General features: G+C 73.2%; 110 protein-coding genes and 3 pseudogenes (2 of these 113 only partly in view). 73 read left to right on the forward strand and 40 right to left on the reverse strand.

Annotation, left to right across the window (positions count from 1 at the left end):
* Positions 1-1087: the 5' portion of a threonine synthase gene (locus ACIP4O_RS12530; RefSeq protein WP_401574392.1), read on the reverse strand. Its footprint begins 26 nt before the window's first position; the window shows 1087 of its 1113 coding nt (coding positions 1-1087); the start codon lies at positions 1085-1087; the stop codon falls past the left edge of the window.
* A gap of 201 nt (positions 1088-1288) precedes the next feature.
* Between ACIP4O_RS12530 and ACIP4O_RS12535 the strand changes: the two genes are divergently transcribed.
* From ACIP4O_RS12535 to ACIP4O_RS12560, 6 genes are all read left to right on the forward strand, one after another.
* Complete coding sequence (locus ACIP4O_RS12535; protein ID WP_361328402.1) at positions 1289-2044, forward strand: GntR family transcriptional regulator; 756 nt, start codon at positions 1289-1291, stop codon at positions 2042-2044.
* Positions 2045-2200: 156 nt separating this feature from the next.
* On the forward strand, positions 2201-2494 hold the full coding sequence (locus ACIP4O_RS12540) for a hypothetical protein (RefSeq protein ID WP_401574394.1): 294 nt from the start codon (positions 2201-2203) through the stop codon (positions 2492-2494).
* Positions 2495-2693: 199 nt separating this feature from the next.
* Entirely contained in the window at positions 2694-3086 is a 393-nt protein-coding gene (locus ACIP4O_RS12545; RefSeq protein ID WP_401574396.1) for an NUDIX domain-containing protein, read from the forward strand.
* Between the two features lie 197 nt (positions 3087-3283).
* Positions 3284-3691 carry an ATP-binding protein gene (locus tag ACIP4O_RS12550; protein ID WP_361328411.1) on the forward strand — a complete coding sequence of 136 codons (408 nt, stop codon included), beginning with the start codon at positions 3284-3286 and terminating at the stop codon, positions 3689-3691.
* A gap of 499 nt (positions 3692-4190) precedes the next feature.
* Positions 4191-7220, forward strand: a complete 3030-nt coding sequence (locus tag ACIP4O_RS12555) for a SpoIIE family protein phosphatase (protein ID WP_401574398.1) — start codon at positions 4191-4193, stop codon at positions 7218-7220.
* 87 nt (positions 7221-7307) lie between these two features.
* Positions 7308-8417, forward strand: coding sequence for a hypothetical protein (locus ACIP4O_RS12560; protein WP_401574400.1), 1110 nt, complete (start codon positions 7308-7310; stop codon positions 8415-8417).
* A 57-nt stretch (positions 8418-8474) separates the two neighbouring features.
* Here the strand turns inward: ACIP4O_RS12560 and ACIP4O_RS12565 are convergent, their stop codons facing one another.
* The 6 genes from ACIP4O_RS12565 to ACIP4O_RS12590 are packed head-to-tail and all read right to left on the reverse strand — an operon-like array spanning position 8475 to position 14174.
* The gene (locus ACIP4O_RS12565; protein ID WP_401574402.1) at positions 8475-9731 is read right to left on the reverse strand and encodes a cytochrome P450; all 1257 of its coding nucleotides are present in this window, start codon (positions 9729-9731) and stop codon (positions 8475-8477) included.
* Positions 9728-10963, reverse strand: a complete 1236-nt coding sequence (locus ACIP4O_RS12570; RefSeq protein WP_401574404.1) for a cytochrome P450 — start codon at positions 10961-10963, stop codon at positions 9728-9730. The genes ACIP4O_RS12565 and ACIP4O_RS12570 overlap by 4 nt, the downstream gene beginning before the upstream one ends.
* Positions 10960-11610, reverse strand: a complete 651-nt coding sequence (locus ACIP4O_RS12575) for a GTP-binding protein (RefSeq protein WP_401574406.1) — start codon at positions 11608-11610, stop codon at positions 10960-10962. Before ACIP4O_RS12575 ends, ACIP4O_RS12570 begins: the two co-directional genes overlap by 4 nt.
* Positions 11591-11938: a DUF742 domain-containing protein gene (locus ACIP4O_RS12580; RefSeq protein WP_361328428.1), complete on the reverse strand. Its 348-nt coding sequence runs from the start codon at positions 11936-11938 to the stop codon at positions 11591-11593. The genes ACIP4O_RS12575 and ACIP4O_RS12580 overlap by 20 nt, the downstream gene beginning before the upstream one ends.
* A complete protein-coding gene (locus ACIP4O_RS12585) occupies positions 11935-12339 on the reverse strand; it encodes a roadblock/LC7 domain-containing protein (RefSeq protein ID WP_361328431.1) in 405 nt (134 codons plus the stop codon). The genes ACIP4O_RS12580 and ACIP4O_RS12585 overlap by 4 nt, the downstream gene beginning before the upstream one ends.
* Positions 12336-14174 carry an ATP-binding protein gene (locus ACIP4O_RS12590; protein ID WP_401574409.1) on the reverse strand — a complete coding sequence of 613 codons (1839 nt, stop codon included), beginning with the start codon at positions 14172-14174 and terminating at the stop codon, positions 12336-12338. Before ACIP4O_RS12590 ends, ACIP4O_RS12585 begins: the two co-directional genes overlap by 4 nt.
* A 478-nt stretch (positions 14175-14652) precedes the next feature.
* Here ACIP4O_RS12590 and ACIP4O_RS12595 point away from each other — a divergent pair, with 478 nt between their 5' ends.
* Positions 14653-15678, forward strand: a complete 1026-nt coding sequence (locus ACIP4O_RS12595) for an acetylxylan esterase (RefSeq protein WP_401574411.1) — start codon at positions 14653-14655, stop codon at positions 15676-15678.
* A gap of 9 nt (positions 15679-15687) precedes the next feature.
* Here ACIP4O_RS12595 and ACIP4O_RS12600 read toward each other — a convergent pair whose 3' ends face one another.
* From ACIP4O_RS12600 to ACIP4O_RS12610, 3 genes are all read right to left on the reverse strand, one after another.
* Positions 15688-16374, reverse strand: coding sequence for a maleylpyruvate isomerase family mycothiol-dependent enzyme (locus ACIP4O_RS12600; protein WP_401574413.1), 687 nt, complete (start codon positions 16372-16374; stop codon positions 15688-15690).
* An 18-nt stretch (positions 16375-16392) separates the two neighbouring features.
* Positions 16393-17220: a GNAT family N-acetyltransferase gene (locus ACIP4O_RS12605; RefSeq protein WP_401574415.1), complete on the reverse strand. Its 828-nt coding sequence runs from the start codon at positions 17218-17220 to the stop codon at positions 16393-16395.
* Positions 17221-17480: 260 nt separating this feature from the next.
* Positions 17481-17930 carry a DUF2000 family protein gene (locus ACIP4O_RS12610; RefSeq protein WP_401574418.1) on the reverse strand — a complete coding sequence of 150 codons (450 nt, stop codon included), beginning with the start codon at positions 17928-17930 and terminating at the stop codon, positions 17481-17483.
* A 62-nt stretch (positions 17931-17992) separates the two neighbouring features.
* Here ACIP4O_RS12610 and ACIP4O_RS12615 point away from each other — a divergent pair, with 62 nt between their 5' ends.
* The 4 genes from ACIP4O_RS12615 to ACIP4O_RS12630 all read left to right on the forward strand — a co-directional run bounded on the left by ACIP4O_RS12615 (position 17993) and on the right by ACIP4O_RS12630 (position 21519).
* On the forward strand, positions 17993-18796 hold the full coding sequence (locus tag ACIP4O_RS12615; protein WP_401574420.1) for an AraC family transcriptional regulator: 804 nt from the start codon (positions 17993-17995) through the stop codon (positions 18794-18796).
* Positions 18797-18885: 89 nt separating this feature from the next.
* On the forward strand, positions 18886-19368 hold the full coding sequence (locus ACIP4O_RS12620) for a MarR family winged helix-turn-helix transcriptional regulator (protein WP_401574422.1): 483 nt from the start codon (positions 18886-18888) through the stop codon (positions 19366-19368).
* Positions 19369-19511: 143 nt separating this feature from the next.
* Positions 19512-20921, forward strand: coding sequence for an MFS transporter (locus ACIP4O_RS12625; RefSeq protein ID WP_401574936.1), 1410 nt, complete (start codon positions 19512-19514; stop codon positions 20919-20921).
* Positions 20922-20964: 43 nt separating this feature from the next.
* Positions 20965-21519 (forward strand): isochorismatase family protein, encoded by a 555-nt coding sequence (locus ACIP4O_RS12630; protein WP_401574424.1) that lies wholly within the window; start codon positions 20965-20967, stop codon positions 21517-21519.
* Between the two features lie 64 nt (positions 21520-21583).
* Here ACIP4O_RS12630 and ACIP4O_RS12635 read toward each other — a convergent pair whose 3' ends face one another.
* Positions 21584-22198 carry a dihydrofolate reductase family protein gene (locus ACIP4O_RS12635; RefSeq protein WP_401574426.1) on the reverse strand — a complete coding sequence of 205 codons (615 nt, stop codon included), beginning with the start codon at positions 22196-22198 and terminating at the stop codon, positions 21584-21586.
* A 173-nt stretch (positions 22199-22371) separates the two neighbouring features.
* Here ACIP4O_RS12635 and ACIP4O_RS12640 point away from each other — a divergent pair, with 173 nt between their 5' ends.
* The 14 genes from ACIP4O_RS12640 to ACIP4O_RS12705 all read left to right on the forward strand — a co-directional run bounded on the left by ACIP4O_RS12640 (position 22372) and on the right by ACIP4O_RS12705 (position 41951).
* Complete coding sequence (locus ACIP4O_RS12640; RefSeq protein WP_401574428.1) at positions 22372-24801, forward strand: ABC transporter family substrate-binding protein; 2430 nt, start codon at positions 22372-22374, stop codon at positions 24799-24801.
* Positions 24802-24956: 155 nt separating this feature from the next.
* Positions 24957-26831, forward strand: a complete 1875-nt coding sequence (typA, locus tag ACIP4O_RS12645) for a translational GTPase TypA (protein ID WP_401574430.1) — start codon at positions 24957-24959, stop codon at positions 26829-26831.
* 704 nt (positions 26832-27535) lie between these two features.
* A complete protein-coding gene (locus tag ACIP4O_RS12650) occupies positions 27536-29176 on the forward strand; it encodes an ABC transporter substrate-binding protein (protein ID WP_401574432.1) in 1641 nt (546 codons plus the stop codon).
* Between the two features lie 146 nt (positions 29177-29322).
* The gene (locus ACIP4O_RS12655) at positions 29323-30252 is read left to right on the forward strand and encodes an ABC transporter permease (RefSeq protein ID WP_401574434.1); all 930 of its coding nucleotides are present in this window, start codon (positions 29323-29325) and stop codon (positions 30250-30252) included.
* Positions 30245-31213, forward strand: coding sequence for an ABC transporter permease (locus ACIP4O_RS12660; protein WP_401574436.1), 969 nt, complete (start codon positions 30245-30247; stop codon positions 31211-31213). The genes ACIP4O_RS12655 and ACIP4O_RS12660 overlap by 8 nt, the downstream gene beginning before the upstream one ends.
* Before the next feature lie 11 nt (positions 31214-31224).
* Positions 31225-32286 (forward strand): ABC transporter ATP-binding protein, encoded by a 1062-nt coding sequence (locus tag ACIP4O_RS12665; protein ID WP_401574438.1) that lies wholly within the window; start codon positions 31225-31227, stop codon positions 32284-32286.
* Positions 32279-33424 (forward strand): ABC transporter ATP-binding protein, encoded by a 1146-nt coding sequence (locus ACIP4O_RS12670; protein WP_401574440.1) that lies wholly within the window; start codon positions 32279-32281, stop codon positions 33422-33424. Before ACIP4O_RS12665 ends, ACIP4O_RS12670 begins: the two co-directional genes overlap by 8 nt.
* 179 nt (positions 33425-33603) lie before the next feature.
* A complete protein-coding gene (locus ACIP4O_RS12675) occupies positions 33604-35247 on the forward strand; it encodes an ABC transporter substrate-binding protein (protein ID WP_401574442.1) in 1644 nt (547 codons plus the stop codon).
* A gap of 115 nt (positions 35248-35362) precedes the next feature.
* Positions 35363-36286 (forward strand): ABC transporter permease, encoded by a 924-nt coding sequence (locus ACIP4O_RS12680; protein WP_008745801.1) that lies wholly within the window; start codon positions 35363-35365, stop codon positions 36284-36286.
* The gene (locus ACIP4O_RS12685; RefSeq protein ID WP_401574445.1) at positions 36279-37292 is read left to right on the forward strand and encodes an ABC transporter permease; all 1014 of its coding nucleotides are present in this window, start codon (positions 36279-36281) and stop codon (positions 37290-37292) included. Before ACIP4O_RS12680 ends, ACIP4O_RS12685 begins: the two co-directional genes overlap by 8 nt.
* Positions 37293-37302: 10 nt before the next feature.
* On the forward strand, positions 37303-38283 hold the full coding sequence (locus ACIP4O_RS12690; RefSeq protein WP_361328494.1) for an ABC transporter ATP-binding protein: 981 nt from the start codon (positions 37303-37305) through the stop codon (positions 38281-38283).
* Positions 38270-39397, forward strand: a complete 1128-nt coding sequence (locus tag ACIP4O_RS12695) for an ABC transporter ATP-binding protein (protein WP_401574447.1) — start codon at positions 38270-38272, stop codon at positions 39395-39397. Before ACIP4O_RS12690 ends, ACIP4O_RS12695 begins: the two co-directional genes overlap by 14 nt.
* A 203-nt stretch (positions 39398-39600) precedes the next feature.
* Positions 39601-40773: a UDP-N-acetylglucosamine--N-acetylmuramyl-(pentapeptide) pyrophosphoryl-undecaprenol N-acetylglucosamine transferase gene (locus tag ACIP4O_RS12700; protein WP_401574449.1), complete on the forward strand. Its 1173-nt coding sequence runs from the start codon at positions 39601-39603 to the stop codon at positions 40771-40773.
* A 251-nt stretch (positions 40774-41024) separates the two neighbouring features.
* Positions 41025-41951 carry a hypothetical protein gene (locus ACIP4O_RS12705; RefSeq protein ID WP_401574451.1) on the forward strand — a complete coding sequence of 309 codons (927 nt, stop codon included), beginning with the start codon at positions 41025-41027 and terminating at the stop codon, positions 41949-41951.
* Here the strand turns inward: ACIP4O_RS12705 and ACIP4O_RS12710 are convergent.
* A complete protein-coding gene (locus ACIP4O_RS12710; RefSeq protein WP_401574452.1) occupies positions 41932-44073 on the reverse strand; it encodes a prolyl oligopeptidase family serine peptidase in 2142 nt (713 codons plus the stop codon). The genes ACIP4O_RS12705 and ACIP4O_RS12710 overlap by 20 nt on opposite strands.
* A gap of 223 nt (positions 44074-44296) precedes the next feature.
* Between ACIP4O_RS12710 and ACIP4O_RS12715 the strand changes: the two genes are divergently transcribed.
* The 8 genes from ACIP4O_RS12715 to ACIP4O_RS12750 all read left to right on the forward strand — a co-directional run bounded on the left by ACIP4O_RS12715 (position 44297) and on the right by ACIP4O_RS12750 (position 52486).
* The gene (locus ACIP4O_RS12715; protein WP_007822441.1) at positions 44297-44491 is read left to right on the forward strand and encodes a DUF2304 family protein; all 195 of its coding nucleotides are present in this window, start codon (positions 44297-44299) and stop codon (positions 44489-44491) included.
* A gap of 123 nt (positions 44492-44614) precedes the next feature.
* Entirely contained in the window at positions 44615-45544 is a 930-nt protein-coding gene (gene mshB / locus ACIP4O_RS12720) for an N-acetyl-1-D-myo-inositol-2-amino-2-deoxy-alpha-D-glucopyranoside deacetylase (RefSeq protein ID WP_401574454.1), read from the forward strand.
* On the forward strand, positions 45541-45978 hold the full coding sequence (locus ACIP4O_RS12725; RefSeq protein ID WP_361328509.1) for a DUF6113 family protein: 438 nt from the start codon (positions 45541-45543) through the stop codon (positions 45976-45978). Before mshB ends, ACIP4O_RS12725 begins: the two co-directional genes overlap by 4 nt.
* A gap of 227 nt (positions 45979-46205) precedes the next feature.
* A complete protein-coding gene (locus ACIP4O_RS12730; protein WP_401574457.1) occupies positions 46206-48608 on the forward strand; it encodes a hypothetical protein in 2403 nt (800 codons plus the stop codon).
* 226 nt (positions 48609-48834) lie between these two features.
* Positions 48835-49776, forward strand: a complete 942-nt coding sequence (locus ACIP4O_RS12735; protein WP_401574459.1) for an ABC transporter ATP-binding protein — start codon at positions 48835-48837, stop codon at positions 49774-49776.
* Positions 49773-50585 carry an ABC transporter permease gene (locus ACIP4O_RS12740; protein WP_401574462.1) on the forward strand — a complete coding sequence of 271 codons (813 nt, stop codon included), beginning with the start codon at positions 49773-49775 and terminating at the stop codon, positions 50583-50585. The genes ACIP4O_RS12735 and ACIP4O_RS12740 overlap by 4 nt, the downstream gene beginning before the upstream one ends.
* An 8-nt stretch (positions 50586-50593) precedes the next feature.
* Positions 50594-51856: a sensor histidine kinase gene (locus ACIP4O_RS12745; RefSeq protein ID WP_401574464.1), complete on the forward strand. Its 1263-nt coding sequence runs from the start codon at positions 50594-50596 to the stop codon at positions 51854-51856.
* Positions 51857-51865: 9 nt separating this feature from the next.
* Complete coding sequence (locus ACIP4O_RS12750) at positions 51866-52486, forward strand: response regulator (RefSeq protein WP_401574466.1); 621 nt, start codon at positions 51866-51868, stop codon at positions 52484-52486.
* Positions 52487-52577: 91 nt separating this feature from the next.
* Here ACIP4O_RS12750 and ACIP4O_RS12755 read toward each other — a convergent pair whose 3' ends face one another.
* Both ACIP4O_RS12755 and ACIP4O_RS12760 read right to left on the reverse strand, forming a co-directional pair.
* A complete protein-coding gene (locus ACIP4O_RS12755; RefSeq protein ID WP_401574468.1) occupies positions 52578-53435 on the reverse strand; it encodes a SirB1 family protein in 858 nt (285 codons plus the stop codon).
* The gene (locus ACIP4O_RS12760; protein WP_401574938.1) at positions 53432-54613 is read right to left on the reverse strand and encodes a GNAT family N-acetyltransferase; all 1182 of its coding nucleotides are present in this window, start codon (positions 54611-54613) and stop codon (positions 53432-53434) included. The genes ACIP4O_RS12755 and ACIP4O_RS12760 overlap by 4 nt, the downstream gene beginning before the upstream one ends.
* Before the next feature lie 143 nt (positions 54614-54756).
* On the opposite strand from ACIP4O_RS12760, the gene fdxA reads away from it, so the two are divergent.
* Positions 54757-55077, forward strand: coding sequence for a ferredoxin (fdxA, locus tag ACIP4O_RS12765; protein ID WP_010267089.1), 321 nt, complete (start codon positions 54757-54759; stop codon positions 55075-55077).
* Between the two features lie 167 nt (positions 55078-55244).
* Positions 55245-56354 carry a succinyldiaminopimelate transaminase gene (gene dapC, locus ACIP4O_RS12770; RefSeq protein ID WP_401574470.1) on the forward strand — a complete coding sequence of 370 codons (1110 nt, stop codon included), beginning with the start codon at positions 55245-55247 and terminating at the stop codon, positions 56352-56354.
* Between the two features lie 103 nt (positions 56355-56457).
* Here dapC and ACIP4O_RS12775 read toward each other — a convergent pair whose 3' ends face one another.
* Positions 56458-56871 carry a hypothetical protein gene (locus ACIP4O_RS12775; RefSeq protein WP_007822412.1) on the reverse strand — a complete coding sequence of 138 codons (414 nt, stop codon included), beginning with the start codon at positions 56869-56871 and terminating at the stop codon, positions 56458-56460.
* 297 nt (positions 56872-57168) lie between these two features.
* Positions 57169-58188, reverse strand: a complete 1020-nt coding sequence (locus tag ACIP4O_RS12780) for a hypothetical protein (protein WP_401574473.1) — start codon at positions 58186-58188, stop codon at positions 57169-57171.
* A 350-nt stretch (positions 58189-58538) separates the two neighbouring features.
* Here ACIP4O_RS12780 and dapE point away from each other — a divergent pair, with 350 nt between their 5' ends.
* Positions 58539-59657, forward strand: a complete 1119-nt coding sequence (gene dapE / locus ACIP4O_RS12785) for a succinyl-diaminopimelate desuccinylase (RefSeq protein ID WP_401574476.1) — start codon at positions 58539-58541, stop codon at positions 59655-59657.
* Positions 59658-59765: 108 nt separating this feature from the next.
* Positions 59766-60515 (forward strand): TIGR00730 family Rossman fold protein, encoded by a 750-nt coding sequence (locus tag ACIP4O_RS12790; protein WP_164289154.1) that lies wholly within the window; start codon positions 59766-59768, stop codon positions 60513-60515.
* Positions 60516-60581: 66 nt separating this feature from the next.
* Here the strand turns inward: ACIP4O_RS12790 and ACIP4O_RS12795 are convergent, their stop codons facing one another.
* Genes ACIP4O_RS12795 through ACIP4O_RS12810 form a run of 4 tightly spaced genes read right to left on the reverse strand, consistent with a single transcriptional unit; the run spans position 60582 to position 61926 of the window.
* Positions 60582-60974 carry a DUF6188 family protein gene (locus tag ACIP4O_RS12795; protein WP_401574479.1) on the reverse strand — a complete coding sequence of 131 codons (393 nt, stop codon included), beginning with the start codon at positions 60972-60974 and terminating at the stop codon, positions 60582-60584.
* 41 nt (positions 60975-61015) lie between these two features.
* On the reverse strand, positions 61016-61366 hold the full coding sequence (locus ACIP4O_RS12800; protein WP_401574481.1) for a hypothetical protein: 351 nt from the start codon (positions 61364-61366) through the stop codon (positions 61016-61018).
* A 6-nt stretch (positions 61367-61372) separates the two neighbouring features.
* Positions 61373-61765: a hypothetical protein gene (locus tag ACIP4O_RS12805; RefSeq protein WP_401574483.1), complete on the reverse strand. Its 393-nt coding sequence runs from the start codon at positions 61763-61765 to the stop codon at positions 61373-61375.
* Complete coding sequence (locus ACIP4O_RS12810; protein WP_401574485.1) at positions 61762-61926, reverse strand: hypothetical protein; 165 nt, start codon at positions 61924-61926, stop codon at positions 61762-61764. The genes ACIP4O_RS12805 and ACIP4O_RS12810 overlap by 4 nt, the downstream gene beginning before the upstream one ends.
* Positions 61927-62032: 106 nt before the next feature.
* Here ACIP4O_RS12810 and ACIP4O_RS12815 point away from each other — a divergent pair, with 106 nt between their 5' ends.
* From ACIP4O_RS12815 to ACIP4O_RS12860, 10 genes and pseudogenes are all read left to right on the forward strand, one after another.
* Complete coding sequence (locus ACIP4O_RS12815; RefSeq protein ID WP_401574488.1) at positions 62033-62863, forward strand: helix-turn-helix domain-containing protein; 831 nt, start codon at positions 62033-62035, stop codon at positions 62861-62863.
* Positions 62860-63069: a DUF397 domain-containing protein gene (locus ACIP4O_RS12820; RefSeq protein WP_401574490.1), complete on the forward strand. Its 210-nt coding sequence runs from the start codon at positions 62860-62862 to the stop codon at positions 63067-63069. The genes ACIP4O_RS12815 and ACIP4O_RS12820 overlap by 4 nt, the downstream gene beginning before the upstream one ends.
* 72 nt (positions 63070-63141) lie before the next feature.
* Complete coding sequence (locus ACIP4O_RS12825; protein WP_401574492.1) at positions 63142-63405, forward strand: DUF397 domain-containing protein; 264 nt, start codon at positions 63142-63144, stop codon at positions 63403-63405.
* A gap of 339 nt (positions 63406-63744) precedes the next feature.
* Positions 63745-64248: a hypothetical protein gene (locus ACIP4O_RS12830; RefSeq protein WP_401574494.1), complete on the forward strand. Its 504-nt coding sequence runs from the start codon at positions 63745-63747 to the stop codon at positions 64246-64248.
* Positions 64249-64326: 78 nt separating this feature from the next.
* Positions 64327-64473, forward strand: a pseudogene (locus ACIP4O_RS12835) (glyoxalase); the annotation flags it as partial.
* A gap of 213 nt (positions 64474-64686) precedes the next feature.
* Entirely contained in the window at positions 64687-65100 is a 414-nt protein-coding gene (locus tag ACIP4O_RS12840) for a MerR family transcriptional regulator (RefSeq protein WP_401574496.1), read from the forward strand.
* Between the two features lie 98 nt (positions 65101-65198).
* Positions 65199-66218, forward strand: a complete 1020-nt coding sequence (locus tag ACIP4O_RS12845; protein WP_401574498.1) for a zinc-dependent alcohol dehydrogenase family protein — start codon at positions 65199-65201, stop codon at positions 66216-66218.
* A 35-nt stretch (positions 66219-66253) separates the two neighbouring features.
* On the forward strand, positions 66254-66667 hold the full coding sequence (locus ACIP4O_RS12850; RefSeq protein ID WP_401574500.1) for a cupin domain-containing protein: 414 nt from the start codon (positions 66254-66256) through the stop codon (positions 66665-66667).
* Complete coding sequence (locus ACIP4O_RS12855; RefSeq protein ID WP_401574502.1) at positions 66664-67557, forward strand: aldo/keto reductase; 894 nt, start codon at positions 66664-66666, stop codon at positions 67555-67557. The genes ACIP4O_RS12850 and ACIP4O_RS12855 overlap by 4 nt, the downstream gene beginning before the upstream one ends.
* A 170-nt stretch (positions 67558-67727) precedes the next feature.
* Positions 67728-68301 (forward strand): annotated as a pseudogene (locus tag ACIP4O_RS12860) (transposase); the annotation flags it as partial.
* A 38-nt stretch (positions 68302-68339) separates the two neighbouring features.
* Here the strand turns inward: ACIP4O_RS12860 and ACIP4O_RS12865 are convergent.
* Positions 68340-68726, reverse strand: a complete 387-nt coding sequence (locus ACIP4O_RS12865) for a winged helix-turn-helix transcriptional regulator (RefSeq protein WP_401574504.1) — start codon at positions 68724-68726, stop codon at positions 68340-68342.
* 96 nt (positions 68727-68822) lie between these two features.
* Here ACIP4O_RS12865 and ACIP4O_RS12870 point away from each other — a divergent pair, with 96 nt between their 5' ends.
* From ACIP4O_RS12870 to ACIP4O_RS12880, 3 genes and pseudogenes are all read left to right on the forward strand, one after another.
* A complete protein-coding gene (locus ACIP4O_RS12870; RefSeq protein ID WP_401574507.1) occupies positions 68823-69704 on the forward strand; it encodes an NAD(P)-dependent oxidoreductase in 882 nt (293 codons plus the stop codon).
* A gap of 174 nt (positions 69705-69878) precedes the next feature.
* Positions 69879-70466: an Imm21 family immunity protein gene (locus ACIP4O_RS12875; RefSeq protein ID WP_401574509.1), complete on the forward strand. Its 588-nt coding sequence runs from the start codon at positions 69879-69881 to the stop codon at positions 70464-70466.
* Positions 70467-70644: 178 nt separating this feature from the next.
* Positions 70645-71134: pseudogene (locus ACIP4O_RS12880) on the forward strand (SAM-dependent methyltransferase).
* Between the two features lie 7 nt (positions 71135-71141).
* Here ACIP4O_RS12880 and ACIP4O_RS12885 read toward each other — a convergent pair.
* The 3 genes from ACIP4O_RS12885 to folP all read right to left on the reverse strand — a co-directional run bounded on the left by ACIP4O_RS12885 (position 71142) and on the right by folP (position 74696).
* Positions 71142-71633 carry a hypothetical protein gene (locus ACIP4O_RS12885; RefSeq protein WP_401574511.1) on the reverse strand — a complete coding sequence of 164 codons (492 nt, stop codon included), beginning with the start codon at positions 71631-71633 and terminating at the stop codon, positions 71142-71144.
* Positions 71634-71730: 97 nt separating this feature from the next.
* Positions 71731-73650, reverse strand: a complete 1920-nt coding sequence (locus ACIP4O_RS12890) for an ATP-binding protein (protein ID WP_401574513.1) — start codon at positions 73648-73650, stop codon at positions 71731-71733.
* Between the two features lie 185 nt (positions 73651-73835).
* A complete protein-coding gene (gene folP / locus ACIP4O_RS12895) occupies positions 73836-74696 on the reverse strand; it encodes a dihydropteroate synthase (protein WP_401574516.1) in 861 nt (286 codons plus the stop codon).
* 226 nt (positions 74697-74922) lie between these two features.
* Here folP and ACIP4O_RS12900 point away from each other — a divergent pair, with 226 nt between their 5' ends.
* Both ACIP4O_RS12900 and ACIP4O_RS12905 read left to right on the forward strand, forming a co-directional pair.
* A complete protein-coding gene (locus ACIP4O_RS12900; RefSeq protein WP_361328590.1) occupies positions 74923-75264 on the forward strand; it encodes a DivIVA domain-containing protein in 342 nt (113 codons plus the stop codon).
* Complete coding sequence (locus tag ACIP4O_RS12905; protein ID WP_401574518.1) at positions 75261-75893, forward strand: DNA-3-methyladenine glycosylase I; 633 nt, start codon at positions 75261-75263, stop codon at positions 75891-75893. Before ACIP4O_RS12900 ends, ACIP4O_RS12905 begins: the two co-directional genes overlap by 4 nt.
* Before the next feature lie 15 nt (positions 75894-75908).
* Here the strand turns inward: ACIP4O_RS12905 and ACIP4O_RS12910 are convergent, their stop codons facing one another.
* Positions 75909-76709: an enoyl-CoA hydratase/isomerase family protein gene (locus tag ACIP4O_RS12910; RefSeq protein WP_401574520.1), complete on the reverse strand. Its 801-nt coding sequence runs from the start codon at positions 76707-76709 to the stop codon at positions 75909-75911.
* Positions 76710-77097: 388 nt separating this feature from the next.
* On the opposite strand from ACIP4O_RS12910, the gene ACIP4O_RS12915 reads away from it, so the two are divergent.
* Positions 77098-77265, forward strand: coding sequence for a DUF3117 domain-containing protein (locus ACIP4O_RS12915; RefSeq protein WP_003966491.1), 168 nt, complete (start codon positions 77098-77100; stop codon positions 77263-77265).
* Between the two features lie 123 nt (positions 77266-77388).
* On the opposite strand, the gene ACIP4O_RS12920 is transcribed toward ACIP4O_RS12915, so the two are convergent.
* Positions 77389-78087 carry an O-methyltransferase gene (locus ACIP4O_RS12920; protein WP_078490169.1) on the reverse strand — a complete coding sequence of 233 codons (699 nt, stop codon included), beginning with the start codon at positions 78085-78087 and terminating at the stop codon, positions 77389-77391.
* Positions 78088-78345: 258 nt separating this feature from the next.
* On the opposite strand from ACIP4O_RS12920, the gene sigE reads away from it, so the two are divergent.
* The 5 genes from sigE (at position 78346) to ACIP4O_RS12945 (ending at position 83065) form a co-directional block, all read left to right on the forward strand.
* Positions 78346-79146, forward strand: coding sequence for an RNA polymerase sigma factor SigE (sigE, locus tag ACIP4O_RS12925; protein ID WP_401574522.1), 801 nt, complete (start codon positions 78346-78348; stop codon positions 79144-79146).
* A complete protein-coding gene (locus ACIP4O_RS12930) occupies positions 79143-80039 on the forward strand; it encodes a zf-HC2 domain-containing protein (protein ID WP_401574524.1) in 897 nt (298 codons plus the stop codon). Before sigE ends, ACIP4O_RS12930 begins: the two co-directional genes overlap by 4 nt.
* Before the next feature lie 185 nt (positions 80040-80224).
* Complete coding sequence (locus tag ACIP4O_RS12935) at positions 80225-81487, forward strand: S1C family serine protease (RefSeq protein WP_401574526.1); 1263 nt, start codon at positions 80225-80227, stop codon at positions 81485-81487.
* A 209-nt stretch (positions 81488-81696) separates the two neighbouring features.
* Positions 81697-82200: a sec-independent translocase gene (locus tag ACIP4O_RS12940; RefSeq protein WP_401574528.1), complete on the forward strand. Its 504-nt coding sequence runs from the start codon at positions 81697-81699 to the stop codon at positions 82198-82200.
* 208 nt (positions 82201-82408) lie between these two features.
* The gene (locus ACIP4O_RS12945; RefSeq protein WP_401574530.1) at positions 82409-83065 is read left to right on the forward strand and encodes a hypothetical protein; all 657 of its coding nucleotides are present in this window, start codon (positions 82409-82411) and stop codon (positions 83063-83065) included.
* Between the two features lie 60 nt (positions 83066-83125).
* Here ACIP4O_RS12945 and ACIP4O_RS12950 read toward each other — a convergent pair whose 3' ends face one another.
* The 3 genes from ACIP4O_RS12950 to ACIP4O_RS12960 form a co-directional block, all read right to left on the reverse strand.
* The gene (locus tag ACIP4O_RS12950; RefSeq protein WP_009068554.1) at positions 83126-84259 is read right to left on the reverse strand and encodes an Mrp/NBP35 family ATP-binding protein; all 1134 of its coding nucleotides are present in this window, start codon (positions 84257-84259) and stop codon (positions 83126-83128) included.
* A gap of 216 nt (positions 84260-84475) precedes the next feature.
* Entirely contained in the window at positions 84476-85090 is a 615-nt protein-coding gene (locus ACIP4O_RS12955; protein ID WP_361328721.1) for a DUF1003 domain-containing protein, read from the reverse strand.
* A 61-nt stretch (positions 85091-85151) separates the two neighbouring features.
* Positions 85152-86537: a magnesium transporter MgtE N-terminal domain-containing protein gene (locus tag ACIP4O_RS12960; RefSeq protein ID WP_361328613.1), complete on the reverse strand. Its 1386-nt coding sequence runs from the start codon at positions 86535-86537 to the stop codon at positions 85152-85154.
* A 245-nt stretch (positions 86538-86782) separates the two neighbouring features.
* Here ACIP4O_RS12960 and ACIP4O_RS12965 point away from each other — a divergent pair, with 245 nt between their 5' ends.
* Positions 86783-87484 carry a hypothetical protein gene (locus tag ACIP4O_RS12965; RefSeq protein ID WP_401574940.1) on the forward strand — a complete coding sequence of 234 codons (702 nt, stop codon included), beginning with the start codon at positions 86783-86785 and terminating at the stop codon, positions 87482-87484.
* A 15-nt stretch (positions 87485-87499) separates the two neighbouring features.
* On the opposite strand, the gene ACIP4O_RS12970 is transcribed toward ACIP4O_RS12965, so the two are convergent.
* Both ACIP4O_RS12970 and ACIP4O_RS12975 read right to left on the reverse strand, forming a co-directional pair.
* Positions 87500-88030 (reverse strand): hypothetical protein, encoded by a 531-nt coding sequence (locus tag ACIP4O_RS12970; RefSeq protein WP_361328616.1) that lies wholly within the window; start codon positions 88028-88030, stop codon positions 87500-87502.
* A 52-nt stretch (positions 88031-88082) separates the two neighbouring features.
* On the reverse strand, positions 88083-89189 hold the full coding sequence (locus tag ACIP4O_RS12975; RefSeq protein WP_401574533.1) for a magnesium and cobalt transport protein CorA: 1107 nt from the start codon (positions 89187-89189) through the stop codon (positions 88083-88085).
* Between the two features lie 619 nt (positions 89190-89808).
* On the opposite strand from ACIP4O_RS12975, the gene ACIP4O_RS12980 reads away from it, so the two are divergent.
* The 4 genes from ACIP4O_RS12980 to ACIP4O_RS12995 all read left to right on the forward strand — a co-directional run bounded on the left by ACIP4O_RS12980 (position 89809) and on the right by ACIP4O_RS12995 (position 92988).
* The gene (locus ACIP4O_RS12980; protein WP_401574535.1) at positions 89809-90411 is read left to right on the forward strand and encodes a suppressor of fused domain protein; all 603 of its coding nucleotides are present in this window, start codon (positions 89809-89811) and stop codon (positions 90409-90411) included.
* Between the two features lie 101 nt (positions 90412-90512).
* A complete protein-coding gene (locus ACIP4O_RS12985; RefSeq protein WP_401574537.1) occupies positions 90513-91148 on the forward strand; it encodes a DUF6758 family protein in 636 nt (211 codons plus the stop codon).
* Positions 91149-91285: 137 nt separating this feature from the next.
* Entirely contained in the window at positions 91286-92164 is an 879-nt protein-coding gene (locus ACIP4O_RS12990; RefSeq protein WP_401574539.1) for a PHP domain-containing protein, read from the forward strand.
* Between the two features lie 218 nt (positions 92165-92382).
* A complete protein-coding gene (locus ACIP4O_RS12995; protein WP_361328631.1) occupies positions 92383-92988 on the forward strand; it encodes a MarC family protein in 606 nt (201 codons plus the stop codon).
* A 138-nt stretch (positions 92989-93126) separates the two neighbouring features.
* Here ACIP4O_RS12995 and ACIP4O_RS13000 read toward each other — a convergent pair whose 3' ends face one another.
* A complete protein-coding gene (locus ACIP4O_RS13000) occupies positions 93127-93279 on the reverse strand; it encodes a hypothetical protein (protein WP_203607069.1) in 153 nt (50 codons plus the stop codon).
* Positions 93280-93591: 312 nt separating this feature from the next.
* Between ACIP4O_RS13000 and ACIP4O_RS13005 the strand changes: the two genes are divergently transcribed.
* Positions 93592-94524, forward strand: coding sequence for an NYN domain-containing protein (locus ACIP4O_RS13005; RefSeq protein WP_401574542.1), 933 nt, complete (start codon positions 93592-93594; stop codon positions 94522-94524).
* A gap of 35 nt (positions 94525-94559) precedes the next feature.
* Here the strand turns inward: ACIP4O_RS13005 and ACIP4O_RS13010 are convergent, their stop codons facing one another.
* Positions 94560-95420 carry an alpha/beta fold hydrolase gene (locus ACIP4O_RS13010; RefSeq protein ID WP_401574544.1) on the reverse strand — a complete coding sequence of 287 codons (861 nt, stop codon included), beginning with the start codon at positions 95418-95420 and terminating at the stop codon, positions 94560-94562.
* 143 nt (positions 95421-95563) lie between these two features.
* Positions 95564-97183, reverse strand: a complete 1620-nt coding sequence (locus tag ACIP4O_RS13015) for a DEAD/DEAH box helicase (protein WP_401574546.1) — start codon at positions 97181-97183, stop codon at positions 95564-95566.
* 480 nt (positions 97184-97663) lie between these two features.
* Here ACIP4O_RS13015 and ACIP4O_RS13020 point away from each other — a divergent pair, with 480 nt between their 5' ends.
* Positions 97664-98380: a ferritin-like fold-containing protein gene (locus ACIP4O_RS13020; RefSeq protein ID WP_361328644.1), complete on the forward strand. Its 717-nt coding sequence runs from the start codon at positions 97664-97666 to the stop codon at positions 98378-98380.
* A gap of 183 nt (positions 98381-98563) precedes the next feature.
* On the opposite strand, the gene ACIP4O_RS13025 is transcribed toward ACIP4O_RS13020, so the two are convergent.
* From ACIP4O_RS13025 to ACIP4O_RS13040, 4 genes are all read right to left on the reverse strand, one after another.
* Positions 98564-98839 carry a hypothetical protein gene (locus ACIP4O_RS13025; protein ID WP_401574549.1) on the reverse strand — a complete coding sequence of 92 codons (276 nt, stop codon included), beginning with the start codon at positions 98837-98839 and terminating at the stop codon, positions 98564-98566.
* Between the two features lie 216 nt (positions 98840-99055).
* On the reverse strand, positions 99056-99283 hold the full coding sequence (locus ACIP4O_RS13030) for a DUF3107 domain-containing protein (protein ID WP_007822359.1): 228 nt from the start codon (positions 99281-99283) through the stop codon (positions 99056-99058).
* A gap of 191 nt (positions 99284-99474) precedes the next feature.
* A complete protein-coding gene (locus tag ACIP4O_RS13035; RefSeq protein WP_361328650.1) occupies positions 99475-100125 on the reverse strand; it encodes a TetR/AcrR family transcriptional regulator in 651 nt (216 codons plus the stop codon).
* A gap of 191 nt (positions 100126-100316) precedes the next feature.
* The gene (locus ACIP4O_RS13040; protein ID WP_401574551.1) at positions 100317-100502 is read right to left on the reverse strand and encodes a hypothetical protein; all 186 of its coding nucleotides are present in this window, start codon (positions 100500-100502) and stop codon (positions 100317-100319) included.
* Between the two features lie 150 nt (positions 100503-100652).
* On the opposite strand from ACIP4O_RS13040, the gene ACIP4O_RS13045 reads away from it, so the two are divergent.
* The 8 genes from ACIP4O_RS13045 (at position 100653) to moeZ (ending at position 110910) form a co-directional block, all read left to right on the forward strand.
* Positions 100653-101609 carry an alpha/beta fold hydrolase gene (locus ACIP4O_RS13045; protein WP_401574553.1) on the forward strand — a complete coding sequence of 319 codons (957 nt, stop codon included), beginning with the start codon at positions 100653-100655 and terminating at the stop codon, positions 101607-101609.
* Between the two features lie 346 nt (positions 101610-101955).
* Positions 101956-103335, forward strand: a complete 1380-nt coding sequence (locus ACIP4O_RS13050; RefSeq protein ID WP_401574555.1) for a DUF3152 domain-containing protein — start codon at positions 101956-101958, stop codon at positions 103333-103335.
* Between the two features lie 92 nt (positions 103336-103427).
* Entirely contained in the window at positions 103428-103520 is a 93-nt protein-coding gene (locus ACIP4O_RS13055) for an Ms4533A family Cys-rich leader peptide (protein ID WP_401574558.1), read from the forward strand.
* Between the two features lie 597 nt (positions 103521-104117).
* The gene (locus ACIP4O_RS13060; protein WP_401574561.1) at positions 104118-106313 is read left to right on the forward strand and encodes a DUF3492 domain-containing protein; all 2196 of its coding nucleotides are present in this window, start codon (positions 104118-104120) and stop codon (positions 106311-106313) included.
* A gap of 20 nt (positions 106314-106333) precedes the next feature.
* Complete coding sequence (locus ACIP4O_RS13065; protein WP_401574563.1) at positions 106334-107539, forward strand: hypothetical protein; 1206 nt, start codon at positions 106334-106336, stop codon at positions 107537-107539.
* 118 nt (positions 107540-107657) lie between these two features.
* On the forward strand, positions 107658-108671 hold the full coding sequence (locus ACIP4O_RS13070; RefSeq protein WP_361328683.1) for an NAD-dependent epimerase/dehydratase family protein: 1014 nt from the start codon (positions 107658-107660) through the stop codon (positions 108669-108671).
* Between the two features lie 226 nt (positions 108672-108897).
* Positions 108898-109668, forward strand: coding sequence for a spherulation-specific family 4 protein (locus ACIP4O_RS13075; RefSeq protein WP_401574565.1), 771 nt, complete (start codon positions 108898-108900; stop codon positions 109666-109668).
* A 63-nt stretch (positions 109669-109731) separates the two neighbouring features.
* Positions 109732-110910: an adenylyltransferase/sulfurtransferase MoeZ gene (moeZ, locus tag ACIP4O_RS13080; protein ID WP_008745743.1), complete on the forward strand. Its 1179-nt coding sequence runs from the start codon at positions 109732-109734 to the stop codon at positions 110908-110910.
* 153 nt (positions 110911-111063) lie between these two features.
* Here moeZ and ACIP4O_RS13085 read toward each other — a convergent pair whose 3' ends face one another.
* Positions 111064-112596, reverse strand: coding sequence for an alpha/beta hydrolase (locus ACIP4O_RS13085; protein ID WP_401574566.1), 1533 nt, complete (start codon positions 112594-112596; stop codon positions 111064-111066).
* A gap of 250 nt (positions 112597-112846) precedes the next feature.
* Positions 112847-113302: the 3' portion of an alpha/beta hydrolase gene (locus ACIP4O_RS13090; RefSeq protein ID WP_401574568.1), read on the reverse strand. Its footprint extends 1146 nt past the window's final position; the window shows 456 of its 1602 coding nt (coding positions 1147-1602); the start codon falls outside the window, past its right edge — the gene reads right to left on this strand; its stop codon occupies positions 112847-112849.

Consider the following 113302-nt stretch of genomic DNA (forward strand, 5'->3'; position numbering starts at 1 on the left):
CCCCGCACAACGGGATCACCGCCTCCCGCTCTCCCACCGCCCCCTGCCGGACCGCCGCCCAGCACGCCACTCCCGTTGCTTCCACGTACAGGCCCTGGCGGGCCAAATCCGCCTGGGCCGGGGCGATCGCGGATTCCGGGACCGTGTGGAAGGCGCCGTTCGTTGCCCGTACCGCCGCGAGGATCTGGGCAGCCCGGGGTGGGCGGGGGATCGCGATGCCCTCGGCCAGGGTGGGGGTGGCGGGGGTGTCGCCCGTGACGTCGTCCAGGCCCTCGCGCCATGCCCTCGCCAGCGGGGAGACCGCTTCGGCCTGCACGGCGTGCAGGGCCGGGCGGCGCGGGATCAGGCCCGCTCCGTGCAGCTCCTCGATCGCCAGGTGCGCGCCGAGCAGCAGGGTGCCGTTGCCGACCGGGACCACGAGGGCCTCGGGGAGCCGGCCGCCGAGTTGTTCCCACAGCTCGTGCACGTACGTCTTCGTGCCCTGCGTGAAGTACGGGTGGAAGACGTGGCTCGCGTAGAAGACGCCGGGCTCGTCAGCGGCGGTACGGGCCGCGCGCGCCGTCGCCTCGCGGTCGCCGGGGACGCGGACGACGCGGGCGCCGTGCGCGGCGATCTGCTCCGTCTTCTTCGGGGACGTCGACTCCGGCACGTACACCGTGCACCGCAGTCCGGCGCGGGCGCAGTAGGCCGCCACCGACGTACCGGCGTTGCCGCTGCTGTCCGCCAGGACCTCGCGCGCGCCCAGGAGCTGGGCCAGGCCCACGAGGAGGACCGCGCCCCGGTCCTTGAACGAGAGCGTCGGCATGAGGAAGTCCAGCTTCGCCGAGACCCGATCGGTGAGCCGCACGAGCGGGCTGCCGCCCTCCCCGAGCGAGATCCCGGGCGCCGCGGGCGGCAGGACGCCCGCGTACCGCCACAATGAAGTCGTCGGCCCGGCCGGGGACTTGGGCACGGGGTGGAAATCGAGGTCCAGGGGGCCCGCGCAGACCGGGCAGCACCAGCGCGGGTCCGCGAGCGGGACGCGGGTGCCGTCGCGGGGGCAGAGACGGTCGGGCAGGTCGGCCAGGCGTGCTGCGGCGGAGGTCATGGGAGTGAGCCTAGAAGCGGAGGGACCGCACGCTGTGTGAGGGGGAACTTCCCCGCGCGGGTTTTCCGGCGGCCTTTAGCGGACAGGAAGTCCCTGCGCAAAGCCTCTTCATCACATCGGGTGAAACTTTGGCCTCCGCTTGCGGGCGACAACTTTCGGTTGTCACGCTGTGGCCGTCTGTCAACCTGATCGGAGTGGCTTGTGACTTTCGGTGAGCAGCCGGCGTATCTGCGGGTCGCGGGGGATCTCCGGCAGAAGATCGTCGACGGTTCGCTCCCGCCGCACACCCGGCTTCCCTCGCAGGCGCGTATCCGCAAGGAGTACGGGGTCTCGGACACCGTGGCCCTGGAGGCGCGCAAGGTGCTGATGGCCGAGGGGCTCGTGGAGGGGCGATCCGGCTCGGGGACCTACGTACGCGAGCGCCTCGAACCGCGGCGGATCGCGCGCTCGGGCTTCCGCGCCCCGGCCGGGGCCTCGACCGCGTTCCGGCAGGAGCAGGCCGCGGAGGGGGCGCAGGGGTCCTGGGACGCGAGCAGCGCGCAGGAGCCCGCGCCCGAGGACATCGCGGAGCGGCTCGGGACCGAGCCGGGCGAGCGCGTCATGCGCACCCGCTACGTCTTCCGCGAGTCCGGGCGGCCGATGATGCTCTCCACCTCCTGGGAGCCGCTCTCGCTCACGGGCCGCACGCCCGTCATGCTGCCCGAGGAGGGGCCGCTCGGCGGCTGCGGCGTCGTCGAGCGCATGGCGGCGATCGAGACCGTCGTCGACAACGTGGTCGAGGAGGTCGGCGCGCGTCCCGGACTCGCCGAGGAACTGGCCCTGCTCGGCGGGGTGCCGGGACACGTCGTCATCGTCATCTCCCGTACGTACTACGCGTCCCAGCGCGCCGTGGAGACCGCCGACCTCGTCGTCCCCGCCGACCGCTACCGCCTCGCCTACCATCTGCCGGTCCGCTAGGCTCCGCCCCCGCGCCAAGTCCTGGCTTCAGGGGGCGCGTTGGGCGTGTGCGCCCCCGTGCGACCCCCGGGTTCCCCACGGGGGCCGGCCGGTTCACTTCCTCGTATCGTGCCAACTCGCATGCGGTGCGTGAAGGCGAGGGGTAGGGTCGGGCATATGCGAAACGGAGTTTCCACGGGGGGCGTCGCCAGGGTGGGACGCCAGGTCCGCAGGGCCGGCACGGCCGATCCCGTCGCCTCGTTGCCCTGGCAGTTGATACGGCGTGACGACGGCGAAGAGGACAGCTACCGCGTCGCCAGCTACGCCACCCGCGCCGAGGCCGAGCGCCGCGCCGACGGCCTCAACGCCCGCGTCCCCGCGCCCCGCGCGCTCTACGTCGTCGAGCACGCCGACGACCGGCCCCGCCCCGAAGGCGTCATCGGCGTACTGGACACGGACCCGCTCGGCTAGGACGTCGAGGACCCGCTCCGCCGGATCGCCGGAGCAGGGTCGACGACGCCCGGCGCCCGACGCCCGGCGCCCGGCGCCCGACGCCCGGCGCCCGGCGCCCCACGCCCGGCGCCGAGGCCGGAGGCCCGGAGCATCTAGAGTCGTCCGCCGGACGGACGGCGCCGACCGGGGCGCGGACCGGCGAGGGATGGTGCGAGCGGTGCTGATCGACACGGTGGCCTGGGTGCGGGTCGAGGGCGGGCGCGTGCTGTGCGCGCGGCCGCGCGGCAAGGACGTCTTCTACGTGCCGGGCGGCAAGCGCGAGCCCGGCGAGAGCGATATCGACGTCCTCCTGCGCGAGGCGGAGGAGGAGCTGACCGTACGGCTCGACGCCGCGAGCGCGCGCCACCTCGGCACGTACGAGGCCGAGGTGCCGGAGTCGCCCGGGACGTGGGTGCGGATGAGCTGCTGGACCGCCGAGCACAGCGGGGGCATCGCACCGAGCAGCGAGATCGAGGAGATCGCCTGGTTCACGCTCGCCGACCGCGCCGAGGTCCCGCCCGTCGACCGCCTCCTCTTCGACGAACTCGCCAGGCGGGGACTGCTCGACTGACGGCCACCCCCGCCGCTCCCGCGCGCCGGTCCCTCCTCCCCACCTTCCTCCCCGTCCACCGGGCGGGCTCCCCGTGCTGCGCCATTCGTGCCAACCCGCCGGGAAGTACGCGCGATTCCGTCTGAAAAGCGTGGCTTGGGGCTATTGATGGCGCAAGGGATTCTCCGCCAAGGGTCTTCTACGGTCTTTCTGGGGAAGTGATCGTCTTGATCGACACCGAGGGCGTGTGCGCCGAGTGGACCTTTCCGGCTGAGCCCGGGGTGGCGCGCAGGGCCAGGGACCTGACCCGCGAGCGCCTCACCGACTGGGGTCTCGCCGCGATGACCGACGTGACGATTCTCGTCGTCAGCGAACTCGTCACCAACTCCCTCAGATACGCCCACGGCCCCATCGGCCTGCGCCTCTCGCGCCGCAGGGACAGCCTCTTCGTCGAGGTCTCCGACCCCGTCACGCAGGGCCCCCGCGAACGCAGACCCCGCCACGACGAGGAACGCGGTCGCGGCATCCGGCTGCTCAGCAGACAGTCGCGGAACTGGGGGACGAGCGTGGACCCGGCGCGCACCGGCAAGACGGTGTGGTGCGAGCTGCCCATCCCGGTCGCCTGAACCTCCGTACGAATTCCGCACATTCGTCGCTTCCGTACGGCGCGAAATCGGCGCGGCGCAGGCTCCGCGTGCGCCCCGTGCCCCCGTACGCCTCCCCGCTTGCCGCCGCGCGCGCCTGTTCGCGCTCCTGTGCGACCCGCGCGAATCGCGCCGCCCTCGCGCCCGCCGTCGCGCCCTCCTCCGCGCGCGTCGGGACGACTGTGCGACGCGGGCGCGCAGCACGGACGCACGAGGCGGATTAGAGGAGGGGGCGGCTGGTTAGGAGAGAGGAAGTGTCGATCTCCAGGTCAGGGCCCAGGGCGGAAGCCGAGGCCGCGCGCGCGTGGGCGTGCGCGGCTGTCCTCGCGTGCGCGGGCGTGTGCGTGACGGGGGCCGGAAAGCGTCGGGATCGGCCGGTGATCGTGAAGGTCGTTGGGTGTCGCGCCGCGGTGCTGGATACTGCGGGAAGTTGCCGCCCGGAGCGCCCCCCGGTCGCGGTCGGCTGGAGGGGACGGTACGCGTGAGCGAGATACCTGCGAGGGCGGCGGGCCCCCGTCGTACCCCGGACGAGATCGTGTGGCAGAGCAACCCACCGGGCTCCATCTACGACTACATCAAGGTCGCCGCCTTCTCGATAGGGCCGGACGGCACCGTCGACCAGTGGAGCGAGCGGGCCGAACGGCTCTTCGGCATCGGCGCCGAGGACGTCGTGGGCCGCGATCCGGTGGAGGCCTTCGTGCCGCCGAGGCTGCGCGGCCAGGGGCATCGCAAGCTCGCCGAGGTCCTCGACGGCCGCGAGTGGACGGGGATCGTCCCCTTCCGCTTGCCCGCGGGACGGGCCCCGGCGGCCCGCGGAACCACGCTGGGTGAGGGGCCCGATCCCGTCGCGGCGGGCCCGGCCGCCGGCGGCGCGGGACCTGGTTCCGGCAGCCCTGATTCCGCTTCGGGACGCCTTCCCGCTCAGGAGGGCATCGCGGAGATCTACGTCATGCCCACGCGTACCGAGCACGGCGATCCGGCGGCTGTCTGCATCGCCGTGGACGTGCGCACGCTGCGCGGCATCGAGACGGACCTCGCCGCCTCGCAGGCGATTTTCGGCCAATCTCCCTTCGGTTTCGTGCTCTTCGGAACCGACTTGCGGATACGGAGGGTGAACGAGCGGTTCGCCTCCGTCTTCGGCCGCCCGGCCGCGTCGCACCAAGGGCGCGGCGCGGGGGACTACCTCGTACCGGCGGAGCGCGATCGCCTGGAGGCCGCGTTGCGGCACGTCCTGGAGAAGGGCGGGGCGCTCAACGACCTCAGCCTCACGGGCACGGCCCCCGGCGAGACCCAGCCCAGGCACTGGTCGCTCGACCTCTACCGCGTGCACAGCGGTACGGGCCGCCCGCTCGGCGTCGCCGCGCTCGCCACCGACGTGACCCGGCGCCAGGCCGCCGCGCGCGAGGCCGCGAGCGCCCGGCGCAACCTGGCTCTCCTCAACGAGGCCGGCTCGCGCATCGGCAATTCGCTCGACCTGGAGACCACCGCGCGCGAACTCCTCGACGTCGCCGTCCCCGGCTTCTGCGACCTCGCCTCGGTCGACCTCTACCAGGCACTGCTGATCGGCGACGAGCAGGCGCCCGGGATGGCGGACGGCAGCGCGGAGCTGCGCCGGGTCGCCTTCGCGAGCGCCGTCGCCGACGTGCTGCCGTTCCTGCGGCAGCGTGAAAGCGGCGGCGCGGTGCCCGGCACGGGAACGGGCGGACCGACGGCGAGTACGGGCGGACCCTCCGCGAGTACGGGCGGACCCACGGCGAGCACGGACGGTCCGGCGCGGCCCGTGCCGCCGGTGTCCACGCCGCCACCGCCCCGTACCGGCGCACCTCCCGGAGCACCCGCCGTTAACCCCGCCCCGTCCCCCGAGGCCCCCGCCGAGGCGAGCCCCGAGGACCGGATGCGCGAGTGGAGCGCCTCGCCCGCCGGGCCGTTCACGGTCGGGCGGCCCAGCGCGCCCGGCGAGGGACGGCGCGAGCGGGGCCGGCCCTGGTACGGGTACGGGCCGGGCCCCGAGGAGGCGCGGCGGCACGGGGCCGGGGCGGGCTCCGTCGACGTCGGTGCCGTGCACCGCTACCCCTCCGACTCGCCCCGTGCCCGCGTGCTGGGCACCGCGCGGCCCGAACTGCTGCCGGGCACGGACGGCGACCTCGTGCAGTCCACGCTCGCCGTGCCGATGGTCGCGCACGACAAGGTCGTCGGGCTCGCGCAGTTCGCCCGCACCAAGGGCAGCGAGCCCTTCGGCGAGCGGGACCGTGCCCTCGCCGTCGAACTCGCCAGCCGGGCCGCCGTGTTCATCGACAACGCGCGCCTGTACCGGCGCGAGCACGAACGCGCCCTGCTCCTCCAGCGCAGCCTGCTGCCGCCCGGCGAGCCGGAGGCGGCCGGGCTCGACATCGCCTGCCGCTACCTCCCGGGCAACGAGGCCACCGAGGTGGGCGGGGACTGGTTCGACGTCATCGAACTCCCCGGCCACCGCACGGCACTCGTCGTCGGGGACGTCATGGGGCGCGGGCTGCGCGCGGCGGCGGCGATGGGCGAACTGCGCACGGCCGTACGGACCCTCGCGCTGCTCGACCTCGAACCCGCCGAAGTGCTCTCGCACCTGGACGAGATCGCCCAGGGGCTCGGCTCGCCGCAGCAGACGACGCGCCCGGCCCGCCAGGATCAGGACACGGATCTCGCCGAGGTCTACCTCGCCACGTGCGTGTACGCGGTGTACGACTCCGTGACCCGCCGCTGCACCTTCGCCAACGCGGGCCACCTGCCGCCCGTCCTCCTGGAGCCGAGCGGCGCCCACCGGCCCGCGCTGCTCCTCGACGTGCCCCCGGGCATGCCGCTCGGCGTCGGCGGCGAGCCCTTCGAGGAGGTCACCGTCGAACTCCCCGAGGGCGCGCTCCTCGCGCTCTACACGGACGGGCTCGTCGAGTCCAGGCACCAGCCGCTCGACGAGGGCCTGCTCGCCTTCCGCAACGCCCTCACCGATCCCGGGCGTTCGCTGGAGGACATCTGCGACCAGGTCCTGCGGCGCCTCGACACGCACCACGGCGAGGACGACATCGCCCTCCTCATGGCGCGCGTGCAGGGCCTGCCCGCGGAGAACGTCGGCGACTGGACGCTGCCGCGCGATCCGCAATCGGTCGGCAGGGCCCGCGAGTACACGCGGGAACGGCTCGCGGGGTGGGGGCTCGAAGCCCTCGCCGACACCACGGAGCTGCTGGTCAGCGAGCTGGTGACGAACGCCCTGCGGTACGGGGACGGGGAGATCAGGCTGCGGCTGCTCCTCGACCGGACGCTCGTGTGCGAGGTGTGGGACGAGGGGCTCGTGCAGCCGAGGCGGCGACGCGCCAAGGACACGGACGAAGGAGGGCGCGGGCTCCAACTCGTCGGGCTGCTCGCCGCCTCCTGGGGCTCGCGCAGGACGCCGCACGGGAAGACGGTGTGGTTCGAGCTGGGGCTGCCGGACGGGGAGTCCGGTGGCGTGGACGCGGCGGAGGCGCTGCTGAGCCTGTTCTGACGCGGTCTCAAGACCCTCGGCGTGTCGGTTACTCTGTGCGACGCGCCGGGGGGTGGCTCCGGGCTCGGTGGGCCAGGAGGCGGGCGGATGCGGACGGAGACCGTGGAGCGGGGCGCGGACGGGGCGGAGGGGGACGCGCCGGGCATACCGCCGAAAGCCCGTGAACGCGGGCCCCGTTGGCTGCGGGTGCTGCGGTGGACAGCCCTCGGCGTGGTGCTGATCGTGCTGGTTCCGCTGCTCGCGGCGGGGACCTGGCTGCGGTTCTCGTACGCGGGGGAGCCGGGGGACGGGACGCGGACGCGCGGTCGTGACGCGCTGTGGCTCGGGCACGCGTGGGTCGACGGGCGCAAGGACGCCGGGGACCTCGACCGGCTCGTGGCACAGCTCCGGTACACCGGAATCCGCGATCTGTACGTGCACGCGGGCCCGCTGGAGCACGACGGCACGCTCCCCGAAAAGCTCTACCCGAAGGCGGCTTGGCTCGTCGGAGGACTCCACGAGCGCCTTCCCCGGCTCCGCGTGTCGGCCTGGCTCGGCGACGTGCTCGACACCGAGTCCCCCGAAGGGCTCAGCATGACGGACCCGAAGACGCGCGGCGCGATCCTCACCTCCTCGCGGCAGATACTCGACGCCGGATTCCAGGGCCTGCACTTCGACTTCGAGCCCCTCCACTCCGGCGACCGGGACTTCCTCGGCCTCCTCTCCCGCCTCCACACCCTCACGGCCGCCCGGCACGCACCGCTCTCCGTCGCCGCGCACCAGATCGACCCGCTCCCGAGCCTGCACACCGTCTTCGGCGCGGTCAGCGGGCACGAGAAGTACTGGAGCCAGTCCTACTTCGGGCAGGTCGCGCACCGCGTCGACCAGATCGCCGTCATGTCGTACGACACGGCGATGCCGCTGGAGAGCCTCTACGGGGGCTATGTGGCCCAGCAGACCGAACTCGCCCTCGAAGCCACCCCGCCCGAGACCGACTTGCTCATGGGCATGCCCTTCTACCACGAGAACAAGTTCGGCCACCGGGCCGCCGCCGAAACGGTGGCGGCCGCCGTGCGCGGCGCCCGCCTCGGCCTCGCGCGCACCGACCGCGAACGCGTCCGCTTCGGCCTCGCGCTCTACGTGGACTTCGCCGCGACGGAGGCCGACTGGAAGGCGTACCGCGACAGCTGGGGCGCGCCGGTCAACCGGCTGGGCTGAGGCGGCGAGGCCCCGGGGACGCGAGGAGGAGGTTCCTCGCGTCCCCGGGGCCGTGCCTCAGCTGTGGAGGCGGACCGGCAGCTCGTACAGGTCGTTCTGGGTGACCACCGGCTTGTTGCGCAACTCGCCCGGCGCGACCGCGAGGTCCAGGCCGGGGAAACGGGTGTACAGCGCCGGGAGGGCGACCCCCGCCTCCAGCCGGGACAGCGCCGCGCCGGGGCACACGTGCGGTCCGTGCCCGAACGAGATGTGCCGGGCCGCCGTCTCGCGGGTGAGGTCGAACTCGTTCGCCGAGGGGCCGTGGGCCTGCTCGTCGCGGCCGATCGCGGCGAACGACACGATCAGGGCGTCCCCGGCGGGCAGCACCTTGTCGCCGACGGGCACGTCCTCCGTGGCGAACCGGATCAGCACGTGCGAGGTGGGCGTCGACCAGCGCAGCGTCTCCTCGACCGCCGCCGACCAGTCGGCCTCGCCCGACAGGACCAGCTCGCGCTGCTCGGGGTGGGCGGAGAGATTGCGGACCGCGTTGACGATCAGGGAGATCGTCGTCTCGTGCCCCGCCGCCACCATCAGCTGGAGCGTGGAGACGATCTCCTGATCGGTGAGCCGGTCGCCGTCCTCGGACGCCTGGATCAGCCCCGAGGTCAGGTCGTCGCCCGGGTTCTCCCGCTTGCGGGCCACCGCGTCGGCCATGATGCCGCCCAGCTCGGTGAGGGTCGCGAGGACCTCCTCCGGCGGGGTCTGCGTGGAGAAGAACTTCTCGAACAGCACCTTCAGGCGGGGCAGGATCGCCTCGTCCAGGCCCATCAGGTCCGCGATGACGTACATCGGCAGCGGGTAGGCGAAGACCGCCTTCAGGTCGACCGTGCCGTCCTCGGCGGCCTGCTCGGCCACCCGGTCGAGGAGGCCGTCCGTCAGCTCGGCGATCCGCTCGCGCATCCGCTCCACCCGGCGCGGCGTGAGCGCCTGTGCGACCAGCCCGCGCAGCCTGCGGTGGTCGGCGCCGTCCACGGTCAGCATCGAACGCCCCGGGTTGGCCAGCCCGATCAGCGGCCAGTCGGGGGCGATCTCGCCGCGCTGCCAGGCGCCCCAGACGTTGATGTCCTTGACGATGCGCGGGTCGGTGAGCAGCTTCTTCGCCTCCGCGTGGTGCGTGACCGCCCACACCGGCACGTCGCCGGGCAGCATCACGGCGGCCAGCGGGCCCGCCGCCCGCAGGGCGGCGCTCTCCCCCTCCAGGTCGGAGACGAACGGGTCCAGGTGGATGCGGTGCCGCTCGGGTTCCGCCGAGAGCGCTTCCGTAACTGCCGTCATGTGAACGGTCCTCCAAGAGCCGGAGTGGGTGTGAAGGTGACCGGGAGCTCGGTCAGGCCGCGCAGCCACGGTGACGGGCGGCGTGCCAGGGACTCGGCCGACACCGCGAGATCGATGTCGGGCAGCCGGTCGAGGACGACCTCGATACCGGTCCGCGCGATCACCTCGGCGATCTCCTGCGCCGGGAACGGACAGCGGTGCTCACCGTGCCCGAAGGAGAAGTGGGCGCCGTTGCCGCCGGTCAGCGCCGACTGGTCGGTGCGCACCTGCGGGTCCGAGTTGGCGCCCTGGAGGCCGAGGAGCAGCATGTCTCCGGCCCGGATCGCGTGACCGCCGAGCCGGACGTCGCGGGAGGCCCAGCGGCCGGCCACGTTCTGGGTCGGCGTGTCCTCCCACAGCACCTCGTTCATCGCCTCGGCGATGCTGTTGCGCCCCCCGAACAGCGAGGCGGCGAACCGGCTGTCGGTCAGCATCAGGCGCAGCGAGTTGCCGATCCAGTCGGCGGTCGGCTGGTGCCCGGCGGCCATCATCACCATCAGGTCCTGGACGATCTCCTCGTCGCTGAACCCCGAGGTGTCGGCGAGCATCCGGGAGACGACGTCGTCCGCGGGCTCCTCGCGCCGGCTCGCCACCAGCCGTGTCATCGACGTGAACAGGTGTGCCTGGCCCGCCAGCGCGCGTTCCCGGCCGTCGATCATGTCGTTGAGGGCGGTCACCATGGCCGGTCCGTCCTCGTCGGCGACGCCGTACAGCCGGGCCAGTACGCGTACCGGCAGCAGCATCGCGAACTCGGCGATGATGTCGGCGGCGCCCTTCGCGCAGATCGCGTCGATCAGCTCGTCGGCGAACTTCTCCGCGTGTGCCCGCAGTTCGGACGGGTCGACCGCCTCAAGAGCGGCGGTCAGCATGCCCGCCCGTTCCCGGTGGCGCGCGCCGACCGTGTAGAGGATCGACGGCTGCTTGCGGCCGATCATCGGCAACAGCGGCCAGTCCTCGGGGATGTTCACCCACTGGCTCCACAGCTCGGAGTCCCGGCTGAACAGCACCGGGTCGCCGGTGATCTGGTGCAACTCGCGGTAGCCGAGCACCAGCCAGGCCGGTACGTCGCCGTCGAGCAGCACCGGTACGACCGCGCCGTGGTCGCGGCGCATCTCCCGGTACACGCGGGCCGGGTCGTCCTGGAGCAGCGGGCCGCTGAGCCGGACGGGCCGGGGGGTGGGGACGGTGCTCACACCAGCTCCTGACGGGGGGTCCGGGCCGCGCGGTCGGTGCCCGTGGGCGGCACGGGGCGGGCGCCGGCGTACACCGCCTGGACGTACTCCACCAGCGTGATCAGCACCAGCTTGCTGGACTCCCTGGAGCGGGCGTCACAGGTGACCAGCGGCACGTGCGGGTCGAGGTCGAGTGCCTCGCGGATCTGTTCCGGGGTGAAGGGGGGACCGCCGAAGTCGTTGCACGCCACGACGAACGGCGTGCCGTGCTTCTCCAGCCGGTCGATGGCGTACCAGGAGTCGTCGATACGGCGCGTGTCGACGAGGACGACCGCGCCCAGCGTGCCGGAGAACAGCCGGTCCCACAGGAACCAGAAGCGCTCCTGCCCCGGCGCCCCGAACAGGTACAGCACGTTGCGGGCGTCCAGCGTGATGCGGCCGAAGTCGAAGGCGACGGTGGTCGCCGTCTTGCCGCTCACCGCGCTGTTGTCGTCGACGGCCTCGCCGGCCTGGGTCATCGTCTCCTCGGTGTTGAGGGGACGTATCTCGCTCACCGAACGGACCATCGTCGTCTTGCCGGCGCCGAAGCCGCCCACGACCACGATCTTGAGGCCGTTGTCGGCGCTCGCGCCGAGCGGCGTGCGCGTCTCAGAGGTTGCGGAGTCCAACGAGCACCTGCTCCAGGATGTCGGGGTCGGGTACGGCGGCCGTGCGGGGATGGCGGGCGCTGACCTTGCCCGCCGCGTGGAGGTCGGCGAGCAGAATCCGGGTGACGCTCACCGGGAGCCTCAGCTCGGCCGCGATCTCCACGGCCGCCGTGGGACGTTCGGTGAGGCGCAGGATCGCCGCGTGTTCGGACTGCATGCCGGGGACCGGATCGCACTCGGCGACGACCAGGGTCACCAGGTCGAAGGGGGCGTCCGGGCCGGGCCGGCTGCGCCCCTGGGTGAGGGTGTACAGCCGGTCGGGCGCGTCGTCCCTGCCGGGCCTGCTCACGAGTTCCTGGGGAGGGCGGTGAGGTGCTCGCCGAGCTGTTCGACGAGTTCGCTCATGTTGTGCCCGACGAGACCGGCGTCGGCGTCCTCCGTGGTGACGACGGCGAGGTGGGCGCCCTCGCCGGCCTCGACGATGAACAGCACACCGCCGTAGAACTCGGCCATCGCCGAGCGGACGCCGCCGCTGCCGTCGCCGAACTCCACGGAGGCGCCGTGCGACAGGGACTGGATGCCCGCGGCGATCGCGGCGAGCTGGTCCGCCTGGTCGCCGGAGAGTTCCGGGGTACGGCACAGCTTGAGGCCGTCACGGGACAGCACGAGCGCGTGCCGTGCGCCCGGCGTGCGCTCCAGCAGGCCCTCTATCAGCCAGGTGAGCTTCTCGTCGGCGGTCGTGCCGGTCATGGTGTGGTGTCGCCTTCCGGGCTCGGGGAGGTCGGGAGTGCCGCCGCGTCGGCGGCGGGCGCCTCGGCGGGGGTTTCTGGGGCGGACCCGGGCGTGGGTCCTGGGGTGGCGGCGAGCGGGGTCGTCCCGGCTCCGCCGTCGGCCTGTCGGGGCAGGGGAGTGTTCAGCGTGGATTCGGAGGACTGGCCGTCGTTGACCGCCCGTACCGCTTGGCGGAAGGTGTGGAAGCGGGCCGTGCGGGCCCGGGTCTCGGCGGCGGTGGGGGCGGGGCGGGACGGCGTGACACCACCGGAGTGGGCGCGCTCGGCCTCGGCGAGGGTCTCCCCGCGGCGCCGGCGCGGAAGCACGAGCGGGGCCTGCGCGGAGTCCGCGTCGGGGGAGCCCGCGGAACGCGGGGAGCCCACGGAATCCGGGGTGCCTGCGGAATCCGGGGAGCCCGCGGTACGGCTCCTGGTGGCCGTGCCGGTGTCCCCGCGGCGGGGGAGGGAGGGGGCGGCGGATCGGGGGGAGGGGCCGGTGTCGGTCGCCCGGGCGGCGGGGGGTGTCGTGCTCGCGGCCGTCTCCGTACCCGTACCCGTACCCGTGTGCGGGGCCGTGAGGGCGGGGCCCCCGGGGGATACGAGGATCTCCTGCGGGACGAGCACCAGCACGCCGGTGCCGCCGCGCGCCGAGGGCCGGTAGGAGACCCGGAGGCCGTAGCGGCGGGCGAGCCTGCCGACCACGGCGAGACCGAGCCGGGTGCCGGTGAGACCGCCCAGCTCCACGGCTTCGCCCGTCACCGCCCGCTCGGCGCGGCGCAGTTGGGCCTCGCCCATGACGAGGCCGCTGTCCTCGATGGACACGATGACTCCGGCCGGGACCTCCTCGACGTAGACGTGCACCTCGGCCGTGGGCGGCGAGAAGGTGGCGGCGTTGTCGAGGAGTTCGGCGAGCGCGTGCATGACGCCCTCGGCCGCGTGCCCGGCGACGGCGGTGTCGCCCGCGGAGTGGATCCGGACGCGCCGGTAGCCGCTGATCCGGCCCATGGCGCCGCGCAGGACCGACTCCATGGTGATGGGACGGGCCCAGCGGCGGCCCGAACGGGCACCGGTGAGGACCGCCACGGAATCCGCGAGACGGCCGGCCTGCGCGGTGCGGTGGTCGAGGTGGAACAGGTCGGCGAGGACCTCCTCGTCCTGGTGCTTCTCCTCCATGGCCCGAAGGTCGGCGAGCATGCCGGTGGACAGGGCCTGCATCCGCCCGGCGGCGTTCGCCGTCGCGGACAGCGCGGCGGCGCGGGAGCTGTTCGCCTCCCGCGTCCGGGCCGTGAGCCGGGCGGTCTCCGCGATCAGCCGGTCACGCTGGGCGGCGAGCCCGTCGCGCTCCTCGGCGTGCTCGGCCGTCAACTTGTCCACGAAGGCGCTGTGTTCGTCGTCCCGTCGGCTCAGCTCGGCCGCGTGCTCGGTGGCGAGTCGCCGCACCTCGGCCGCGTGCGCGTCGGCCAGACGCTTCCGCTCGGCGCCGTGCGCGTCCACGAGACGCTTCCGCTCGACGGCGTGCGCGTCCGTGAGCCGGGCCCGCTCCTGGAGGAGCCGGCCGGCTTCCTGGGTGGCGGCTCCCAGCCGGTCCCGGGCCGTTCGCGCGGAGAGTACGGCGTAGGTGGCGACCGTCACGGCCACGCAGAGCGCCAGTGCGGCGAGCGCCCCCGCCGCGGCGAGCGCGCCGCGTGCGGACTCCGGCCCGAGGAGCGCGGCGGCGGTGACCGCGAGCGCGGCCAGCACCACCGTGCACACGGGGACGGGCAACACGCTGCGGAGGGTGGGGCGATCGCCGGGGGGCAGGGGGGAGGAGGTCATCAATCAGGTCCTCGTCGGGTCCTCGGTCAATCCTCGGGCGTGCAGACGCGCGTCTGTGCGGCCCTGAGGGCGGTCCGAGTGATCGCCGAACCTGGTCCGGGGATTGCTCACCGAACGAACGCATGCAGACATCGGTGCGCAAGTTCCGGTCACTATACGAGAGTTCCTGATCGACTGGGGGAATCCGCTTCCGTTTTCCGTAGGTGATCGGACGGGCGGGCCTCGGAGGGCCGATCAGCAGGGGAGGGTGCCTGGCGTGCGGTGGGCGAGCGCGTCGGTCGGGGCGAGCGCGTCGGTCGGGCAAGCGCGTCGGTCGGGCGAGCGCCGACTTCACGCCGCGCGGCGCGAGCGGCGCCGAGAAGGCCGAGTCGCTCACCGGTCCCGCATCGGCTGGAGGGGGCGGGAGAGGGCGGGCGCGTGACCCGTGGGGCCGCCATCGAGTCGTTGGCGCTGGTGAGACGCCGTAGGGTCGGGAATCATGGAGCACGATGACGCCACACCGTCGCAGGGACCGGGAGCGCCCTCGCGGGGCCCGGGCGAGAGCCCGTACGGCTTCGATCCCACGTACGGCTACGAGCTTCCCGCCCTGCTCGCCGTGCCCGCGCCCCCGGCCCCCGACGACTTCGGGGAGTTCTGGGGGCGGCTGCGGGGGCGGGCGCGCGCGGTCGCCACGGAGCCCGAGCTGGGCCCCGTCGAGGACGAGCGCGACGGGCTCGTGATCCGCTCCGTCACGTACACCTCGCTCGGCGGGGTCCGGCTCGGCGGCTGGGTCGCGATGCCCACCGAGGGGCCCGTACGGCACGGCTTCGTGATCGGGCACGGCTACGGCGGCCGGGACCGCCCCGGGCCGGATCTGCCGCTGCCGCTCGGGCAGTCCGCCGCGATCCTGCCCTGCGTGCGCGGGCTGCCCGCGCGCGGGCTCGTCGACGGGGTCCCCGCCGACGCGGAAGCCCACGTGCTGCACGGCATCGCGAGCCGCGAGACCTCCGTGCTCGGCGCGTGCGTCGCCGACCTGTGGTGCGCGGCGAGCGCGCTCGTCGAACTCGTGCCCGCGCTCGCCGGACCCCGCCTCGGCTACCTCGGCGAGAGCCTCGGCGGCGGCCTCGGCGCGCTCGCGCTGCCCTGGGACGAGCGCTTCGTCGCGGCGCAGCTCACCGTGCCGGCCTTCGGCAACCACCCGCTGCGGCTCACGCTGCCCAGCGTGGGCAGCGGCGAGGCGGTACGGCAGTACCACGCCGGGCACCCCGAGGTCACCGACGTCCTCACGTACTTCGACGCGGCGACGGCGGCGACGCTGATCCGTGTCCCGGTCCTCGTCGCCGCCGCGCTCCACGACCCCGCCGTACCCCCGCCCGGCCAGTTCGCCGTGCACAACGCGCTTCCGGCGGCGGGTGACCCCTTCCTGCTGCGCGCCGGACACCACCCGTACGCGGAGGAAGCGACCGACCGCACGGCGCTCGCGCAGGCCCGCACGGACTTCTTCGCCGCCCACATGCCGGGGTAGCCGCGCAGTTCAGGGGACGAGCGGCCCGCTCAGTGCCTCCGCTCCCGCCGCCCGGTCCCCGGTCCAGGTGAGCGAGGCGGCGTCGTGGGACGCGCGGCCCCACAGCATGAGCAGCAGGTCCTGCGCCGTGCCCGCGACCTCGGCGACCGGCTCGCCCGGCCCGTGCGCCCACTGCTCGCCCGTGTCGGTGGCGGTGAGCCGCACCGCCCGCGCGGGCGGGAGGGCGACGCCCCGGGAGACCATGCGGGGCGCCATCGTGCCGAAGACCTCGGCGACCCCGTCCGCGGCGAGCGCCGGGTCCATCGGGGACGTGGCGCCGCGCGCGTGCTCCGCGTCCCAGCGGTGCACCAGCGTCTCCAGGGCGCGGCGCCGCAGCCAGAACGCCACGGAGCGCGGCAGCGCGAACGTCCACGCCTCGGTCGCGGGATCGACCGAGAGGGCCGCCACGAGCTCCCGCGCCGAACGGGCGTGCCACTCCCGCAGGGCGACCCGCTCGCGCGGCGCCGCGCCCTCGTCGTAGCCGCGCCCGTGGCGCTCGCGCACGGCGGTGACGACCCACAGGTTCCCCGCCCCCATGTGGACCGCCAGGTCCGCCACGCTCCAGTCGCCGCAGTGCGCGACGGGAGCCGACAGATCGCCGTCCAACGCGGAGTCGAAGGCCTCCAGTTCGCGGCTCAGGGCTTTCAGGTAGTCCATGGGTGTCACCGTACGTTCTCAGTCCTCGCCGCCGGCCGCGCGGGCCGGTCCGTCCCCGGGGGCGAGGCGGAGGTAGAGGCGGGTGCCGAGCGGGCGGTACCCGAGCCGTTCGTAGACGCGGCGCGACGCGTCCCCGGAGAACTCCAGCCAAACGGAGGCGGCGCCGCGCGCGAACATGTCCGCCGTGAGCGCGGAGACGACGGCGGCGGCGACGCCCCGGCGGCGGTGCGCGGGCCGCGTGCCGACCCCGCTCAGCTCGGCGGTACCGAACGCGGGCGCCACGCAACTCGCCCCGCCCGCGCAACTCCCGTCGGCCGCCCGTACGTACCGGACCGCGCCCCCGGCCTCGCAGGTCCGCCGCAAGCGCGCGATCCCCTCGGGGCTCGCGACCCCCGGGCCGCCGAAGGACTCGCTCAGCGCGGCATCGAGGGCAGCGAACTCCACGTCCCCAAGCGGTACTTCGGTGCGCGGCCCGCTCTCGGTCGGTGTGTACGTGTCCGGCGCGCACACCAGGAAGTCGTGCTCGGCCTCCACGGTGAACCCGGCGGCGAGCAGCGCGGGCGCGACGGCCGGCGCGGCGGCGGGGACGAATTCGAGCCGGGGCGTCAACTCCCGCGCGCGGAAGGCTTCGACGAGCGCCGAGACATCCGCCGCCGTGGGCTCGGCGCCGGGCAGCGGGGTCGCGTAGTTGAGGTACGGGTTCGGGTCGTCGGCCTGGAGTCCGGCGACGAAGCCCCGCGTCTCCACCACCCTTGGCCTGCGCCGTAGTTGCTCGGCGGTCGCGGACTGCACGAGCAGGCCGGGGGAGGGGGCGGCGGGGGATGCGGAGGGGTCCGCGAAAGTCATCTGCGAAGTCCTTGAGGGGAGTCACACGGTCGCCCGGACACGCGGGACGCGCGTGCGGGCAGGACGGAGAACGGCCGCGAGGGGCCGTGACGTGGGACCACCGCCGGAAGGCGCGGAGCCTTCCTCAGTGCGCGCGGCGGTCGCTGACGGACGCCGTGCTCATGGACTTCATTCCCTCGGGGACGCGAACTGCGGGACAGGGGCGGCTCACTGTGGCAGGAGGCCACGTGGCGAGCAACCCCTTTTCCCCCGGGGCCCGCTCACGGGTGCATCGTCGCGCCCTTCAGCGTCTTGTCCACCGCGTTCCTCGGCCCGTAGACCGCGAGCCCCACGAGGTCGAGCGCTGCGCCGGGGACGGCGCGGACGGCGGCGCGGTTGGCCGCGTCGTGGCCCGTCGCGAAGAGGTCCGCGGTGAAGACCGCGCGGGGCAGGGCGCGTGCGAGGGCGCGGGAGTGGGCCGTCGTGAGCAGGGCGGCGGGGCCCTCGAAGACGAGGACGGGCTGGCGGAACATCGGCAGGTACGGGGTGCTGTCGGCGTCCGCGTACGGCTCGCCGATCACCTCGGGGACCTCGGTGCCGAGGCCGCTGACGAGGAAGGCGGTCACGTTGAGCCGCTGCCAGGGGGCGAGGTCGTCCCGGAGCAGCACGGCGATCTTGGTGTCGAAGCGGACGGGGGCGACGGGAGCGACGGACGTGTCGGTGCTGGTCATGGAGCCAGCCTCGCGGTGGGGGCGCGGCGCGTTCTTGTACGTTCCTGGCGTACGTTCGGGGGATGGCCACCCGGCACGAGATCTCGGCGTGGCGGCCCGCTGTCCCCGGGGTGACGGAGGTGCTGCACGCGCGCTTCACGGACCACGCGTACCCGATGCACGTGCACGAGGCGTGGACGCTGCTCATCGTGGACGACGGCGCGGTCCGCTACGACCTGGGCAGGCACCCCCACGGCACCCCGCGCGGCACGGTCTCGCTGCTGCCCCCGTACGTCCCCCACAACGGCTCCGCGGCGAGCCCCGGCGGCTTCCGCAAGCGCGTCCTGTACCTCGATCTCACCCGCCTGGGAACGGACTTGACCGGCCCCGCCGCCGACACCCCGGACCTCGCCGACCCCCTGCTCCGGGACCGCGTCGGGCGCCTGCACTCCGTACTGAGGCACCCGGGCGAGGAGTTGGAGGCGGAGAGCAGGCTCGTCCTGGTCGTGGACCGGCTGCGCCGCCACCTGCGCGCGACGGCGGAACAGCCCTTCCCCGCCGGCTCGTTGCCGCACGACCTGCGCGACCTGCTCGACGCCCGCCTCCCCGGGTCCCTGAGCCTCGCCGAGGCCGCCCGCCTCCTGCACGCGGACGAGACCCACCTCGTCCGCGCCTTCACCCGCGCCTTCGGCATCGCACCCCACCAGTACGTGACCTCCCGCCGCCTCGACCGCGCCCGCCGCCTCCTCCTCGAAGGCGTCCCCGCCGCCCGCGCCGCCGCGGAGTCCGGCTTCTACGACCAGCCCCACCTGACCCGCCACTTCCGCCGCTTCCTGGGCACGACACCGGGACGGTTCGCGCGGGGGCGTCGCGCGACGCAGGGGTGAGGAGGCGGAGCGGGGAGGCGTGCCGAAGCGTCGGCCGGGCCGTTCGGATCGACAAGTAAGTTTGCAAGTTTCCCTGTCGAACTCGTACGGTGGCCGACATGACCGAGCCCACCGCACCGCCCGCGCGGTCTGCCCCCGGCGGCCCGCACCCGGACAGCGCGCGGCTCGCCGACGAGCTGTCCTCGGTGGCCGGGCTGCTCATGCGGCGCCTGCGGACGCACTCCGCGCGCAGCCTCCTCAGCCCCACCCAGCGCTCCGCGCTCTCCCGCCTCGACCGCGAGGGCCCGATGACCACGGCGGCACTCGCCCGCGCCGAGCACGTCCGCCCCCAGTCCATGCGCGCCACGGTCGGCTACCTGCACGAACAGGGACTCGTCGCCCGCGCCCCCGACCCCGGGGACGGCCGCCAGTCCGTCGTCTCGGTCGCCGAGCGCGGCCGGACCGTCCTCGCCGAGGTCCGCGCCGCCAAACGCACCTGGCTCACCCACGCCCTCGACACCCAGCTGTCCCCCGGGGAACGCGCCCTCGTCGCCGAGGCCGTGACCCTCCTCGGCAAGGTGGTGGAAGGGTGACCGGCCCCGGCGACAGGCATACGGACACCGCCCCCGCCTCGCGTGCGGACACCGCTCCGGCCCCTCCCGCGGGCGGGGCCTCCCGCTCCCGCACCCCGGGCGCCCCCCACCCCCGTACCGCCCCGGCCGACGCGCCCGTCCCGATACCCGGCGGCCCCGACCGCCCGGAAGCCGCCCGCGCCACGCCCGGCGGCTCCGGCTTCGCCGCGCGGCTCACCGCGCCCCTGCTCCTCGGCTCGGTGCTCAACCCGCTCAACACCACGATGATCTCGACCGCCCTGGTCGCGATCGGGCACGATCTCGGCATCGGGGCCGCCGACACCGCCTGGCTCATCTCGGTGCTCTACCTCGCGAGCGCCGTCGCCCAGCCTGTGCTCGGCAAGCTCGCCGACGCGATCGGGCCGCGCCGGGTCTTCCTCGGCGGGCTGCTCGTCGTCGTGGCCTCCGGGCTCGTCGGGACCTTCGGCCCCGGCTTCGGCTGGCTCCTCCTCTCGCGGCTCCTGCTCGGCATCGGCACCTCGGCCGCGTACCCCGCCGCGATGGCCGTGCTGCGCGACGAGTCGCGCCGCGTCGGCAGGCCGACCCCGCGCCCCGTACTCGCCCGGCTCTCCTTCGCAGGGCTCGGCTCCACCGCCGTGGGGCCGACGCTCGGCGGCGTGCTCGTCGGGGCCTTCGGCTGGCGGGCGATCTTCCTCGTCAACGTGCCGATGGCGCTCGCGGCCTTCGCGCTCGCGCTCGTGTGGGTCCCGGCCGACCGGCCCCCTACGGCCCGTACCGAAGCCGGGGAGAAGCCCCGCGCGCTCGGCATCGACCCCCTCGGCATCGGCCTCTTCGCCGCCGCGCTCACCCTCCTGTGCGTCTTCCTCCTCGACCTCGCGCACCCCGACTGGTGGCTCCTCGCCCCCTTCGCGCTCTGCGCGGCGCTCCTGACACGCTGGCAACTGCGCACCCCCCGCCCCTTCCTCGACCTGCGGATGATCGCCCGCAACGGCCCCCTCGCCCGCACCTACCTGCGCCACGGGCTGAGCTACCTCCAGATCTACTGCGTCATGTACGGATTCACCCAGTGGCTGGAGGAGGCGCACGGCTACTCCTCCACGCAGAGCGGGCTCGTCATGCTGCCGATGTCCCTGTGCGCCCTCGTCTGCTCGCTCACGGCCGCCCGTACGAAGGGCATCCGCGCCCCGCTCTCCCTCGGCGCCGCCCTCCTCACGCTCGGCGCCGGGGTCCTCGCGGGCATCACCGGCCGCACACCGCTCGCCGTGCTGCTCCTCATCGCCGCCTGCTTCGGCATCCCGCAGGGCCTCCTCGGCACGAGCAACCAGGCCGCCATCCAGCAGCACGCCCCCGCCGACTCCATCGGCTCGGCGGCCGGGCTCCAGCGCACCGCGCAGTACATCGGCGCCATCACCGCTTCGAGCCTCATCGCGCTCGCCTACGGGCGGCGCGCCTCCGACAGCGGTATGCACCTCATGGCGCTCGTCTCGGCCGTGCTCGGCGCGGCCGTCCTCGTCCTCACCCTCCTGGACCGCTCCCTGCGCCCCCGCGCCTGAGCGGCCCCTCACCGGTACGACCCGTTACGAAGGAGCACCACCCATGACCGCCACGACCCTCGACCCCCGCACCGCGCTGATCGTCGTCGACCTCCAGAAGGGCATCGCCGCCATGCCGGGCGCGCCCATTCCCTCGAAGGACGTCATCGCGCGTTCCGCCGCTCTCGCCGCCGCCTTCCGCGCCAAGGGCCTGCCCGTCGTCCTCGTCAACGTGACCGGCGGCGCCCCCGGCCGCAACGAGGCCCCGCAGCGCGGCGAGCAGCCCCCGGCCGACTGGGCGGACCTCGTCGCGGACCTGGACGCGCAGGACTCCGACATCCGCGTCACGAAGCAGACGTGGGGCGCCTTCTACGGCACCGACCTCGACTCGCAGCTCCGCCGCCGGGGCGTCACCCAGGTCGTCCTGACCGGCATCGCCACGAGCATCGGCGTCGAGTCCACCGCCCGCTTCGCGCAGGAGTACGGCTACAACGTCACCGTCGTGACCGACGCCGTCACCGACATGAACGCCGACGCCCACACCAACAGCGTCGAGCGCGTCTTCCCGCGCCTCGGCGAGACCGGCACGACCGAGGAGATCACCAAGCTCCTCGGCTGAGGCCGGGCACTCGACGCGGAAGGGGCGGCCACCGGCGCGGTGGCCGCCCCTTCCGCGTACGTCCTCACACCACGTCGTACGTGAGGTGCGTCGCCGTCGAGGTCACGCGCACGTCCCGCTGCACGAGCCCGCGCGCCGTGCCACCGGTGAAGAGCGGGGTGCCCGCGCCGAGCAGCACGGGGGAGAGGTGCAGCGAGAGGACGTCGACGAGCCCCGCCGCGAAGGCCGAGCGGATCAGCGCGGCGCCGCCCATGAGGACGGCGTCGAGTTCCCGCCCCGCGGCGGCGGAGGCGGCCTCGGCGCGGGCGCGCGCGGCGGCGACGGCGTCGGGCAGGCCGCTCGTGACGAAGGTCCAGTCGAGCGCGGCGAGCCGTACCGAGCCGGGCCTCGCGCGCGTCACGACGAAGAAGGCGGGCCGGCCCACCTCCCCGGCCCCGTACCCGACCTCGTCGTCCCACCCCTCGGGCCCGTCCACGACGTCGAAGAGCCGACGCCCCAGGACGACGGCCCCGGAGCGCGCCGTCCCCTCGCCGAGCACCCGCCGGTCCTCGGGGTCGTCCGAGAAGGCCCAGGTGTGCAGCGCCTCCCCGCCGTCACCGAGCCCGTTGCGGGGCCCGGGGCGGGGGCCGGTGACGAAGCCGTCGAGGGAGGCCGAGATGTCGGCGACGATGCGGGTCATGGGGGAGAGGTACCCGTACCGCGCCCGCCACTCGCCGCGCTGCTTCCCCCGGGGGACTTCCGTGGGCCAACCGGGTGCGCTGACCGGCATATCCCGCGTGGAGGGCAATAGATGTGATCGGACCGTAAGCAGAAAGTCGGACAAAGGCGTCACGCCACGGAGGTACCAGCACGATGTCGTCGTACAGCGGCCCGAGACTGCGTTCCGCCGTGTTCCTGGTGGCAGGCGTGCTCGCCGTGCCCGCCCTCGCCTCCTGCTCCGGCGACGGCGGCGGCTCGCACGCGGGGCGCGTCGTCGCGCCCGACGTCCACCAGGCCGCACGGGACCGCGTCGCGGAGGGCGGCACCCTGCACTGGGCGGTCGACCAGCTCCCCAGCACCCTCAACACCTTCCAGGCCGACGCCGACACCACCACCGCGCGCGTCGCCTCCGCCACGCTGCCCTCGATGTTCCACCTCGACCGGCAGGGCCGCCCCGCCCGCTCCGCCGCGTACCTGCGCGACGCGAAGGTCGAGACCACCGAGCCCCGCCAGGTCGTCGTCTACCACCTCGACCCCAAGGCCGCCTGGAACAACGGCCGCGACCTCGGCGCCGAGGACTTCGCCGCCCAGTGGCAGGCGCTGCGCGGCTCCGACAGCAAGTACTGGACCGCGCGCAACGCCGGTTACGACCGCATCGCGAAGGTCGAGCGCGGCGCGAACGCGCAGGAGGTACGGGTCACCTTCGCCAAGCCCTACGCGGACTGGCGCGCCCTCTTCTCGCCGCTGTACCCCAAGGAGGTCATGGGCAGCCCCCAGACCTTCAACGACGGCGCGCGCTCCGGGCTCGCCGTGAGCGCGGGCCCCTTCCGGGTCGGCAAGGAGGACCGCGAGAGCGGCGACCTCACGCTGGAGCGCGACACCCGCTGGTGGGGCGACCGCGCCAAGCTCGACGCCCTCGTCCTGCGCGCGCTCCCCGCCGGCAAGCGGGTCAAGGCCATGCTCGACGGACGCGTCGACCTCGCCCCCGTCGAACAGGACGAGGCCGCGCGCGTCGCCCGCGCGGGCAAGGGCGACGGCGGCCCGCTCGCCCCGCAGAACGGCCCGAACGCCGCGGGCGCCGTCGCCGCCGACGTCTACTCCCGCGCCTTCGCCAAGGGCTCCCCCGAGCAGGTCAACCGCCTCGACCGGCAGAACCGCGCCGACCTCGCCGAGGCCCGCGCCGTCGAGGAGGCCCAGCAGCGCAGCCTCGGCCGCTACCGCCTGCGCAAGAGCCTCGAACCCGCCTACACGCAGCTCGCGCTCAACGGCGAGTCGGGCCCCCTCTCCGACGAGCGCGTACGCCGCGCGGTGGCCCGCGCCCTCGACCGCAAGGCCCTCGCCCAGCTCGTCCTCAAGCCCCTCGGCCTGCCCGCCGACCCGGTCGGCAGCCACCTCGCCCTCGCGGGCCAGGACGCCTACGCCGACAGCAGCGGCGCCCTCGGCAAGCAGGACGCCGTCGAGGCGCAGGCCCTCCTCTCCGACGCGGGCTACAAGCAGGCCCCCGTCTCCGGGGAGGCCGCGAAGAAGGACGAGGCCGCGCAGGGCAAGGCCGGCGCGGGCGCCGACGGCAAGGCGGGCACCGCGGCGGGTACGCAGCGCGACGCGGACGACAAGGCGCCCCGTACCGACGGCAAGGCGCCCGAGGACGAGGCCCGTGGCGAGAAGACCGGCGCCGAGGCCGGGAAGGCCCGGGCGGCCGGGAAGAAGGCCGAGGCGGAGAAGAAGGCCAAGGCCAAGGCCAAGGCCAAGGCCGAGGCCAAGGAGAAGGCCGAGAGCGCCGGGGCCCCGCTCGCCCCCGCCCCCGTACCCCCGCAGTCCGTCCTCCTCCACCAGGCGTACGCGATGGCGGCCCCGGCCGCGAAGGCCGCCGGGGCCCCCGGCGCCTATGCCCCCAAGGGGACCCCCGCGCCGCGGCAGCCGGAGGAGAAGGACGAGGCGGCGCCCAAGGCGGGCCCCGCCGGGGCCCCCGCCATGCTCGGCAAGGACGGCAAGCCCCTCACGCTCCGCTTCGTCGTCCCCTCGGGCGCCGGTTCCGCGCAGCTGCGCGAGGTCGGCGAGAAGATCGCCGGCATGGTCGAGAAGATCGGCATCCGCGCCCAGGTGCAGAAGGTGCCCGACGCCTCCTACTTCAAGGACCACATCGCGACCGGCGACTACGACATGGCGCTGTGGTCCTGGCCGGGCACCGCCTTCCCCGCCACCGACGCGCGCCCCGTCTACGGCAAGCCCGTCCCGGCGGCGGACGGCTCGCTCAACGTCGACCAGAACTACACGCGCGTCGGCACCGACCGCATCGACCAGCTCCTCGACCAGGCGGCCGGGACCCTCGACGCCAAGGAGGCCGGGCAGCTCGTGAAGAAGGCGGACGCCCGCATCTGGGCCGCCGCCGGTTCCATCCCGCTCTACCAGCGCCCCGAACTCGTCGCCGCGCGCTCCGACCTCCGCAACGCCGGGGCCTTCGGCTTCGCCACCCCGGACTGGGAGAACATCGGCTTCGCGAAGAAGGGCGACAGCGGCCCGAAGGGCACGAAGGCGCCGGCCGGCAAGCCCGTGATGAACACGAGGGCCCCCGGCGGGGAGTGACCCCCGTCTCCTCCCGAGCCCACCCGCGGGGCCCGTACCGCGCCACCCGGTACGGGCCCCGTACGATGGGGTGAGGCCGTGGCATGTTCCGCCCGGCAGGGCGCGCGTACGACACCGGACGCGCAGCCATCCACGACTCGGGAGAATCGCCGCAAGTGCCCACGCGCCATGACATCCGTAACGTCGCCATCGTCGCCCACGTCGACCACGGGAAGACGACGCTGGTCGACGCCATGCTGAAGCAGGCCGGGGCCTTCGCCGCGCACGCGGCGGAGCACCTGGACGACCGCATGATGGACTCCAACGACCTGGAACGTGAGAAGGGCATCACGATCCTGGCCAAGAACACGGCCGTGAAGTACCACCCCAAGGACGGGGGCGAGCCCATCACCATCAACATCATCGACACCCCCGGCCACGCCGACTTCGGCGGTGAGGTCGAGCGCGGCCTGTCGATGGTGGACGCGGTGGTGCTCCTGGTCGACGCCTCCGAGGGCCCCCTCCCGCAGACCCGCTTCGTGCTGCGCAAGGCACTCTCCGCGCGGCTGCCCGTCATCCTCTGCATCAACAAGACGGACCGCCCCGACTCGCGGATCTCCGAGGTCATCGACGAGACGTACGACCTCTTCCTCGACCTCGACGCGGACGAGGAGCAGATCGAGTTCCCGATCGTCTACGCCTGCGCGCGCGACGGGGTGGCCTCGCTCACCAAGCCCGAGGACGGCACCGTCCCCGCCGACTCCACCAACCTGGAGCCGTTCTTCTCGACGATCCTGGACACCGTCCCGGCCCCCGAGTACGACGAGGCCGCGCCCCTCCAGGCGCACGTCACCAACCTCGACGCCGACAACTTCCTCGGCCGCATCGCGCTGTGCCGCGTCGAGCAGGGCGAGCTGCGCAAGGGCCAGACGGTCGCGTGGATCAAGCGGGACGGCTCGATCCAGAACGTCCGCATCACCGAGCTGCTCATGACCGAGGCGCTCACCCGCAAGCCGGCCGAGAAGGCGGGCCCCGGTGACATCTGCGCGATCGCGGGCATCCCCGACATCATGATCGGTGAGACCCTCGCCGACACCGAGAACCCCGTCGCGCTGCCGCTCATCACGGTGGACGAGCCGGCGATCTCCATGACGATCGGGACCAACACCTCGCCGCTGGTCGGCAAGGGCGGCAAGGGCCACAAGGTCACCGCCCGCCAGGTCAAGGACCGCCTCGACCGCGAGCTGATCGGCAACGTCTCGCTGCGCGTGCTCGACACCGAGCGCCCCGACGCCTGGGAGGTCCAGGGCCGCGGCGAGCTCGCGCTCGCCATCCTGGTCGAGCAGATGCGCCGCGAGGGCTTCGAGCTGACCGTCGGCAAGCCCGAGGTCGTCACCAAGGAGATCAACGGCAAGGTCCACGAGCCGATCGAGCGCATGACGATCGACTCCCCCGAGGAGCACCTCGGCGCGATCACCCAGCTCATGGCGACCCGCAAGGGCCGGATGGAGACCATGACGAACCACGGCTCCGGCTGGGTGCGCATGGAGTGGATCGTGCCCTCCCGCGGCCTGATCGGCTTCCGTACCGAGTTCCTGACCCAGACCCGCGGCACCGGTATCGCGCACTCCATCTTCGAGGGCCACGAGCCCTGGTTCGGTGAGCTGCGCACCCGCCACAACGGCTCGCTGGTCGCGGACCGCGCGGGCGTCGTGACCCCCTTCGCGATGGTCAACCTCCAGGAGCGCGGCGTCATCTTCACCGAGGCCACGACGGAGGTCTACGAGGGCATGATCGTCGGCGAGAACTCGCGCGCCGACGACATGGACGTGAACATCACCAAGGAGAAGAAGCTCACCAACATGCGTGCCGCTTCCGCCGACACCACCGAGAACGTGGTGCCCGCGCGCAAGCTCTCGCTGGAGCAGTCCCTGGAGTTCTGCCGCAACGACGAGTGCGTCGAGGTGACCCCGGAGACGGTCCGTATCCGCAAGGTCGTCCTCGACGGCCGTGAGCGCGCCCGCTCGGCCTCCCGCGCCAAGCACAACTGACCCCGCGCCACACCGGGGCCCGGCACTCCCGCGGGGGGTGCCGGGCCCTCCGCGTGCCCGGACACGGCTCGCCCCGAAGGGACGGCCCGCCGCCGCGCGTCGACCCCTCGCGCGGGTCCCGTTCCCGAAAGCGCCTCGGGGGCGCCCTGTTCCCCAACTGCCCCTCGTGTGTGGTGACTTCGCGGTGGCTTGTGCGGTGCTCGGGCCCATTTTCCCGAGGTGCCCTCCCCTCCGCCGCGCCCGCGTGGCACCCTGGTGCGCGGCGGCGCTTCAACACCCCCGGGGCCGCGTCCCGTTGGCCGGAGTTGACGCGCGTCGACCACGGAGGGTCACCGCCACGCGGGGTGACCTGTAGGGCCACTCTCCGCAACCCTTTTTCTTCGCTGGGTGTCCGAATAGCGGAATGCCCTGACCGATAACTGTGTAACGAGTCCGTTTCGCACCCATCTGCTTCGCCTCTATTTGTCCGGATTTTAAGAGCCGACTGGAACAGGTGTGACCGAACCGAGACCAAAAGGGTGTGGTCAGTCGTCGTTCAAATGACGAATAGTGTTCGGCGTAGAGCTCGGGTCAATGGGTCACGCGCTGTCGCGCCGACTCACGAGCACACTGAGGCGCAGCACTCCCATGAAGGCACCGTCGTCGGCATGTGTCGTGCGCCCCTCTCTTTGCAGTGGACAAGTGGACTCATGAGGAGGAACCCCATGCGTGGTGCGACAAGCGCCAAGTGGGTTGCGGGCGCGGCGATCATCGCCCTGGCGGCTACCGCCTGTGGCAGCGACGACGGCGACAGCAACGACAACAGCAGCAAGAAGCCCGCCGCGGGCGCGGTGAACACCAAGGGGATCTTCTCCGTCGAGGTCGGCGAGCCGCAGAACCCCCTGCAGCCGGCGAACACGATGGAGTCCAACGGCAGCATCGTCGTCAAGTCGCTGTTCTCGCAGCTCGTCGACTACGACGCCAAGGGCCAGATCAAGATGGTCAACGCCCAGTCGGTGGAGACCAAGGACAGCAAGACCTACACGGTCAAGCTCAAGCCGGGCTGGAAGTTCCACGACGGCACCACCGTCACCGCCGAGTCCTACGTCAAGGCGTGGAACTGGGCCGCCCAGCCGGCGAACAAGCAGACCAACAGCGCCTGGTTCTCCGACATCAAGGGGTACGACGACGTCGCCCCGGCCAAGGGCAAGCCCAAGGCCGAGGAGATGTCCGGCCTGAAGGTCGTCGACGACAACACCTTCACGATCGAGCTGAGCAAGTCCCTGCCGTACTTCGAGTACAAGCTCGGCTACGAGGTCTTCTCCCCCCTCCCCGAGTCCTTCTACAAGGACCCGAAGGCCGCCGGTGAGAAGCCGATCGGCAACGGCCCCTACAAGTTCGCGAGCTGGGACCACAAGAAGCAGATCAAGGTCACCAAGTTCGACGGCTACCAGGGCCCGGACAAGGCGCAGAACGGCGGGGTGATCTTCAAGAACTACTCCAGCCTCGACACCGCCTACGAGGACCTCAAGTCCGGCAACGTCGACGTGCTGCGCCAGATCGGCCCGAAGGACCTCCCGGTCTACAAGACGGACCTCGGTGACCGCGCCGTGGACAAGGCCTACTCCGCGATCCAGACGATCGTCCCGGCCTTCTACGGCAAGCAGTTCAAGGACGTCGACCCCAAGGTCATCCAGGGTCTGTCCATGGCGATCGACCGCGACACGATCACCAAGACCGTGCTGCAGGGCACCCGCGAGCCCGCCACCGGCTTCGTCGCCAAGGGCGTCAACGGCTACCAGCCGAACGTCGCCGGTGACGTCACCAAGTACGACCCGGCCAAGGCGAAGAAGCTCATCAAGGACGGCGGCGGCGTCCCGGGCAACAAGATCTCGATCCAGTACAACGCCGACGGTGGCCACAAGGAGTGGGTGGAGGCCGTCTGCGGTTCCATCACCAAGGCGACCGGCATCAAGTGCGTGGGCGACTCGAAGGCCGACTTCCAGGCCGACCTGAACGCCCGTGACGCCAAGCAGGTCAAGTCCTTCTACCGCAGTGGCTGGGTGCTGGACTACCCGATGAACGCCAACTTCATCCGTGACCTCTACGGCACGAAGTCGGACGGCAACCAGAGCGGCTTCTCCAACAAGGAGGTCGACGACCTGATCGCCAAGGCCGACTCGGCCAAGACCCTTGAGGACTCCGTCAAGGAGTACCAGGAGGTCGAGAAGAAGCTCGTCGAGTTCATGCCCGGCATCCCGCTCTGGTACTACAAGGTCAACGCCGGCTACTCGCCGAAGGTCCAGAACGTGGACTACTCGCAGACCGGTGACCCGATCCTGACGCAGATCCAGGTCAAGAAGTAACAAAAGAATCCAGGCTCGTTGCGACCCGGCCGGTGTGAACACCGCCGGCCGGGCGCATAGCCGCAGCTGGGGGCCCTTCACCGACGGACGCACCGGACGTCGGGGGAGGGCCCGTTGGCTGTCAGCTGTGACTACATGGAGGCACGATGGGGCGCTACGTCATACGACGCCTGCTCCAGATGATCCCGGTGTTCATCGGGACCACTCTGCTGATCTTTCTCGCGGTTTACCTCCTACCGGGGGACCCCGTGCGAGGTCTCTTCGGCGACAAGGGGGCCTCACCGGCCCAGCTCGCCTCTCTTCGCCACGAATACGGCCTCGACCGGAACATATTCGTGCAGTACGGCAACTACATGTGGGACATGGTTGCCCACTTCGACTTCGGCACGCAGATCGCGAGCGGACGTCCGGTGACCGACATCCTCGGTGACGCCTTCCCGGTGACCATCAGGCTCGCTGTCTTCGCTCTCGTCCTGGAGATCGTCTTCGGTATCACGCTCGGCATCATCTCCGGGATGTTCGCCGGCAAGTTCCTGGACCAGGCGATCCTGATCCTGACGCTGCTCTTCATCTCCATCCCGGTGTTCGTGCTCGCGTTCCTCATCAAGGCCGCGATCCTGTTCCCCGCGAACCTGCCACCGAACGTCAACGACGACACCAACATCGGGCAGATGCTGGCACCGGCGGCGGTGCTGGCGACAGCCTCGCTGGCCTACGTCGCCCGTCTGACCCGCGGCACCCTCGTGGAGAACCGCCGCGCCGACTACATGCGCACCGCCGTCGCCAAGGGCCTGCCCCGGCGCCGCGTCATCGGTGTGCACCTCATGCGCAACTCGCTGATCCCCGTCGTCACCTTCCTCGGTACCGACCTCGGCGCCCTCATGGGCGGCGCGATCGTGACGGAGGGCGCCTTCAACATCAAGGGCGTCGGCGGGACGATCTACGAATCCATCGTGCGCCGTGAGGGCACCACGCTGGTCGGACTCGTGACGATCCTCGTCCTCGTCTACCTGCTGTGCAGCCTGCTCGTCGACCTGCTCTACGCGGTCCTGGACCCGAGGATTCGCTATGCCTGACCTCACCAAGGAAGCGGCCGACGAAGCCGCGAAGCACACGCTCGGCGAAGCGGTCCCCACGGCCGACACCGCCGTCGTGGAGAAGGCCGCCAAGGACAAGACCCGCAGCCTGTGGGGCGACGCCTGGGTGGACCTGCGCCGCCGGCCGATGTTCATCGTCTCGGCGCTGATCATCCTGCTGCTCATCGTCATGTCGGCCTGGCCCGGTCTCTTCACCGGCACCGACCCGACGGCGACGGACCTCCAGAACCACTACCTGAGCAAGCCGAAGCTCGGGCACGTCTTCCAGGCCGACTGGCTTGGTTACGACCAGCAGGGCCGCTCCGTCTACGCCCGTCTCGTCCACGGCACCCGCAACTCGGTCCTCGTGGGCTTCGGCGCGACGGTCATCGTGACGCTGCTCGGCAGCTTCGTCGGCATGATCGCCGGTTACTTCGGCGGCTGGCTCGACGCGATCCTGTCCCGGGTGACCGACATCTTCTTCGGCATCCCGTTCCTGCTCGGCGCCATGCTGGTCATGAACGCCTTCACCGACCGCAAGTGGTGGCTCGTCGCCGCCGCGCTCGGCATCCTCGGCTGGACGCAGATCACCCGCGTCATGCGCGGCTCGGTACTCACCGTCAAGCAGTCCGACTACGTCCAGGCCGCGAAGGCCCTCGGCGCGAGCACCTCGCGGATCATGCTCCGGCACATCCTGCCGAACGCCATGGCCCCGGTGATCGTCGTCGCGACCATCGCGCTCGGCACGTACATCGGCGCGGAGGCCACGCTCTCCTACCTCGGCCTCGGGCTCTCCGCCCCGGCCGTCTCCTGGGGCGCGGACATCTCCGACGGCCTCGCCCAGATCCGGGTGGCCCAGCACGTGCTGCTGTACCCCTCGATCATGCTGACGCTCACCGTTTTCGCCTTCATCATGCTCGGCGAAGCCGTCCGCAACGCCCTCGACCCGAAGCTCCGCTGAGGGAGACGCTCGTGACCATCATCGATTCCACTCCGGACACCGTTCCCTCGCCGCGCGAATCCGGCGCCGAGGACGGCCCGCTCCTGGACGTGCGCGACCTGCACGTCGAGTTCCGCACCCGCGAGGGCGTGGTCAGGGCGGTCAACGGTGTCAACTACACGGTCGCCCCGGGCGAGACCCTCGCCGTGCTCGGCGAGTCCGGCTCCGGCAAGTCCGTCACCGCCCAGGCGATCATGGGCATCCTCGACATGCCCCCCGCGAAGATCCCGCAGGGCGAGATCCTCTACCGCGGCAAGGACATGCTGAAGATGTCCCGCGAGGAGGCCCGGCAGATACGCGGCCAGAAGATCGCGATGATCTTCCAGGACGCGCTCTCCTCGCTCAACCCCGTCCTCACCGTCGGCTATCAGCTCGGTGAGATGTTCCGGGTCCACCAGGGGCTGTCCCGCAAGGACGCCAAGGCCAAGGCCATCGAGATGATGGACAAGGTCAAGATCCCGGCGGCCAAGGAGCGGGTCAACGACTACCCGCACCAGTTCTCCGGCGGTATGCGCCAGCGCATCATGATCGCGATGGCGCTGTGCCTGGAGCCCGACCTGGTCATCGCGGACGAGCCCACCACGGCGCTCGACGTGACGGTGCAGGCGCAGGTCATGGACCTGCTCGCGGAGCTCCAGCGCGAGTACCACATGGGGCTGATCCTCATCACCCACGACCTCGGCGTGGTCGCCGACGTCGCGGACAAGATCGCCGTCATGTACGCGGGCCGCATCGTCGAGACCGCCCCCGTGCACGAGATCTACAAGAACCCGGCCCACCCCTACACCAAGGGGCTGCTCCAGTCGATCCCCCGCCTGGACATGAAGGGGCAGGAGCTCTTCGCGATCAAGGGCCTGCCGCCCAACCTGCTGCACATCCCGCAGGGTTGCGCCTTCAACCCGCGCTGCACCATGGCGCAGGACATCTGCCGCACCGACCGTCCGCCGCTGGTGGACGTGCTCGGCCCCGACGGCGAACCGCTCGCGGGCCGCCGCAGCGCCTGCCACTTCTGGAAGGAGACGGTCAATGGCTGAGAAGCCGGAGCAGAAGAAGGCTGACGCCGCCCCCAACGTCTCCGCCGTGGAGACGGTGAAGGCCGCCACCGAGGACGAGGCCGTCGCGGCGATCGACGCGAGCGTCGACCGCGGGGAGCCGATCCTCCAGGTGCGGGGCCTCAAGAAGCACTTCCCGCTCACCCAGGGGATCGTCTTCAAGCGCCAGGTCGGCGCGGTCAAGGCCGTGGACGGGGTCTCCTTCGACCTCTACCAGGGCGAGACCCTCGGCATCGTGGGCGAGTCCGGCTGCGGCAAGTCCACCGTCGCGAAGCTGCTCATGACGCTGGAGACGGCGACCGCGGGCGAGGTCTTCTACAAGGGCCAGGACATCACCAAGCTGTCCGGGCGCGCACTGAAGGCCGTGCGCCGCAACATCCAGATGGTGTTCCAGGACCCGTACACCTCGCTCAACCCGCGCATGACGGTCGGCGACATCATCGGCGAGCCCTTCGACATCCACCCGGAGGTCGCGCCGAAGGGGGACCGGCGCAAGCGCGTGCAGGACCTCCTCGACGTCGTCGGGCTCAACCCGGAGTACATCAGCCGGTACCCGCACCAGTTCTCCGGCGGTCAGCGCCAGCGCATCGGCATCGCCCGCGGCCTCGCGCTCAACCCGGAGGTCATCATCTGCGACGAGCCGGTCTCCGCGCTCGACGTCTCGGTGCAGGCCCAGGTCATCAACCTGATGGAGCGGCTCCAGGACGAGTTCAACCTGTCCTACATCTTCATCGCGCACGACCTGTCGATCGTCCGCCACATCTCGGACCGGGTCGGGGTCATGTATCTCGGCAAGATGGCCGAGATCGGCACCGACGAGCAGATCTACGAGCACCCCACGCACCCGTACACGCAGGCGCTCCTCTCCGCCGTCCCGGTCCCCGACCCCGAGGCCCGTGACCACCGCGAGCGGATCATCCTGTCGGGCGACGTGCCCTCGCCGGCCAACCCGCCCTCGGGCTGCTCCTTCCGCACCCGCTGCTGGAAGGCCCAGGACAAGTGCGCGCAGGAGACCCCCCTCCTCGCGGTGCCGGAGATCTTCCGTACGAAGGACATCCCGGCCGCGCACGAATCGGCGTGCCACTTCGCCGAGGAGAAGGACATCGTGAACGCCGCCTGAGGCGTTCCGTCCGGCCCGAAGGCCCCGTCACCGCGAGGTGGCGGGGCCTTCGCCGTACCCGCACCGCCTGCCCGTGCCCTCCCCGGGTGACTCGCCCGGCTCAGCTCGCCGTGCGCGCTTGTACCTTATGCGATGGTATGAGGCACTAAGTGCGATATGACGCTCACGAGGAGGCACCGATGCGAGGAGCCACGCACGCGAAATGGGTCGCGGGGGCGGCCGTCGTCGCGCTGGCCGCGACGGGCTGCGGCGGCGGCGACGACAGCGGTGGCGGCGGTGGCGGTGGCGGCAACGGTGGCGGCGTCGTGCGCGCCTCCTGGGGCGATCCGCAGAACCCCCTGGAGCCGGCGAACACCAACGAGGTGCAGGGCGGCAAGGTCCTCGACCTGGTCTTCCGGGGTCTCAAGCGGTACAACCCGAAGACCGGCAAGGCCGAGGACATGCTGGCCGAGAAGATCGACACCAAGGATTCCCAGACCTTCGACATCACCATCAAGAGCGGCTGGAAGTTCTCGGACGGCGAGAAGGTCACCGCCAAATCCTTCGTGGACGCCTGGAACTACGGCGCGAATCTGAAGAACAACCAGAAGAACGCCTACTTCTTCGGCCAGATCGACGGCTACGACAAGGTGCACCCCTCGGAGGGGCAGGCCACCGCCCAGACGCTCTCCGGGCTCAAGGTCACCGGGGACCGCACCTTCACCGTCAAGCTCAACCAGAAGTTCTCGACCTGGCCCGAGACCCTCGGCTACGCCGCCTTCGCCCCGCTGCCCCGCTCCTTCTTCGACAATCACGCGCAGTGGCTCAAGAAGCCCATCGGCAACGGCCCCTACACCATCGATTCCTACAAGCGCGGCTCGCAGATGCAGCTGCGCAAGTGGGACGGCTACCCCGGCGACGACAAGGCGCGGAACAACGGCGTGGACCTCAAGGTCTACACCGACGTCAACACCGCTTATACCGACCTGACCGCCGGGAACCTCGACCTCGCCGACGACATCCCGGCCAACCAGCTCCGGAACGTCAAGAACGACCTCGGTGACCGGTACATCAACCAGCCGGCCGGCATCATCCAGACCCTCGCCTTCCCCTTCTACGACAAGGAGTGGAACGGTCCCAAGAGCGCGGACCTGCGCAAGGGCCTGTCGATGGCGATCAACCGCAAGCAGATCACCGAGACGATCTTCCAGAAGACCCGCACCCCCGCCACCGACTGGACCTCGCCGGTGCTCGGCGAGGACGGCGGGTACAAGCCGGGGCTGTGCGGCGAGGCGTGCGACTACAAGCCGGACGAGGCGAAGAAGCTCATCGAGGGCGCGGGCGGCATCCCGAACGGCCAGCTCAAGATCGGCTACAACGCCGACACCGGCTCCCACAAGGAGTGGGTCGACGCGATCTGCAACAACATCAACAACGCCCTGGACAACGACAAGGCGTGCGTCGGCGACCCGACCGGCACCTTCGCGGACTTCCGCAACAAGATCGGCCAGCACAAGATGCCCGGCCCCTTCCGCGCCGGCTGGCAGATGGACTACCCGCTCATCCAGAACTTCCTCCAGCCGCTGTACTACACCGACGCCTCGTCCAACGACGGCAAGTACAGCTCGAAGAAGTTCGACGGCCTCGTCGACAAGGCGAACGCCGAGACGGACACCAAGAAGGCCGTGACGACCTTCCAGGACGCCGAGAAGGTCCTGCGCGACGACATGGGCGCCATCCCGCTCTGGTACCAGAACGGCAACGCCGGCTACTCCGACCGCCTCTCGAACGTGGCCCTGAACCCCTTCAGCGTCCCGGTCTACAACGAGATCAAGGTCAGCTGACGGCGGACCGCCCCGGCCGATGGGCCCGGCGCACGCTCCGTGCGCCGGGCATCGGCGTTTCCCCGTCCCCCCGCCCCACCCGCCAGGGCCCGCGCCCCCAACCCCGGAGCTGTCCATGGGACGTTATGTGATCCGGCGTCTGCTCCAGATGATCCCCGTGTTCATCGGCGCCACGCTGCTGATCTTCCTGATGGTGAACGTGATGGGCGACCCCATCGCGGGCCTGTGCGGTGACCGCCAGTGCGACCCGGCCACCGCCAGCCAGCTCCGTCACGACCTCGGCCTCGACAAGCCCGTGTGGCAGCAATACCTCACCTACATGGGCAACCTCTTCACCGGGGACTTCGGCACCGCCTTCAACGGCGAGTCCGTCCTCGACCTGATGGGCGACGCCTTCCCGGTCACGATCCGGCTCACCATCATCGCGATCATCTTCGAGATCGTCATCGGCATCAGCCTCGGCGTCCTCACCGGACTGCGCCGCGGCAAGCCCGACGACACGGGCGTCCTCATCCTCACGCTCGTCGTGATCTCGGTGCCGACCTTCGTCACCGGCCTGCTGCTGCAACTGCTCCTCGGCGTGAAATGGGGCTGGATCAAACCGGCCGTGTCCGCCGAGGCCCCCTTCGACGAACTGATCCTGCCCGGACTCGTCCTCGCCTCGGTCTCCCTCGCCTACGTCACCCGGCTGACGCGGACCTCGATCGCCGAGAACCGCCGCGCCGACTACGTCCGCACCGCCATCGCCAAGGGGCTTCCGCGCCACCGCGTCATCGTGCGGCACCTGCTGCGCAACTCGCTCATCCCCGTCGTCACCTTCATCGGCACCGACATCGGCGCCCTCATGGGCGGCGCGATCGTCACCGAACGCATCTTCAACATCCACGGCGTCGGCTACCAGCTCTACCAGGGCATCCTGCGGCAGAACACGCAGACGGTGGTCGGCTTCGTGACCGTACTCGTCCTCGTCTTCCTGATCGCCAACCTCCTCGTCGACCTCCTCTACGCCGTTCTCGACCCGAGGATTCGCTATGCGTGAGCCCGAGCCCACTCCGGAGTCCGAGCCGGAGCCGGAGAACCACCTCCCGCCCGCCGACGAGGCGGTAGGCGCCCGCGGTCAGGGCGGCGTCGAGGCCCTCGCGACCGGCGAGGGCGGCAGCCTGGTCGGTGAGGAGCCCGAGGGCGGCGACCCGCGCGAGAAACCCCGCAGCCTGTGGTCCGACGCCTGGCGCGACCTGCGCCGCAACCCGGTCTTCATCATCTCCGCGCTGATCATCCTGTTCCTGATCGTGATCTCGATCTGGCCGTCCCTGATCGCCTCGGGCAACCCGCTCAAGTGCGACCTCTCCGACGCGCAGCGGGGCTCCCGCTCCGGGCACCCCTTCGGCTTCACCAACCAGGGCTGCGACGTCTACACACGCACCGTCTACGGCGCCCGCGCCTCGGTGACCGTCGGCGTCTGCGCGACCCTCGGCGTCGCGATCCTCGGCTCGATCCTCGGCGGGCTCGCCGGGTTCTTCGGCGGCTTCTGGGACTCGATCCTCTCCCGCCTCACCGACATCTTCTTCGCGATCCCCGTCGTCCTCGGCGGCCTCGTCCTGCTCTCCGTCGTCACCTCGAACACGGTCTGGCCCGTCGTCGGCTTCATCGTGCTCCTCGGCTGGCCGCAGATCGCCCGCATCGCCCGCGGCTCCGTCATCACGACGAAGCAGAACGACTACGTGGAGGCCGCGCGCGCCCTCGGCGCCTCGAACACCCGGATGCTGCTCCGCCACATCACGCCGAACGCCGTCGCGCCCGTCATCGTCGTCGCGACCATCGCGCTCGGCACGTACGTGGCGCTCGAAGCCACCCTCTCCTTCCTCGGCGTCGGGCTCCGGCCCCCCACCGTCTCCTGGGGCATCGACATCTCGGACGCCTCGGGGAACGTGCGCAACGCCCCGCACATGCTCCTGTGGCCCTCCGGGGCCCTGGCGATCACCGTGCTCGCCTTCATCATGCTCGGCGACGCGGTGCGCGACGCCCTCGACCCCAAGCTGCGCTGAGGAGCCCGCCATGCTGCTGGAAGTGCGAGACCTGCACGTCGAGTTCGCGACCAGGGACGGCGTCGTCAAGGCCGTCAACGGGGTCAGCTACGACGTCGACGCGGGCGAGACCCTCGCCGTGCTCGGCGAATCGGGCTCGGGGAAGTCCGTCACCGCCCAGGCGATCATGGGCATCCTCGACATGCCCCCGGGCCGCATCCCCGCCGGGGAGATCCTCTTCGAGGGCCAGGACCTGCTCAAGATGAAGGAGGACAGGCGGCGCAAGGTGCGCGGCGCGCAGATCGCGATGATCTTCCAGGACGCGCTCTCCTCGCTCAACCCCGTCCTCACCGTCGGCCAGCAACTCGGCGAGATGTTCACCGTCCACCAGGGCATGTCCCAGAAGGACGCCCGCGCCAAGGCCGTCGAGCTCATGGAGCGGGTCCGCATCCCCGCCGCCAAGGAACGCGTGCGCCAGTACCCGCACCAGTTCTCCGGCGGTATGCGCCAGCGCATCATGATCGCGATGGCGCTCGCCCTCGAACCCAAGCTGATCATCGCCGACGAGCCCACCACGGCCCTCGACGTGACGGTGCAGGCGCAGGTCATGGACCTGCTCGCGGAGCTCCAGCGCGAGTACCACATGGGCCTCATCCTCATCACCCACGACCTGGGCGTCGTCGCCGACGTCGCCGACAAGATCGCCGTCATGTACGCGGGCCGCATCGTCGAGACCGCGCCCGTGCACGAGATCTACAAGGCCCCCGCGCACCCGTACACCGAGGGTCTCCTCCAGTCGATCCCGCGCCTGGACCAGAAGGGCCGCGAGCTCTACGCGATCAGCGGCCTGCCGCCCAACCTGCTGCACATCCCGGACGGCTGCTCGTTCAACCCCCGCTGCCCGCGCGCCCGCGAGCGCTGCCTGCACGACGATCCGCCGCTCTACGAGGTCTCACCGACCAGGGCCAGCGCCTGCCACTACTGGAAGGAGACCCTCGATGCATCGCGATGAGCACGGCAGCCGCAAGGAGGCCAGGCGCGAGGGGCGCGAGGCCGAACTGCTCATGTCCAAGGCGCACCAGAAGAACGCCTACGCGGCCGGCCAGCCGATCCTCGAAGTGCGCGGCCTCGCCAAGCACTTCCCGCTCACCCAGGGCGTCGTCCTCAAGCGCCAGGTCGGCGCCGTCAAGGCCGTCGACGGCGTCGACTTCGACCTGCGCGGCGGCGAGACCCTCGGCATCGTGGGCGAGTCCGGCTGCGGCAAGTCGACCGTCGCCAAGATGCTCGTCCACCTGGAGCAGCCCACGGGCGGCACGATCCGCTACAAGGGCGAGGACATCAGCAAGCTCTCGGGCCGCGCCCTCAAAGCGGTGCGCCGCAACATCCAGATGGTCTTCCAGGACCCGTACACCTCGCTCAACCCGCGCATGACCGTCGGCGACATCATCGGGGAGCCCTACGACATCCACCCGGAGGTCGCGCCGAAGGGGGACCGGCGCAAGCGCGTGCAGGACCTCCTCGACGTCGTCGGCCTCAACCCCGAGTACATCAACCGCTATCCGCACCAGTTCTCCGGCGGCCAGCGCCAGCGCATCGGCATCGCCCGTGGCCTCGCGCTGCGCCCCGAGATCATCGTCGCCGACGAACCCGTATCGGCCCTCGACGTCTCGGTGCAGGCGCAGGTCATCAACCTCATGGAGCGGCTCCAGCAGGAGTTCGACCTCTCCTACGTCTTCATCGCGCACGACCTCTCGATCGTCCGCCACATCTCCGACCGCGTCGCCGTCATGTACCTCGGCCGCGTCGTCGAGACGGGCACGGACGAACAGATCTACGAGCACCCCACGCACCCCTACACGCAGGCGCTCCTCTCCGCAGTGCCGGTCCCCGACCCCTCCCAGCGCGAGCACCGCGAGCGGATCATCCTCACCGGGGACGTGCCCTCACCCGCCAACCCGCCGAGCGGCTGCCACTTCAGGACGCGGTGCTTCAAGGCGCAGGAGAAGTGCGCGGTGGAGGACCCGGTGCTCGCGATCCCCGAGTGGTTCAAGGGACGCGGCATCCCGGCGGAACACCCTTCGGCGTGCCACTTCGCGGAGGAGAAGCGGATCGTGCCCACCGACTGAGCGGGCTTGAAAGGGCTTAACACGGCGGCAACCCGGCGGACGCCGCTCCGATATACGGACGGGGCAGGCTCCTTCTTGTACGGCCGTGCGGGTGCCGTGAGACCGGCCGGGGCGACGAAAGCCGCCCCGGCCGGTCGTCGTTGGGGGGCGTCTCCCGGACTTAGCTCCTCAGCTTCCCCGCCCGTGGCCGTTAGAGTGCCCATGTGGATACCACCTCTCAACTCCCCGCCGCGTTCCGTCTGATCGTGACGGGTGGAGGTACCGGCGGGCACACCTATCCCGCTCTCACCGCGGTCCGTACGTTGCGGGAGCGGCTGACGGCGTGGGGGCGCTCGCTCGATGTGCTGTGGATCGGCAGCACCGACAGCCTGGAGGCGGGTGTCGCCGAAGCAGAGGGGATCGCGTTCACCGCGGTGGCCACCGGCAAGGTGCGGCGTGCGTCGAACCCGTTGAAGATGGTGTCGCCCGCGAACGTGCGGGACATGGCGCGCGTGCCCCTCGGTGTCGCTCAGGCCCGCAAGGCGGTCGCGAGCTTCCGCCCTCACGTGGTGCTCGCGACAGGCGGGTACGTAGCGGTACCGACCGGACTCGCGGCCCGCGTGTGCAAGGTCCCCCTGGTGCTGCACGAGCAGACCGTCCGGCTCGGGCTCGCCAACCGGAAGCTCGCCGGCAGCGCGTCGCGGATCGCGGTCTCTTCGGAGTCGACCTTGCCGTTCCTCGACGAGAGCGTGCGGCCCCTCGCCGTGGTCACCGGGAACCCCGTACGTCCCGAGGTCCTGACCGGGCACCCGGAGAAGGCCGTCTCCGCCCTGGGCAGCGGCTTCGATCGAGCGTTGCCCACGGTGTACGTCACCGGCGGGGCGCAGGGCTCGCAGCAGATCAACGATCTGATCGGCGGGGAACTGCTGTGGTTGCTGGAGCGCGCGAACGTGGTGCATCAGTGCGGGCCCGCCCCTTACGAGGCGCTGGCCGCGCGCGCGAGCGGGCTTCCCCCGCACGTCGCGGCCCGGTATCACCTGACCCCGTTCGTGGGCTCGGAGCTGCCCGATGTACTGGCCCTGGCCGCCTTGGTGATCTCGCGCAGTGGCGCGGGAACGCTCGCCGAGCTGACGGCGCTGGGCAAGCCGGCCGTGTTCATCCCCCTGGCGTCCTCGGCCGGGAACGAGCAGGCGCACAACGCCCGGCACCTGGAGGAGTCCGGTGCGGCCGTCGCCCTTGAGGGCGAGGTGACCGGGGAACGCCTTCGCGAGGCCGTCGGCCCCCTTCTTGACGACCCCTCGCGCAGGGAGGCCATGGCGGCGGCGGCACGGGCGCAGGGACGCCCGGACGCGGCGAACAGGCTGGTGGACGTGGTGCTGAACGCCGCGTCCGGCTGAGCGCTGGACGCCGATCCGGAGCAGGGGCTCGTCGGCGGACCGCTCCGTGCCGCTCCTGTCCCGGGTCCGTTCCGCTCGCGCTCACGGGTATGTCCGGGAGCTCACCACCCTGCTGGCTCTCCGGCAGCGGGACAAGCGTGTCGCGGCCTCCGCCGAGCGCGCCCGTCATCGCCTGCCCGCCGCGAGTTGAGCTTGGCCGCGCCGCCGGCGCCGGCCGGACGTCGTCCCTCCTGTGTGGCACCTTTGACCGCATGGGGAATGTTTCGCGTGCGAGGTGGACCGGCGCCCTCGCCTGCGCGGTGCTCGCTCTCCTCGGTCTCGTCTGGGCCGTACGGGATCTCTCCGTCGCCCACGGTCACCCCACCCGGGTCTGGTGGCTGTGGGCCGGGGCGCCGTCCGCGTGGGGCGGGACCGTGCAGGTGACCGGGCTTGCGGACGGGTTGCTCCTCGTGCTCGGGGTGTGGGGGGCCGTACGGGTGGTCAGGGCGCCCCGTGCCGCCGCTTCCGCGCTCGCCGTCGTGGGGGCGTGCGCGCTCGTCGTGCGGTTGCCGTCCGCCTGGTTGCTCGCGCAGCCGTGGACCGGGCCGTGGGCCGGGGAGGGGCTGCGGGCGCTCGCGCGGCTCACCGTCCTCGTGGGGCTGGCGCTCGGCGTGGTGCTGCTCGGCTGCGCCCTCGCCACGCGGCGTCCTCCCGCGGCGGAGGCGGCCGTGGCTCCGGCCCGTACCGCCGCCGCTGTCCTGCTCCTGTCCGCCGGGCTGCTCGCCGTCTGGGAGGCCGTGCGCGTCGGGGACTACGGGGCCGCCGCCTACCGGGGTGCCCTGCTCGGGAACCGCAGTACGACCCTCACGCTCCTCGCGACCCCGCAGCCCTGGTGGGCCGCCGCGCTCGTGCTGCTCGCCCTCGCCGCGGGCATCGCCTGCGCCGCCCGCGCGCGGGCCGGGCGCGCGCTCGGTACCGCCGCCGGGGCGATGCTGCTCGCCTGGGGACTCGTCAGGCTCTCCGTGGCCCTGCGCCAGGAGCGCTTCGACGGGGCGCTGAGCGGCACGCCGCGCCTTCAGCTCTCGCTCGCCAGCACCCTCGCGTACGTCCTCGCGGGGCTCGCCGTGCTCGCGCTGCTCCGTACCCCGGTGCGCGCGCCCGCGGCGAGCCCCGCCCCGCTCAGTCCTCGCGCGCGCTGAGCCCCAGCGAGCGGCGCAGGAAGTCGACCTGGAAGAGCAGCAGGTTCTCCGCGACCTCCTCCTGCGGCGTCATGTGTGTCACGCCGCTCAGCGGCAGGAACTCGTGCGGGCGGCCCGCGGCGAGGAGCGCCGAGGACAGGCGCAGGCCGTGCGCGACGACGACGTTGTCGTCCACGAGGCCGTGGATGAGCATCAGCGGGCGGTGCGGCTCGCGGGCCTCGGAGAGGCCCTCGTCGGTGACGAGCGAGTTGTGCGCGTACACCTCGGGCTCGGTGGCCGGGTCGCCGAGGTAGCGCTCCTGGTAGTGCGTGTCGTAGAGGCGCAGGTCCGTCACGGGGGCGCCCGAGACGGCCGCGTGGAAGACGTCGGGGCGGCGCAGGACGGCCATCGCGGCGAGGTAGCCGCCGAAGGACCAGCCGCGGATCGCGACGCGCGTCAGGTCGAGCGGGAAACGGTCCGCGAGGCCGTGGAGCGCGTCCACCTGGTCGTCCAGGCTCAGCGTCAGGCGGCGGTTGACCGCCTTCTCCCACGCGGGCGAGGGCCCCGGCGTGCCGCGCCCGTCGGCGACGACGACGGCGAAGCCCTGCTCGGCGAACCACTGCGAGGTCAGGTGCGGGTTGCGGGCGGCCACGACGCGCTGGCCGTGCGGGCCTCCGTACGGGTCCATGAGGACGGGAAGCGGACCCTCCTCCTCGCGGTACCAGGACGGCAGCAGCACCGCGCACGGAATCTCCCGTGCGCCCCCCGTCGTGAGCACCGGGCGCGGCGTGAGGGCCGGGGTCTCGGCGTACGAGGCGAGGCGGGCGATCTCCTCGCCGTCCCGCAGCACGCGGTACGTCGTCCCGTAGGCGTCCGTGGTCGCGGTCGAGAGCACCGTCAACGGGCCGCCGCGCACGGCCGAGTGGACCCCCGGACCCTCGCTGACCCGCTCGACCCCGAGCGGGCTCACGCGGTGCACGTGGATCTCGCCGATCTCGCGATCCGCCGCCTCCGCGCCCGCCGACGCCGAGATCAGCACGTCGTCGGCGCCCACGTCGAGCACCGAGCGGACCTGGAGCGTCCCCCCGGTCAGCAGCCGGTCGCCGACCGCGAGGACCCGCGCCCCGCCCTCGTCCGTGATCCGCACGAGCTTGCCGTCCGGGGTCCATGCCGGGGAACCGCCGCGCAGCTCCACCCAGTCCGGGTCCTCGTCCGCGTGCACCATCCGCGTCGCGCCGCTCTCCTCGTCCACGCCGAGGTAGAGCACCGCGCGCTGGTCCCGGGACTGCACGAGCAGCAGCGGCGCCCCGGCGGCCGTCCAGTGCACGCGCGCGAGGTAGGGGTAGCGGGCGCGGTCCCACTCGACCTCGGTGCGGCCGCCTTCGAGGTCGTACAGGAAGAGCCGCACGTCCGCGTTGGCGGTCCCGGCCCTCGGGTAGGCGACCGAGGCCGGCTCGCGGTCCGGGTGCGCGGGGTCGGCGATCCACCAGCGCCGCACGGGGGACTCGTCGACACGCGCGACGAGGAGCCGCGCGCTGTCGGGCGACCACCAGAAGCCGCGCGTCCGGTCCATCTCCTCGGCGGCGACGAACTCCGCGAGCCCGTAGGTGACCTGGGCCTCCTCGGGTGCCGCGAGCGCCCGGTCCCCGCTCCCGTCCGCGGCCACGAGCCGCAGGGCGCCCTCGGACACGTAGGCGATCCTCGTCCCGTCGGGGGAGGGGCGCGGGTCGATGACGGGGCCGGGCACGGCGAGCGCACGGCTCGCCCCGGAGCGCAGATCGGTCGTCCACAGGCGCCCCGACAGGGCGTACACCGCCGTCGTGAGGGCCGCGTCCCCCGCGTACCCGACGATGCCCGCCGCGCTCTCCCTGGCCCGCTCACGCCGGGCGCGCTCCCGCGCCGAGAGCCGCTCGCCGCCCGCGCCGAGCAGGGCGGCCGGATCGGCGAGCAGCCGCTCGGCGCTCTTGCCGTCCTCGGTCACGTCGAGAACCCAGAGCATCTGCGAGCGATCAGTCCCTGACCTGGAACGAAGGAAAACGATCCGCGAGCCGTCCGGGGCGACGGTGAGGGAGCGGGGTGCTCCGAGGGTGAAGCGCTGACTGCGCGCGTGCTGGCGGGGGAAACTCCGGGACTCCGTTGTCATGGCCCCAGCCTAGAAGCCCGGTTGGCGGACGGTGCGCCCCTCATGCTCCGGTGCGACGACTCATGCGCAGCCACTCATAGTTATGATCCGTAGCGCAAGGTGGGTGCAGGTCCGCCGTGCGAAGCGGGTGCGTGGGGACAGCGCTGTTCCCGGGCGGCCGCACTCCCGGCGCCGGTCGCCGGGGGACTTCTCCGCAGTTCGCGAGCATGGGAGGTGAGCCGCCGTGGCGCTCTCGATTTCGGCGGTGGTCCTGATGTTGATCATCGTCGTCCTGCTCGTCAGGAAGTCGGGGCTGAAAGCGGGGCACGCGGTCGTCTGCGTGCTGCTCGGCTTCTTCCTGGCCGGCTCCTCGATCGCACCGACGATCAGGGAACTGACGAACAACGTGGCGGGGATGCTGGGCGACATCAAGTTCTGAGACCCCGTCGCCGGTACGGGGGCCGGCGCGCGGGGTGCGACGGGGCGGGTACGGGTGGGTCCCGCCGCCCGCTCGCGGCGGGTGGCGCGGCGCCCGTCCGGCGGGGGCTCGTAGGCTTGGCCCATGACCGAGAACGCCCGCCCGCGACTGCTCCTCGTCCACGCGCACCCGGACGACGAGTCGATCAACAACGGTGCCACGATGGCCGCCGCTGTCGCGAGCGGCGCCGAGGTCACCCTCGTGACCTGCACCCTCGGTGAGGAGGGCGAGATCATCCCGCCCGCGCTCGCCCCCCTCGCTGCGGACCGCGCCGACCGGCTCGGCACGTACCGCGTCGGCGAACTGGCCACCGCCATGGCGGCCCTCGGCGTCCGCGACCACCGCTTCCTCGGCGGCCCGGGCCGCTACCGCGACTCCGGGATGATGGGCGCCCCCCAGAACGACCGGCCCGGCTCCTTCTGGTCCACGCCGCTCGACGAGGCGGCCGGGCACCTCGTCGCGATCATCCGCGAGGTACGGCCCGACGTCCTCGTCACGTACGACCCGGACGGGGGCTACGGCCACCCGGACCACATCCAGGCCCACCGCGTCGCGATGCGCGCCGCCGAACTCGCCGCCGAACCGGACCTGCTGCCCGCCGCCGGGCCCGCGCACACCATCGCCAAGACCTACTGGAACCGGCTCCCGCGCCCCGTCGCCGAGGCCGCCTTCGCGGAGGCCCGCCGCGCGCTGACGGACAGCCCCTTCGCCCGGCTCGCCGCCGTCGACGACGTCCCGGGAGTCGTCGAGGCCGCGCGCGTCACGACCGCCGTCGACGCCCGCGCCCACCTCCCCGCCAAGCTCGCCGCGATGCGCGCCCACGCCACGCAGATCACCGTCGCCGAGCCCCTCTTCGTCCTCTCCAACGACCTCGCCCAGCCCGTCTTCGGCATCGAGTACTACGAGTTGGTACGGGGCGAGGCGGGGCCACCGGGCGCGGACGGCCTCGAAGCGGGGCTCTTCGCCGGGCTCGTGCCGCAATCCTCCTCCGCCTCCAGGGAGCCGCAGTCGTGAGCAACAAGCCCAAGGTCCCCGCCCAGCGCACCGCTCCCGAGGGCCACTTCCTCACCACGCCGCCCAAGCCCGCGCGCGTCGCCGGGTACGTGGGCGGCGCCCTGCTCGGTCTCGTGACGGGGCTCGCCGGGGCGCTCGTCCAGGCCGCGCTGCCGCCCGGCGGCCTCGCCCTCGCGCTCGCCGCGCTCGCCGGGCTCTGCTACGGGGGCGCCCACCTCGCCCGCACCCTCGCGGGCGGCCTGATCCCGGCCGTCGGCTGGCTCGTCGCCGTCGTACTGCTCACCACGACACGCCCCGAGGGCGACTACGTCTTCGGCGCCGGGCTCGGTTCGTACGGCTTCCTGCTCGGCGGCATGGCCGTGGCTGTGATCTGTGCCACGGGCGGGCGGCCGGGCGGCTGGGCCGGACCCGGAGCGGTGCGTACGAGCGCCTGACGGGGTACCCGGGCCCGTACCGGCACCGAACCCGGCAATGTCGTGACCGCGCACGTGACCATTCACGCGAAAGCCCCGGAAGCCCCGACTTCGGCCAGCGGGCCGGACGGAGGGCGTCCGGCGGCCAGTATGGTGGTGCGCGCCGCCGAGCCACCCCCCACCTTCGGCCGGGGAGCCCCCTCGCGGGAGGTCGTGACGGGCGGTGGAGCCAAACAGGAGAGCCTGCCTTGAGTCGTGATACTGAGAGTTCGTCCTCCGGCCCCCGGGGGAACGGCGGCGGTGCCGCCTACCCCTCGGGCACGCCCCCGTACGGCACCCCGGCGCAGGGCGAGGACGGCACAGCCGCCCCCCAGGACGCCGCGGCCTCCGGCGCGGGTCGCTCCGAGGAGCGCAGGACCGAGACGACCATGACGACCCGGATCAAGATCAACATTCCCGGGTCGCGTCCCATCCCGCCCGTCGTGCTGCGCACGCCGATGAGCGAGAGGGAGAAGGAGGAGCGCGCCGCGCGGGGCGAGGAAGCGGGGGGCCCGGCGGGCGCGCCGCAGGGCCGCGAGCGCACGCGGTCCGCGCCCGTGCCCCCGGCGCCGCGCGAGCGGGACGGCGGTCAGGGGCCGCGGTCCGGCGAGCGACCGGGCCCCTCCGGGCCGTCCGCGCCCGCGACGCCGTCCGGGCAGCCCGGACAGGCCGAGCAGTCCGGGCAGACCGCGGGTGGTGCGGGGCCGCGCGAGGAGAAGCCGCCGAGCGACTGGTTCGCGCCGCGCAAGAACGGGACCCGGGGCGGCAACACGCCGAGCCCGGTGGCACCGGCGCAGGGCGGAGGGACCGAGGGCGCGGGGCTGCCGGGGGGCGGGGCCGCGGGTGCTTCCGGTGCCGCCCACGCTCCTGGTGCTGCCCACGCGCCCGGGGCTAACGGTGCTCCGGGTGCTCCGGGTGCTCCGGGTGCTTCCGGGGCTTCCGGGGCTTCCGGTGCTTCCGGTGGGGGCGCGCCCGCCGCCGGTGGGTACGGCGCGCCGACGCCCGCCGCCGGTACGCCCCTCGGCCAGAACGCCGGTGGGCAGCAGCAGCCCGCGCAGGGTGGCCGGAGCACCGGTGCCTACGACGTCACGCAGGCGTTCGCCGACGCACCGGCGCGGGAGACACCGCGCGCGGGTGGCCCGCAGGGTGGCGCTCCGCGGGCCGGTGGCCCGCAGGGCGGTCCGCGGGCCGGTGCTCCCGGTCCCGGTGGGCCCCAGGCCCATCCCGGCCCCGCCACCGGTGGCTCCGAGGCCGAGACCACCGCGCAGCACCCGGCGCCCAACGCGCCGCGCTCGCCGTGGCCCGCCGTCGACGACACCGCGATCCTCACCCCGCAGCAGCCCCGCGCCCCGCGCGGCCCCTCGGGCGGCCCCGGCAAGGGCCCCGCCAACGGGCCGGGGAACGGCCCCGGCAACGGCGGTGCTCCCCGGGGCCAGGTCTCCGGTGACACGCTCACGGGCGGCCTGCCCGTCGTCCCGCGGCCGTGGGAGAACGAGCAGGGCGCCGACCGCGTGACGATGCGCCAGGACCCGCTGGGCCCCGGCGCCGGTTCGCCGTCCTTCCCCGTGCCCGGAGCCGCCGCGCGCTTCCCCGAGCCGGTCACGCCGCCGCCCGCCGGGCCCGAGCAGCCGGCCGCGAAGGCCGCGAAGGCGGCCAAGCCGAAGAAGAAGGGCCGCAGCAAGCTCGGCCTCCTCGTCGGCGTGGTCGTCGTCATCGCCGCCGGCGGTTACGGCGCGGGCCTCCTGATGAACCGTTCCGACGTGCCCAAGGGCACCACCGTGCTCGGGGTGGACATCGGCGGCGGTACGCGCGACGAGGCCGTCAACAAGCTGGACTCGGCCCTCGCCAAGCGCTCCCTGGCCGCGGTCCCGCTCACCGTCGACGGCAAGGCGGCGAGCCTCAAGCCCGACAAGTCGGGGCTCACGCTCGACAGCCAGGCGACCGTGCGCGGCGCGGCGACGAGCGACTACAACCCGGTCTCCGTCTTCGGCTCGCTCGTCGGCAAGGAACGCGTCGTCGACCCGGTCATGCCCGTCGACAAGGAGAAGCTCGCCGATGCCCTGAGCCGCGTCGCGGGCACGTCGGGCAGCCTCCAGGAGGGCACGATCAAGTTCTCCCCGGGCAAGGCGACGGCCGTGCACGGCAAGGCGGGCCGCACGCTCGACGTGAACAAGTCGATGGACGTCGTGGCGCAGGCCTACCGCGACCAGGTCGAGGCGGGGACGACCAAGCCGGTCTCGCTGCCGCTCACCGAGCACCAGCCGGCGATCTCCGACGCGGAGGTCGACCGCATGATGAAGGACTTCGCCGAACCGGCCATGTCCGGACTCGTGACGGTCAAGGCCGGTGCCGCGTCGATCCAGTTCGGCCCGGACCGGTCGCTGCCGCAGATCCTCGGCGTGAAGGCGGTCGACGGGAAGCTCGTCGACACCTACGACCTCAAGGCCCTCGAGGGGCTGTACGGCTCGACCTTCGACGGCGTCCTCATCACCCGCGGGACGGGCGAGAAGACGGCCGTGACGCCGCAGGACGTCGTCGGGGCGCTGCGGGAGGCGCTGCGGGGGAAGACGGCGGCGGAGCGGACGGTGGAGATCAAGACGAATCCCAACTGATGCCTCGCGGGGGCGGGGGCCGGATACGGGTTCGCCCCCGTCGTGGGTTTGGCCGTCCTGCCGGGTGGGCCCCTTCGGGGGCTCCGCCCCCGCGCCCCCGCTCCTCAAACGCCGGAGGGGCTGCATGGTGGCCCCGTTGATCTGCTCGCCCCATGACATCTGTCATCCCCGACCCAGGACGCCCGGCACTGCCGTGTCCGCCCTCTCCTCCGTCATCCTCATCTCTATGACGGATACACGTGATGTGGCGGGGGAGCCTCCCGTCGTCGCCTTTGACGACGTGACGAAGAGTTATGGCGAGGTGCGGGCCGTGGGCGGGCTCTCGCTTGTGCTGCGGCCCGGCGAGACCGTCGCGTTGCTCGGGCCCAACGGGGCGGGGAAGTCGTCCACGCTCGATCTGCTGCTCGGGTTGCGCCGTCCCGACGCGGGGACCGTGCGGCTCTTCGGGGACTCTCCCGAGCGCGCGATCGCCGCCGGGCGCGTCGGGGCGATGCTCCAGAGCGGCGGGCTCATGGAGGACGTGACGGTACGGGAACTCGTCACGTTCGCGGCGCGGCTCCACCCGCGCCCGTACCCCGTGGACGACACGCTCGCCGTCGCCGGGCTCACGGGCGTCGCCGAGCAGAAGGTCAACAAGCTCTCCGGCGGGCAGGAGCAGCGCGTACGGTTCGCGCTCGCCACCATCGGGGACTGCGACCTCATCGTGCTCGACGAGCCGACCACCGGCATGGACGTCACCGCGCGCCACGCCTTCTGGGCGACCATGCGCGAACAGGCCGCCTCGGGCCGTACCGTCCTCTTCGCGACGCACTACCTGGAGGAGGCCGACGCGATCGCCGACCGCGTCCTCGTCCTCAACAAGGGCCGTCTCCTCGCCGACGGCACGGCCGCCGAGGTCAAGGCGCGCGCGGGCGTCCGCCGGATCTCCTTCGACCTCGGGCCCGACGAGGCGGCCGGGCTCGCCGAGCGTCTGCGCCCGCTCCCCGGGCTCACCGCACTCGACGTCTCGGGCCACTCCGTCCGCCTCGCCTCGCGCGACGCCGACGCGACCGTGCACGCCCTCTACGGCCTCGGCGACCTCTACCCGCGCAACCTCGAAGTCACGGGCCTCGGGCTCGAACAGGCATTCATCGCCCTCACGACGGCCGAGGAGGCCACGACCGCATGAGCAACGCATCGACGGCGGTGCCGCAGGCGCCCGCCGCCCGCCCCACCACCGTCCCCCGCTCCTCGCTCACCCGCACCCTCGCCCTCCTGCGCCTGGAGATCGCGAGGACCACGCGCAACGGGAAGTTCCTCTTCTTCTCGGTGCTCTACCCGGCCGGTCTCTTCCTCCTCATCACGGCGGGCCAGGACGGGGACTCCAAGGTCGGCGACCTGACCCTCTCCGCGTACTTCATGGTCTCGATGGCGTCCTTCGGCGCGCTCACCGCCGTGCTCGTCGGCAACAGCGAGCGCATCGCGAGGGAGCGCGAGAAGGGCTGGGTGCGGCAGTTGCGGCTCACGCCGCTGCCGGGGCACGGCTACGTCCTCAGCAAGATCGGCTCGGCGGCCGTCGTGAGCCTGCCCTCGATCGTCGTCGTCTTCGTCGTCGGCGCGACGGTCAAGGGCGTACGGCTCGACGCCTGGCAGTGGCTCGCGCTCCTCGGCCTCATCTGGGCGGGCAGCCTCGTCTTCGCCGCGCTCGGCGTGGCGCTCGGCTACCTCGCCACCGGCGACGCGGTCCGGCCGCTCACGATGCTCATCTACTTCGGCCTGTCGATGCTCGGCGGGCTGTGGCTGCCCAGTACGAACTTCCCGCACTGGCTCCAGGACATCGCCTCCTGGACCCCGACCCACGCCTACGCGGCGCTCGGCCAGGCCGTCGAGGCGGGGGGCGCGCCGCACGCGAGGGACGTGCTCGTCGTCATCGGCTACCTTCTCGTCTTCACGGCGGTCGCCGCCCGGCTGTACCGCAGGGACACTCTGAAGGCGTGACGGCACCGATGACGACCAGTTCACCCCCGGCCCGCTCCCGCCTCCTGCGCGCCCTCGCGTCTTTCGCCCGTCCCGCGTTCATCGGCCACCCGCCGGGCAACCGGCGCGAAGCGCGCGGGAAGGCGCTGTGGATCGGGGTCTGGCTCGTCTTCCTGATCGACCCGCTGGACGACCTCCTCGGCGGCGCGCACACGGCGCCCGCCCGCGCGGCGGGGTGGGCGGGGCTGCTCGTGTTCGTCGCCTGCTACCTGACGCTCGTCATGCGGGACGTCACGCGCGCGCGTGCGAGGGCCCGCTCCCTCGTCCTGCTCGGCCTCATGCTCGCCCTCGCCGTCGCGCTGCCGCTGGGGCTCGGCGACTCCTGGTACGTGCTGCTCGTCTACTTCGCGGTCTCGTGCGCGACCGCGCTGCCGCTGCCGTACGCGCGGTACGCGGTCGTCGCCTCGGCCGCGCTGCTCCTGGTCCTGCCGCCGCTGCGCGGCCACGGCCCCGAGTGGGGCACGGTGATCCCCGTCCTGCTCGGCGGTTTCGCGATGACGGGGGTACGGGAACTGGTGCGCACGACCATCGAGCTGCGCCGCGCCCGCGCGACCGTGGCGCAGCTCGCGGCGAACGAGGAGCGCCTGCGCCTCGCCCGCGACCTGCACGACCTGCTCGGCCACTCGCTCTCGCTCATCACGCTCAAGAGCGAACTCGCGGGCCGCATGCTGCCCGCGCACCCCGCCGAGGCCGCCCGTCAGGTCAGCGAGATCGAACAGGTCAGCCGCCAGGCCCTCACCGACGTCCGCGCCGCCGTCGGCGGCTACCGGCGGCCGACGCTCGACGGCGAACTCGCGGGCGCCCGCATCGCCCTCACCACGGCCGGCATCGCCGCGCACCTCCCCGAGGAGGCGCCCGCGCTGCCCCCGGAGCCCGCCGCCGCGCTCGCCTGGGTCCTGCGCGAGGCCGTCACCAACGTCGTACGCCACAGCGACGCCCGCACCTGCCGCGTGAGTCTCACGACCCGCCAGAGCCTCCAGGGCCCCTACCTGGACCTGCGCGTGGAGGACGACGGGGAGGGCGCGGCGGGCGCGCCGCCCGGCCACGGGCTGACGGGCCTGCGGGAACGCCTCGCGGACGTCGGCGGCACCTTGACGACGGGCCCGGCGCGCGCGGGCCGCCGCGGGGGGTTCGCGCTGAGCGCCCACGTACCGCTCGACGAGACGGCGCCCGGGGGTCCGGCGTCGGGCGGCTCGTCGTCCCGGGACCCGGGTGCCGGGGGACCCGCCTAAGCTGCCCGCATGACGACGCAGCGTCCCGTACGCCTCCTGCTCGCCGAGGACCAGGCGATGGTGCGCGAGGCGCTCGCCGCGCTGCTCGGCCTGGAGGGTGACATGACCGTGGTCGCGCAGGTCGCGCGCGGGGACGAGGTGCTCGCCGCCGCCCGGGCGCACGCCGTGGACGTCGCGCTGCTCGACATCGAGATGCCCGGCATGACGGGGCTCGACGCCGCCGCCGCGCTGCGCGAGGCGCTCCCCGGCGTCCGCGTCGTCATCCTCACGACCTTCGGCCGCCCCGGCTACCTGCGGCGCGCGATGGAGGCGGGCGCGAGCGCCTTCCTGGTCAAGGACGCCCCGGCCGCCGAACTCGCCGCCGCCGTACGCCAGGTGCTCGCCGGAGAACGGGTCATCGACCCCGCCCTCGCCGCCGCCGCGCTCGCCGAGGGCGCCAACCCCCTCACCCCGCGCGAGGCGGAGGTGCTGCGCGCCGCGGCCGGAGGCGGGGGCAACGCCGAACTCGCCACCGCCCTCCACCTCTCCCAGGGCACGGTCCGCAACTACCTCTCGACGGTGATCCAGAAACTCGCCGCCCGCAACCGCGCCGACGCGGTGCGCATCGCGCGGGAGAAGGGGTGGCTGTGAGGCGTGCGGGGCGGGTCGGCCGGGCTCGTCCGGCTGCCGTCACGGGGCTCGGGCTCAGCGCCGGAGGGCCTGGGGGGGGGGGTGGCCGCGCTCAGTTCAGGTGCGCTCGTGCGCTCCTCGCCTCCGTCCGGACGGAGGCGGCGAGTTCGCCCGACACCGCCTCGACGACCTCCGCGTACCGCTCGAACTCCGCGGCCGCCTCCAGGTAGTCGCCGCGGCGCACCAGGAGGCGGGCCCGGTCGCGGCGCAGTTCGGCCGGGTGGGCGGGCAGGAGCAGGCCCAGCTCGGCCGCCCACAGCGCGACGTCCGTGCGCTCGGGGCGGGACTCGGCCCACGCGGTGATGTTGCCGAGGACGCGCCGGACGATCTCCAGCGGGCCCGCGGGGGAGAGGCGGTCCGGGCTCAGCGGCCCGCCCGTCGTCCGCGCCACGAGGTCGGCCGCCTCCGTACGGTCCAGCGGCCGGCCCGCGCCGAAGGGGTCCACGAGCACCTCCCCCGGCTCGCCGAGCCCGACCACGAAGTGCCCCGGCAGCGCGACCCCGTGCACCGGCGCGCCCGCGCGCCGCGCCACCTCGATCCACACCACCGAGAGCAGGATCGGCAGCCCCCGCCTGCGCCGCAGCACCTCGTGCAGGAGCGAGGACTCCAGCCGCTCGTAGTCCCCGGGCTCCCCGTGGAAGCCCTCGCGCGCCCCCAGCACCTCGCGCAGCGCCCGCGCCCAGTCCGCCGGGCCGCCGGGGCGGAAGGGCAGCGTGCCCGCCAGCCGGTCGAGTTCGGCCTCCGCCGCGTCGATGCCCGCCGGGGTCAGCTTCTCGTCGCCCTCGGCCGCGAGCAGCAGGCACAGACGTGAGAGCGAGGGCCGCTCCTCGCGCGCCTCGGCCGCGAAGAGCGCCCTGCGCTCCGCCCTGGCACGGGCGCGGTCCGCCGCCCCGCCCTCCGTCCCGTTCACGCCGACTCCGGGGCCCGGTAGTGGTGGTAGTGGTGGTGGACGGTGAAGCCGAGCCGCGTGTACAGCGCGACCGCCGCCTCGTTGTCCCGCTCGACCTGGAGCCACGCCGCCGAGGCGCCCTCCGCGAGGGCGGTCCGCGCGAGCGCCCCCATGACCCGCCGCGCGAGCCCCGTCCGCCGCCGCTCCGGGGCCACCTCGACCGCCGAGAACCCGGCCCACCGCCCGTCCACGACGCACCGCCCGATCGCGTCCGGCACCCCGGCGGCCTGGGACACCCCCTTGCCCGTATGTACGAAATCCCTACGACCGGAGGCGGTGTCGCCGCCCCCCGCGCCCGCCGCGTCGACGCGCGCGAACCACGGTGAGGGCCCGCTCGCCAGCACGGCCAGCACCCCCGGCGGCACCCCGCCGGGCCCCGTACCCGCCGCCCGGTTGTACCGCCGCAGCCACGCCTCGTCCGGCGTCCTGCCGAGCCGCACCCCCGGATCGGCCGTCTCCGGGCCCTCGGCGATCGGGGCCACGACCGCGAGCGATCCCATGGACGCGGGCCCCAGCTCGGCGAGCGGCGCCAGCGCGCCGACCATCACAAGGGCCGACACCTCGCGCCGCCACCCGTGCTCCTCCAGCTCGGCGGCCAGCACCTCCTGCGTGTCCCCCGCACCGGTCGCGAGCTGCGCGTACGCGGGCAGCCCCCGCGCCCCGTACCACCGACGCACCTGGTCGAGCGCCTCGGGGAGCGGCATCCCCGGGTCCCCGAGCGGCAGTACGGAGTTGGCGCGCCGCGTGAATCCGGTGGACGCGCCCGCGCCGCCCACCGCCCCGTCCACCCGCGAGGCCCGCAGCAGCCAGCCGCCGAGCGCCTCCCGCTCCACGGCCTGCCAGCCACGCTCCTGAACCCCCGCCAGCTCCGCGAAGTCCGCCGCCGGACCGCGCCTGCGCGCGGGCGCCGCCGGGACGACCTTCGCCGCGACCACCGTTTCCTCCGCGAGTCGCACCCGCGTCCCGTCCCGCCGCGTCACGAGCAGCACGCCCTCGTCCCAGGATGTGAGAATGCCCACCGTGTCCGTGAAAGCGGCACCCGGCGCGGCGGCTTCGGTGAGACTCCGCACGGTGACTCGTTTGCCCACGTCAGACGCGCCGATACGGACTTCAAGGCGTGCTCCCGCCGCGAATTCCATGGTGTGGACCGCCCCTCCTGTTCGGATCATGACCCCGAGCGGAGATACTAGGTGCCGGGCATCGACGACGCCGCTCCCGCGCGCGCCAGGCGGCGGGACCCCAGGACGGGCCCGCCAGCGCCCTATCGAGGAGGAACGACAGCGTGACCTACGTCATCGCGCAGCCTTGTGTCGACGTCAAGGACAAGGCTTGCATCGAGGAGTGCCCGGTCGACTGCATCTACGAGGGGAAGCGTTCCCTCTACATCCACCCGGATGAGTGCGTCGACTGTGGGGCCTGCGAGCCGGTCTGCCCGGTCGAGGCGATCTTCTACGAGGACGACACTCCGGAGGAGTGGAAGGACTACTACAAGGCGAACGTCGAGTTCTTCGACGAGCTGGGCTCGCCCGGCGGGGCCAGCAAGCTCGGCCTGATCGAGCGCGACCACCCCTTCGTCGCCGCCCTTCCGCCGCAGAACGGGTGAGCCGCGGGCCTTGCGGCCCGCCTCCGCTTTCCCGGTGCGCCCGCGCACTTCCGGTCCCGCCCGTGCACCCGCACCGGCGGGACCTGCGCTTTTCCGGTACGGGTGACACACCGCCACCCCGCCGGGAAACGCCCCGTACCCGCCCCGCCCCCCCGAAAAGAGCCCCCGTGCCCGCCTCCCCCCGGCCACTGAACGACCTGCTCCCCGACTTCCCCTGGGACAAGCTGGAGCCGTACAAGAAGACCGCGGCCGCACACCCCGAGGGGATCGTCGACCTCTCGGTCGGCACCCCCGTCGACCCCGTGCCCGGCTTCGTCCAGGACGCCCTGAGCGCCGCCGCCGACTCGCCCGGCTACCCGACCGTGTGGGGCACGCCCGCGCTGCGCGACGCGATCGTGGAGTGGGCCGGGCGGCGCCTGGGCGCCCGCGGCCTGAGCCACCGCCACGTGCTGCCCGTCGTCGGCTCCAAGGAGTTTGTCGCCTGGGCCCCGCTCCAGCTCGGTCTCGGCCCCGGCGACCGCGTCGCCTACCCGCGCCTGGCCTACCCCACGTACGAGGTCGGCGCTCGCCTCGCCCGCGCGGAGCACGAGGCCTACGACGACCCGACGACCCTCGACCCCGAGGGCCTGCGCGTCCTGTGGCTCAACTCGCCCTCCAACCCCACCGGCCGCGTCCTCGGCAAGGACGAGCTGACCCGGATCGTCGCGTGGGCGCGCGAGCACGGTGTCCTGGTCCTGAGCGACGAGTGCTACCTCGAACTCGGCTGGGAGGCCGACCCGGTCTCGGTGCTGCACCCGGACGTGTGCGGCGGCTCGTACGAGGGCATCGTCGCCGTCCACTCGCTCTCCAAGCGCTCCAACCTCGCCGGGTACCGCGCCGCGTTCGTCGTCGGTGACCCGGACGTGCTCGGCCCGCTGCTCCAGGTCCGCAAGCACGGCGGCATGATGACGGCCGCGCCCGTCCAGGCCGCCACGGCCGCCGCCCTCGGCGACGACAAGCACGTCGAGGAGCAGCGCGAGCGCTACGCGGCCCGCCGCACCGCGCTGCGCACGGCCCTGCTGGACCACGGCTTCCGCATCGAGCACAGCGAGGCGAGCCTCTACCTGTGGGCGACGCGCGGCGAGTCCTGCTGGGACACGGTCGCGCACCTCGCCTCGCTCGGCATCCTGGTGGCACCCGGCGACTTCTACGGGGAAGCGGGCGAGCACTTCGTACGCGTCGGCCTGACGGCGAGCGACGAGCGGATCGCGTCGGCGGTGGCCCGGCTCTCCGCCTGAGGCCGCCTCAGCGCGGGCGCGGGAGGACGTACGGGTACGGAACGGGCCGGGGCCCGGGGAGTTCGCGCTCCCCGGGCCCCGGCCCTCCTGCGTCGCTTCCGGCTCAGCCGAGCGGGAGGCCCTTGGTGGGGAGGAGGCCGCCGAGGCCGCCGGTGAGGCCGCCGCCCTTGCCGGTGCCGCTGACGGTCTTGCCCGCGCCGCCGAGCAGGTCGCCGTTGCCCGCGCGCTCCGTGACGGGGGCGACGGTGTGCCCGGCGTGGCCGACGAGCTTCCCGGCCTCGGGCGCCGCCTTGCCGACCGCCTTGCCGCCGGTCTCGCCGAGCGTCTGCGCGGCGCCCTTGGCGGCACCGTCGACGGTCGAGCCCACGGCGTCGCCGTCGAGCGAGGAGACCCCGAGGCCCTGCGTCGAGGGCAGTTCGGCGGCGTTCGCGGCGCCGGCCGCGCCGATCACGGGCGCGGCACCGGCGGCGAGCAGCAGCGCGGCACCGGCGAGGCGGCGGGTGAGGGGCTTGGACATGGTGCTCCTTCGCGGGGAAACAGTGAGGGTGTACGGGACCCACCGGGGCCCCGGACGCCGTGACTACCGCGTGAGCCGGGCGAAGGTTGCGGGACGCCTGGGCAAAGAGTTCGCAATGCGTCGTATTGTCGGCCTCTCGCCGCGCCTCCGGGGCGAGGGCGCTCGCACCGCCTCCGACCTGCGGTTCTCCACTCCGGGTACCTCTTCCGAGGAGCCCTCGCCGTCCCTCGCGCGGGCGAGGTGTCGTACGGCTGAGCCCGCTGCGGCGTGCGGGGCGTGCGGGGCGTGCGGGGTCGCTCAGGGCGCGGTCACGATGCGTACGTCCGCCGGTCCGGCCGCGCCCTTCGCGCCGCCCGCCGCGCCCTCGCCCGTCGTCACCTCGCGCCACGTGTGCCCCGTGCCCGACGCGCGCCACTCGCGGCCCGCGTAGGTGACCTCGGAGAGGTGCAGCACGGAGGCATGGGCGACGGCCCACTGCGCGAGTTCCCAGCCGCGCCGCCCCGCCTCCGCCTCCTCGGCGCCACGGAGTGCGGTGACCGGTACGACGACGGTACGGGCCCGTGCGGGCGCCCCCGCGAGCGTGGCCGCCACCGGCGAGGGCGTGGTGGTGGCAGCGGCGGGCGCGGCCTTCTTCCGCGCCTCGGGGGCGCCGGGCAGCACGCCCTTCCCGAAGTCCCGGATAAGCGCGGCCCGTACCGCCGAGGGATCGCCCGCGCCGTCCGGCACGGTCGACTCGCACGTGAGCGCGGCCTTCGCCCGGCCGGTGAGCGCGGCGGCGAGGAGGCTCGCGTCCGGCTCGTGCTGTGCGTAGGCGTCGGGGAAGCCGGAGCGCTGCACCTTCTGCGCGGCGACCGTGAGCGGCAGGCTCGCGTAGCCATCGACCTTGTCGAGCCGCTGGTAGAACTTTCCCGCGCTGTAGACGGGGTCCATGATCTGCGCGACCGTGCCCCAGCCCTGCGAGGGCCGCTGCTGGAAGAGGCCCACCGAATCGCGGTCGCCGTGGTCGAGGTTGCGCAGCCCGGACTCCTGGAGCGCGGTCGCGAGGGCGATCGTCACGGCCCGTTCGGGCATGCCGCGCGAGGTACCGACGGCGGCGATCGTAGCCGCGTTCACCGCCTGCTCGGCGTCGAAGAAGTACGGGTCCCGCTCCCCGTCCGCCGAGACGACCTCGCAGCCGGTCCGCGCCTGCCGCGCGTCGGACCCGAAGCGCACCACGAGATAACCGGCGAGCGCGCACGAGACGGTCAGCGCGGCTCCGTAGCGGAGCAGCCTGCGACGGCGCAAGGGGCGGGAGGGCGAAGGCTCGGGCACGCCCATAAGGTAACGGGTTCGCGGCGCGGTACCAGCCCCCTCGCGGAAGACGGCGGGAACGCTGTGCGCGGGCTGTGGGAGCGGGCCCGCGGGGGAAGCCCTCGGGGTGCGGTCGGGGCCTGTGCGCGGCCTGTGCGCGGCCCGTACGGGCACGGGCCGCCGGGGCGCGGGGGCAAGGCGGGCGGGGAGGAGCCGCCGGGCGGGCGGCCGTACGGGTGGCGGGGTCGGCCCGGTACAGGTAGCGGGGTCGGCCGGTACCGGTGGCGGGGTCGGCCGCGTACGGGTGGCGGGGTCGGCCGCGTACGGGTGGCGGAGTCGCCCCGTATCCCCGCGCACCCCCGCGTTAGGCTCGCCGCATGCGTGACACCACCGGCCCCAGCCCCGTCGCCCCCGTGCTCGCGGCGCCCGCGCTCGATCTCGGGCTCGACGCGGGGGCCCTCACGGCCGCCCTGGTCGACGTGCCCTCCCCGAGCGGCGAGGAGGGGGCGCTCGCGGACGTGATCGAGGCGGCCCTGCGCCCGCTGCCGCACCTCACCGTCGACCGCTTCGGCAACAACATCGTGGCCCGCACGCACCTCGGCCGCCCCGAGCGCGTCGTCCTCGCGGGGCACATCGACACGGTCCCGATCGCGGACAACGTGCCCTCGCGGCTCGACGCGGACGGCCTCCTGTGGGGCTGCGGCACCAGCGACATGAAGGCGGGCGTCGCCGTACAGCTCCGCCTCGCGGCGACCGTCCCGGCCCCGAACCGGGATCTGACCTTCGTCTTCTACGACAACGAGGAGGTCGCCGCCGACCGCAACGGACTCGGCCACCTCGCGAGCGCGCACCCCGACTGGCTCGCGGGCGATTTCGCCGTCCTCCTCGAACCCTCGGACGGCGAGGTCGAGGGCGGCTGCCAGGGCACGCTGCGCGTCCACCTCCACACGCGCGGCGAACGCGCCCACTCGGCCCGCTCGTGGATGGGCGCCAACGCCATCCACGCCGCCGCGCCGATCCTGGCCCGCCTCGCCGCGTACGAGCCGCGCCGCCCGCTCGTGGACGGACTGGAGTACCGCGAGGGCCTCAACGCGGTACGGATCGAGGGCGGCGTCGCGGGGAACGTCATCCCGGACGCCTGCGTCGTCACCGTCAACTACCGCTACGCGCCCGACCTTTCGGGGGACGAGGCGCTCGCGCACGTCGAGGAGGTCTTCGCGGACTGCGGCATCACGGACTTCGTCGTGGACGACCACAGCCCCGCCGCCCGCCCGGGGCTGACCCATCCGGCGGCCGCCGCGTTCGTCGAGGCGGTGGGCGGCACGCCGCGTCCCAAGTTCGGCTGGACGGACGTGGCCCGCTTCAGCGCCCTCGGCGTCCCCGCCGTCAACTACGGCCCGGGAAACCCGCTGCTCGCCCACAAGCGCGAGGAGAACGTCGAGATCCGCCACGTCCTGGCGGCGGAGGAACGCCTGCGGAGCTGGCTGATGGCCTGAACACATCCCCCCTTCGCGCCGCCACCACCTCCCGCTCATCTCCGCTTGCGTCCCTGGCCATGCCGGAGGTCCTACGCTGTCCGGACGCACGAATGAGAGGGGAGCGCGATGGCCAGTCTCGAATCGAACGGCCCGGTGGAGGAACAGCGCCTGGGACCGGTGGTACGCAGGCGCGACCAGGTGCAGCCCGGTACGACGGACCAGCGGCTGCTCGACTCGCGCGGTGACACGGACTGGCTGCACACGGACCCCTGGCGGGTCATGCGGATGCAGTCGGAACTCGTCGACGGTTTCGGCGCGCTCGCCGAACTCCCCCCGGCCATCAGCGTCTTCGGCTCCGCCCGGACGAGCCCCGATTCACCGGAGTACGCGCTCGGGGTGCGCCTCGGCCGCGCCCTCACGGAGGCCGGCTACGCGGTGATCACCGGCGGCGGCCCCGGCGCGATGGAGGCGGCGAACCGGGGCGCGTGGGAGGCGCAGGGCACGTCGGTGGGGCTCGGTATCGAGCTTCCCTTCGAGCAGGGCCTCAACAAGTACGTCGATATCGCGGTCAACTTCCGCTACTTCTTCGTCCGGAAGATCATGTTCGTGAAGTATGCCCGGGGATTCGTCGTCCTCCCCGGCGGCTTCGGCACGCTGGACGAACTCTTCGAGGCCCTGACCCTGGTGCAGACCCAGAAGGTCACGCGCTTCCCGATTGTCCTCTTCGGCACGGCGTACTGGGGCGGTCTCGTGAACTGGCTCCGCGACACGCTGATCGCCGAGGGCAAGGCGAACCCGGACGACCTGGACCTCTTCCACCTGACGGACGACGTGGACGAGGCGGTCGCGCTGGTGACGAAGGAGGCGGGGGTCTGAGCGACCCTGCCCGGCGTACGGGGGCGGGTATGCCCCGTCCCCGTTACGGGGGGTCGAGTCCGGTGGTCAGCCGGGCAACTTCAGCCCGCCACCGGGCAGTGAGCTGATGAAGTGGCGGCCCCGCAGATGGATGAGCCAACCGGGGCCGCCGGTCGAGACCGGCACGTCCAGGCGCCATTCGTTGGCGAAGCGCACGCGCAGGCCGCCCGCGTCCCCCGCGTGGACCTCGGCGATCACCTGACCGAGCAACAGCGGCAGCCGGTCGAGGTGGGTCCGGGTGGCCGCGTGCACGGCCAAGGCCCCCTCGCTCGTCGTCAGTTCGGCCGGACAGTGCACCTCGATCCCGTCCGGCCCGGCGTGAAGCCGCAGGACGCTGCCGATGATCATCTCCGTGATGCCGCTCCCGCGCATCGAGCGGACGTCCCAGCCGCCGTCCACACGGTCGATCCCGTTGTCCATGCCGCCGAGCCTACGGACATCCGCAGCGTGTGTGCGCAGCCCTAACCGGCGTCGGCCTCGCGCGACCGGGCGGGAACGCACGGCCCCCGGTGGCCCTCGTAGAGGCCGCACGGCAGGTGCCCGGCCGGCTCGGGGCACGGCCGCGCGACCCGTACGCGCCACACGGGCACCCCGGCCCCGAAGGTGCCCCACACGTGCCCGGACGGGTCGGCCAACTCCCGGACCACGCCCTCGTGTTCGTACGTGAGGTGCGGGGCGAGCGCGCAGCGCACGGTGGTATGGGGCGGGGCGCCGGGCGAGCGGGTCACCCGGAGGGCCATCTCGGCGACGGGCGGCGTGACGTTCCCGGTGGCCTCGCAGCGGGGCGGGGTGGTGGGGGTGGAGTCGGGCATGGGGGATCACCGGCTTTCTGGCGGGGACGGGGGGAGAGGCGCGGCGGTGAGCGCGTACCAGGCGCCGCCCAGGTCGGGGAAATGGAACGAGAGCGCTCGCCCGTGCGCGAGCAAGTGCCGTACGCGCGCCTGCCGTTCACGGTCCTCCGCCCACGCGCGCAGGGCGGAGGGGGCGTCGGGCCCGGGGTCGTACGTGGGGTGAAGAGTGCCAGCCGCCGCCCAGCGGGTACGGGGCCCGGGGTCGAGCCGCACGGCGAGCCGCAGCGCTTCCGCGCGCAACCACTCCGCCGCCTCGCCCACGTCGGTGATCCGAGCCCGCGCGAGCACCCACCCACCGGACCCGTCCCCGCCGCGCGAGGCGACGAGGAGCGCGAGGCGGGCCGTGGTGGCGGAGCTCACGAGGCGTCCGCGACCGGCCTGTTGTGGGGGTGCCGGGCGCGGAGAACGCGGCAGTCGGCGGCCTTGGAGTGATCCCCCACGGCCTCGGCGGCCCGCTCGACCTCGCGGAGACGGTGGCAGACGGGGCAGTTGTCGGCGGGGGGAGGGAAGGGAACGGGCATACGGATCACTCCTCTTTGTAGCGAAGCAGCTACCGGGAGTCCTCAGGCTGAACTAGCCTGAGCGAGCTATCAAGTTTCAGCTGGGTGGCAGATAGAGGGGGGCGTCATGGTCAATCGCAGGAAGCTCAACCCGGAAGCGGGGCCGCGCGCGGCCTTCGGTGCGCGTTTGCGCATGCTGAGGGAGCAGCGGGGGTGGACGCAGCCGGAGTTGGGCGAGCGGATGGGATATGCCGCGTCGCATATTTCAGGCGTTGAAATTGGTTCGCGAAATGCAACTGCCAAGTTCACTGCACGTGCTGACAAGGTGTTCGGTACCGGAGAGGCGCTGACCCGCCAGGGGGACGCGCTCCGCAACCCGGCGATACTGGACGGCTTCGATGACTACGTGGCGTTGGAGCGACAGGCCGTCGAGATCCGGGTATTTGAGCTGGGCATCATGCCTGGACTTGTCCAAACTCTCCGCTATGCCAAAGCGATTCAGGCTGGAGCGATGGCGCGCGGTGCTGTCACTGCGCAGCAAGCGGAGGAGCGAATTGCTCGACTGCTCGCACGGCAAGGCGTCCTTGAGCGCGAGTCTCCGCCGAAGATCTTCACCGTTATTGATGAGGGTGCGCTGCGCCGTTGGGTAGGCGGCGCAGACACCATGTCCGAGCAGTATCAGCGTTTGCTCGACTTCGCAGCCCTCCCCAACGCAGTGCTGCAAGTAGCTCCGTTCTCCCTCGGGGAGTACCGGCCGTTGGGGTTCCCGGTCTACTTGTTGACTCTGCGCAACGGGCAGCACGTTGGGTATACAGAGTCTGCTCAGAGAGGGCGTCTGGAGCGTGAATCGCGCTATGTCGAGCCACTTTTCACGGACTACCATCACCTACAGGTCGAAGCGCTGCCCCAGGCAGAGTCAGCGGCCGTGATCGAACGCGTACGAAAGGGAACATCGTGACGACCCACCCCCTCCACTGGTTCAAGTCCTCCTACAGCGAGAGCAACGGTGGTGCGTGCGTGGAGGTTGCCGCCGACCTCGTCGTCTCCCACGGCGTCGTCCCCGTGCGCGACTCGAAGTGCGCAGCCGGACCGGTCCTGACGGTGGCGTCCTCGGCCTTCGCGGGCTTCGTGGCGGGCGTGAAGTCCGGCGAGCTTTCCGCCTAGTTGTCAGAAACCCCATACGAAAGCCCGCCCCGTCCCGCAAGGGGCCCGGCGGGCTTCGTCGTGTCCAGACGCGTGGCTGCGCACACCACGGACCCGCTGCATACTGAGGCCAAGTCCCCCCTGGCGAAAGGACCCACCGCCCCCGAGTGGCGCAAGTCCTCCCACAGCGAGAACGGCGGCGCCTGCGTGGAGGCCGCCACCAACCTGGCCCCGTCGACCGGCACGGTTCCCATCCGGGACAGCAAGCGCCCGGCCACCACCGCCGTCCTTACCCTGCCCGCCCCGGCGTTCGCCGCCTTCGTGGCGGCCGTGAAGGCCGGTAAATCCTTGGCCTAGTCCCCCCACCCGAACGGCGCCCGGCCGACCCCCGCATCCGGCCCCATCGAGCGTGCGCCGACACCGTCCATCGTCGGGCTGGCCGTCACGGACCAGTCATCACTGCCCTCCGTTGAGGCGGCCGCGCATGCGCCGCGCCTTCAGCCTCCAGCGCGCACGGGATGCACTCCTGCACGGCCCTGATCTGCTCGGCACGTAGCTCCTCCACCCGCGACGCGAGGCAGGCCCGCAGGGGCCGGGCCGTTCTACGAACCACTTTCGAGTGACGCCCCGGTGGCTCGTGGCGCAGCCCGGGCCTGTAGTCGGCGGTGTCAGTGCTCGCGACTACGGTGCGCGGTCATGGGACTCTCGGGATCTTTCATCGTGGCGCGCGCCGACCGGCCGCTGACGGGGCTGGGGGCGATGCGGGGCTCGGGCGGTGAGCCGCAGTGGTGGGCGCGTGATGGCGAGTGGCAGATCCTGCACGTGTGCCCGACGACTGATCCCGAGGGGACGATCGTGAGCGAGACGGGCGCTCCGGTGCTGGTCTGTCACGTGGTGGACAGCGACTTCGCGGGGGTTCAGGCGGCGAGCCCGGAGGGGGCGTCGTGGCGCTGTGCCCTGTCGCCCGGGATGGCGCGGGATTACGGCGTGCCTGAGGAGTGGATCGGTGACGCGGCCGAAGCGGGTGAGCGGGCTGTGGCGTGGGCTCGCGAGGCCGGCCTTCGGCCGGACCCGGTGGCGCTCAAGGCGGTCCTGGTGGCCGAGTGCGATCCGCTCGCGGAGGACCTGGTCTTCGCGCTCGTCCACGCCTTGGGATTCCGGTTCCGCGGCGGGGCCGAGCTGGAACCCTGGGCGGTGTGACGGAGCGTCGCCCGTCCCGCCCCGCGAGGAACCGGCGGGCCTGCCGTGCGGTACCGGCGCAAGCCCCCACCGGACCGGGTATCGGAAGTGAACGCGACGTATGCCGCCGTGCGGGCGAGCGGCGCGGAGATCGTCCATCCTTCGCGGGACGTGGAGTGGGACGTACGGCGCTTCTCCGTCCGTGACCCCAGCGGCCGCGTGGTCAACGTGCTGAGCCACCACTGAGGGGCGCGGGCGGCCACGCGGTCCGTCAGCGCGCGCGGCCACGGGGCGCCGGTCGCCCGCTCACGCGGGAACCGCGCGGGGCCGGAGGCCGAAAATGACACCTGCCTCGAAGAACGTGCAGGTCAGCATGGTCGTTGACTTCAAGTGCTCGAAGTTTCTACTGTCGATGTGGTGACAACGGAAACCGGTGAGGGCACCCATACGATCAAGGAAGTGGCAGCGCTGACCGGCCTGCCCGCCAGCACGTTGCGTTACTACGAGTCGGTCGGTGTGATCGCGCCGGTCGCCCGGGGCGAGAGCAGCAGGCACCGGGTCTACACGGACGCGGACATGAACCTGCTGATCGGGATCGCGTGCCTGGCGGCGACGGGCATGTCCGTCAACGACATGCGGAGCTACGTCGAGAACGGCCAGCGCGGCCCGGCCGCCGCGGAGCGGCAGATCGCGCTGCTCGACGAGCGCGCCGAGCGCCTGGCCGAGGAGGCCCGGCTCGTCAGGGTCCGGCGGAAGTACGTCGACCTCAAGATCGCGTACTGGCGCGCCGTGGCCGCCGGTGACGAGACAGAGGCCGAGCGGCTCGCCGAGGACGCGCGCTCGCTGGTCAAGCGGCTCAGACTGGTCAAGTAGGGCGGTCGTCCCCGGGCGGGCCTGCCTGCCCGGGCCGCACCACCGTGGTGCCGGTGGGGTCCGCGGAGTCCGGAGAAAGCGACAGGAGAGATTTTTTCATGCGCCAAGTAGTGATGACCAAGCCTGGTGAGATCGTCGTCGAGAAGCGCCCCGACCCGAAGATCGAGGAGCCGACGGACGCCGTCATCCGGCTGACCGCCACGTGCGTCTGCGGGAGCGACTTGTGGCCGTACCGCGGTGTGCGGGAGGTCCACCACCAGGTCATGGGGCACGAGTACGTCGGTGTCGTCGAGACCGTGGGACCGGAGGTCGAGACGATCAAGGCAGGTGACTTCGTCGTCGGCTCGTTCTGGGCCTCGGACAACACCTGCGAGATCTGCCGGGCGGGTTACCAGTCCCACTGCGTGCACCGCACGGTGATGGGGTCGATCGGCACCCAGTCGGAGCGGGCGCGCGTCCCGCTGGCCGACGGCACGCTGGTGGCCACGCCGGGCGTGCCCGACGCAGACCTCGTCCCCTCCCTGCTCGCCGCCTCCGACGTCCTCGGCACGGGCTGGTTCGCCGCGGACGCCGCGCAGGCCGGTCCGGGCAAGACCGTCGCCGTCGTCGGGGACGGCGCGGTCGGCCTGCTCGCCGTACTGGCGGCGAAGCACATGGGCGCGGAGCGGATCATCGCCTTCAGCCGCCACGCGGACCGGCAGCGACTGGCCCGGGAATTCGGGGCCACCGACATCGTCGAGGAGCGCGGCGACGAGGGTGCGGAGAAGATCAAGGCGATGACCGGCGGCCTCGGCGCGCACGGCGTCGTCGAGGCGGTCGGCACGCAGGAGGCCATGATGCAGGCCATCCATGCCTCGCGTCCGGGCGGCCACGTCGGCTTCGTCGGCGTCTCCCACGACGTCAGCATCCCGGGGGAGCTGCTGTTCAGCACCGGAATCCACCTCCACGGGGGTCCCGCGCCGGTCCGCCGGTACCTGCCCGAGCTGATCCGGCTCATCTGGGACCGCGAGATCGACCCCGGCCGGGTCTTCGATCTCACGCTCCCGCTGGAGCAAGCGGCCGAGGCCTACCGGGCGATGGACGAGCGCCGCGCGATCAAGGTGCTCCTGACGCCCTGACCCGGCCACGGCCACACGAACGAGGAGGGACGAGCATGAAATACACGAGAAGCGGTGCGCGGACCGCGACCGGGCCCCGGTCCAGCTTCACCGGCGAGGTCCTGATCGACGGCGTCCGCGAACCCGACGAGCAGAGCGCGGTCGGCTGCGCGCACGTCAGGTTCGCCCCAGGTGCCCGTACCGCCTGGCACCACCACCCCAAGGGCCAGACGCTGTACGTCACCGACGGCATCGGGCTCGTGGCGACGCGCGCCGGAGGGGTCCGGGAGATCCGCCCCGGCGACGTCGTCTACATCGAGCCGGGCGAGGAGCACTGGCACGGCGCCACCGCCGACCGCTTCATGGCCCACCTCGCGATGCAGGAAGCGGACGGCGACGGAGAGGTCGTCACGTGGCTCGACCACGTCAGTGACAGCGAATACGACGCGGCACAAGGAGCACGGTCATGAGCGAGATCCCCCACCTCACCCTCAACAACGGCGTCACGATGCCCCCGCTGGGCTACGGAGTGTTCCAGACACCGCCCGAAGAGACCGCGACCGCGGTCGAGACCGCTCTCAGGACCGGCTACCGGCACATCGACACCGCCGCCGCCTACAACAACGAACGCGGGGTCGGCGAAGGCGTGCGCCGCACGGGCCTGGACCGCGAGGACGTCTTCCTCGAAACCAAGGTCTGGGTCTCGGACTACGGCTACGACGAAACGCTCCACGCGTACGAGAAGAGCGCCGCCAAACTCGGCGTCGACGTGATCGACCTGCTGATCCTGCACCAGCCCATGCCGCAGCACTTCGAGCGGACGCGCGGGGCGTACCGCGCGCTGGAGCGACTGCTCGCCGACGGGCGGGTCCGGGCCATCGGCGTCAGCAACTTCATGCCGCACCACCTCGACGCCCTCATGGAGCGCGCGACGGTGCCCCCGGCGGTCAACCAGGTGGAACTCCACCCGTACTTCACCCAGCCGGCCGTCCAGTCCGCGGACGCCGCGCGGGACATCCTCACCCAGGCGTGGTCGCCGATCGGCGGCATCACCTTCTACCCGGGCTACGGCGACGATCGCGTCAGCGTCCTCGACGACAGCACCGTCCAGGGCATCGCGGCCCGGCTGGGCAAGACCGCGGCGCAGGTCATGCTGCGCTGGCACCTGCAACAAGGCCGGTCGGCCATCCCGAAGTCGACCAACCCGGGCCGCATCGCGGAGAACTTCGACATCTTCGATTTCGAGCTCGACGACGCCGACCTGGCGAGCCTCGACGCGCTCGACACCGGACACCGCGGCGGCCCTGACCCGGACGGACCGGACCCCTCGGCGCGGGACTTCGAGATCCCCGAGGCATGAGCCGGGGCGGCCCCGGAGAGCGGCCCCACACGACCCTCGCCCGGGGCCGCGGGTGGGCCCGCGGTACCCGCTGAGGGCAGTTCCCCGCCGAAGTTCACCGGCTCGACCGGCGAAGCCCCCTGCCCTCGGGCCCCCACCGCATTCGCCCGTCGGACGAGGAGCTGATACCGGAGCGCTTCGAGGCGCCGGCCGCTCTGCGCAACGCCGGCCGCCGCAGGCTGGTCGAGGTCATCCGCCCGGGGGTGCCGCGCACGGCTGAGCGGCTGGTCGACGACATCCTCACCGCGCTCGACGAGCAGACCGTCGTCGTCCCCGGCATCCTCGACGTGATCGTCCCGTCGCCGGCCAAGTCGCCGGTCGCCGTCCACGAACAACACCGGGCGCTGAAGGCCCGGATCGAGGCACTGCTGGAGGCCCTCTTTCCCTGGTCCTGACCTCGATGCCCGGCATCGGCGTCAGGACCGCCGCAGTCCTCCTGACCACCGTCGGCGACGCCAGCTCGTTCCCGAGCGCCGCCCACCTGACCTCCTACGGGGGCCTCGCCCCTGCCACGAGCAGTCCGGCACGTCGAGCCACGGCGAACACGCCCCCAGAGGCGGGAACCAACTGAAACGGGCGATGTTCCTCTCCGCGTTCGCAGCCCTGCACGATCCCGCCTCACGGACCTACTACGACCGCTGCCGAGCCCGAGGCAAAACCCACGCCCAAGCTCTCCTCCTCCTCGCCCGCCACCGCATCAGCGTTGGCCCCGTGAAAGGCAACCGTCCGGCGGCGCCGCCCGTTCAACGAGTGGTTTCCGCCCTCTCGTTCAGCGCGGGTCCTGGGTCGCTCTGGGCGGGCGGCCGCTCGCGGCCCCAGGCGGCCAGTGGCTGGAGCGCGGCGTTGAGGCGTACGCCGTGGTCGGTCAGGGAGTACTCGACGCGGGGCGGTACCTCGTCGTAGGAGACGCGGCGCACGACGCCGTCCGCCTCCAGCTCGCGCAAGTGGGAGGCGAGGACCTTCTCGGTGACGCCGGGAAGCAGGCGGCGCAGCTCGCCGAAGCGGCGGCAGGGGTGCTCGTGGAGCGCCCAGAGGATCAGTACCTTCCACTTGCCGCCGATCACCTCCATCGCGGCGTCGATCCCGCAGACGTGTCCGTCTGGCGTACCCGGGCGGTTCAGCGTCGTCATGCCGCACTCCTCTGACGTGCTCGCTCACTTCGGGGTAACCACCCACTGCCAAGTGGGTACTTGTTTACCTCCGGGCCTGTCACCAGCCTATTCCGCATGGCACAGAACACTGTGGAGAAGACGCCCGTCACGCTGCTGGGCCTGGGCGCGATGGGCACCGCCCTGGCCCGTACCTGGCTCGCCGCAGGCCACCCGCTCACGGTCTGGAACCGCACCACGGCCCGCGCCTCGGCGCTCGCCGCCGAGGGGGCAGGGGTGGCGGAGAGCGCCGCCGAGGCGGTGGCGGCCAACACACTTGTCGTCGCCTGCCTGTTGGACGACACCTCGGTCGACGAGGTGCTGGCTGGTGCCGACCTCTCCGGCAAGGACCTGGTCAACCTGACGACCAGCACCCCGGCCCAGGCCCGCGCCCGTGCCGAGTGGGCCCGCGCGCGGGGTGCCCGCTACCTGGACGGCGGGATCATGTCCGTCCCCCCGATGATCGGCGTCCCGCAGGCCGGGGCGTACGTCCTCTACAGCGGCTCGCGGGAGCTGTTCGAGCGGCGCCAGGGGGCCCTGGCCGTCCCGGCGGGCACCACTTACGTCGGCGAGGACGCGGGCTTCGCCGCGCTGTTCGACGTGGCCCTGCTCAGCGCCATGTACGGGATGCTCGCCGGAGCCGCGCACGCCTTCGCCCTGATCCGCAAGGAGGACATCGACCCCGCGACGCTCGCCCCGCTGCTCGCCGACTGGCTCGCCGCCATGGCCCCGGCCGTCCACCGGACCGCCGGCCAACTGCGCACCGGCGACTACACCAAGGGCGTCGTCTCCACCCTCGCGATGCAGGTGGCCGGCACACCGACCTTCCTGAGCACCGCCGAGCAGCAGGGCGTCAGCCCCGAACTGCTCACGCCCTACTTCGCGCTGATGCGACGCCGCCTGGCCGAGGCGAGCGGCGAGGAGGACCTGACAGGCGTGATCGACCTGCTTCTGCGCTGACCGCCCCTTTCCGGAACCGGGCCCGCTCATCGCCCGGGGGCGCCGAGATCGACGCCCGTGGAATCTCCGCCCGAAGGCTGTCCCGCATCCGCCGCTCACGACGTCGCGCTCTCCCGCGCCGGGGTTCCCACGAGCGCGGGGACGTTGTCAGCGGGTGAGGGCACACTGGCGCGCATGGTGACCCCTTCATCCGCCGCAGACGATGCCTCCGGTCCTTCCCCGGGCTGGGTCGATTCGTTGGGAGGTCCCCTGATCGTCGTCCCCGTCTCCGCCCTCGCCTCCTGGGGCGGGGGCACGGAGAGCAGTCTCCTGACGGGAGACGCCACCGCCCCGGACGACTACGACCGGGCCTGCGCGGTGGACGATGTGGCCGGTGTGATCCCTGTCGGCGCGAACGGTGCGCAAGCGCTGGTGCTGGCCGATGAGCCGGCGACCACTTGCTATCGACCCCAACACCGAGCGTTTCTGCGGTGGTTCGCTGCCGAATCCGAGGCCGGACTGACCGCCGCGGCGGACACTGCCCTCGCGGATCCGGCCACGGTGTGGGACGAGTGCGGCACCTGGGTCTCGGACGGTCCGGCGGTACTCATGGACTCCGCCTGGGCGGGATCGGAGTTGGGCATCGAGTACCCCGACGTCGGGAAGCTCACCGGGGCACCGGTCTCACTGCCCGCCGGCCGCTGGCGGGTCCGCGCCGCACAGGCGCAGGTGGACGGGGAGAACTGCGTCGGCCTGGTTCAGCTCCTGCCCGCCGACTCCTGAACGCCGGGTGAGGTCAGCGCCGGCGGTGCGGGACGACGGGTCCGCCTCGTCGCTCGTTGGCCTCCGCCGGCGATCACCGCGGTTCCCGGCAGCGGCCACCACCGCCGGCCTCCCGCGCCGCCCGTAAGGTGACTCCGACGCTGCCTCGCGCGTCGCCCCGAGGAAGGAGCCCGTATCCGTGACCACTTACGAGATCGAGTCCATCGCGACGGTCGTCGGCGGCCACACCCGCGTGCGGGACGACTACCAGGGTGAAGTCGAGTCGGTGATCCGGCTCCACGAGGGTTACCCGCTCGAAACCCTGCGCGGCATCGAGGAGTTCTCCCACCTCACGGTCACGTGGCGCTTTCACCTGGCCCAGCCCGCCGATGTCCAGCTCCACGCCCGCAGCCCCCGGGGCAACGTCCGCTGGCCCGCCACCGGTACGTTCGTCCACCGCAACCACCGCCGCCCGAACCAACTGGCTGTCAGCTACCCCGAGGTTGCTGTGCGTCGAGGGCCGTGACCTGGTCGTGACGGATCTCGACGCCGTGGACGGAACCCCGGTCATCGACCTGGCCCCGTACTTCCGCGAGATGGGACCCCGAGGCGCGACCCACCAGCCGGCCTGGCCGGGCGAAATGCTCGCGGACTACTGGCGCGACGCCGCAGACCGGCCGATGAGCTGAGGCAACGTCAGTCCTCACGGCCCTCACGCATGGCTTCGGTCAGCCCACGCAGCAGGCTTCCCGAGGGGAAGAGGGTCAACGAGCGCAGGAGCCCCGATCCCCGTTCGTAACGCAAAAGGGCGAGAGGCGAGGGAGAGCGTTTACCTCGTACCGAGACCTCGTACGTGGAGCCTTCGGGAGGGCGGGTGGTGAGTTCGTAGGAAATCGCCCCCTGCCGCTCTCTCGCCGCGACCTCCACCACGCCTCGCGAAAAGTCCCGCACTCCGGGCGGCGGCGCCACCACCCGTGAGATGAGCTGCGGGATCGCATGCCCGGCCCCCAGGACCTCCAGATGATCGAACTCTCCCTCGGGACCGAGACGCAAGACCCCCGCCGTCCCGGCCTCGTCGTCGAAGCCCACGCCGGAACCGCCCCGCGAGAAAGCCGACTCCGTGAAGGAAAGCGCCGCCGCGTCGGCCTCCGGGTCGTAGCGAACGTGGCACTTCACCCATCCCCTCACGCGACCTCCTCGTTCAGGTGCGATGTCCCATCGTGACAGGCCGTCGCAAAACCAGCCGCTCCCCAGGCTGTACGGCTCCGCGCCACGCCCCACGAGATCACCGGCGGGTCACGGTCGTACCGCTGCTCCCTCTCGGCGCCGGTACCGTGCCGTCGCTCATCAATTCCGCGACTGTTTCGACGTGTTCGCGGATCAGGTAGTCCATCGCGTGCTCGGTCGACGACTGGTATTCAAGCTGCTCGCTGTAGAAGCGAAGCCGCTCCTGGGCGTCCTCGATGATCTCGCCCCAGGTGCGCACCCAGACGCGGTAGGCCGGATGTGTGACGGCGCACCCGGGCATCCGGTCGGGCTGGTGGGCGAGTTGGCGCAGGCTGTCGTCCATGGTGTTGCCGACCAGCCAGAAGTCCCAGGTGACCTTCGGCTCCCGGAACCGGTCATCGCTCATGACGGCCTGCGCGTAACCACTGATCTGCGCGAACTCGCTCATCCCGAGCGTCACGCTCGGCCTCTTGAGCTCCACCACGAGATGGTGGCGCTCCCCTTTTCGCTGCCGGGCGGCACGGGAGAGCATCAGGTCGACGATCCCCCGGCTCCCGTCCTCTCTCAGCACGGGCCCCGGTGTCGGCACGTCCCGGTCGAGCAGACGGCAGTGCTGCCGCAGCACCTCGTTCAGGCTGCGGTCGCTGACGTGCAGCCCGTACTCCTCACCGAAGACCCAGCACTCGTTCTCCAAGATGCGGTGCAACTCGGTTCGTTCCTTGACCCGCCCCTTGGCCACGGGGTCGAAGACGAGGTGCTCCAGGGCCGACAGGAAGTCGAGCCGCCCGGTCGTCGCCGTCGACGCCTTGATGAGCGCGGAGAGGGGTGTACGGTCCAGCAGGCGGCTGAGCTCAGCCTGCTCCTGCTTGGAGAGCGCGAACAACTCCTCGGCGATTCTGAGCACTTCGCCCGGTTCATGGGTCAGGACGGACCGCAGAAGCGCGAAGGACACCTTCTGGGCCCGTTTGCTTGCCGGGAGGTGGCGGATGACGGCGGTCGCCACGGCGTCGAAGGTCTCCCGCTCCGCGCGCTCCTGGTCGTTCGCGGGCTCGCCCTCGTACGGGTAGAAGCCCTCCGCGCGCCACGAGTCGACGAGTTCGCGGCGGCGTTCGTCGGCGCGGGACTGGAAATGCGCGCGCATACGGTCCCGTGCCTCGGCCAGTACCTCGGCGGCGGGCCCGTCCGGCGTCCAGTCGGCGAAGGCGAGGTCACCGACCGCGTCGTCCTCGAACCCCGGCCAGGACAGATACGCCGTGAAGTGGAAGCCCGGCGCCTGGATCTCCGGCTTCAGCTGCGCCAGCGACATGCCCCGGCCGTCGCACAGGATCAGCGCCCGGGAGTACGGACGCGACCATTCGATGATCTTCAGCTGGGCTGCGGGGTGCGGACTCTCGGAGCCCGGCGTCACCTCGTAGGCATCGACGCGAACCTGCTCGGAGGCCGGGTCCAGCTGCCTCCCGTCGAAGACGACGCGGATGTCCGGGTACGCCTCCAGATGGAGCGCGAACGCGGCGGTGAGCGCGGTACGGGCGGCGTCCTCGGTCAGCTTCTGGAGATCGTCGCCGCCGAACGCCTCGAAGACCGTGCCCGTCGCATCCGCCGTCGGTTCGGGATCACTGACGTCGAACTCGTCCATGGAACCGCGATCCGACTCGATGACGACGCGCAGACGGCCTCCCGGAGCTTCGCTCACACTGCTCCAGCGCACCTCGCTGCCGAGCGCGAACGCCCGGACCCGACCCCGCCCGTTCTTCCCGTGCAACACACGCTTCTTGACCTCGCTGACCTGCGCGCGCTTCTTCCAGGACGTGCCGATCTGCTCGAAGTGGTCGCCGCATTCGCCCGCCGGGATACCGGTGCCGTCGTCGACCACGGCGACCCGGTCGACTCCACCGATGTCGTTGCGCTCAAGCAGCACCGTGATGTTCTCGGCATCCGCGTCGAGCGAGTTCCAGATCAACTCCTCGACAGCCCCCACGGGATGACGTAGCCGGGCAAGCTCCTCGACGTGTCCCCGCCCTACGGTCAACCGAAGCTTCGCCATGGGCCCGGCGCCCTCCTCGTCCTTGTCGACCGATGGGTTCGCGGAGGTGGCTGGACGCGTCCTCCCGTTCCTTAACGCGGAGACGCGGGAGACGTCACTCGACCCGGCCGAGGGCCCCCTCACGCCAACCCCCGCCGCGCCACCGCCGGTTCGCGCCATCCCGCGAGCGAGGCGACCATGTCCAGGACCTGCCGCGTCTCCGCGACCTCGTGGACGCGGTAGACCTGGGCGCCGAGCCAGGCCGATACCGCTGTCGTCGCGAGGGTGCCGAGGAGGCGGTCCTTGACGGGGCGGTCGAGGGTTTCGCCGACGAAGTCCTTGTTGGAGAGGGAGACCAGAACCGGCCAGCCCGTCGCCGTCATCTCGGGGAGGCGGCGGGTCGCCTCCAGGGAGTGGCGGGTGTTCTTGCCGAAGTCGTGGCCCGGGTCGATCAGGACGGACTCGCGCGGGACGCCGAGCGAGACGGCCCGCTCCGCGAGCGCGGTCGTCACGCGCAGGATGTCCGCCATGACGTCCTCGTACGCCACGCGGTGCGGCCTCGTACGGGGCCGGGCACCGCCCGCGTGCGTGCAGACGATGCCGACGCCGTACCGTCCGGCGACCTCCGCGAGCCTCGGGTCCACGCCGCCCCAGGCGTCGTTGATCAGGTCCGCGCCCGCCGCGCACACCGCCTCGCCCACCTCGTGCCGCCACGTGTCCACGCTGATCACGACCTCCGGGAAGCGCCGCCGCACCTCCGCGACGAAGCCCGCCGTGCGCCGTACCTCCTCCTCGGCGCTCACCTCCTCGCCGGGCCCCGCCTTCACCCCGCCGATGTCGATGATCGCCGCGCCCTCCGCGACCGCCCGCTCGACCCGGTCGAGCGCCGGCTCGTCGGCGAAGGTCGCCCCCTGGTCGTAGAAGGAATCCGGGGTCCGGTTCACGATCGCCATGATCACCTGCTCGTGCTCGCCGAACTCCCTGCCGCCCAGACGCAACATCCCAGCGCTTCCCTTCCGGGCCGCGAAGGCCCCACCAGTCACCCGCGCTCACGCCACCCGGGCCGCGGCCACCCGCGATCACCGCGCCCGGGCCGCCTGCGACCCTAGCCCGCGCCAGGACATGGCACGATCGTGGCCACGCGGCACCGCGCCCCCTCGGGGCGGGCGGGCCGTTCGAGGAGAGAGCACCGGGCGGGGACCGCGCCCGGGGACTTGGGGAAGACGCATGCTGATGTTCTGGTTCCTGGTCATCGCGCTGGTCGTGGTGGTCGGCGCCGTCACGCTCGCCGTGCTCGGCCACGGAGAGGGCGCCGCCCTGCCCGAGGCCCCGCCCGAGCGGCTCACCGACCCGCTCCCCGCCGACCGGCCCGTACGCCGCGCCGACATCGAGGCGCTCCGCTTCCCGCAGACCCTGCGCGGCTACCGCATGGGCGACGTCGACGAGGCCCTCGCCCGCCTCGCCGCCGAACTCGCGGAACGCGAGGCCCGCATCGCCGACCTCGAATCCGCGCTCGCGAGCCGCCCCCAGCAGATGACCGGGCTCCCCGAGGAGGGCGAGCGGCGGTGACCCCGACCGGCGCGCTCCCGGGACCCGACGGCAGACTCCGCTGCCCCTGGGGCCTGAGCGCCCCCGACTACCTCGGCTACCACGACGAGGAGTGGGGCAGGCCGGTGCTCGGCGACGACGCGCTCTTCGAGCGGCTGAGCCTCGAAGCCTTCCAGTCCGGGCTCTCCTGGCTCACGATCCTGCGCCGCAGGCCCGCCTTCCGCACCGCCTTCGACGACTTCAAGCTCACCGCCGTCGCCGCCTACGGGCCCGCCGAGCGCGCCCGCCTCCTCGCCGACGCCGGGATCATCCGCAACGCCCGCAAGATCGACGCCGTCCTCGCCAACGCGCGCCTCCTCGCCACCTGGGCGCCGGGCGAACTGACCACCTACCTCTGGTCCTTCGCCCCCGCCCCCGACCACCGCCCCGCCCCCCGCACGACCGCCGACATCCCCGCCGTCACCGAGGAGTCCACCGCGCTCGCGAAGGGCCTCAAGAAACAGGGCGTCCGCTTCGTCGGCCCCACGACGGCGTACGCGCTCATGCAGGCCTGCGGACTCGTGGACGACCACCTCGTGGCCTGCACGGCACGCGGCAAGGGCCGCGCGGACCGGCCCGCGCGGGAGCCGGGGGAGCGGGGCGAAGGCTGAGGGGGCCGCCCGGCGTCAGCGCCCCAGGTACTTCGGCTTCTCCTTCTTCAGGAACGCCTCCACCGCGATCACGTGGTCCTCGGAGGTCCCCGCGACCGTCTGGAGCTCGTCCTCCTTGTCGAGCGCCTCGTCGAGCGTGTGCGAGGCCGCGAACGCGAGCGAGCCCTTGAGCGAGGCGTACGCCACCGTCGGGCCCTCCGCGAGCTTCCGCGCGACCTCCAGCGCCGTGTCCGCCAGTTCGGCGGCCGGGACGAGACGGTTCACGAGGCCCAGCTCGTACGCCTCCCGCGCGGCGATGTTGCGCGGGAAGAGCAGCCAGTCGCTCGCCCGGCTGTGCCCCACGGCGCGCTGGAGGGTGAAGGAGAGGCCCGAGTCGGCGGTGAGCGCGACCCCGGCGAAGGACGTGTTGAACGTGGCCGTGTCCGCGACCACGCGGTAGTCCGCCGCCAGCGCGAAACCGAAACCGGCCCCCGCCGCGACCCCGTTCACGCCCGCGACGACGGGCTTCGGCATCGCCGTGATCGCCCGCACGATCGGGTTGTAGTGCTCGCGCACCGTGCTCATCGTGCCGCCGTCGCCCGACTCCTTGTCCTTGAGCAGGTTCGTCACGTGCTCCTTGAGGTCCTGCCCGACGCAGAAGGCCCGCCCCGTCGCGGTGAGCAGCACGGCCCGCACCCCGGGGTCGGCCGCCGCGTTCTGGAGGGCGTCGCGCAGCGCCTCCTTCGTCGCGGTGTCGAGGGCGTTCATGGCCTCGGGGCGGTTGAGCGTGATCGTGGCGAGCGCGTCGGTCACGTCGTACAGGACGGAGTCGGCCATGAAGGAGATCCCCTCTGATCCAGCCCTCCGCCGGCTCCGCTGCCGGGCGGACGGGCAACCGTCCCATCATCCTCGCGAGGGCCCGATACCGGCATGACCGAGATCACGACGGGCCCGACGAGGCCCGCGCATTCCTCCCGTCCCTGTGATCTGCGTCAACAAAACGGGGGTCGGGGCCTGGGGTGAAGTGGGGCAGTATTCCAGTCACATCGCCGGTATGAGTGGTTTTGAACGAGCGCGTTGCGCAGATGAGTCCGCCCGATGTTGGTCACCAAGCCCCCGCATGCGGGATAATGGACGGAGGAAGCAATGTGTTCGATGCCGGTGAGGCAGCGCCTGTGACGGGGCCGCCGGCTGCGATGAGCTGGTTTCAGGAAGGGGAACGAGCATGGCGGCCATGAAGCCGCGAACGGGCGACGGCCCGCTCGAGGTGACCAAGGAGGGGCGGGGCATCGTCATGCGCGTTCCGCTCGAAGGCGGCGGTCGACTCGTCGTCGAGCTGACCCCCGACGAGGCGGACGCCCTGGGTGACGCCCTCAAGAAGGTAGTCGGCTGACGAAATCTCCCGCACGGCCTGTCACACTCGTCCTCACGTGACCGCCGAGCACGTCACCACTTGTTGACCGTGCCCCCCAGCTCGCCCGGCGAGCTGGGGGGCACGGTCATGCGCGGGCCCCGATCACCGCGCCACCGCGCTCAGCAGCCCGTCCCCCACCGGCAGCAGCGACGGTACGAGGGTCGGGTGCTCCCGTATCGCGCGGACGAGTTCCCGCAGCCGGACCACCTCGACGGGCTGGGGCCCCGCCGCGTACGTACGGCCGTCGGCGAAGATGCCCTCGAAGCAGACCGCGCCGCCCGGGCGCAGGAGCCGCAGCGCCTCCTCCAGGCACTCCAGGCACTCCATCCGGTCGCCGTCGCAGAAGACGAGGTCGTAACCGTTGTCCGCGAGGCGGGGCAGGACGTCCAGGGCGCGGCCGGGGATGAACCTGGCCCGGTTGCCCGCGAAGCCCGCCGCGCGGAACGCCTGCCGCGCGAACTGCTGCCGCTCCGGCTCCGGGTCCACCGTCGTCAGCACCCCGTCCGGGCGCATCCCGCGCAGCAGGTACAGCCCCGAGACGCCCGTGCCCGTGCCGATCTCGGCCACCGCCTTGGCGTCCACGGAGGCGGCGAGCAGCGCGAGCGCCGCGCCGGTGGCGGGGGACACCGGACGCAGGCCCGCCTCGCGGGCCCGCTCCCGGGCCCACAGCAGCGTCTCGTCCTCGGCGACGAAGGCGTCGGCGAACGCCCAGCCCGTCTCCCGGTTGCCGGTAATGAGCCTCTCCTTGCCCCGTAGTTGCCTGGCCGTGACTGTATCCGTTGGCCAAGGGAACCCGCAGATGGGACCGGACGTTAAGAGGGTGTGCGCCGGTCGCGGGCAGTGCCCCCGCCGCCCGGCCGCACGGGAAGTCAGGCCCCGGGCAGGTACGGGAGGTGAAGGATGGCCGCGAGCGCGGTGCGTGAGAGGGCGCGCGGGCGCGGGCGTGGGCCCGGGTCGGCGTACGGGTGCGAGCCCGCGCGGACGTACGGGATGACCAGCGGCGATGCTGAGGTCAATCCCGGCAAAATCGCTTATCCGGAGCTAACGGTCCGTATGGCTATGGTGGGTGCTCCACTGGACACCACCAGAGCTGACAGGGGAGGTGCGGCTGCGGCTGGTGACCCGGCGCCACCCTGGCGTCCCGGACCGCCCGCCAAGCCGAAATCCGTGACCGACACCGCTGACCGAGCCCTTCCGCAGGCCCGCGCGGCCCGCGAGGGCGGCCCCACCGACGATTCCGTACGCACCGCGACCTTCGCCGCCGACGCGGAATCGAAGGCGTGGACGCCACCCACCTGGGAGGAGATCGTCAGCACCCACAGCGCCCGCGTCTACCGCCTCGCCTACCGCCTCACGGGCAATCAGCACGACGCCGAGGACCTCACGCAGGAGGTCTTCGTCCGCGTCTTCCGCTCGCTGTCCACGTACACCCCCGGCACCTTCGAGGGCTGGCTGCACCGCATCACGACGAACCTGTTCCTCGACATGGTCCGTCGCAAGCAGCGCATCCGCTTCGACGCCCTCGGCGACGACGCCGCCGAGCGGCTCCCGAGCCGCGAGCCCTCGCCGCAGCAGGTCCTGCACGACACCCACTTCGACGCCGACGTGCAGCAGGCGCTCGACACCCTCGCGCCCGAGTTCCGCGCCGCCGTCGTCCTGTGCGACATCGAGGGGCTCAGCTACGAGGAGATCGCCGCGACCCTCGACGTCAAGCTCGGCACCGTGCGCAGCCGTATCCACCGGGGCCGCTCCCAGCTCCGCAAGGCCCTCAAGCACCGTTCCCCCGAAGCGCGCGCCGAGCGGCGCGGGCTGCTGAGGAGCCCGGTGCCCGCGCTGGGAGGGAGGAGCGCGAGCGCGTGAGCGGATCACGTCCCCCAGCCGCCCGGCGCTGTCTCTCCGAGCAGCACCTCGGTGACCGCCTCGCCGCCTTCGTGGACGGTGAGCTGGATCACGACGCCCGTGAGCGCGTCCTCTCCCACCTCGCCACCTGCCCCCGCTGCAAGGCCGAAGCCGATGAACAGCGGCGGCTGAAGAACGCCTTCGCCCAGGCCGCGGCCCCCGCGCTGCCGCCCGCTCTTCTGGAGCGTCTTCAAGGGCTTCCCGGAGGCCCTGACCGCGGACACCCGCTCTCGCCCTTCGCGAGCGACCGGGGAACCGGCTTCGCCGTCCCCGCGGACCCCGCCGGAACCGGCGGAGCGGCCGGACGGTTCGGCGCCCCCGCCGGACGAGCCGCCGTCGCCGCCCTGACCCGGCCCGCGCTCGCCCCCGCGCTGCGCCCCCTCGCCCCCTTCCCCGTGCACTCCCCGGCGCACGTCGAGAGCACCCGTACGTCCTCACGCGGACGCCGCTTCGCCTACGCGGCGGCCGGCGCCGTCTCGCTCGCCGCGCTCGCCCTCGGCGGCGTCTCCTCCGGCGCCCCCACCGGGGACGCCCCCGAGGCCCGCGGCAGCAGTGTCACCCCGCAGCGCGCGCCGAGCGCGGCGGGCCAGCCCGCCGAGGCCACGCGCCGCCGCGCCCCCGGCCTCCTCGGCAGCCGCACGGGCGGCGGCGGTACGCGTACGGGCGCCGCCCGCCCCCTCCTCCTGTCGGCGCCCCTCTTCCCCGGCACCCCCGTACTCCCGGTCGCGGCTCCCTACTCCGCCTTCGCCCTCCCCCCGGCGGGCGCGGCGCTCCCGAGCCCCCTCCTGGCCAGGACGGCGCAGACGAACCCGACCCCCCGGCCGTCCCCGCAGCGCCCGGCAGCCGACGACTGACCGGCCCGCCCGGGGACGCGACCCCGGCTCCCGGAGGTCCGGGACCGACGGTGCCGCTACGGGGCGAAGGGCACCCGCCCGACCGGCGGCCCGCCCCTCCTTGCCGAGCCCGCCCGCTTCCCCTCCGACCTGGTTCAATTTCCCTGTGCGCCGGTCCCGGTGGAGGGGGCGGCCGGTGGGTGGAGATGCGGGAGAGCATGGATCTCGGTGAGCGTGGCCGCGCCGGTGCGGACGGCGGCCCGGTGGAGCCCTGGGCCAGGTACGACCCGTGGGGCAGCGCCCCGGCGACGCCGACCGGCGCCCCGCTCGCCGACCCCTCGCACGAGTGGGCCCCCGGACCCTCGCACGACTTCGCCGCCGAGCCCGGACCGCGGGCCCGGCGCCGTGGCGTGCTCCTCGCCGTCGTGCTCGCCGCGCTCGTCACGGGGACGCTCGGCGGCTACCTCGGGGCGCGGTACGAACGTGACGGCGGCGCCCGCACGCTGGTCCTGCCCGCCCCCGCGCCGGGGCCCGAGCGCCCCGCCGGGAGCGTCGCCGATCTCGCCGCGCGCTCGCTGCCGGGCGTCGTGACCCTGCGCGCCTCGGGCTCGGGCGAGGCCGGCACGGGGACCGGCTTCGTCCTCGACGGCAGGGGCCACATCCTCACCAACAACCACGTCGTCGCCCCGGCCGCCGGCGGCGGCGCGCTCACCGTGACCTTCTCCGGCGGCCAGACCCTCCGTGCCGAAGTCCTCGGCAGGGACGCGGGCTACGACCTCGCCGTCGTCCGCGTGCGCGGCGTGAAGAACCTCACCCCGCTCGCCCTCGGCGACTCCGACGACGTCCGGGTCGGCGACCCCGTCGTGGCCCTCGGCTCGCCCTTCGACCTGCCCAACACCGTCACCTCCGGGATCATCAGCGCCAAGGAACGCCCCGTGACCGCCGCGGGCGAGGACGAACAGGGCGACGTCTCCTACGTCGACGCGCTCCAGACCGACGCCCCGCTCAACCCCGGCAACTCCGGCGGCCCCCTCCTCGACGCCACCGGGCACGTCATCGGCGTCAACAGCGCCATAAGGTCCGCGGGCGGTACGGGCGAGGGGCAGGCCGGCAGTGTGGGGCTCGGCTTCGCGATCCCCGTCAACCAGGCCCGCTGGGTCGCCGGGGAACTCCTCGCCCACGGCCGCGTGGCCCACCCCGTCATAGGGGTCGCGCTCGAATCCCGCGAGGACGGGAACGGCGCCCTCATCGGCGACGACAAGGACGCCGTGACCCCCGGCGGCCCCGCCGACCGCGCGGGCCTCGCCCCCGGCGACCTGGTGACCGCCGCCGACGACAGGCCGGTCACGTCCACCGAGGACCTGATCGTCCGCGTCCGCGCCCACCGCCCGGGCGACCGCCTGCGCCTCACCTACGTCCGCGAGGGCAGGGAGCACCACGCCACGCTGACGCTGGCGGCGGCGGACTGAACGACCGGGCGTGAACCCTCGCGCGGGACAAGGGGGCAGGGGCAAAGACCCGGCCAAGCTTCGGCGAACCCCTGGGGCCCCTGGGGCCACGGCCGCAAACGGGACCGGCGGCACCGTACCGTCCTCGGGAGGTGCCGGGTACCGTGGAGCAGGCCCGGGGACGTGCGGCGGACGCGCCGCTCGCCGGGAACGGCGCGAGGAGTTCTCAGGTGTTCACTGACGTTGGGTTTTTCGAGGTACTGACCATTGTCGTGCTCGGCGTGATCGTCTTCGGCCCCGACAAGCTGCCGAAGATGATCCAGGACGGCATGCGTGTCCTGCGCAAGATCCGGGAGTTCACGGACAGCGCCAAGAACGACATCCGCACCGAGCTGGGCCCCGAGTTCAAGGACTTCGAGTTCGAGGACCTGCACCCGAAGAACTTCGTGCGCAAGCAGCTCGCGAAGGGCGAGGACGAGTACGGCCTCTCCGAGATCCGCTCCAGCCTCGACTTCCGCAAGGAGATGAACGAGCTGGCGGACACGGTCCACGGCAGGGACGCCGAGGACGACGAGGAGGTCGCGAAGGACGAGCGCTCCCTCACCGACCTGAGCAAGAAGGCCGAGCCCGACAACAAGACCGACCTCGGCAAGCGCCCCGCCAAGGCCGACCTCTCGAAGCGCCCCGAGCCCGCCGTGGCGACCCCGCCCCCGTACGACGTCGACGCCACCTGAGCCGTACGCCCGCCGGAGCCGTAACCGCGCCTGAGTCGTACGCCCGCCGGACGCCCGTGGACCGCCGACGCCGCGCGCCGTCGCCCCCTCCCCGCATCCGCCGCCCGCGTGGTTCCGCTCCGCCGTGTGACGTGTGCGCGGCGAGGGGTGGCTATCCTGCCGTGTCGGGGTCGTCGACCCCGGGAACAGCGAGGAGGCGGCCACGACGATGGAGACCACGAGTCAGGTGGACGGACAGCCCCAGGGCACGGAGGGCGCACGCCCGTCGCGTCCGGCATCCCGGCGTGACGACGCGCTCTACCGCAGGGCGGGCTTCCCCTGGTACGGCCTCGACGCCGCGTACACCGGGCCGCGCTGGCTGATGCAGGCGGCCGTCGCCGGGGACGGGGCCGTCGAGCACGGCTCGCTCGGGCACGGCGAGGAGCCCTCGGTGCGGACCGAGGGCGGCGCCGACAAGGAACGCTTCGCCGCGGTCGTCACCGTCGCCGCGCACGAGGGGCGGCGCACCGCCGACGGCACCGGGATGCTGGAGGCCACGACAATCTCCTCGGCCGCGTGGCTCGCGGGCGCCGGGCTGCTCACCGTCACGTGGCCGGGCCAGATCGACCACACGCTGCGCGACGACTGGCTGGACCAGCAGACGGAGGCGGCCTGGGAGCTGGCCGACGACCTCGAAGGCGAGGTCTGGTCGCGCCTGACCCTCCCCGTCGACGGCCACCCCACCCCCTTCCACTACCGCGAGTCCGAGTACGGCTGGGTCCTCGCGGGCACCGCGGGCGAGGTCCACCTCGGGGCGTACGGCCGGGGGATGAGCGCGTACGGACTCGCCTTCAGCCGGGTCGAGGACCTGAGCGCCTACCTCTGACGGGCGCGTACGCGAAGGGGGCGCCGTTCCTGTGAACGGCGCCCCCTTCGCGTACCGGACTCAGAACTTGTTGCGCGGCGTGATGCCGAGCGAGAGCCCCGACAGGCCGCGCTGGCGGCCGCCGAGCTTGCCCGCGATCGTGCGCAGCGCGCTGCCCGCGGGGGACTCGGGGTCCGAGAGGACGACCGGGGTGCCCTCGTCGCCGCCCTCGCGCAGGCGTACGTCGATCGGGATGGCGCCGAGGACGGGGACCTGCGCGCCCGTCGTACGGGTGAGACCGTCCGCGACGAGCTGGCCGCCGCCCGTGCCGAAGATGTCGACCATCTCGCCGCAGTGCGGGCACGGCATGCCGGACATGTTCTCGACGACGCCGACGATCTTCTGGTGCGTCTGGACCGCGATCGACCCGGCCCGCTCGGCGACCTCGGCCGCCGCCTGCTGCGGGGTCGTCACGACGAGGATCTCCGCGTTCGGCACGAGCTGCGCGACGGAGATCGCGATGTCGCCCGTGCCCGGCGGGAGGTCGAGGAGGAGGACGTCGAGGTCGCCCCAGTACACGTCGGCCAGGAACTGCTGGAGCGCGCGGTGCAGCATCGGACCGCGCCACACGACGGGCGCGTTGCCCGGCGTGAACATCCCGATCGAGATGACCTTCACGCCGTGCGAGGACGGGGGCATGATCATGTTCTCGACCTGGGTGGGCCGCCCGTCCGCGCCGAGCATCCGCGGCACGCTGTGGCCGTAGATGTCCGCGTCCACGACGCCGACCTTCAAGCCGTCGGCCGCCATCGCGGCGGCCAGGTTCACCGTCACGGAGGACTTGCCGACGCCACCCTTGCCGGAGGCGACCGCGTAGACGCGGGTGAGCGAACCGGGCTTCGCGAAGGGCACCTCGCGCTCGGCCTGGCCGCCGCGCAGCGCGGTCGCCAGCTCCTTGCGCTGCTCGTCGCTCATGACGTCGAGGCCGACCGTCACCGAGGTGACGCCGGGAACGGCGCCGACCGCCGCCGTGACCCGCTCGTTGATGGTGTCGCGCATCGGGCAGCCGGAGACGGTCAGGTAGACCGTGACCGCGACGGCGCCGTCCTGCGCGATCTCCACGGATTTGACCATGCCCAGCTCGGTCAGGGGCCGGTGGATCTCGGGGTCGTTCACCGTCGCGAGCGCCGCCTGGATCGCGTCCTCGCTCGGCAGTGTGGGCGTGTCGGAAGCCATGTACCCGATGGTACGGCGCCGCCGCCTCCCGCCCGACCGGGCCTCGCGTCGCCTTCGTCACCTAGCGCCGCACCGCCCGCGCCCCCGTACCGCCCCCGCGCCTCGCCGCCCGCGCCCCGTACCGCCCCTGCGCCTCGCCGCCCGCGCTCCGTACCGCCCCCGCGCCGCGCCGCCCGCGCCCCGTACCGCCCCCGCTCAGCGCCGCTCGCGCTCCGCCTCTTCCGCGGCCCGCTCCTCGATCGCGCCGCGCTGCTCCAAGTCCCTCATCAGGTCCTGGAGTTCCGACCTGATCCAGTCGCGGGTCGCCACCTCCCCGAGTCCCATGCGCAGGCTCGCCATCTCGCGGCTGAGGTACTCGGTGTCCGCGATCGACCGCTCGTTCTGCTTGCGGTCCTGCTCCAGGTTGACCCGGTCGCGGTCGTCCTGGCGGTTCTGCGCGAGGAGGATGAGCGGCGCCGCGTACGAGGCCTGGAGCGAGAGCATGAGCGTCAGGAAGATGAAGGGGTAGCTGTCGAAGCGCAGCGCGTCGGGCGCGGCGATGTTCCACACCACCCAGACGATGATGATGACCGTCATCCAGACGATGAACCGGCCCGTCCCGAGGAAACGCGCGATGCGCTCCGAGGCCCGCCCGAAGGACTCCGGGTCGTAGTCGGGCACGAGCCGCCGCCGGGGGGCGCGCGGCACGTCGAGCCGTGGCCGCGAGCGCCCCGCGGCCCGGTCCTTGCTCGCCCCCTCGCGCCGCTCCCGCTCCCGCTGCCCCTCCGCCTCGCCGTGCCGCCGCCGTGCCTGCCCGCGCCGCTCGCGCAACTCGTGGAGCCGGTCCCGTACCGCCTCGACCTGCTGCTCCCGCTCCCGGTCGCCGCCCTGTTCAGCCATGCCGCCCCGCCTCCCCGGCCCCGGTGTCCCCTTCGTCGCCGCGCGCCGCCCGGGCCGCAGGGGCCTCGCCCGTGCGCACCGCGCGGTCCTCCGGGACCTCGCCCGAGAGCTGGTACTCGGTCTCGCGCCAGTCGTCCGGAAGCATGTGGTCGAGCACGTCGTCCACCGTGACGACGCCGAGCAGCGCCCCGGAGTCGTCCACGACGGGCGCGGCGACCATGTCGTACGTGGCGAAGAACCCCGCCACCTCGGGCAGCTGGGCCTGCGGCGCGAGCGGCAGCAGATCGTCGTCCAGCATCCCGCTGACCAGCGTGTACGGGGGATCGCGCAGCAGCCGCTGGAAGTGCACCGTGCCGAGGTACTTGCCGGTCGGGGTCTCGTCGGGCGGGCGGCACACGTACACCTGCGCGGCGAGCGCGGGGGAGAGGTCGGGGTTGCGGACCCGGGCGAGGGCCTCGGCCACGGTCGCGTCCGGGCGCAGCACGATCGGCTCCGTCGTCATGAGCCCGCCCGCCGTGCGCTCCTCGTAGGCCATGAGCCGCCGCACGTCGGCGGCGTCCGAGGGCTGCATGAGGGTGAGCAGGCGCTCCGTCTCGGCCTCGGGCAGCTCGCCGAGCAGGTCGGCGGCGTCGTCCGGGTCCATCGCCTCCAGCACGTCGGCGGCGCGCTCGTCCTGGAGCTTGCCGAGGATCTCGATCTGGTCGTCCTCGGGCAGCTCTTCGAGGACGTCCGCGAGGCGGTCGTCGTCGAGCGCGTCCGCGACCTCGGCGCGCCGCTTCGCCGACAGGTGGTGCAGGACGTTCGCGAGGTCGGCGGGGCGCAACTGCTCGAAGGTCGCGAGCAGGTTCTCCGCGCCCTGCCCCTCCTCCTCCAGCGAGAAACCGGCGAGCGCGGTCCACTCGACGGTCAGCGTCTCGCCGCCGCGCCGCCCCGTGCCCTTCCACGGCAGGCGGCCGCGCGCGGCCGGCATCTTCCGTACGAAGACGCGGTCGATCTCCCACTCGCGCCGGGCCGGGAGCTGCGTCACCGAGACGTCGAGCACGGTCACCTCCTCGCCCGTCTCGACGAGCCGCAGCCGCCGGTCGAGGAGTTCGCCGAGCACGAGACGCTCGGCGGCCCGCTGCTCGAAGCGCCGCACGTTGAGCACGCCCGTCGAGATGACCTGCCCCGACTCGATCCCCGAGACCCGTGTCATCTGGAGGAAGATCCGCCGCCGCGTCGGCAGCTCGACGACGAGCCCGAGGATGCGCGGCGGGCGCCGCCCGACCCGCAGCGTGGCCACGAGGTCCCGCACCCGCCCCACCTGATCGCCGTTCGGGTCGAAGACGGCCATCCCGGCGAGGTGCGAGACGAAGATCCGCGGAGCGCCACCGGCCACCGGCCACCTCCTCCGTACATCCGGACAAGCAATCACTTACGGGGCGGAATCAGGCTAACCGCTGACGGGCCGGGGCGCCGGGGTCGCTGGGCCGGACGGACGCGGGGACGGCGGTACGGGAGCCCCAGGGCGCCCCGGTACGCTGCGGGCCCAAGATCCGTGTCCCCCGCTCCCGGATGAGAGGCCCGTCCCCGGTGACCCCCCGCGCCCTGCCCCGACCGACCAGGACCGTTCTCGCGGGCGCCGTGTGCGCCGCTCTCCTCGGCGGGCTCGGCGCCTGCGGCAAGGACCCGGACGAGGGAACCAACGGCGTCGGCAAGCTCTCCGCCGAGCAGATCCACCGCAGGACCACGGCCGCGGCGGGCGGCGCGCGCTCCGTACGGCTCAAGGGCAACCTCATCAGCGGCGGCCACACCTACACGCTCGACATGCGCCTGACCGCCGAGGGCGGCACGGGCACGGTCCGCACCAAGGGCGCCGACTTCTCCCTGCTGCGCGTCGGGAAACACCTCTACCTCCGCGCGGGCGCCGCCTTCTGGGAGCACGAGGCGGGCGGGGCGGAGGGCGGCGGGAGCGCGAGGACGGCGGCGGGCAAGCTCGACAAGAAGTACGTCAAGGTGCCGCCCGAGGACCCCTCCTACAAGCGACTGAGCCTCTTCACCGACAAGGAGACGCTGCTCGACGGGCTCCTCGGGCTCGACGGCGAGGTCGTCGCGGCCGGGCGGAGCGAGAGCGACGGCGTCCGCACGGTCCGCGTCGCGGGCGACAAGGGCGCGGGCGCGCGCATCGACGTCTCGCTCGAAGGCGAGCCGTACCCGCTGAAGCTGCGCAGGGCGGGGGACGCGGGCACGGTCGCGCTCAGCTCCTGGAACGCGGCGCTCGACCTCAAGGAGCCGGGACTCGACGAGACGGTCGACTACGGGGACGGGCTGCTGCCGCCGACGTGAGGACCGCGCACCCGCTCACTTCCTCTTCCGCCCGCGCCCGAGGAGCAGCTTCGGCAGCGGCGCCGGGCGGGTGACCCGCGTCGACGCGGGGCTCGGGGGCGGGGGAGCGGCGAGCGAGGAATCGGGCGCGGGCAGCGTCCCGGACTCGTACGACGGGAGGAGGCGCAGCACCCGGCACTCGCGGGCCCAGCGCTCCGGCATCGTCTCCGCGTCGGGCGCGTTGAGCCGCTTGCCCTTCAGCTCGGCGACCGCCTCGTCCCACGCGGGCGAGCCCGCCGCGAGTTCCACGACGGCGGCCCGGAAGGTGACGAGCCGTACGCCCTTGTCCTTGCTCCGCACCGTCACCTCGGCGCCGCCGCCCGCCGCGAGCCCGGGCAGCGGCTGCTCCCCGGGCCCGTCCCCGACGAGCAGCACCGCACCCTCGTGCCACACGTGCCACAGCGCGCGGGCGGGGTCCGTGCCCTCGCCCCTCACCCACACGAGGGACGACTTCTTCGCGGCTTCCTCGACGAGGGCGCGGTCGAGCGGGGTTGCGGCGGCAGTCATACGAGCAGCGTAGCCACCGCCGCGCGCGGGCCCGGCCCCGCTCCCGCGTCCTTCAGAGCCAGCCGTTGCGCTTCAGCGTGCGGTGGATGCCGAAGCAGATGACGAGGATCGCGCCGAGGACCATCGGGTAGCCGTACGTCCAGCGCAGCTCCGGCATGTGCTTGAAGTTCATCCCGTACACGCCGCAGATCATCGTCGGCACCGCGATGATCGCCGCCCACGAGGTGATCTTGCGCATGTCCTCGTTCTGCGCGACGGTCGCCTGCGCGAGGTTGGCCTGGAGGATGGAGTTGAGGAGTTCGTCGAAGCCGACGACCTGCTCGTGGACGCGCGCGAGGTGGTCGTGGACGTCGCGGAAGTACTTCTGGATGGCGGGGTCGATGAGCCGCATGGGGCGCTCGCTGAGCAGGTGCAGGGGGCGCAGGAGCGGCGCGACGGCCCGCTTGAACTCCAGGATCTCGCGCTTGAGCTGGTAGATCCGGCTCGCGTCGACACCGCGCGAGGCTCCTTTGCCGGGCGCCGTGAAGACCTCGGTCTCGACCTCGTCGATGTCGTCCTGGAGCGCGTCGGCGACGAGGAGATAGCCGTCCACGCAGTGGTCGGCGAGCGAGTGGAGTACGGCGGAGGGGCCGTGCGCGAGGAGGTCCGGGTCGTCCTGGAGGCGGTGGCGCAGGCCGCGCAGCGAGCCCTGGCCGCCGTGCCGGACGGTGATCACGAAGTTCCGCCCGGTGAAGCACATGACCTCACCGGTCTCGACGATCTCGCTCGTCGCGGTCAGCTCCTCGTGCTCGACGTAGTGGACGGTCTTGAAGACGGTGAAGAGCGTGTCGTCGTAGCGCTCCAGCTTGGGGCGCTGGTGGGCGTGGACGGCGTCCTCGACGGCGAGCGGGTGGAGGCCGAACTCGGCGGCGATGCCCGCGAACTCGGCCTCGCTCGGCTCGTGCAGGCCGATCCAGGCGAAGCCGCCGCCGAGCCGGACGAGTTCGACGGCCGCGTGCGGGGTCAGGGTGTGCGAGGTGGGCACGCGGCGACCCTCGCGGTAGACGGCGCAGTCCACGACGGCGGAGGGCACCTGGGGGTGACGGTCCGTCTCGTGGGGAGCGGGCACCTTTCGGGCGGAGGGGCGGACCACGGCACGCAGGCTGGGAATCATCGACATGGTGCTGCTCCTTCGTGCGCGACCGGGCGTGCCGGGCGGAACCTCCCGAAACGGGGACGTGCGCCACACCGGGCACGTCCGCACATCGGGGAGCACCGCGAGGAGCGGTGCGCGGTCTGCGCTGCTGATGGGGTCTCCCGGGCGGGCGGGAGGGGGGATCAGGCGGTGACGAAGTGCTCTTCCGTGTGCCCCGCGATCAGCGGCGAGAACGGAAGGGAAAGAGGCGTTTACCCCCGTGGGACCCGGGTATGTACGGCCTCAAGTTCCGGTCCGGGCCCCCGAGGAGGGGCACGGCACCGTCAAGCGGAAGAGCGGGTGGTACTGCACGGTCGACTTCGATCCATGGAGCCCCACCTCCTCCAGCCGGTCCCTCGTGAGGGACGGGTGACCCGAAAATCCGGGAGTACAGCGGCCGGGCTGAGAGCGTGCTTCTGCGCGCTGCCCTGACCAGCGGCCAAGCCTAGCAGTCGGCTGTCCTGTCAATCCCCGTTTTGCCCGCGCGATACGCCTTGCCTACGCGGCCTTTACGCGACGGGTCGCTTCGTGCTGCCTGGCCGCTCGCGTTCCGTGCTGCCCGGCCGCCCGCGCTCCGCGCGGCCCCGCCGCGTACAGTCGCGGCATGGCAGCCGACGTACTCGCCCTGGTGGAGGCCCGACTGAGCAGCGCGCTCGGCGAGAGCGACGCGCGCGCGGGCGTCACCTTCCTCGGCGCGGAGCGCATCGAGGTCCTGCGCTTCCTCGACACGCGCGAGGACTCCGCGCCGCTCGTGCGGTACGCCACGCTCGGGATGTCCGCCGCGCCGATGACCGACCCCTCCGCCTTCCTCGCCGACCCGGTCGAGGGCCCGCGCGCCGAACTCGTGCTCTCGGTACGGGCCGGGCGCGCCGACACGGACAAGGTCCTCCGCCCCCTCGCCGTCCTCGCCGCCTCGCCGCAGGTCGAGGGCGTCGTGATCGCGCCGGGTGCCTCGCTCGACGTGGGCGAACCGCTGTGGCCCGGCGCCCCCTTCACCTCGGTGCTCGTCGCCGAGCCCGGCGGCCTCGTCGAGACCCTCGACCTCGACCCCCCGCTCGACCCGGTCGCCTTCCTCCCCCTCCTCCCGATGACCCCCACCGAGGCCGCCTGGAAACGCGTCCACGGCGCGCAGGCCCTCCAGGAGAAGTGGCTCGCGCACGGCACGGACCCGCGCGACCCGCTGCGGGGCGCCGTCCCGCTGGACTGAGTGGCGCCCCGGCTCCGGCCGCGCCCCTGTCCCGCTCCCCGGTGGCCGGGTCACGACCTCGGACCTTGACGGAGGCACGTGCGGCGGGGAACGTGGGCCGCATGAGGGGGGACGTCCGTTGTCCGCGGTGCGGTGGCCGGGTGAGCGCGCCCGGCCTCTTCGCCGATGACTGGTGCTGCCCCGCGCACGGCGCCGTACCCCCCTTGCAGCCCGCGCTGCCGCCCGGGCCCGAGGAACTCGCCGCCGTGGTGCGGCGCGCGAAGGTCCCGGTGTGGATGCCGTGGCCGCTCCCCGTCGGCTGGCTCTACACGGGCGCGACCTCGGCGGGCGACGCCCGCACCGGAGCGCTTGCCACCGTCCTCGCCTGCGCGGGCCCGGGGCCGCAGGGGACGAGTGAACTCCTCCTCGTCGCCGAGCACCCCGGCCTCGGCCTCGGCGCCCACCTCGCCGGGGTGACCGGCACGGCGATCGACGAGGGCAAACCGGCGGCGGGCACCGCCCTCGCCGCCGGGCTCCCGGTCACGCTGTGGCGCCTCGCCGAGGCCCCGCCCGACCGCACGGTCCTCCTCGGCGACGCGGGCGGCGTCCGCCTGTGGCTCATCACCCGACCCGAGGCCACCGCGGCGATCGACCCGGAGGAACTCGTCCTCGCCGACCTCCGCGAAGCCGCGTCCGAACTGGAGTTCCTGCCGTTCGGGGCGCTGACCGGGACTCTCCTTCAGGGGCCGCGCCCCTGAGCGGCCGCCCCGCCCGGAATTCGTACCCTCACGCGGGCTTTATCCTGGAAGCCGCCCGGCGATCCCGGGCCCCACCCGCCTCCAGGTACCGGCCCACCCGCCTCCGTACCGAACACCGCCCCGAAGGAGCCCGTGCCGTGCGTGTCGACCTGCACACCCACTCCACCGCCTCCGACGGCACGGACACCCCCGCCGGGCTCGTCGCCGCCGCCGCGGCGGCCGGACTCGACGTCCTCGCGCTCACCGACCACGACACGACCCGCGGCCACGCCGAGGCCGCCGCGGCGCTCGCGACGCTCGACCGGCCCCTGACCCTCGTGCCCGGCGCCGAACTCTCCTGCCGTCTCGGCGGCATCGGCGTCCACCTCCTCGCCTACCTCTTCGACCCCGGGGAACCCGCGCTGCTCCAGGCCCGCGAGCTGATCCGCGACGACCGCGTGCCCCGGGCCAAGGCCATGGTCGAGAGCCTGCGCGCGCTCGGCGTGCCGATCACGTGGGAGCAGGTCGCGCGCATCGCCGGCGGCGGCTCCGTCGGCCGCCCGCACCTCGCGTCCGCGCTCGTCGAACTCGGCGTCGTGGGCACCGTCTCGGAGGCCTTCACCCCGCAGTGGCTCGGCGACGGCGGGCGCGCCTACGCGCCCAAGGCCGAACTCGACCCCGCCGAGGCCATCCGCCTCGTCAAGGCCGCGGGCGGCGTCAGCGTCCTCGCCCACCCGCTCGCCGCCTCGCGCGGGCGCACGCTGAGCGAGGAGGCCATCGCGGCGCTCGCGGCGGCCGGGCTCGACGGCCTGGAGGCCGACCACCCCGACCACGACCCGGCGACCGCCGCGCGCGCCCACGCGCTCGCAGCCGACCTCGGCCTCCTCGCGACCGGCTCCAGCGACTACCACGGCACCCGCAAGACGATCGCGCTCGGCGCCCGCACGACCGACCCCGAGGTCTACGCCGAGATCATCCGCCGCTCCACGGGGGCCTTCCCCGTCCCCGGCGCCGGCGGAGCCGCCCGCACCGCCTGAACCACCCACCTCTTCCGGCCGGTCCCGCCCGGGACCCGGCCGGCTTCCGCGCGCGCCGCCACGCCACCCCGTACCGGGGCAGGGCGCGGCGGCGCGTCGCGGGGCGTGCGCTTCGTCATGGTTCAGGGTGCCGGTACGCGCCCCTCGCACGCCGCTCCCCCCGTACACCCGCCCCCGCCGTGCCCGCAGTGCGCCGGGGAACCTCAGCAAGGCCCCACGTGTTCGACTTCGCCGTCTTCGGCTCGCTCTTCCTGACCCTCTTCGTGATCATGGACCCGCCCGGGATCACGCCGATCTTCCTCGCCCTCACGGCGGGGCGCCCCGCCAAGATGCAGCGGCACATGGCTTTCCAGGCGGTGTGCGTCGCCTTCGGCGTCATCGTCGTCTTCGGCATCCTCGGGCAGCAGATCCTGGACTACCTGCACGTCTCGGTGCCCGCGCTGATGATCGCGGGCGGGCTCCTCCTGCTCCTCATCGCGCTCGACCTGCTCACCGGCAAGACCGACGAGCCGCAGCAGACCAAGGACGTCAACGTCGCCCTCGTCCCGCTCGGGATGCCGCTCCTCGCGGGCCCGGGCGCGATCGTCTCGGTCATCCTCGCCGTGCAGCACGCCGACTCGGTGAGCACGCAGATCTCGGTATGGAGCGCGATCCTCGCCATGCACCTCGTGCTGTGGGCGACGATGCGGTACTCGCTCGTCATCATCCGCGTCATCAAGGACGGCGGCGTCGTCCTCGTGACCCGCCTCGCGGGCATGATGCTCTCCGCGATCGCGGTCCAGCAGATCATCAACGGGATCACGCAGGTCATCAAGGGCACGTGAGCCGTCCCGTACGAGCCTCGGCGGACGGGACCCGCGCGCCCGGTACGCACGAGGGCCCCCGTCCGGCGGGTGCCGGGCGGGGGCCCTGAGTCGTCATCAAAGGTGCGGCGGCCCTGCGGGCCGTCGCGGGATACGGCGTTACGAAGCCGGAGCCTCTGCCGGGCGGATGTAGAGCCGCTGACCGATCTCGGCCGCCTGCTGAACGATCCGCTTGACGGAGGCCGCGTCCACGATCGTGCTGTCCACTGCGGAACCGGTCACGTCGTCGAGGCGCATGATCTCGAAGCGCATGGGGCTTCTCCCTTCGTCCGGGTGATCCTCCAAAGGAGAACTGTGATGCGAGGGTCTGGACCCAGTCTCGCCCCCGTACACGGCACGGGGCGTTGCCCGTCCGTTACGAGTGGATTGCGAGACTCGGATACCCCCGCTCCTGATAGGTACAACGAGTTGCCCTGAGCAAACATTCCCTTGGCTAAGGAAAACTTTCGACGGCCTAAGTACTTGACACGCGGGGCCGACCGCCCCTCTCGCTCCCGCCGCACACCTGCGCACCACCCCGCGCGGTTGTGCGCGCCCCGCGCCGATCGGGACAATGAGCCCCCTATGAACCAGGAACCCGTGGACACCGGCACCCGACTCGACCGCATCGACCGGCTCCTCGCCCAGATCGCGGGGGAACTCGCGGGAGCCGCGACGCACGCGATCTTCGTCGACGCCGGTTATCTCTACGCGGCGGCGGGACGGCTGGTCACCGGTACGGAGGACCGCAAGGGCTTCGAACTCGACGCCCAGGGCCTGATCGACGCGCTCGTCGACTGCGCGAGCCACGTCTTCCCGCACAGCAGGCTCCTGCGCGTCTACTGGTACGACGGCGCCAGGCGCCGCATCCACACCGCCGAACAACAGTCCATCGCCGAGCTTCCCGACGTCAAGGTCCGGCTCGGCAACCTCAACGCGAACAACCAGCAGAAGGGCGTGGACTCCCTCATCCGCGGCGATCTCGAATCCCTCGCCCGCCACCGCGCCATCGGCGACGCCGTCCTCCTCGGCGGCGACGAGGACCTCGTCCCCGCCGTCGAGGCCGCGCAGGACTTCGGCGCGCGCGTCCACCTGTGGGGCATCGAGGCCCCCCAGGGCCTGCGCAACCAGGCCGACCCGCTGCTGTGGGAGGTCGACACGCAGCGCACCCTCGACCTCGCCTTCCTCAAGCCGTACGTGACCCGCCGCACCGTCGTCACCTTCGACGACGCCGTCGTCCCCCGCCCCACCTGGGACGACGTCCACTTCGTCGGCAAACGCGTCGCCGCCACCTGGTACAGCACCAAGGGCCCCGAGTCCCTCGCCGCGCTGCTCCCCGGCCCCTACCTGCCGGGCCCGGTCGACCAGGACCTCCTCATCGAGGCCGAAGCGCTCCTCCAGTACTCCCTGCGCGCCCAGCCCGACCTGCGCCGCGCCCTGCGCGACGGCTTCTGGGAGCACGTGCGGACCCTCTACCCCACGCCGGACAGCGGGCCGGAGACGAGCGCGCGGGGCTGAGCCACCGGGCAGGCCTCGCCTTCCGGGGCAGGGCCTCACCTCGCCGGGTGCGCGTCCCAGAAGGCGAGCAGCGCCTCGGCCGTCTCCTTCGGGCGGTCCGTGTTGGGGGAGTGCCCCGCCCCCGCGACACGGGTCCGGGGCGCCCCGAGCCGCAGCGCCATCGCGTCCAGCCACTCCACCGGCCAGGTGTCGTCGCTCTCGCCGGAGACGACGTGCACCGGGACCCCGCTCGCGGCCAGCTCGGCCACCCGGTCCGGCTCGGTCGCCAACTGCTTCCCCGTGGTGATCAGTTGAACGGTACGGGTACGCAGCCACCGCTCCCGCAGCCGCAGATCCCGCTCGGTGGCCGGGCGGGCGGCGGCCTCGGCGGCCTCGGGGGACTCCAGCGCCGCCATCGCCTCCCACACCGCCCCCTTCTCCATCGCACCGAGCGCCTGCGAGAGCAGCGCGAGCTTCTCGATCTGCCCCTGGGAGGTCGCCGCGGGCCCGGCGGACATGATCGTCAGGCTCGCGAAGAGGGCGGGCTCGGCGATGACGGCGGCGCGCGCGATGAGCCCGCCGAGCGAGTGCCCGAGCAGGTGCGCCCGCCCGCCCAGCGCCCGCGCGAGCGCGCACACGTCGGCGGCCAGCTCCTCGGGCGCGTACGCCTCGGGCGACTCGGGGCCCTCGGTCTCGTACTGCCCCCTGCCGTCGACGGAGACGACCCGGTAGCCCCCGGCGCCGAGCGCGGGCAGGAGCGGCAGGAAGTCCTCCTTGCTCCCGGTGAAACCGGGCAGCAGGAGCGCCACGGGCGCCCGCGCGGCGCCGGTCGCGAGCGCGGCGAACTCCCCGCGCGCGGTCGGGACGGTGAGCCGGTCCGTGCCGGGCGGGGGAACGAAGGTGGGCGGCCTGCTCATGGGACGGAGGCTAGCGGGCGGCGCGGGGCTTGTCGCGGGACCCTCGCGCCAGGGGTGGGGACAGCAGGCGACCCCGGGACCCTGTCGCGGGTCCCGGGGTCGTCGGTGCGTGCGCGGCCGGGCGCGATGCCCGGCTCCCGGACTCAGTCCTCGGCGGTCTCGGCCGCGGGGCGGCGCGTCCGCGTGCGGCGGCGGGGCTTGCGCGCGGCGCCGGTACCCTCGCCGGACTCCGTGCCGGCGGTCGCGGCCGCGACGGGCTCGGCCGTCCGCTTCTGCTCCGGCACCTCGGCGCCCGAGCGGGCGACGGCGGTGGCGGCGGAGCGGGTGCGGCGGCGGCGCGGCTTGCGCGGCGCGTCCTCGGCGCCGTCGCCGGTCGCGGGTGCCTCGGCGCCCTGCTCGCCCGCGGTCGCCGCGACGGGCTCGCCGTTACGGGTGCGACGGCGGCGGCGCGGGGCGCGGGGCTCGCGCTCCTCGGTCGCCTTCTCCTCCGTACGGGAGTCCTTGCGGTCCTCCGTACGGGCGCCGCCGCGAGCACCGGCCGGGGCGGAGCCGCCGCGTTTGCCGCGACCGCCCGTCTCGCCCAGGTCCTCGACCTGCTCGGCGTCCAGGCCCGCGCGGGTGCGCTCGCTGCGCGGCAGCACACCCTTGGTGCCCGCCGGGATCTTCAGTTCCTCGAAGAGGTGCGGCGAGGTCGAGTACGTCTCGGCGGGGTCGGGGAAACCGAGACCGAGCGCCTTGTTGATGAGCTGCCAGCGCGGGATGTCGTCCCAGTCGACGAGCGTGACGGCCGTACCGGAGCGGCCCGCGCGGCCCGTACGGCCGATGCGGTGCAGGTAGGTCTTCTCGTCCTCGGGCGTCTGGTAGTTGATGACGTGCGTGACGCCCTCGACGTCGATGCCGCGCGCGGCGACGTCGGTGCACACGAGCACGTCGACCTTGCCGTTGCGGAAGGCCCGCAGGGCCTGCTCGCGGGCGCCCTGGCCGAGGTCGCCGTGCACCGCGCCGGCGGCGAAACCGCGGCGCTGGAGCTGCTCGGAGATGTCGGCGGCCGTCCGCTTCGTACGGCAGAAGATCATCACGAGGCCGCGGCTCTCCGCCTGGAGGATGCGCGCGACCATCTCGGGCTTGTCCATCGAGTGCGCGCGAAAGACGTGCTGCTCGGTGTTGGCGACGGTGGCGCCCTCGTCGTCGGGCGAGGTCGCGTTGATGTGCGTGGGCTGCGACATGTAGCGGCGCGCGAGGGAGACGACGGCGCCCGGCATCGTCGCCGAGAAGAGCATCGTCTGCCGCTTCACGGGCAGCATCGCGACGATCTTCTCGACGTCGGGCAGGAAGCCGAGGTCGAGCATCTCGTCGGCCTCGTCGAGCACGAGGGCCCGCACCTTGCTGAGGTCGAGCTTGCGCTGACCGGCGAGGTCGAGGAGACGGCCCGGGGTGCCGACGACGACGTCGACGCCCTTCTTGAGCGCCTCGACCTGCGGCTCGTAGGCGCGGCCCCCGTATATGGCGAGGACGCGGACGTCGCGCACCTTGCCGGCGGTCTGGAGGTCGTTGGTCACCTGCGTGCACAGCTCGCGGGTGGGCACGACGACGAGGGCCTGCGGCGCCTCGCTGAGCTTGTCCGGGGTCGCGCGCCCGGCCTCGACGTCGGCGGCGACGGTCACCCGCTCCAGGAGCGGGAGGCCGAAGCCGAGCGTCTTGCCGGTCCCGGTCTTGGCCTGGCCGATCACGTCGGAGCCGGACAGGGCGACGGGCAGGGTCAATGACTGGATGGGAAAGGGGGAGACGATGCCGACGGCTTCCAGCGCCTCGGCCGTCTCGGGGAGAATCCCCAGGTCCCGGAAAGTCTGCGTAGTCAGGATGTTGCCTCTTCGTTAAGGCGGTACGAGGGAACATGAGGGGTCTTGACCGTGCCGCGGACCGCCGGCCGCTGTAACGGGGACGGGCCGGGTCGCGTCGCGGGACCTCTGCCCACGCTCACAGCGCTCATACCGCTGAGGGTCCCTCGCAAGCCGTACGCGCGAAAGGCGCGAGCGGCCCGCAGGGCTGTCGGGTCGGAGCCGATCGGGCCACCGACCGGGCATCCTCGGTACACCCGCTGAACACATGGACATATTCGGCGGGCTCCTTTACCACCATACCCCCAAAGCCCGCAGGCGTGTCGGTTCGAGGCCACACGTAGCGGTCATCACACCTGTCGGCCGCCCGGGTGCGCGGCTGTGCGCGCGGGCTATTGTGCGGTCATGGAGACGCCAGACACCGCCCCCGCGACCACCGCACGTGACTGGGCCGCGAGCTCCGTCGAGCCGCACTACAGGGACGCGGTCGTCGACCTCCTCGGCGCCCTCGCCTACGGCGAGCTGGCCGCCTTCGAGCGCCTCGCCGAGGACGCCAAGCTCGCCCCGGGCCTGAAGGACAAGGCGGAGCTGGCCAAGATGGCCTCCGCCGAGTTCCACCACTTCGAGAAGCTGCGCGACCGGCTCACCGAGATCGACGCCGAGCCCGCCGAGGCGATGCAGCCCTTCGCGACCGCGCTCGACGCCTTCCACCAGCAGACCGCGCCCTCGGACTGGCTGGAGGGCCTGGTGAAGGCGTACGTGGGCGACTCGATCGCGAGCGACTTCTACCGCGAGGTGGCCGTGCGCCTCGACACGGACACCAAGGACCTCGTCCTGACGGTCCTCGCGGACACGGGGCACGCGGACTTCGCGGTGGAGAAGGTGCGCGCCGCGATCGAGGCGGACCCGCGCGTCGGGGGCCGCCTCGCGCTGTGGGCGCGCCGCCTGATGGGCGAGGCGCTCTCGCAGGCCCAGCGGGTCGTGGCGGAACGCGACGCACTCTCCACCATGCTCGTCGGCGGCCTCGCGGACGGCTTCGACCTCGCGGAGGTGGGCCGGATGTTCTCGCGGATCACCGAGGCGCACACGAAGCGGATGGCGGCTCTGGGCCTGGCCTCCTGAACCCGGCCGCCCGCGCGGCCCGGCCCGAACGGCCCGGTCCGCGCGGCGGCGGGCCGGGGGTGTCCGCCTGTTCGGCCGCGGCGCCCGAGGGCCCACCGACTGACGGTTTCCGGCCATTCTCCGGCGGTACGGGGCGGGCCCCACGCGGTGCCGGCGAGGTGGCAGCCGCGCGGCGGGGGCCGCTCAGGCGGTGGCGCGCTCGCGTGGTCGATCGGGGGCGGCCTCGGGTCGCAGCAGCAGCGAGAGCAGCGCCGCCGTGACGGCTGTCGCGGCGAGGAGGCTCAGCGGCAGGTGGCCCGGGCCCAGAGAGCTGTGCGCCACGAAGGCGCCGAAGAGGCCGCCCACGCCGCCCGTCGCGTACACGAGCGCCTGAGGCGGCAGCCGCCCGGGCAGGCGGCGCAGCGCCATGGTGGCGAGCACGAGACCGAGCACGGCGGCGCCCAGCGCTTCCACGATCATGCGATCCTCCCGGCACCGAGGGGCAATTGGGTTGAAGCCGTCCTACCCCCGCACCAGCCCCACAACCCCGCCGGTCGCCGGTGAACGCGGGTTCGGGAGGTCGCCCGGCGGGCGGAACCCGGCACCGGCCCGCGCGCACGAGCAGAGGCGGCCCCCCGTGGGGGACCGCCTCCGGAACGCCCGGTCTGCCGGGCTGGGCGCCCGGCCGGTGTGGGCTCAGGCCACGCCGAAGCCGACCTTGCGGGGAGCGGACTCGCCGATCTCCACGTACGCGAGCTTCGCGGCGGGGACGAGGATCTTGCGGCCCTTGTCGTCCTCCAGGCTCAGCAGCGGGGACGTGCCCCCGAGCGCGTCGGCCACGGCCTTCTCGACCTCGTCGGCGCTCTGCCCGCTCTCCACAACGATCTCGCGCGGCGCGTGCTGCACCCCGATCTTGACCTCCACGGCTATGTCCCTCCGACGGTCACCGATGTGCGCGACACAGCGCGCCGTACGCGCCCCACATTAGCCCGGCGAGGGGACCCCGCTGAGCGGAGCCCGGCACGCCCTGAGCGAACAGACGCGAGGCGGGGCCGTACGACAGGGCCCGGCCCCGCGCCCCCGGCCCCGTGCCGCCGCGTCGCCGTACGCCCGCCTCAGTCGCCCTGCGTCTGCTCGCTCCCGTACAGCGGGAAGCCCGCGATGCCGCGCCAGGCGAGCGAGGCGAGCAGTTGCACCGCCGTGTCGCGCGGCACGCTGCGGTCGCTGTGCAGCCAGGAGCGGGCCACGACCTGCGCGAGGCCGCCGAGCCCGGAGGCGAGCAGCATCGACTCGTCGCGCGAGAGGCCCGTGTCCTCCGCGATGACGTCGCAGATCGCCTCCGCGCACTGCGCCGTCACCCGGTCCACGCGCTCGCGCACCGCGGGCTCGTTGGTCAGGTCCGACTCGAAGACGAGCCGGAAGGCTCCGCCGTCGTCCTCGACGTAGCCGAAGTACGCGTCCATCGTCGCCAGCACGCGCTGCTTGTTGTCGGTCGTCGACGCGAGCGCCGCGCGCACCGCCTGGAGCAGCGCCTCGCAGTGCTGGTCGAGCAGCGCGAGATACAGGTCGAGCTTTCCGGGAAAGTGCTGGTAGAGGACCGGCTTGCTCACCCCGGCGCGCTCGGCGATGTCGTCCATCGCCGCCGCGTGGTAGCCCTGCGCGACGAAGACCTCCTGCGCCGCGCCGAGGAGCTGGTTCCGGCGCGCGCGGCGCGGCAGCCGGGTGCCCCTCGGGCGCGCTGCCTCTGTCTGCTCGATGGCGCTCACGCCGCCTCCCAGGATCGTTGCCTTCACGGAACGGTGCCCGCGCCCGCCATCGTACTTTTCGGTAACCGCCCTGTGCGCGCCCTGCGGCAGCTTTTCACCAGGCGGACACGGGCTTTGTGCTGGTCACGGCCGTGTCGGGACGATAGCGACGGGTTTGGCGGCCCTACGGCGGTACGCGGCCCGCCCTGGCGTCAGCGGTACTCCTCCTCGTCCTCCTCCACGACGAGTTCCTGCTCCGCGCGGTCCGCGTCGTCCACCGCCTCGGTGTCCTTGCGCTCCAGCGGGGAGTGTTCCTCCTCCTCGTCCTCGAAGGTCTCGGGCTCCTCCGGGTCCGCCGGAGGCTCCTCGGCTCGCGGTTCCTGGGGATCGATCGTCATGGCACTCGCCTTTCAGGGCCCGGGTGACACGGAGCGGACGGAGCACGGACCGCGGCTCCTCGTTCAGATTGTCAGGGTACGTCCCTTGTGTCCCCTGGTGTGACCGCCCGCACAGGCTCCCCGGGCGTGACCCTCTCGTAACATGGCCGCGTGTCCCCGGAACCGTCTTCCCTGCCCGCCGCCGCCGAACCCCGGGTGAGCCCCGTCCCCCTCGCCCAGGACGAGGAGCTGCGCACCCGCCACCTGCCGGGCCGCACGCTCGCCGTGCGCTCCGTGCCGCCCCCGCGCGAGGGACTGCCACCGGCCCTGTACGTGCACGGCCTCGGCGGCTCCTCGCTCAACTGGTCCGCGCTCCTGCGGCTGCTGCGCGAGGACGTCGAGGGCGAGGCGCTCGACCTGCCGGGCTTCGGGGACTCCCCGCCGCCCGACGACGGCAACTACGGGATCTCGGCGCAGGCGCGCTCCGTCGTCGCGCTCCTGGAGGCGCGCGGGGGCGGCCCCGTGCACCTCGTCGGCAACTCGATGGGCGGAGCCATCGTCACCCGCGTGGCCGCCGCGCGCCCCGACCTCGTCCGCACCCTCACGCTCATCTCGCCCGCCCTGCCGGAGATACGGGTGCAGCGCAGCGCCGTGCCCACCGGGCTGCTCGCCCTTCCCGGCGTCACCGCGCTCTTCAACCGCCTCTCGCGCGACTGGACCGCCGAGGACCGGGTGCGGGGCGTGCTCGCGCTCTGCTACGGGGATGCCGGGCGCGTCGACGAGGACGGGTTCCGGCAGGCGGTCGCCGAGATGGAGCGGCGCCTGGCGCTCCCATACTTCTGGGACGCGATGACCCGCTCGGCGCGCGCGATCGTCAACGCGTACACGCTCGGCGGACAGCACAATCTGTGGCGCCAGGCCGAACGCGTCCTCGCGCCCACGCTCCTCGTCTACGGCGCCCGTGACCAGCTCGTCTCGTACCGCATGGCCCGCAAGGCGGCCAGGTCCTTCCGCGATTCCCGGCTGCTGACCCTGCCCGAGGCGGGCCATGTCGCGATGATGGAATACCCCGAGGCCGTCGCGGAGGCGATCCGCGAGCACGTGGCCCGGAGCGGGCGGGCCGGCTGAGAACGCCGGGTAGCGTGCTCCCTGCCCGGTAGGGGGCGCTTTCCGTGAATGCGGCGACTTGGCCCCGTACGGCGGCTACGTTGCCCTGAGCGGCGCGGACCCTGCCCCCGTGCCGCGTGCACACTGCCTCGTGCGGCGCCGATGGCGCCGGGGCGAGCGCGTAGGTTGCGGGGCAGGAGCGTGCTCCGGTGACGGGCCGCCGGGCGGAGTGCGCAACGCCGGGCATCCGTGCCGGGCTTGGACCGGGAGTGGTGCCGGGCTCGGAACCGGGCATCGGTGCCGGGCCCGGAACCTGGGCTTGGAACACAGCGAGACGACAGCGCGAGACAGGAAGCCGAGGGACCGCGTGGGACGACACCGCCGTCCGCCGAACCCGCAGGACCGTACGCCGGGCGCGGCCCCCGCCCCGCCGCCGTCCCCCGACGCCACCCGCGCGCGCTCGCGCGAGGTCCCCGCCCAGGGCGCCCCCGGCGCGGTGCCGCGGACCCAGGGCGCCCCGGGTGCCGTGCCGCGAGCGGCGGCCGAGGGGCCGGAGTTCCGCAAGCCTCTTCCCCCCGCCCGGCCCCCGGCACCCCACGTGCGCGGCCCGCACCCCGAGGCCGCCGAGCCCGCGCGGCCCGGCGTGGACGAGGGGCTGCTCGGTGCCGGGGAGCGCGCGGACGTGGCGGGCGAGGGTCCACGGCGCGAGTACGGCGAGGGTCCACGGCGCGAGTACCTCGACGCCTTCGAACGGCCCTTCGGGGCTGCTGCGCCGCCCGCCGCCCCCGCCCCCGCCCGCGTCGAGGCCGCGCAGCCCCGCGCGGACGACGAGGGCCAGGAGGGCGACGTCGACCTCTTCACCCCCCGCGCCAAGACCCCGCCGTCCCCTGCCGCGCCCCCCGCGGACGGCGAAGGCGGCGAGGGCGAGCCCCCCGCTCCGGCGCCCCGGGCCGGGAGCGGCGGGCACAAGGGGCGGCTCATCGCGGGGGCCTGTGCCGCCGCGCTCACGCTCGGCCTCGCCGTCGCCGTCTCCGGGCAGCACCACGACGGGGCGGGTTCGCTCGACGCGAAGGCGCAGGCCGCGCCGCCCTCCGTGGACGCCAAGCGCTCCGTGCCGAGCGAGCGCCCCTCGCCCTCGGCCCCGCCCACGTACGACGAACTCATGGGCCGTACGTACCCGCTCGCCGCCGACGCCCAGGGACCCGGGACCTTCACGGCCGTCCCCGGCAGCGCGCGGGCCCCGCGCCAGGGCGCGCGACTGCTCAGCTACCGCGTCGACGTCGAGGACGGACTCGGGCTCGACGGGCAGCTCTTCGCCGACGCCGTGCAGAAGACCCTGAACGACGACCGCAGCTGGGCCCACCAGGGGCAGCGCGCCTTCCAGCGGATCTCCACGGGGCAGCCCGATTTCGTGGTGACCCTCGCGAGCCCCGGCACGACCCACGTGTGGTGCGCCAAGTCGGGGCTCGACACGAGCGTCGACAACGTCTCCTGCGACTCCGCCGCGACCCCCCGCGTCATGATCAACGCCTACCGCTGGGCGCAGGGTTCGACGACGTACGGCGACGCGATCCACCCGTACCGGCAGATGCTCATCAACCACGAGGTCGGCCACCGGCTCGGGCACAACCACGAGAGCTGCACGCAGGACGGACAGCTCGCGCCCGTCATGCAGCAGCAGACGAAATTCCTCGATCACGACGGCATCACCTGCCTGCCCAACCCCTGGCCGTTCCCCGCGAACTGACGGCCCGGCAGGCAGCCCGCGAGACCGGTCGGGGTCCGAATGTGACCGGTCTCGCTTTGACAGCTGTCCGTGTATCGATCATTTTTTTGCGCATGTCGAACGCCCGCATCGCGCCGCAGTACGCCTTCGAGCTTGTGCTCATCGGCGTCACCGCGCTGTGCGTGGCCGACATCGTCTGTCTCTGACCCCGCGTTCCCCCGACGCCCGCCGCCTTCTTCCCCGGCCCCGCGTCGGCCTCTCTCGCAACGCTCCGGGTCGCACCCCTGTCTCCTCGCCCCCATTCCAGGACGCGCGCCTGCCCGCACCCCCGGAGCGCCCCCCTCCGGCCCGTCGTGCGTGCCGCCCGTTCAAGGAATCCCGCATGTCCCGTTTTCCCCCTCGTCGGGCTCCTCGAACCGAGCGCGGGCACGGTCGCCTACGGCGCGGGGGCGGCCCCGGGGCGGGCGGCCACCGCCGGACGGTGACGGCGCACGCGGCGCCATGGCGGGCGTACGCCGCCGAGCCGCGTGCCGGTACGCGGTCCGTACGCGGTCCGTACGCCGCCGGACGGAGCAACCGCGGGCGCCCCGAGAAGGAGCGCCCGCGCGGCCTCGCGCGCACGTAAGCCCGCTTTCGCGCCCCTAAAACGCCCCCGCCCGGGATTGGTTACGACTCTTCACCCCTTCCGGTGGTCCGACGGACAACCGTCCGCCGGACCACCCATACCTGCGCATACCTTCGTCCCGCTGTGGGTCGCCGACCGAAGGGCGGCCCCGTGACCGGGAGATCGGGGGTGCGCGCCCGTGCGCATAGGACTGCTGACCGACGGCGGCTATCCGTACGTCAACGGCGAGGCGAGACTCTGGTGCGACCGCCTCGTGCGCGGTCTCGACACGTACGCGTTCGACATCCACGCCTTCAGCCGCGGCAGCCGTCAGGAGGACCTCGGCTGGGTCCGCCTGCCCGCCCACGTCCACCGGGTCCGTACCGCCGCGCTGTGGGACGCCCCGGAGGAGTGGCCGCGTCCCGGCCGCCGCGTGCGCCGCGAGACGCTGGAGCACTTCGCGGCGCTCGCGACGACCGCGTGCGCGGCGACGACCCCGCCCCCCCCGCCTCCCGCGCCGCCCGCGCCGCTTCCCGCGAAGGCCCCCGGCCCCCTCCTCGGCCTCACCGCGCTCGCCGGGATCACCCCCACCGCCTCCCCGGCGGCCACCCCGTCCGACGCCCCCGTACCGCCCGCGGTGAGCCCCTTCACCGAGGCCCTCCTCGGCCTCACCGCACTCGCCCAGGACCACGGCCCGCTCTCCGGGCTTCTGCGCTCCGAGGCCGCCGTGCGCGTCCTGGAGCACGCCTGCCGCGCCCCGGGCGCCGTCCCCGCCGCGCGCCGCGCCCGCGTCCCCGACCTCCTCCTCCTCGCCGACCTCCTCGAACGCGCGCTGCGCCCGCTCGCGCTCGACTGGTACGACGAGGACGGACTGGGCGGCGTCGCCCTGTGCCACGCCACGACCGGCGGCATCGCCGCGCTCCCCGGGCTCCTCACCCACCACCTCCACGGCGTACCGCTCCTCGTCACCGAGTACGGCGTCCGGCTGCGCACCCTCTACCTCGACGGCGCCCGCCACCTCGACGAGGACGAGGCGACCACCGCGCGCACCCTCGGCGCCCCCGTCCGCGCCGTGCTCGGCGGCTTCCACCGCGCCCTCGCCGCCGACGTCTACCGCGCCGCCTCCCTCATCACCCCCGGCAACGCCCACGCCCGCCGCTGGCAGGAACGCTGCGGCGCCGACCCGGCGAAGCTCCGCACGGTGTACCCGGGGATGGACGCGGAGCGCTTCGCGAGGGTCGCGGGGGCCTCGCCGAGCGGTGCGCGGGGCGGGGAGTCCGCCCGGGCGGGGGGCGGGGAGTCCGCCCGGGCGGGGGGCGGGGCGCCGCACCGTACCGGTGGCCCCGCGTCCGTACGGGTGCCGGGCGGCGGGCCCTCGGGCGAGAAGACCGCCGCCGACGCGGGCTCCGCCGAGGCCGTCGAGGTGCGGATCGCCTACGTGCCGGGCGAGGTCGAACCGCTCGGCGGGCAGGCGCGGCCGTACCGAGGTGCGGGGGAGCGGCGCGCACCCGTGCTCGGGCGGGCCTTCGCGCGCGCCGACGCCCCGCCGCAGGCCGCGTCCCCCCGTCCCGTACCCGCCTTTGACGAGAGCGCGCCCCGCAGCGGCTGGGACCTCGTGTGGGTCGGGCGGATCGAGCCCGCCAAGGACCTGCACACGCTCCTGCGCGCCTTCACGACGGTGCACGAGGCGGAGCCGCGCGCCACGCTGCGGCTCGTCGGCACCGCCGAGGACGACGCGGCCCGCGCCTACCTCGAATCCTGCCGCGCCCTCACCGCCGAACTCTTCCCCGCCGACCCCGCAGGGCGCCCCTGCCCGGTCCGCTTCGACCTGGAAGCGGGGGAGGAGGAGCACGGGGCGGGGTCCGGTGCCGGTTCCGCGCCCGAGCCCGCGCCCGGTTCCGCGTCCGCGCCCGAGCCCACGCCCGAGTCCGAGCCCGGTTCCGCGCCCGGTCTCGACCTCGCCGAGGTGTACGCGGGTGCCGACGCCGTCGTCCTGTCCAGCACGGCCGAAGGCTTCCCCATCAGCCTCGTCGAGGCGATGTTCTGCGCGCGCGCCACCGTCTCCACCGACGTCGGCGCCGTGCTCGAAGTCGTCGGCGGCACCGGGGTCGTCGTCCCGCCGCGCGAACCCGCGGCCCTCGCCGCCGCCTGCCTCGGACTGCTCCGCGACCCCGAGCACCGCGCCCTGCTCGGCGCGGCGGCCCGCGCCCGCGCCCTCGAACTCTTCACGGTCGAGCAGAACATCGCCGCCTTCCGCGCGATCTACCGCCGTCTCACCGAAGCACACCCCGCGCCCCCCACCGAGACCCTCGTCCCCGTCCCCGGCGCCCGCACCTCGTCCTGGGCCGCCCGCGACCTGACCACGACCGGGCGCGCCATGGAGGCCACCCGATGACGCGCCCTGGAGGCCCCCCGATGAGCAGCCCGACCCGCACGGGCACGGCCGAAGGCCGGCCGCCGGGACCGACCGGCCCGGACCCCGCGGCCCCGGCGCCGTCCGCACAACCGGGCCCGCCGCCCGCCGCCTCGTCCTTTGCCGCGGACCCCGTCAAGAGCCTCATGCTCATCCACCACGACCTGTGCGCCGACGCCGTCGACCCGCTGGAGATCGCCGCCGGACTCGAAGCGCGCGGCGTCACCGACCGGACCGCGCGCGCCTACCGCCACCGCGACGTCTTCGCCCTCGCCGAGGAGATGTACGCGCGCGTCCCGCACACCGGGGACCACGCCGCCGACGAACTCCACGCCGCCCCGGCCACCCCCCGCGCCCGCGGCCCCCGCGTCCTCGCGCGCCTGTTCCTCCTCCCGCTCCCCGCGCTGCTCGCGTCGGCCGGGCTCGCCGCCTGGCCGCACACGGCGGGCAGGCCCCGCCTCGCGCTCGCCGCCGCGACCGGTATCGCCGTCCTCCTCGCGCTCCGCGCCTGCCTGCGCCGGGGCCCGCTCGGCAGCCGCTTCCCCGCCGCGCCCGGCACCGCCGCGTACGTCCTGCTCCTCCTCGCCGCGGCGCTCTACGGCGAGGGGCTCATCTCGCAGGCGATCAGCGGCGGCCCCGACGGTTCCTGGGCCCCGCGCACCGCCCCGCTGCTCGCCCTGCTCGCCTCGCTCGTACCCGCCGCCGCGTGCGTGCGCGCCTTCCGGCGCGGCGCCGGACGGCGGCTCGGCAGCAGCCGCAGCCTCGACGACTTCGCCGCCGCCGTGTGGCCGCTCCTGCTCGCGCTCTTCGCCCTCTACCTGTGCACCCTGTGGGGCCTGCTCGGCGTCAGCGCCGCGACCCTGCACCAGGCCACCGGGCTCCTCTCGGCCGGAAGCCTCGGCGCGCTCCTGCTGCTCGCCCGCCTCATGGTCCAGCACGGCCGGGCCGAGGCCGCGCGCGCCGCGCTCCTCATCGCCTGCGGCGGGCAGTTCCTCGCCCTCGCCTCGCTCTTCGCCGCGCGGCTGCCGGGCGCCGCCGCGCTCGCCACGCCCGTGGAACGCCTCACCGCCCTCGGCGGCACGGGAGCCGTCCCCGCGCTGGCCTGCTCCCTCGCGGTCCTCACGCTCCTCGTCCACTCGGTCCCCGCCCTCTCCCGCGCCTCCGCGCACGCGAAGGCCGCCGCGGACACGCCGGACGAGGCGCGGTGACCCCTCAGCCCTTCCCCCCTCCCGCGGAGCCGACACCGCGGGCCGAACCGACCCACGGCACCACGCCCGAAGGAGAACGCGCCATGACCCCCACCCTCACCACCACCGGAGGTGCCCGATGAGGGTTCTGCTGATCGGAGCCGGCGGCTACCTCGGCCGCTTCGTCGCCGACCGCCTCCTCGCCGACCCGGCCGTCCAGCTCACCGTCCTCGGCCGGGGCGACGACGCCGACGTCCGCTTCGACCTCGCCACCGGCAGCCCCGGAGCGCTCACCCGCTTCTTCGACGCCGTCCATCCCGGGGTCGTCGTCAACTGCGCGGGGACGGTACGGGGCGGCGCGCGCGACCTGACCCGGCACAACACCGTCGCCGTCGCCACGATCTGCGAGGCGCTGCGCCGCAGCGGCTGCGGCGCGCGCCTCGTCCAGCTCGGCTGCGGGGCCGAGTACGGGCCGAGCCAGCCCGGCTCGTCCACCGCCGAGGACGCCGTGCCCCGCCCCGGCGGCCCGTACGGCGTCAGCAAACTCGCCGCGACCGAACTCGTCCTCGGCTCCGGGCTCGACGCCGTCGTCCTGCGCGTCTTCTCGCCCGTGGGCCCCGGCACCCCGGCCGGTTCCCCGCTCGGGCGGCTCGCGGAGGCGATGCGGCGCGCCATGCAGTCGGGGGACACCGAGCTGAAACTCGGCGGGCTCGGCGTGCAGCGCGACTTCGTCGACGTACGGGACGTCGCGCGCGCCGTGCACGCGGCCTCGCTCTCGGCCGCGCAGGGCGTCGTCAACATCGGCTCGGGGCGGGCCGTACGGCTGCGCGAGGCGGCGAGCATCCTCGCCCGCGTCGCCGGGTTCAACGGCACGCTCCACGAACTCGATTCGCCCCCCGGCTTCGGCCCGGGGCTCCCGGTCCGCGAGCACCACGGCGGCCACGGACCGCTCCGCCCCGCGATCGGTCACCCGCGCGGCGACTCCGACCACACCCTCTCCGCGCCCGCCGCTCCGCACCCCTACCCCGACGGTTGCGGTCCCTGGCAGCAGGCCGACGTGCGCACCGCGCGCGACCGGCTCGGCTGGCGCCCCCGTATCAACCTGGAGGAATCCCTCGCGGACATCTGGATGGAGGCGGCATGCCGGATGTGACCGGCCCGGATCTCCGCACGGGCCGGACCGTTTCCCCCGGGCGCAACACCGCCCGGGGGGAGGGGGTGGGCGCGTGAAGAACGAGCGACCCGACATGCTGGGCCGGCGCGGGCGCCGAAACGTATCTGCGAAGGCGCCCGCATCCCCCGGTCCCGCCCCCGCGCCCGCACCCCCCGGGCCCGTACCCCCTGCTCCCGTTCCGCCCCCCGCCCCCGCGCTCCCCGCCGTGGCCCCGCGCTCCGGCGCGCCCGCTCCCGACGTCCCGCCCCCCCGCCTCGCCCTGCCCGCGCTCCCGCACCCACTGCTCGCGCCGGGGGAGTGGGCCGAGCCGCTGCGCGAGGACGCGGGTGTCCACTGGGTGGTCCTCGACGTGGACAACGGGCCCGGGCAGCGCCCCGACCCCGACTGCCTGCTCGCCGCCGGGCGGATCAGCAACGCGCGCAGGCGGCGCGGGCCCGGGGCGGCGCTCGTCCTCGGACGGCTCGATCTCGCGTACGGGGCGACCAATCCGCACCTCGTCCTCGCCCAGGCCCGCGCCTGGCGCGACTGGTACCACGTCGACGGCTACTACCTGCACCGCTGCCCGGCCGAGGAGCGGTGGCTCCCCGCCGTGACGCGCCTGCTCGCCCGCGTACGGGCCCTCGGTCCCGCCCACGCCGTCCTCGGCCACGGCGTCCACCCGCACCCCGGCTACGCGGACCTCGCCGGCCAACTCGTGACCTTCACCGGTCCCTGGAGCCGTTACCGCTGGTCGCGACCGCCCGAGTGGACCGTGGACCTGCCCGCCGACCGCTTCTGCCACCTCGTCCACTCGCTTCCGGCGACCCGCCTCGACGAGGCGCTGCGGCTCGCCCGCTGGCAGGGCGCGGGCACCGTACTGGTCACCGACCGGCGCCCCCGCGCGCCGCAAGAGGCGGGGGAAATGGGGGTATTCGCGGCGCTGCCCGGTTACTGGGACGAAATCGTCTCGCGGACCGGACGGGGTGTCTCGGAATGAAAAGCGTCATGGCACTGTTACGGGCAGAAGCAGTCTTCCGAAAAACCGACCAACGGAGTTGCCGTGTCGCTGCCACCCCTGGTCGAGCCAGCCGCTGAGCTCACCGTCGATGAGGTCCGCAGGTACTCGCGCCACCTGATCATCCCGGATGTCGGGATGGACGGACAGAAACGGCTCAAGAACGCCAAGGTCCTCGCCGTCGGCGCGGGCGGCCTCGGCTCGCCGGCCCTGATGTACCTGGCGGCGGCCGGGGTGGGCACGCTCGGCATCGTCGAGTTCGACGAGGTCGACGAGTCCAACCTCCAGCGCCAGATCATCCACAGCCAGGCCGACATCGGCCGCCCGAAGGCCGAGTCGGCGCGCGACACGGTCAAGGGCATCAACCCGTACGTGAACGTGGTCCTGCACGAGGAACGGCTCGAAGCCGACAACGTGATGGACATCTTCAGCCAGTACGACCTGATCGTCGACGGTACCGACAACTTCGCGACCCGGTACCTCGTCAACGACGCCTGCGTGCTGCTGAACAAGCCGTACATCTGGGGCTCGATCTACCGCTTCGACGGCCAGGCGTCCGTCTTCTGGTCCGAGCACGGCCCCTGCTACCGCTGCCTCTACCCGGAGCCCCCGCCCCCCGGCATGGTGCCCTCCTGCGCCGAGGGCGGCGTCCTCGGCGTGCTGTGCGCCTCGATCGGCTCGATCCAGGTCAACGAGGCCATCAAGCTCCTCGCGGGCATCGGCGAGCCGCTCGTCGGGCGCCTGATGATCTACGACGCCCTGGAGATGAAGTACCGCGAGGTCAAGGTCCGCAAGGACCCCGACTGCGCGGTCTGCGGCCCGAACGCCACGGTCACCGAGCTCATCGACTACGAGGCCTTCTGCGGCGTCGTCTCCGAGGAGGCGCAGGAGGCGGCGGCGGGATCGACGATCACTCCGAAGCAGCTCAAGGAGTGGATCGACGACGGCGAGAACATCGACATCATCGATGTCCGCGAGCCGAACGAGTACGAGATCGTCTCGATCCCGGGCGCGCGCCTGATCCCGAAGAACGAGTTCCTGATGGGCAACGCCCTCCAGGACCTCCCGCAGGACAAGAAGATCGTCCTGCACTGCAAGACCGGCGTCCGCAGCGCCGAGGTCCTCGCCGTCCTCAAGTCCGCGGGCTTCGCCGACGCGGTGCACGTGGGTGGGGGCGTGATCGGCTGGGTGAACGCGATCGAGCCGGAGAAGCCGGTGTATTAGGCGGGGGCGGGCGGCCCTGTTCGCGCGGGGTCGCCCTCCTTCTGGGGCTCCGCCCCAGACCCCGCTCCTCAAACTCCCCCAGCCTTCGGCCGGGGGGACCCCCAGAGGGGCTGCATTTGTTGGCGGGCCGTTAGATCAAGCCCCTCCGGCTCCTCAGCGGCACTCCTTGCCGGGGCGGGGCACGCTTCCCCGGAGCAGATACGCGTCCACCGTGCCGTCCACGCACTCGCTGCCGCTTCCGTACGCCCCGTGCCCCTCTCCGTGCCAGATCAGCTCCACCCCCACCCCCTTGCCGAGTTCCTCCGCCATCCGGGCCGCTCCCTCGAAGGGGGTGGCCGGGTCGCCCGTGTTGCCGACGACCAGGATCGGTGGGGCGCCCGGGGCGGAGACCTCGGGGGTGGTGCGGTCGCCCCGGGCGGGCCAGTCGTGGCACCAGCCGGCCGTGTCCCAGCCGAGGAACGGGCCGAAGACCGGGGAGATCGCGCGGAACTCGGCGAGGTGGGCGCGGGCCTGCGCCGCGGTGGGGCGGGTGCTGTCGTCGGCGCAGGAGATGGCGCGCTGGGCCTGGGCCTGTTTGCCGTAGTGGCCGTCCGGGGCGCGGTCGTTGTAGGAGTCGGCCAGGGCCAGGAGCGGTCCGCCGTCGCCCGCCCCGGCGGCGTCGAGCGCCCGCGTGAGCTGGGGCCACGACCCCTCGCTGTAGAGCGGCGAGACGAGACCCGTCACGGCCAGCGACTCCGTCAGCTCGCGGCCCTTGCCGGCGGGGAGCGGGTGCGCGTCGAGGTCCTTCAGGAGCGCGGCGACCTTCGCCGTGCCCGCCTTCGGGTCCTCGTCGAGCGAGCGGAAGTAGGCGTTCAGCGCCCGCTGGAACCCCCGCGCCTGCCCCTTCGCGTGTTCCACCGTGCCCGCCGCCGGGTCCACGACCGCGTCCAGCACCATGCGGCCCACGTGCCGCGGGAAGAGGTGCGCGTACGTGCCGCCCAGCTCCGTCCCGTACGAGACGCCGAAGTAGTCGAGCTTCGCCTCGCCGAGGACCCTGCGGAGCAGATCGAGGTCCCGCGCGGTGTTCGCCGTCGTCAGCTCCGGCAGCAGCGCGCCCGTCGTCCTGGCGCAGCTCTTCCCGAAGGCGCTCGCGTCCGCGAGGAAGGCGCGCTCCTCGGCCGGTGTGTCCGGGGTCAGGTCGACGGTGCGTTCGGCGCGGGCCACGGCCGCGTCGTCGCGGCAGTCCACCCGCGCGCTCCCGCCGACGCCGCGCGGGTCGAAGCTCACGAGGTCGTACGCGCGGTGCAAGGTCCCGTACCCCGGCGCGAAGAGCGGCAGCAGGCTCACGCCCGAGCCGCCCGGGCCGCCGAAGTTGAAGACGAGCGAGCCGCGCCGCTCACCCGTGGCCGCGCCGCGGATGACCGCCATCCGCAAGGTCTCGCCCGCCGGCTTCGCCCAGTCCACGGGCACGGTCAGCTTCGCGCACCGCCACTCCCGTCCCGGCGCCGCGTACCCCTCGGTCGCCCCGCACTTCTTCCACGCGAGCTTCTGCCCGGTGAGCGCGCGGGGCAGCCCCGAGGAGGGGGAGACGGACGGCGCGGGCGAGGCGGAGGGGGAGCCCGGCCCCGCGTTCCCCGGGGGGTCGCCCTTCGAGCCGCTCGTGCACCCGCCCAGCACCACGAGCACCGCGAGCGCGAGGAGCGCCACGACGCCCCGCCGCCCGCGCGCTCCCCGCCTCAGCGCCGCCCCGCGCCGACGCGCCGCCCCGCGCCCAAGCGCCGCCCCGCGCCCAAGCGCCGCCCCGTCCCCGTACCGCCGCACAGCCCCCGTACCCCGCACGTCCCGCTCCCGTCCCCGTTCCCGCGAGGGAAACCCGCGGGCACCACGCCGCCCTGACGTGGTGTCCGTCATCGTACGAGTCGCCACTGACAGTCAAGGGAGCGTCACGCTCCGGAGGTCACCCGCACACCGTCCCCGACTTCGGCACCGTCCCGTCCAGCAGGTAGCCGTCCACCGCCTTGCGCACGCACGTGTCACCGCTGTCGTACGAGCCGTGTCCCTGGCCCTTGTACGTGATCTCGACGCCGACGCCCTTGCCGAGCTGCTTCGCCATGCGCGCCGCGCCCTCGTAAGGCGTCGCCGGGTCGCCCGTGTTGCCGACCACGAGGATCGGCGGGGCGCCCGGGGCCGAGACGTCGGGGTGCGAGGCGGCGCCGCGCACGGCCCAGTCGGTGCAGCTGACGAGGGACCAGGCGAGGAAGTCGCCGAAGAGCGGGGACGCCTCGCGGAACTCCGGGAGCTTCTTCTCGACGTCCGCCATCGAGTACCGCTCCTTGTCGTCGGCGCAGTTGATCGCGACGTTCGCGGCGGTGATGTTGGAGTAGCTGCCGTCCTCGTTGCGGCCGTTCATCGC

Origin of the sequence: Streptomyces sp. NPDC088923, assembly GCF_044749745.1 — a bacterium.
Taxonomy (GTDB): Bacteria; Actinomycetota; Actinomycetes; order Streptomycetales; family Streptomycetaceae; genus Streptomyces.

Coding starts and splice junctions, on each gene's coding strand:
- ACIP4O_RS12540 (WP_401574394.1), top strand. CDS start 2,201: ATGCGAAACGGAGTTTCCACGGGGGGCGTCGCCAGGGTGGGACGCCAG.
- ACIP4O_RS12560 (WP_401574400.1), top strand. CDS start 7,308: ATGCGGACGGAGACCGTGGAGCGGGGCGCGGACGGGGCGGAGGGGGAC.
- ACIP4O_RS12565 (WP_401574402.1), bottom strand. CDS start 9,731: ATGACGGCAGTTACGGAAGCGCTCTCGGCGGAACCCGAGCGGCACCGC.
- ACIP4O_RS12585 (WP_361328431.1), bottom strand. CDS start 12,339: ATGACCGGCACGACCGCCGACGAGAAGCTCACCTGGCTGATAGAGGGC.
- ACIP4O_RS12590 (WP_401574409.1), bottom strand. CDS start 14,174: ATGACCTCCTCCCCCCTGCCCCCCGGCGATCGCCCCACCCTCCGCAGC.
- ACIP4O_RS12595 (WP_401574411.1), top strand. CDS start 14,653: ATGGAGCACGATGACGCCACACCGTCGCAGGGACCGGGAGCGCCCTCG.
- ACIP4O_RS12600 (WP_401574413.1), bottom strand. CDS start 16,374: ATGGACTACCTGAAAGCCCTGAGCCGCGAACTGGAGGCCTTCGACTCC.
- ACIP4O_RS12605 (WP_401574415.1), bottom strand. CDS start 17,220: ATGACTTTCGCGGACCCCTCCGCATCCCCCGCCGCCCCCTCCCCCGGC.
- ACIP4O_RS12610 (WP_401574418.1), bottom strand. CDS start 17,930: ATGACCAGCACCGACACGTCCGTCGCTCCCGTCGCCCCCGTCCGCTTC.
- ACIP4O_RS12615 (WP_401574420.1), top strand. CDS start 17,993: ATGGCCACCCGGCACGAGATCTCGGCGTGGCGGCCCGCTGTCCCCGGG.
- ACIP4O_RS12630 (WP_401574424.1), top strand. CDS start 20,965: ATGACCGCCACGACCCTCGACCCCCGCACCGCGCTGATCGTCGTCGAC.
- ACIP4O_RS12635 (WP_401574426.1), bottom strand. CDS start 22,198: ATGACCCGCATCGTCGCCGACATCTCGGCCTCCCTCGACGGCTTCGTC.
- ACIP4O_RS12640 (WP_401574428.1), top strand. CDS start 22,372: ATGTCGTCGTACAGCGGCCCGAGACTGCGTTCCGCCGTGTTCCTGGTG.
- ACIP4O_RS12650 (WP_401574432.1), top strand. CDS start 27,536: ATGCGTGGTGCGACAAGCGCCAAGTGGGTTGCGGGCGCGGCGATCATC.
- ACIP4O_RS12655 (WP_401574434.1), top strand. CDS start 29,323: ATGGGGCGCTACGTCATACGACGCCTGCTCCAGATGATCCCGGTGTTC.
- ACIP4O_RS12660 (WP_401574436.1), top strand. CDS start 30,245: ATGCCTGACCTCACCAAGGAAGCGGCCGACGAAGCCGCGAAGCACACG.
- ACIP4O_RS12670 (WP_401574440.1), top strand. CDS start 32,279: ATGGCTGAGAAGCCGGAGCAGAAGAAGGCTGACGCCGCCCCCAACGTC.
- ACIP4O_RS12675 (WP_401574442.1), top strand. CDS start 33,604: ATGCGAGGAGCCACGCACGCGAAATGGGTCGCGGGGGCGGCCGTCGTC.
- ACIP4O_RS12680 (WP_008745801.1), top strand. CDS start 35,363: ATGGGACGTTATGTGATCCGGCGTCTGCTCCAGATGATCCCCGTGTTC.
- ACIP4O_RS12685 (WP_401574445.1), top strand. CDS start 36,279: ATGCGTGAGCCCGAGCCCACTCCGGAGTCCGAGCCGGAGCCGGAGAAC.
- ACIP4O_RS12690 (WP_361328494.1), top strand. CDS start 37,303: ATGCTGCTGGAAGTGCGAGACCTGCACGTCGAGTTCGCGACCAGGGAC.
- ACIP4O_RS12695 (WP_401574447.1), top strand. CDS start 38,270: ATGCATCGCGATGAGCACGGCAGCCGCAAGGAGGCCAGGCGCGAGGGG.
- ACIP4O_RS12705 (WP_401574451.1), top strand. CDS start 41,025: ATGGGGAATGTTTCGCGTGCGAGGTGGACCGGCGCCCTCGCCTGCGCG.
- ACIP4O_RS12710 (WP_401574452.1), bottom strand. CDS start 44,073: ATGACAACGGAGTCCCGGAGTTTCCCCCGCCAGCACGCGCGCAGTCAG.
- mshB (WP_401574454.1), top strand. CDS start 44,615: ATGACCGAGAACGCCCGCCCGCGACTGCTCCTCGTCCACGCGCACCCG.
- ACIP4O_RS12735 (WP_401574459.1), top strand. CDS start 48,835: ATGACGGATACACGTGATGTGGCGGGGGAGCCTCCCGTCGTCGCCTTT.
- ACIP4O_RS12740 (WP_401574462.1), top strand. CDS start 49,773: ATGAGCAACGCATCGACGGCGGTGCCGCAGGCGCCCGCCGCCCGCCCC.
- ACIP4O_RS12745 (WP_401574464.1), top strand. CDS start 50,594: ATGACGACCAGTTCACCCCCGGCCCGCTCCCGCCTCCTGCGCGCCCTC.
- ACIP4O_RS12750 (WP_401574466.1), top strand. CDS start 51,866: ATGACGACGCAGCGTCCCGTACGCCTCCTGCTCGCCGAGGACCAGGCG.
- ACIP4O_RS12760 (WP_401574938.1), bottom strand. CDS start 54,613: ATGGAATTCGCGGCGGGAGCACGCCTTGAAGTCCGTATCGGCGCGTCT.
- ACIP4O_RS12775 (WP_007822412.1), bottom strand. CDS start 56,871: ATGTCCAAGCCCCTCACCCGCCGCCTCGCCGGTGCCGCGCTGCTGCTC.
- ACIP4O_RS12780 (WP_401574473.1), bottom strand. CDS start 58,188: ATGGGCGTGCCCGAGCCTTCGCCCTCCCGCCCCTTGCGCCGTCGCAGG.
- dapE (WP_401574476.1), top strand. CDS start 58,539: ATGCGTGACACCACCGGCCCCAGCCCCGTCGCCCCCGTGCTCGCGGCG.
- ACIP4O_RS12790 (WP_164289154.1), top strand. CDS start 59,766: ATGGCCAGTCTCGAATCGAACGGCCCGGTGGAGGAACAGCGCCTGGGA.
- ACIP4O_RS12795 (WP_401574479.1), bottom strand. CDS start 60,974: ATGGACAACGGGATCGACCGTGTGGACGGCGGCTGGGACGTCCGCTCG.
- ACIP4O_RS12800 (WP_401574481.1), bottom strand. CDS start 61,366: ATGCCCGACTCCACCCCCACCACCCCGCCCCGCTGCGAGGCCACCGGG.
- ACIP4O_RS12810 (WP_401574485.1), bottom strand. CDS start 61,926: ATGCCCGTTCCCTTCCCTCCCCCCGCCGACAACTGCCCCGTCTGCCAC.
- ACIP4O_RS12815 (WP_401574488.1), top strand. CDS start 62,033: ATGGTCAATCGCAGGAAGCTCAACCCGGAAGCGGGGCCGCGCGCGGCC.
- ACIP4O_RS12830 (WP_401574494.1), top strand. CDS start 63,745: ATGGGACTCTCGGGATCTTTCATCGTGGCGCGCGCCGACCGGCCGCTG.
- ACIP4O_RS12845 (WP_401574498.1), top strand. CDS start 65,199: ATGCGCCAAGTAGTGATGACCAAGCCTGGTGAGATCGTCGTCGAGAAG.
- ACIP4O_RS12850 (WP_401574500.1), top strand. CDS start 66,254: ATGAAATACACGAGAAGCGGTGCGCGGACCGCGACCGGGCCCCGGTCC.
- ACIP4O_RS12855 (WP_401574502.1), top strand. CDS start 66,664: ATGAGCGAGATCCCCCACCTCACCCTCAACAACGGCGTCACGATGCCC.
- ACIP4O_RS12865 (WP_401574504.1), bottom strand. CDS start 68,726: ATGACGACGCTGAACCGCCCGGGTACGCCAGACGGACACGTCTGCGGG.
- ACIP4O_RS12870 (WP_401574507.1), top strand. CDS start 68,823: ATGGCACAGAACACTGTGGAGAAGACGCCCGTCACGCTGCTGGGCCTG.
- ACIP4O_RS12875 (WP_401574509.1), top strand. CDS start 69,879: ATGGTGACCCCTTCATCCGCCGCAGACGATGCCTCCGGTCCTTCCCCG.
- folP (WP_401574516.1), bottom strand. CDS start 74,696: ATGTTGCGTCTGGGCGGCAGGGAGTTCGGCGAGCACGAGCAGGTGATC.
- ACIP4O_RS12900 (WP_361328590.1), top strand. CDS start 74,923: ATGCTGATGTTCTGGTTCCTGGTCATCGCGCTGGTCGTGGTGGTCGGC.
- ACIP4O_RS12910 (WP_401574520.1), bottom strand. CDS start 76,709: ATGGCCGACTCCGTCCTGTACGACGTGACCGACGCGCTCGCCACGATC.
- ACIP4O_RS12915 (WP_003966491.1), top strand. CDS start 77,098: ATGGCGGCCATGAAGCCGCGAACGGGCGACGGCCCGCTCGAGGTGACC.
- sigE (WP_401574522.1), top strand. CDS start 78,346: ATGGTGGGTGCTCCACTGGACACCACCAGAGCTGACAGGGGAGGTGCG.
- ACIP4O_RS12935 (WP_401574526.1), top strand. CDS start 80,225: ATGCGGGAGAGCATGGATCTCGGTGAGCGTGGCCGCGCCGGTGCGGAC.
- ACIP4O_RS12945 (WP_401574530.1), top strand. CDS start 82,409: ATGGAGACCACGAGTCAGGTGGACGGACAGCCCCAGGGCACGGAGGGC.
- ACIP4O_RS12970 (WP_361328616.1), bottom strand. CDS start 88,030: ATGACTGCCGCCGCAACCCCGCTCGACCGCGCCCTCGTCGAGGAAGCC.
- ACIP4O_RS12975 (WP_401574533.1), bottom strand. CDS start 89,189: ATGTCGATGATTCCCAGCCTGCGTGCCGTGGTCCGCCCCTCCGCCCGA.
- ACIP4O_RS12980 (WP_401574535.1), top strand. CDS start 89,809: ATGGCAGCCGACGTACTCGCCCTGGTGGAGGCCCGACTGAGCAGCGCG.
- ACIP4O_RS12985 (WP_401574537.1), top strand. CDS start 90,513: ATGAGGGGGGACGTCCGTTGTCCGCGGTGCGGTGGCCGGGTGAGCGCG.
- ACIP4O_RS13000 (WP_203607069.1), bottom strand. CDS start 93,279: ATGCGCTTCGAGATCATGCGCCTCGACGACGTGACCGGTTCCGCAGTG.
- ACIP4O_RS13005 (WP_401574542.1), top strand. CDS start 93,592: ATGAACCAGGAACCCGTGGACACCGGCACCCGACTCGACCGCATCGAC.
- ACIP4O_RS13010 (WP_401574544.1), bottom strand. CDS start 95,420: ATGAGCAGGCCGCCCACCTTCGTTCCCCCGCCCGGCACGGACCGGCTC.
- ACIP4O_RS13020 (WP_361328644.1), top strand. CDS start 97,664: ATGGAGACGCCAGACACCGCCCCCGCGACCACCGCACGTGACTGGGCC.
- ACIP4O_RS13025 (WP_401574549.1), bottom strand. CDS start 98,839: ATGATCGTGGAAGCGCTGGGCGCCGCCGTGCTCGGTCTCGTGCTCGCC.
- ACIP4O_RS13040 (WP_401574551.1), bottom strand. CDS start 100,502: ATGACGATCGATCCCCAGGAACCGCGAGCCGAGGAGCCTCCGGCGGAC.
- ACIP4O_RS13055 (WP_401574558.1), top strand. CDS start 103,428: ATGTCGAACGCCCGCATCGCGCCGCAGTACGCCTTCGAGCTTGTGCTC.
- ACIP4O_RS13065 (WP_401574563.1), top strand. CDS start 106,334: ATGAGCAGCCCGACCCGCACGGGCACGGCCGAAGGCCGGCCGCCGGGA.
- ACIP4O_RS13070 (WP_361328683.1), top strand. CDS start 107,658: ATGAGGGTTCTGCTGATCGGAGCCGGCGGCTACCTCGGCCGCTTCGTC.